Origin of the sequence: Streptomyces sp. NPDC058246, from assembly GCF_042881985.1 — a bacterium.
GTDB lineage: Bacteria > Actinomycetota > Actinomycetes > Streptomycetales > Streptomycetaceae > Streptomyces.
Window position 1 is genome coordinate 1 of the sequence record NZ_JBHVWZ010000023.1, and the last position, 113482, is coordinate 113482.

A 113482-nucleotide genomic window follows, 5' to 3' on the forward strand; every position below is an offset into this window, starting at 1 on the left:
GGGCGATCTTGGTCGAGAACCCGTCTACCAGGAGCTTCGTCGTTGCGCAGGACTGTCCAACTCGCGGTCAATGCCGCCAGCTTGGAAGAGGCTCATTGGTGGACCCCATATCCGCGGAAGTACGAATCCGCCGCTGCCCGGCCATGACGAGATCTGGCCAGGAGAATTCATCCTCGGCTACCAGGATGAATCGGGAAAGCTGCCTGACGCGCCGGTGCCCGACGCGCTCGGCCGTAACGGCTCTTACCTCGCGTTCCGGCAGTTGAACTCCGACGTAGCGGCGTTCCGCCGATATCTGCGCGACCACGCCAAGTCGCCCGAGGACGAGGAGCTGATCGGCGCCAAGATGATCGGCCGCTGGCGCAGCGGTGCCCCGCTCGCCCTGTCACCCGACAAGGACGATCCCGACCTGGCAGCCGACCCGACGCGCAACAACGACTTCCTCTACTACGACGACGATCCGCACGGACAGCACGTGCCGCACGGCGCCCACATCCGGCGCGTCAACCCCAGGGACAGCCTCAAGGACAGCGTGGTCGCGGTGAACACGCATCGGCTGATCCGGCGCGGCGCAGCCTACGGACCAGTCCTCCCGGACGGTGTGCTGGAGGACGACGGGGTGGAGCGCGGCATCATCTTCATCTTCCTGGGAGCGAGCCTGTCCCGGCAGTTCGAGTTCATCCAGCAGGTCTGGATGAACGACGGCGACTTCGTCGGCCTCGGCACCGAGAAGGACCCGCTCACCGGCAACCACGACGGCACCGACACCTACACGATTCCGGGCAAGCCGGTCCGCCGCCGACTCACCGGGTTGCCACGCTTCGTGACCGTCCGGGGCGGCGAGTACTTCTACCTGCCCAGCATGACCGCGATCGAATGGCTCGCCTCGCTGCCCTAGTTCGGCGACATCGAAAGCCGGCGACTGTGAGGTGCCGGAGCGGCGAGGCCCGTGGGAGGCACGATGACAGGGCAGAGGACACAGCAGGGCGGGAGCTGGCCACGGCTGCGGGTGGCGGACTGGGCCGAGACCCGAGACACCCTGCACATGTGGACCCAGATCGTCGGCAAGATCCGGCTGGCCCACGCACCCATGGTCAACCACTGGTGGCAGGTCACCTTTTACGTCACCTCGCGGGGGTTGACCACTTCCGCGATCCCGTACCGGACCGGTGCGTTCGATATCGAGTTCGACTTCGTAGACCACCGGCTAGTCATTCGTGTCAGCGACGGAAGCCGGCGTGAGCTGAAGCTGCGGCCCAAAACGGTAGCCCAGTTCTACGCCGAGACCATGGGCGTGCTGGGAGAGCTGGGGATCCGGACGCGCATGCACCCGCGGCCGAACGAGGTGGAGCCGGCTGTCCCGTTCGCGGACGACCACCGGCACGCCTCCTACGACCCGCACGCCACGCGGCTGTTGTGGGGCCAACTGCTCCAGGCGAGCCGGGTGTTCGGGGAGTTCCGGTCCGGCTTCATCGGCAAGGCCAGCCCTGTGCACGTCTTCTGGGGGTCGATGGACCTGGCCTGCACCCGCTTCTCCGGGCGACCCGCGCCGCCGCCTCCCCCAGGCGGCGTCCCCAACTTGTCGGACAGGGTGACAAGAGAGGCCTACTCCGCTGAGATGTCCAGCTGCGGGTTCTGGCCGGGCGGCGGTGAGGAGGGCGCGTTCTATGCCTACGCCTACCCCGAACCAGCCGGATTCGCCGACTACGCGGTCCGCCCCGCAGAGGCGTCGTATCAGCGGGAGAGCGGTGAGTTCGCGCTGCCCTACGAGGCGGTTGCCACCGCCGCCGATCCGGACCAGATGCTGAGCGAATTCCTGCACAGCACCTATGAGGCGACTGCCGAGTTGGGCGGCTGGGACCGGGCGGCGTTGGAGGCCGACCCATACCGCTGGGACGACCGCTGACAGCAGCAGATATATGGCGTGGTTGGCGCAGCACGTGTGGGCCCACTGGGCCTACTGGGTCCACTCGTCGTTGTTAACGCGGTGTCCGCTGCTGGTCTGCGATCGCCAAGGCCGTCCTCGTCCGACACCACGCGATGGCCTGAGGTCGGACAAGCTCCATGTTGGGTCCCGGATACGAACGGCGCCGGCTTTCTCGTGTTCTGCGTCCGATGGATTTCCTCACGTCCGTCCGTAGCGTCGTGGACAGCACCGAGGGTGTGCCCACGGATCTGTAGCACCAGCTACGTGAAAGCCCGTGTTCGTGGAAGCAACGGACGCGTGACTGAATGCGTTTTCGACAAAAGGTGTCGCCTCCGTATCCGCTAGTTATTCAGTTCTGAGGAGAACGTCATGAGTGCATATGTGTCCCGCATCGGCCGCCTGGCTGCTGTCACCTCTGCCGCAGTCGTCCTCGCCTGCACCGGTATTGGGGTCGGCACGGCCTCGGCGGCCGGGCAGAGCCACGAAGTTGGCTACTCGGCTCACGGCCACGGTGGCGGCGGTGGTGGCGACCACGGCGGCGGTGGTCACGGCGAGGGCGGTCACGGCGACGGCGGTCACGGCGACGGCGGTGGCTGGGGCCACGGCGACGACGGCGACGGCGACGGTTGGGGTGGTGGCGGCTACTGAGACCAGATCAGGCGTTCCCGGCCGGGGTTTCCCGGCGGGGAACGCCTGCTGCGTCGGACGCCGTTGAGGGGGGAGACGACGAAGTGAAGGTCGATTGGCTCGTTAGTACAAACCTCAACTGAGAGGTGGTGTTCCGCACCCAGTGGCTTTCGTGCCAAGCACGCCTAGCGTCGGGAACACGGATTCGATCCGATCCCGAAAACCCACAAGGAGCGGAACATGAACGCGACTACGTCCACGGACACGCGACAAACGTCATCCCTCGAGATGCCCAACGTCTCCCGGAGCCCGATCGCCCAGCACGCTGTCGACGTGGCAGTGCGCTATAGGCCTGGGCGGTCGGAGACATCGGGCGACTGGATCGAGCTCATTGCGCTGCCCGAGAATCGCGTGGCCATGGCCGTGGGCAGTGTTGTGGGCCACGGCCCGCGTGCCCGCGCCTGGATCGGCCGGCTGCGCGGCGCAGTCCGCGCCCTCTCCTTGTCCGGTCTGCCGCCCGACGAGCTCCTGGGCCGCCTCGATCGTCTCGCGACCCGGTGGGGCCGGGGCCCTGACGAATGGGCAGGCTCCTTCAGGGGAGCGACTTGTCTCTATGCGATCTACGACCCGGTCTCCCGGCACTGCACGGCGTCCCGGGCCGGGCATCGGCCGCCCGCCGTAATCAGCCCCGATGGCCGAGTGGACTTCCCCGAGGTGCCCGCCGGGCCACCCCTGGGCCTGGGCAGCGGCTCCTTCACCACTGCGGAGTGGGAGGTGCCCGAGGGCAGCCAACTCGTGCTCTACGGCCACGGCCTGATCCAACGCCGAGGAAAGGGCACCGGTGCTGGTTTCGGCACCGATGCCGGTTTCGCACTGCTGCGCAGGGTTCTGACCCGAGCTGCCGCCAGGAACGGAGTTGTGGGCCCGGAGGAGACCTGCGCGGCCCTCCTCGACGCGCTGCTCCCGGTCCGCTCCGGTGACGCCGTCGCGCTGATGGTCGCCCGAACTCGCGGTATGCGACCAGATCAGGTCGCCGACTGGGATGTTGCCTCAGAGCCGGCGGCGGTGGCGGACTTGCGTGCTGCTGTTACACGCCAGCTTGCCCATTGGGGTCTGAGTGACCTTGTCTTCGCGACCGAAATGATCCTCAGCGAGCTGGTGAACAACGCGATTCGCTACACCACTGGACCGATCCACCTTCGGCTGCTCCGTGACCACGCCCTTACGTGTGAGGTGTTCGACTCCAGCCCCGCATTCCCCCAACCGCGTCAGGCCGCCACGACGGACGAGGACGGACGCGGGCTGCTTCTTGTCGCCCGGCTCGCCGAGCGTTGGGGGACGCGGCACACACAGGCCGGCAAGGTGATTTGGACCGAGCAGCCCCTGCCGCAGACGCCGTCGGCCGGGATGGATGAGCAGCCAGTCGCTACGACGGGGCACCCCTCACAAGGCAGTCGGGAAGCACATTACGACGCCTGCCTGGTTTGAGGAGGGGGCAATGAGGGTGACAGCAGGCGTATCCGCGCCTCAAGCTGCGGTTCTCACGGACCCCGCCGGAAGCCGATGTTGCCGTCGATGAAGACCGTGGTGCCCTCCTTGGGGGCGGGCGCCCACCCGTCGTAGAGCATGTCGGGGGGAGCAGTCCGCCCCCATGCATTGCGTGTGCTCATGTTTGTTTCCTCTGATCGTCGGGTCAGCCCGGGCAGCCGAGGCGACGTCGCGCTGCTCCCCCGAGCCGTGATGGCGGTGCTCCCCCGAGCCGTGATGTAAGGCTGACGTGCAGGCATCACCGGGCGAATTGGGTTAAGGGACCCAATTTGAAAATAAATGTGGTGTTACGCGCCCAATGGCAGTGCCGCTGCTCGCTTCTAGCGTCGTTCTCACTGACGCGATCGGATGCCCGATCGGAAGGAGCGGAACATGAAGGCGACACAGGGCACAGCGGTCGACCTGGGCCGGACCACACCGAACGGCGCTGTCCCGAGCGGCAACGGAGAGCCGTCCGGGGTGGAGCCGCCGGTACTGGGCGGACCGGAGCACTCCGACTACTACCTGTTGGACAACCTGCTCACCGACGAGCAGCGGGCCCTTCGGAAGAAGGTCCGCGAATTCATGGACCGGGAGGTCATCCCGGTCATCAACCCGTATTGGGAGCGGGCGGAGTTCCCCTTCGAGCTGGTGCCCAAGCTGGCGCAGCTGGACATCGCGGGCTTTCAGATTTCCGGCTACGGCAGCCCGGGGATGAGCAATGTGACGGCCGGCCTGGTGATCCTCGAACTTGCCCGGGGCGATCTAAGCATCTCGACGTTCGCCGGGGTCCACTCGGCCCTGGCCATGATGTCGATCGCCCTGCTGGGCTCCGAGGAGCAGAAGCAGCGCTTCCTGCCGCCGATGGCACGTCTGGAGAAGATCGGCGCCTTCGGTCTGACCGAGCCAGCGCACGGCACGGACGTGGTCAAGCTGGAGACGACCGCGCGCCGGGACGGTGACTCCTACGTCCTGAACGGCCACAAGCGGTGGATCGGCAACGCGACCTTCGCCGACTACGTGATCATCTGGGCCCGCGGCGACGACGGCCACGTGGGCGGCTACGTGGTCGAAAAGGGCACACCGGGGTTCGACGCCCAGGTCATCAAGGGCAAGACGGCTCTGCGCTGTGTCCAGAACGCGCAGATCTCCCTCACCGACGTCCGGGTACCCGCCGAGAACCGGCTGGCGAACGTGAACACCTTCCGCGACACCGAGAAAGTCCTGCTGGCCTCGCGCTTCTGCGTCGCCTGGGAAGCGATCGGTGCCGCCATCGCGGGCTACGAGACGGCTCTGGCCTACGCCAAGCAGCGCAAGCAGTTCGGTATGCCGCTGGCCGCGTTCCAGCTCATCCAGTACCGGCTCTCCCGCATGCTGGCGGACATCACCGACATGCTGTGCATGCAGTTGCGGCTCAGCCAGCTCCTGGACGAGGGCGAGTACTCGATGCCCCGGGTCGCGCTGGCCAAGATGCACCACACCGAGCGAGCCCGGGCCATCCTCGCCGACGCTCGCGACATGCTCGGCGGCAACGGGATCCTGCTCGACTACCACGTGGCCCGGCACCTGTGCGACATCGAGGCGATCGACACGTACGAGGGCACCGACACGGTGCAGGCGCTGATCGTCGGCCGTGACATCACCGGCTACAGCGCCTTCGTGCCTGTGGCACCGAGCCACTGACCCCGGCGTGTATCGCGGCGCCCCACGTCAGCTTCGGGCACCGCGCGCGACCCACGGAAGACGAAGACCGCGACCCACTGAAGACGAAGACAAGGAATAGCCATGAGCAATACGCCCCTCCTGGAGGGACTGCACGTCGTCGATCTCGCGAGCTTCATCGCCGGGCCCGCCGCGGCCACCGTCCTCGGTGACTTCGGCGCCGACGTCGTCAAAGTGGAACCCCCGCACGTGGGCGACGCATACCGCTCGCTCAGCCGCATCCCTCCCAACCCCCATGTCGAAGGGGTCAACTACCCCTGGCAGCTCGACAACCGCAACAAGCGCAGCATCGCGCTCAACCTCAAGTCACCCGGTGCCCGGCCCGTGCTGGAGAGTCTGGTGAGGTGGGCCGATGTGCTGGTGACCAACTTCCCCCCGCAGACGCGCGAGAAGCTGGGCCTGGACTACGACGCTCTTGCCCCCCTCAATCCCCGGCTGATATACGCCGATGTCACCGGCTTCGGCGAGGAAGGTCCGGATGCGTATCTGCCCGGCTTCGACGTGACGGCGTACTGGGCGCGCAGCGGCCTGATGGACCTCACACGCCAAAGGGACGTGCCGCCGGCCATGAACGCGTTCGGATCGGGCGATCACTCCACGGCGATCACGCTGTTCGCCGGGGTCATGACCGCGCTGTACCGGCGGGAGAAGACCGGCCAAGGCGCACGCGTCACGGCCTCACTGCTCGCCGAAGGCGCCTGGGCCGCGAGCATGTGGCTGCAGGCCGTCCTGGTCGGGGCGAAGCCTCCCCGCCCCATCGACCGCTCCGATCCGCCCAACGCCCTGGGCAACGTGTACCGCACCGCGGACGACCGCTGGATCCTGCTGGCCTTCGCCAACGAGGACAAGCAAGTCCCCCTCTTCCTCACGGCCATCGGCCACCCCGAGGCCGCCGAGGACCCCCGGTTCCACGACACCCCCAGCCGCCGCGCCCACGCCGCCGACATCGTCACTCTGCTGGACAAACGGTTCGCCACGCGTCCCCTGGCCGAATGGCGCGAGGTACTCGACGCAGCCGGCCTCACGTACGGAGTCGTCCAGACGCTCGAAGAGTGCGCCCACGACCCTCAGCTCCTCGCCAACCGGGTGTTCGTGCCGATCGAGGACGGCAACGCTGACCCGCACCTGACCATCGACAGCCCCGTCCGACTGGACCAGGAACAGAAGGTCCGCCCGGGCCCGGCCCCCGACCTGGGCGAACACACCGAGTCCGTGCTCCGCGACCTCGGCTTCGACGCCGCCGGAATCAAGGAGCTGCGCAAGGCCGAAGCCATCGACTGAAGCCACAGCTCAGCAGCGCTGGGGAAGAAGGGAAACATCATCATGACCGCGGCTACGGAAACACCGACTGTACGGACCGAGGAACGCGACGGCATCTTCGTGATCACGATCGACCGACCGGAGGCCCGCAACGCCATCGACGGGGCCACCGCCCGGGCCATGGCGGCTGCCGTCGACCGCCTGGAGTCCCGCGACGACCTCAGGGTCGGCGTCATCAGCGGGGCCAACGGTGTCTTCAGCGCCGGCATGGACCTCAAGGCCTTCGCGGCCGGAGACACACCCATCGTCGAAGGACGGGGCTTCGCCGGCATCACCCGCGCCCAGATCCGGACCCCGCTCATCGCCGCCGTCGAGGGCTATGCGCTGGGCGGTGGAACCGAGATGGCGCTCGCCTGCGACATGATCGTGGCCGCGCGGAACGCCACCTTCGGCCAGACCGAGGTCCACTACGGCATCGTGCCGCCCGAAGGTGGCATGGTGCGACTGCCCGAGCGCATCCCGCGCAACATCGCCCTGGAGCTTCTGCTCACCGGCGAGCCCCTGCCCGCCGAGCGCGCCGAGCGATTCGGCCTGGTCAACTACCTCACAGAACCGGGCCAGGCCCTGAAACGGGCCATGGAACTGGCCACCAGCATCGCGCAGAACGCACCCCTGGCCGTGGACGCCGTCAAACGCGTCGTCAACGAGCGGCGAGCGTTCAGCGACCAGGACGCCTTCGTCGAGCAGGATCAGATCGTCGCCCCGGTTCTGGCGTCCCACGACGCGCAGGAGGGCGCCCACGCTTTCGCGGAAAGGCGCCCACCGCACTGGCAGGGCCGCTGAACCAGCCCCGCCCGAGGTGCTAGCGGGCCCCCGCCCAGGGCCGCCACACAGGCACAGCCACCTCCGCACCGCACGAAAGGGCGACCCATCATGACTGAGCAATCCACTGTCCGTAGCGTGACCTACGACCTGCTGCGGACCCTGAAACTCACCACGGGCTTCGGAAATCCCGGCTCCACCGAGCAGACGTTCCTTCAGGATTTCCCGGCGGACTTCACCTATGTCCTTTCGCTGCAGGAGGCGTCCGTCATCGCGATGGCCGACGCCTTCGCCCAGGTGACCGGCCGCCCCGCGCTGGTGAACGTGCACTCCTCGGCCGGGCTGGGCAACGCTGTGGGCAATCTGGTGGCGGCCTACCACGGGAACACGCCCCTGATCATCACCTCGGGACAGCAGCACCGGGAACTGGTGATCGGGGATCCGTATCTCGGCAACCGTGAGGCCACCACACTGCCGAAGCCGTGGGTGAAATGGTCCTACGAGTCGGCCCGCGCCGAAGACGTCCCCGAGGCCTTCATGCGGGCCTACGCGGAGGCGCTGCAGCCACCGGCGGGACCGGTCTACCTGTCGATTCCCATGGACGACTGGAAGCGGCCCCTGTCCGGTTTTACCCGGGTGCGGACGGTGAGCGACCGCGTCGCCCCCGACACCGAGCGACTGCGCGGATGCGCCGACCGCATCTCCGCAAGCCGGCGTCCCGCGCTGGTCTTCGGGCCGGATGTCGACCGCGCCGGCGGCTGGGACGGGGCCGTCGCACTGGCGGAAAAGCTGCGCGCCTCCGTCTACGGCGCGCCGCCCTGAGCAGAGTTCGGCCGCCCGACGCGGTCATCGTCAACGAGTCGACCTCCACGATGGCGCAGCAGGTCGAGTGGCTTCCCACGGTCAGGCCCGGATCGTTCTTCGCCACGGCCAGCGGGGGCATCGGCTGGGGCACCCCGGCGGCGGTGGGGGTCGCGCTGGGCGACCGGGACAGGGGCGTCGACCGGCCGGTGGTCGGCCTGATCGGCGACGGATCCTCCAGTACTCCGTGCAGGCCATCTATACGGCGGCCCAGCACAACCTCCCGATCGTGTACGTGGTCATGCGCAACCAGGAGTACTCCATCCTCAAATCGTTCGCGGTACTCGAGGAAACGCCGGGCGTTCCGGGACTCGACCTGCCCGGCCTCGACATCGCCTCCGTCGCCCGCGGCTTCGGATGCCGTGCCGTCGACGTGGAGACCACCGAGGACCTGGAACGGGAATTCAAGACGGCCCTGACCGCCGGCACCACCACCGTCATCGTCGTCCCCACACAACCCCAGAAAGCCATGCTGGAGAGCACAAGCCCGCACGATCCGATCGTGACGCCTTCAAATCGGTCTTCCGGAACGAGGGTGCTTCTGTCCCACGCCGCCGCCGGAAGATCGGGCGAGGGCGGTGTGATCGGCTGCGTGCTCTCCGCATCCGTGATGCATTTCATTCCGGGCGGGCGCGAAGGAGCGTCGAGCCGAGGTACTCAACGGCGAGCAGTGCGACTTCCAGATCGATGTGCCCTTGCTGGACGGAGTATCCAAGGATTTCCTCGGCCTTCCGAATTCGGTACTGCACGGTGTTCTTGTGGAGAATTTGAGCGCTGGCGGTGGCGGTGTAACTGCAGCCGGCGCCCAGGAATATCTGCATGGTCTCCCGAAGCCGTGCGCTGTTCTCGTCATCGACGGCCAACGGACCCAGGACGCCCCACACCCAAGCGCGCATTTCGCCGACGTTCGTAGCCATCAAGGCGATGGGACCGACATGGGAGAAGTTGGTGAACTGGGGGGCTGGATTGGCCACTGCCGCAAGTTCCTGTGTGCGCAGTGCCTGCCGATGCGTGGAGCGGAATCCCTCGATGCCGTAGCCCACGCATCCAGCGCACAGGTGCACGGAAGGATCGCTCTGCTCGACCAAATTCGACAGCTGTTTCCAGGAGACGTCGCTGTGCGAGCCGAGCGGCAGCCAGGCCCAGGACATAATTGCGTCTCGGGGGACGAAGAGCGGCCTGGCAGGGCAGCCCAGCTTCTGGGCGATCTCGTTGGTGATCCGGTCGAGTCGAGCAAGTCCCTCGCCCCCACCGGTCAGTGTGGGCAACCAGGCCACCAGCCCGAGGTGATGCTGCCGGAGCCGGTAACCAAGGGCTGATTCGGCCCAGTTGAGGTCGACGTCCTTCTCGGTGAGGATGTCTCGCACGCGGGCGGCGCGCGCGGCGGTCTGGCTGAGCAGCCAGTGATCGCGTTCCTGTTGGTAGACCACGATGACATGCTCGGTTACCCGGTCGATGTAACCGAAGCTCACCTGCAGCATGCGCCGGTTGGTCGCGGTCGCGAGATCCTCGTCGGCGTTTTGTCGGTTGAGTTCGTCCAGACACCACTGCAGAAAACGCCAGTGGCCGATCCTGTAGGCCCTGACCATCGCGCTGAGGGAGATACCCCTCTGAGCCAGCCTCCTGGCGTACTCAAGGGCAGCTGCAGGCCCCTCGATCTTGTCCAGCGGCATGTCGTTCTCGAAAACGTGCAGCAACGTGGCGACATTTTCCGCGATGCTCGCCTGCAGGATTTTAGTGACGGTTGGATCGCCCCTGAGCTCCGGGATCTCGGCAATAACGTACTCCCCTATGTCGCGGCCGACCTCCGAGAGATGTGACCCTACGTTCTCCGCGACCACGGACAGTTGCTTCGCGGCCTCGGGATGCTCCGCAGCCATACCCCAATCCTACAGAGTGGTCCGTGGCCGCTCTTCGGGGCGCGATAGGCCGCACTCCAGCAATCCTGCGCGAATACCGCCGACGGATTGGTTCAGCGGCACCAATTCCAACCCGAAGCTCGTACTGCGCGCCCAGTGGTTGTCGTGCGGTCCACGCCTAGCCTCTGGTTACTGACTGGACCTTCCGGCCCGCGATCTGGGGGATCGACTTGCCTTCACGCCGTTCTTCGAAAACGTCCTAGGGGTGATCGGCGTTGACCAACATTGTCCGAGGCGCTGGAGAGGTGCCCGACTCCGCGATTGCGATGATCGACAGCGAGGGGACGGTGGTCGGCTGGACGAGCACCGCGCAGCGGCTTCTCGGTTACGCGGCCGGGGAGGTGGTGGGCCGGCCCGCCTGGTTCGTGCTGCCGTTTCTCCAGGACGCCCTGCACGTATGGGCGGCCAGCGAACAGCGCCGCGCCCGGGGCGGCTGGTCCGGCACAGCGACGATTCCTCACCGCGACGGTCACACACTCCAAGTAAGCCTGCGTGTCTCGCTGTTGTGGGGGCGCGACGGAGCGGTCCGCTGGCTCGTCTCCGGCACCAATATCGCCGCGCTGTCCGCGGTGGAAGTCGCCGGATCGGTGCGGGAGTCGCTTCTCACCCGCACACCGATCGGCATCGTGGTGCGTGACTTGGAACTGCGCTGCGCCTGGGTGAACGACGTCAGCGAACTTCAGGACGGCGTCCCTCGTGACAAGCGGCTCGGACGGCGCCTGCCGGACTCACTGCCCGGTCTCGAATCCGAGGCTCTCGAAGCGGTGATTGGCCAGGTGCTGAGCAGCGGCACGACCGCGGTCCATGAATACCGGGCATGGCCGCCGGCGGATCAGCGCCGAGAGCACGCCTTCGCGGCGTCCTTCTTCTGCCTGAGCGACGTCGATGGCCGGCCACTGGGGGTGTGCTCCATGAGCGTGGATGTCACCGGCAACCAGCGGGCACGCGAGCGGCTCGCCATCCTCAGTGAGGCCAGCACCCGGATAGGCAGCACCCTGGACGTGATGCAGACCAGCCAGGAACTGGCCGACCTCGCCGTACCCCTCCTGGCTGACTACGCCGCCGTCGACCTGATGGAGTTCGTCCCGCTCGGTGACGAAACCGCCCCAGGCATCAGCCCGACGGGGCAGCGCAGTCCGGCCCTTCGCCGCGCCGGCCTGGCCTCGATCCACCCGGGGACTCCCGAGTCGCCGTGGGCACGCGGCGAGCCGATCTTCGTCCCGCCGACCTCACCCTGGATCGGGGTGCTCTCCTCCGGCGCCTCTCACCTGCAACCCGTCCTGGACACCTCTCCTGGCACATGGGTCGACAACGACCCCGCGCGGGCACGGACCGTTCGTGAAAACGGGATGCACTCCATGCTGCTTGTCCCCATCCGGGCGAGGCACACCACGCTGGGTGTGGCCGTGTTCGTCCGTACCGAGGAACCGATGCCGTTCCAGGAGGATGACCTGCTCCTTGCCGAGGAACTGGTCACCCGGGCGGCACTGTCACTGGACAACGCTCGCCAATACACCCGTCAGCACACAGCGGCCCTCGCTCTTCAACGCAAGCTGCTCCCGCACGGCTTGAAGGACAGCGCGGCGATCGAGACGGCCTCGCGCTACCTGCCGGCGGACGTGGACAACGGCGTCGGAGGCGATTGGTTCGATGTGATCCCGCTGTCCGGCGCCCGGGTGGGGCTTGTCGTCGGGGATGTCGTCGGGCACGGCATCAACGCCGCGGCGACCATGGGAAGGCTCCGAATGGCCGTATGCACGCTGGCGGACATGGATCTGCCCCCCGACGAACTGCTGTCCCACCTCGATCACACGGTCCGGCGCCAGACAGAGGAAGACAACGAAGCAGGCGACGGAAACCCCATGGTCATTGGCGCCACCTGTCTCTACATCGTCTACGACCCGGTCACCCGGCGGTGCACGATGGCTCGGGCCGGGCACCCTCCGCCCGCTGTTGTCGACCCGCAGGGAAAGGTCACGTTCCCGGACCTCCCCACCGGAGCCCCCCTCGGCGTCGGCTCGGTCCCCTTCGAAGCCGTGGACATGGAGGTGCCCGAGGGGACCCTGCTCGCCCTCTACACCGACGGCCTGGTCGAGACCCGCGACCGCGACATCGACATCGGAATGCGGAAACTGGGCGCCACCCTGGCGGCCCAGCCCCATCGACCCCTGGACGACCTCTGCTCCTCAGTGATCGAGGCGCTGCCGACCGAGTCACCGTCCGACGACGTCACCCTCCTCCTGGCCCGGACCCGTGTATTGAATCCGTGCCAGACCGTGTCCTGGGACCTGCCCCGGGACCCGGCCGTCGTCAGCGGTGCCCGCGGCTTGGTGGCCCGGCAACTGACCCGGTGGGGGTTGGAGCGCCTGATCACGGACGCGGAGATGATCGCCAGCGAGCTGGTCACCAACGCGATCCGTCACGGCGCCGGCCCCGTGGCCCTGCGTCTGATCAAGCACCGTCAGCTGACCTGCGAAGTATCCGACGCCAGCAGGTCCTTCCCGCGCCTTTGTCACACCCGCAGCACCGACGAGTACGGCCGCGGCATCCTCCTCGTCTCCCAGCTGTCGAGTTGCTGGGGCTGTCGCTGGACATCGGGCGGCAAGGTCGTCTGGGCGTCACAAGATCTGCCCCGTCCCCTCAAGAGCGAGAGCGACGTCGGCATCCCTCCCGACCCCGGTGGGGCCGCATGGCCGAAAGACCCAGAGAGTCGAGGAAAGGAGCTGACATGAACCTCGCATCCCACGTGGTGAACAGCGCCCGGATTCATCCGGATCGTCCCGCGCTCCGTCTCGGAGACGCCGCCGTCTCCTATCGCGCGCTCGACCACGGCAGTGCCCGCATGGCAGGAGTGCTCCACGACCGTGGCGTGAAACCCGGGGACCGAGTCGCGGTCATGCTGCCCAACGTGCCCGAGTTCGCCCTCGCGTACTTCGGCGTACTCCGGGCCGGCGGCATCGTCGTTCCGATGAACCTGCTGCTCAAGTCCCGTGAGGTGGCGTACTATCTCGGCGACTCGGGTGCCCGGCTCCTGTTCGCCTGGCACACCTTCGCCGACGAGGCACGGACCGGTGCGCAGCAGGCCGAGGCCGAGTCGGTCGTCGTCAGTCCCGGCTCATTGGACGAGTTGCTGGTGTCCGCCCGACCCACCGAGCACCTGACCGACCGGCACGAGGACGCCACCGCGGTGATTCTCTACACCTCGGGGACGACAGGTCAGCCGAAGGGCGCCGAACTGACCCACGCCAACCTCACCCGCAACTGCGACATCGTGGCCACCGAGCTGTTCCGGCTCACCGCCGACGATGTGATCTTCGGTGGGCTGCCACTGTTCCACGCGTTCGGACAGACCTGCATCCTCAACGCCGCCGTCACCGCCGGCGCGTGCCTCACGCTGCTGCCGCGCTTCGACGCCGGGAAGGCACTGGGAATCGAAGGGTATGGAACGTCGGAGACCTCGCCCGTCGCCTCGTTCAACACCCTGCAGGCTGGACCCAAGCCCGGTTCGGTCGGCATCCCGATCCGGGGCGTCGAGATGCGGGTGGTCGACAAGGACAGCATGGACAGCAAGGAAGTACCGCACGGGGAGACCGGCGAGATCACGATCCGCGGGCACAACGTGATGAAGCGATATTGGCAACGCCCCGAGGCAACCGCCGCCGCGATCCGGGACGGGTGGTTCTACACCGGCGACATCGGCCGGGTCGACCAGGACGGATACTTCTGGATCGTCGGCTGGACGAAGGACGTGATCATTCGGGGCGGGTACAACGTGTACCCCCGCGAAGTCGAAGATGTGCTGTACGAGCACCCTGCGGTCGCCGACGCGGAGGTCATCGGCGTCCCCAACTCCGATCTCGGTGAGGAGGTCGGCGCGGCAGTCGTTCTCAAGCCGGGCGCCCACACCACGGCCGAGGATCTGCGTGATTACGTCAAAGGTCAGGTAGCGGCTTACAAGTATCCGAGGAAGGTGTGGATCACGGACGCGCTGCCCAAGGGGCCGACCGGCAAGATCCTCAAGCGGGAGATCGTCCCGCCGCCCGAGGCAGCCCGCGACTGTCGGCAGCACTTCCCGACTTGAGGGAGACAGTCCCGCCGTACGCCGTACGCCGTACGCCGTACGCCGTACGCCGTACGCCGTGCGCGCGTGCCCATGAGCCTGCTACTCGTCGGCGGGCTTCGGCTCGCTCATCCGGCGGGCGGCCTCGACGACTGCCGAGCGGTGCAGGGCCAGCCGCTGCGGCGGCCAGGACTGGCTGACCTCGTCGGGGTCGACGCCCTCGGCGGCCCAGAACCACGCCTGGGCCGCGGCGAGAACCATGGTCAGGAGATCGGCAGGGTCCATCTCCTGGGCGACCTCGCCACGCTGCTGCGCGTCGGCCACTTCGGCGGTCTTGCGTCGGAAGGCGTCGGGTTCGGGTCCGGTGGCGGAGGGGCGCTCCAGGAGTTTCCATAGGCGCAGGCGCATCAGGTCGGGAGGGGCGACGAGGTGGTCGAAGATCGCTCCTGCGTATCCGGGCAGGTCCTCGGCGTCGAACGGCACCGACTCGGCCCCCGCCGTCAGCGCCCGTCGCAGAACCTCGTCGAACAACTGCTCCTTGTTGCCGAAGTAGGCATAGATCAGCCGCTTGTTCGCCCCCGCGGCCTCCGCGATCCGGTCAACTCGGGCACCGGCGATGCCGTAGGCAGCGAATTCGGTGAAGGCGGTGTCGAGCAGCCGGGCCTTGGTGGCGCTGGAGTCCCGTGGCATGCTCGCCAGCCTACCAAGTAGCTATCTAGTTATTGACATGCGAGGGCTCGCACACAACTGCCGGGCCATGGTGACCGGAGCCGGTTCCCGAATCGGGGTGGAGACGGCCCGGGCGCTCGCCGCGGCGGGCGCCGATGTCACCCTGGCCGTACGGACCACCGACGCGGGAGACCGCATGGCGGCGCGCCTGGGGAATGAACTGCCGCCCGAATCCGGACAGTTGACGGTAGGGCGACTCGACCTGACCGACCGGTCGGCGGTCGCGGCATTCGTGGCCGACTGGCACGGCCCCGTGCACATCCTCGTCAACAATGCCGGAGTGATGGCCCCGCCGGAACTCATCCGCACGCCTGACGGCGGGGAGACGCAGTTCGCCGTCAACCACCTGGGCCACTTCGCGCTCGCCGTCGCCCTCCATCCGGCTCTCGCGGCGGCGGACGGCGCACGGGTCATCTCAGTCGCCTCGATCGGGCACCTCTTCTCACCGGTCGTCCTCGGCGACCTCGACCACAGCTTCCGCCTCTACGACCCATGGACCTCCTATGGGCAGTCGAAGACCGCCAACGTCCTGTTCGCCGTCGGTGCCGCCGGGCGATGGGCCCACGACGGCATCACCGCGAACGCGCTGATGCCGGGCAACATCGCGGACACGTCCCTGGCCCGGCACATGAACATGCAGCAGGTGGCACCGACTTCACGGCCTCAGGCGAACTCGCACTGCCACCGCAGAAGACGGTGGAGCAGGGCGCCTGAAGGGGAATCCACCGCCCAGGAGGTGTCGGCGGCTGCGGAACACCGGAACGACAACCGGCGCTGAGCCCTTCACTCGCATCAGAGCGCTTCGACCTGCGCGGCGCGAGCCGTCGCGGCAGATGTTCTCGACGCCAGGATGCTCGCGCAGCGATCGTTCGAGCCGCCGGTGAACTCCTCACCGTGCAGCGTGAGATCGACCGTGTCCAAGGGCCGCACCGCAACCCTGCGGTCCGCCGCGACACGTCACTCTGCGGAGGAAGCACCCTCGACGGTCCCCTCCGGGGGGAATCAATCGATCACGGCGGCCCGCCAGGTCTCCTCGTCGGCGTCCAGGAGCGCCGCGACGAGGGCGGGGTCCGGCAGCGGGCCGTGGTCGGCGGCGACTCTCAGGGCCGAGGCCGCGGTCAGATGGCCCAGCCGCAGGGCGCGGTCCACGGGCAGCTGCCGCAGCAGGCCGCTGAGGAACCCGGCGGCGAAGGCGTCGCCTGCGCCGACCGGCTCGGCAACGCGCACGGTCAGGGCGGCCACGCTGTGGGCAGCGGTCCCCACGAAGGCGGTGGCGGCGCGGTCCCCGTCCTTCACGACGAGGACGCGCGGGCCGGACAAGAGGTCGCGGACCGTTTGGGCGTCGGTGATCCCGTCCCCCCAAAGAGCCTGGGCCTCGTCGAGGCCCACGAAGACGATGTCGGCCCGGTCCGCGAGCGCCCGCAGTATGTCGGCGGCGCAGCGGCCGGCCCACAGGGCGGGGCGGTGGTTGACGTCGAAGCTGACGGGCCACGGGCGGTCGGGGCGCAGCGCGCGTTCGACGAGGGCGCGGCAGCCGGGCGACAGAGCGGGGGTGATGCCGCTGAGGTGGACGAGCGCGGCGTCCGCCACCGCCGGGTCGTCGAGCGCTTCGGGGGTGAGGGCCGAGGCGGCGGATCCGGCGCGGTGGTAGTGGACGCGGGTGCCGTGCGTGCCCGGGTCCTTGAGCAGCAGTCCGGTGGGGCGCTCCGGGTCGGTGCGCACGCCGCTGACGTCGACGCCGCCCGCGGCGATCCGGGCGCGGACGCGGCGGCCGAAGGGGTCGTCGCCGACCGCGGAGACCCAGCGAGCGGGGATGCCGTGGTCGGCGAGGTAGAGGGCGACGTTCGACTCGGCGCCCGCGATGTCGACGCGCAGCAGGTCGGCGCCGTCCAACGGCTGGAGGGGGTCGGGTGCGAGGGCGGCCATGGTCTCGCCGACGCAGACGACGGGGCCGGGGCGCAGGGGCCGGTAGGTGCTCATAGTGGGCTTCCTAGAGTGCGTCGGCGCGGTCCGCCGAAGCCGGGGCGGAGGGGACCGCCGAAGCCGGGGCGGAGGGCACCGCCGGGCGGTACGGGGCGGCCGGGGCGCCGGGGACATCCACCGGCACCTCGAAGACGGCGCCGTCGAGGGGTCCGGGGGCGGACAGGCCGATCCGCGCGCTGGTGACGAGGAGCGTACGGCCGTCGGGGCCGCCGAGGCACAGTCCTGCGGGCTGCCCGGCAGGAAGGTCGACGATCCGGTCGAGGCTGCCGTCGGGGCCGTAGCGGTGGACCTGCCCGGTCCCCCAGACGGCGGTCCACAGGCAGCCCTCGACGTCGGTGGTCATGCCGTCGGGGCTGCCTGAGCCGAGGGTGACGAAGGTTTCGGGGGTGCCCGGGTCTCCGCTCACGGAGTCGACCGGGTAGCGGCGGATGATGCCCCGGGCGCTGTCGGCGAGGTACATGACGGTGCCGTCGGCGCTGAAGGCCGGGCCGTTGGGGATCGTGAGGTCCCGCAGGACGCGGGTGACGCGGCCATAGCGGTCCAGGCGGTAGAGGGAGCCCGCGTCCTCGGTGGCCTCGTACGCCATGCTGCCCGCCCAGAAACGGCCGTGCGGGTCAGCGACGCCGTCGTTCATCCGCATCGGCGCGGCCTTGCCGTCCTCGGGGCGCGCGATCCAGTCGACGCGGCCCGCGGGGTCGATGCGGCAGATGCCGGGGCCCGCCGCCGCGATCCAGTGGCCGGGGTGCCCCTCCACCGGTGCCACGGCGCCCAGCGGGCAGGGCAGTCGGGTGATCGGGGCGAGCGGCGCGTCGGGCCCGTCGGGCACGGCCAGCAGCCGGCCGGTAAGGATGTCGGTCAGCACGGCGCGGCCGTCCGTCCAGCGGATGCCCTCGCCCAGTTCGAGGCGGTCGGTCCCCAGGACCGCGGGGGCGGTCACGGGCGGACCTGAGCGCGGACGACGTCCACGAACGCGCGGGCGCGCTCGCGCAAGGCGGTGAGGTCGCCGCCGTCGGCGGCGTCGCCGATCAGGGGCGATCCGACGCCGACGGCCGTGGCCCCCTCTCGCAGGTAGGCGGCGGCCGCCGCCGCGTCCACTCCCCCGACGGGTACGAAGGGCAGGTCCGGGAAGGGTCCGCGCAGGTCCCGCAGATAGCCGGGGCCCCCGGCGCTGCCTGCAGGGAAGAGCTTGAGGGCGTCGGCGCCGAGTCGCTGTGCCTGGAGGATGTCGGTGGGCGTCATCACGCCCGCGAGCACGGGGAGTCCGAGTTCCCGCCCGATGGTGATGCTGTCGCTGACCCCCGGGGTGACGAGGAAAGCGGCGCCGGCCTTCTGGGCGGCCCGGGCGTCGTCGGAGCTGAGCACGGTTCCGGCGCCGAGCGTCGCGTCGGGGCCGAGCGCGGCACGGGCCCGCGTGATGACGTCGAGCGCGTCGCGCCCGGAGAGGGAGACCTCGATGAGGGTGACGCCCTCCTCGGCGAGGGTGAGCACGGTGGTCAGCGCCGCGTCCGGGTCGCTGCCGCGGACGATGGCGAGCAGCCGGTGGGCGCGCAGCGCGGCGAGCAGGTCCATCCGACATCCCTTCTGGTGACGGGGTTCAGGAGCGGCCGGGTGATGGGGGTTCAGGGGCGGCCAGGTGATGGGGGTGCAGGGGTGGCCAGGTGGTGGGGGTTCAGGGGCGGCGGGTCGCGGTGACGGTGAGCCGCCAGGCGACCTCGCCGGTCGGCGGCACCACGGCGGTGTCGCCGTCGCCCGCGGCGGCGCGGTCGAAGACGCGGCCGAGCATCGGCTCGACGCCGATCGAGCGGTACGGCGCGCCCTGCGGGAAGCCGCCGAGGTTGCGCCAGAGGGCGACCGCGACCGGCTGCCCGTCGGCCTCGACGGACAGGTGCAGCGTGTCGGCGCCGTCGTGCACCGACACTCGGGAGGTGAGGACGACCGCTCCGACGGCGCTCCCGTCGTCCGGGCCGAGCCGGTCCAGCGGTACGCCGTCGACGCTGGGCCAGGTGCCGGCGACCCAGCGGTCGCCCTCGTCCGGGTAGAGCCGGGTCGCCGCCGGTCCGACGACGCCGATGCGGGCGGCCGGGGAGAGGTCCAGAAGGGCGTGGGCGGCCCACACGAAGCGGTAGCCGGGCTCGGCGGCGAGCGTGTACTCGGCGACGACCGCGTCCCCTCGCTCGCCGATCCGCCGGGTCAGGCGGAAGTCGGGGCACTCCGCGACGTCCTCCTCCCCCGCCGTCCGCCAGGGCCGCGACCAGGTGTCGCCATGGTCGGGCAGCCCGCGCACGGTGGGCACGCACTCCTCAAGGCCGCCGGCGTCGGCGAAGGGGTCCCCGGGCCGGACCGTACGGCGGCGAGGTTCGTCGCGGTGCCACAGCCACTCGCGGCCGCCCGCGGTCAGCGACGTCCAGCGTCCGCCGTGGTCCGGGTCGGTGGCGACACGTACGGGCAGCCGCGTGGCGCTCACCATTCGGCGAAGGAGCCGTCGGCGTGCCGCCACACGGGATTGCGCCAGGCATGGCCGGACCGGTCGGCGGCGCGGACCGCGTCCTCGTCGACGGCGATGCCGAGACCGGGCAGTTCGGTGCGCCGTGCCTGGCCGTCGACGAAGCGGAAGGGCTCGGTGTCCACCAGGTAGGACAGCAGGTCGGCGTCCTTGTTGTAGTGGATGCCCCGGCTCTGCTCCTGGATCAGGAAGTTGGGCGTGGCGAAGGCCACTTGAAGGCTGGCGGCCAGTGCGATGGGCCCGAGCGGGCAGTGCGGCGCCAGGTGGGCCCCGAAGGTGTCGGCGAGCGAGGCGATCCGGGTGACCTCCGATATCCCGCCGGCGTGCGACAGGTCGGGCTGGGCCACGGCTATGCCCGCCATCAGTGCCGGGAGGAAGTCGGCTCGCCCGTAGAGCCGTTCACCGGTGGCCAGCGGCACGGATGTCGCGGTGACCAGCCCCGGCAGCAGGTGTACCTGCTCGGGCAGGACGGGTTCCTCGACGAACAGCGGGTGCAGCGGGGCCATCTCGTGGAGCACGCGGCGCGCGTTGGCGGCGCTGAAGCGGCCGTGGAAATCGACGGCGACGTCGCGGTGCGGGCCCAGGGCCTCGCGGGCGGCCGCCACGCGCTGCACGACGGCAGTCGTCTCGGCGGGGCTGCCGATCGGCGGCGTACGCCCGGCGGCGTTCATCTTGACGGCCGTGAAGCCCGCCTCGACCTGGGCGGTGATCTCCTCCTTCAGCCGGTCCGGTTCGTCACCGCCGACCCAGGCGTACACCCGGACCGAGTCGCGGACGGGGCCGCCGAGCAAGGTGTGCACCGGCACCCCGAGGGCGCGGCCGGCGATGTCCCACAGGGCCTGGTCGATACCGGCGACGGCGCTGGAGAGGACCGGGCCGCCCCGGTAGAAGCCGCCCTTGCTCAGCACCTGCCAGTGGTCCTGGATGCGCAGTGGGTCCTGGCCCACCAGGTACTCCGCCAGCACCTCGACAGCTGACCGGACCACCTCGGCCCGGCCCTCGACCACGGGCTCGCCCCAGCCGACGACGCCGTCGTCGGTCTCGATGCGGCAGAACAGCCAACGGGGCGGGACGAGGAAGGTCTCGACGCGCGCGATCTTCACTGTGACTGGCCGTCCTTCTGTCCGGCGGAGCCGTCCGCGCCCTCGGGCACGGACGGAGCGCTGAGCTTGTCGAGGTCGCGCGTGGCCTGGGCGAGCAGGGCGCGCATGGCGTGTTCCGCGCCGTCCGGATCCCGGTCGCGCACGGCGTCGAGTACGGCACGGTGGCTGGGGACCGGGTCCTCGCTGTGGGGGGAGCTGTGCACGAGCTGGTCGCGCTGGGCCAGGCCCGACTCAATGACCATCTCCATGCGTTCCAGCAGTTCGTTGTGGGTGGCGGTGAGCAGCGCCCGGTGGAAGGCGAGGTCGGCCTCGACGGCGTGGCTCGCGCCGCCCTCGTGGCCCATGGCCGTCAGTGCCGCCTCCAGCGCCTCGAGGTCGGCGTCGGTGCGGCGGGCCGCGGCCAGCCGCACGGCGGCGGGTTCGATGATGCCTCGGACCTCGCCGAGGTTGCGCAGCAGCGCCGGGTCGGCGCCAGTGCCGCTGCTCTCGGAGAACTGCCAGCGCAACACGTCGGCGTCGAGCAGGTTCCAGTCGGAGCGGGGCCGGACGAAGGTGCCGCGCTTCTGCCGGGCGTCGACCATGCCCTTGGCCGCGAGCACCTTGAGCGATTCGCGCAGGGCCGTCAGGCTGACGTCCAGTTCGCTCTGCAGGGCCACCATGTCGAGCGTCGCTCCCTCGGGGATCTCACCGCTGAGCACCCGGCGGGCGAGCGTCTCCACGGTCTGACCGTGCACGCCGCGGCGCGCGTATCGCGTCATGTGTTTGCCTTTCTTGCTGGTCGGTCGGTGGCTGGAGCGGTCGGTTCCGTCAGGCGGAGGACTTGGTGACGCTCCAGCCGCCGTCCACGAGCAGGCTCGATCCGGTGATGTAGGAGGCTTCGTCGGCGGCGAGGAAGGCGACGGCGGCGGCGGCCTCCTCGGGCGTGCCGAAGCGGCGGGCCGCGGTCTCGGCGACGCTGAGCTCGCGGTCTGCCGGCGGGACCCGGTCCCAGGCGGCGGTCAGGATCGGTCCCGGCAGCACCGCGTTGACGCGGACCTCGGGGCCGTACTCGACGGCGAGCTGGCCGCACAGCGACAGCAGCGCTCCCTTGCTCGCCGCATACGCCGGGTGGCCGGGGATCCCCCGGCGGGCGTGGACGGAGGAGACGAGCACCACGGCCCCCTGGTGCTCACGCAGGTCGGGCAGTGTCGCCCTGACGCCCAGGAAGGCGCCGGTGAGATTGACCGACAGCTGCCGTTCCCAGGAGGCCAGGCTGGTCTCGTGGGCGGGTGCGACCGCCACCGTGTACGCGTTGCTCACCAAAACGCCCACTGGCCCGAAGCTGTGGGCGGCGGTGATCACCCGCTGCCAGTCGTCCTCGTTCGCGACGTCGGCGGGGACGAAGAGGGCCCGGGACCCGTCCTTGCGCAGCCGCTCGGCGGTCTCCTCGCCGCGTGCGGTGGCGATGTCGACGAGGACGACGGACGCGCCCTCCGCGGCGAGGCGTGCCGCGGTGGCCGCGCCGATGCCCGATGCGGCGCCGGTGACGACGGCGACGCGGTTGGTGAAGCGGGCCGCTGGGTTCATGGGGTGGGTCGTCTCCTGTTCGAGAGTCAGGTGGAATGCAGATCCTTCCGCTGCCGTCACTGCCGCGCCAAAACGGTCAACTCCGCGTCGTGTCCGGCGGTCCAGGCGAACGGCAGCCCCGAGTGGATCAGATACGCGCCGCCGTAGCGGGTGCCGGTGGCGGTGTCGGTGTAGACGGCGTCCGGCCTCAGGCCGCGCAGCCGGAGCCGGGCGGCCCGGCCGGGCACCAGGGGCGCGCCGTCCAGCGGGCCGGTGTTCCAGGCCGTCACCACCAGGCGGGCTCCGCCCGGTTCCTCGTACTGGATGCCGCAGGTCGGGTCGTCGGGGCTGCCGAGCAGGCTCACCTCGCCATGGTGGACGATGTCGCGGATCTCCTTGTAGCGGGCGATCCACTCGGTGGCCTCCGCGCGCTGCCGCGGCGTCCAGTGACGTATGTTGGCGCCGATGCCCAGGACTCCGGCGATGGAGTTGACGAACCGGAAGGCCAGGGAGCGGGGGCGCGGGTCGAAGACGCCGGGGGCGTCGGTGACCCACGAGCTCATGGTGTGCGGGGCGTGCGCGTGGAGATAGCCGTACTGGATGCGCAGCCGGTCCATGGGCGCGGTGTTGTCGCTGGGCCACATCACGTCGGTGCGGGCGACGGTGGCGTGCTCGACGCGGGCGCCGCCGCCGGCGCAGCCCTCGACGGTGACATGCGGGTGGGCGGTGCGCAGGTGGTCCAGGACGCGGAGGTAGCCGGCGACGTGGCCGGCGTCGAGGTCCTGTCGCTCCGGGTCCTCGCCCGCCGGGTGGCCGGGGCGGCCGCGCTCGGTGGGCGGCCGGTTCATGTCCCATTTGAGGTAGCTGATGGCGTACGAGCCGAGCAGCCGGTCGAGGGTGCCGATGACGAAGTCCTGGACGTCCTCGCGGCCGAGGTCGAGCAGGAGCTGGTTGCGTACGAGTGTCGCGGGACGGCCCTCGGTCCGGTACACCCACTCGGGGTGCTCGGCGTAGAGCCTGGAGCGGGGGCTGATGCCCTCGGGCTCCACCCACAGGCCGAAGTCCATGCCGAGGGCGCGGACGTCCTCGACGAACCGGTCGAACCCGCCGGGGAATTCGGCCGGGTCCGGGTCCCAGTCGCCGAGACCGCCGGTGTCGTCGGGGCGTCCGGTGAACCAGCCGTCGTCGACGACGAAGAGTTCGGCGCCCAGTTCCGCGGCCGTCTTGGCGAGTTCCAGCTGCCCGGCGGCGTCGACGTCGAAGCCGGTCGCCTCCCACGAGTTGTAGAGGACCTTGCGCGGCCGGTCGATGCGCTCGCCGGTGAGGTGCCGCTCGTAGCGGTGCCACACGCGGACCAGCCCGTCGAGCCCGTCCGGGCTGAAGGCGCAGGCCAGCCGGGGCGTGACGAGGGTGGCGCCGGGGGCGAGGCGGACCGCGCCTTCGTGGGGCACCCGGCCGGCGCGCACCCGTACGGCGCCGCCGGGCTCGGCGTCGGCGCTGATCCGCCAGTTGCCGGACCACTCCAGGGCGATGCCGTACGTGGGGGTGGCGCCCTCGGCCGGGGCGGCGGCGTCCTGGACGGCGAGCCAGGGGTGGTACGCGTGCCCGGCCGAGCCCTGCGTGCTCTCCATCTCGAAGCGGCCGCGCTCGAGCTCCACGTGCTTCAGCTGGAACTCCTGCGACCACTGGCCGGCCAGGTACGTCAGCCGCGCGCCGCCCTGGACAGGGACGTTGACGGCGGCGGAGTCGAAGCGCTCCAGGCGCACGTCGCTCTCGCCGGTGCAGGTGAGCTCGGTCCAGCGCAGGACGACGTCGGTGCCGGGCACCGTCTCGTAGCGGAGCGTCGTACGCAGCCCGAGGACGTCGTCGGTGAACTCCAGACGCAGCGCCCGGTCTCCGTCCTGCGTGGCGCCGGTGAAGTGCCACCAGCTGCCGCGGTCGCCGCCGGGGCGGGAGGCGACCAGGTCGGCGCCGGTGAACGGCCGCAGCCCGTACGGGATGTACTCGGCCGGGGCGGCGTCGGCCGGGGTGATGAAGTGGGTGCGCCGCGACCAGTCCATGGGCGACGGCCCGACCTCCGCGCCGTGCGGCCCCCAGGCGGCGAGTTCGGCCCAGCGGCCGTCGCCGCCGAGGGTGACGGCGTAGGTGGTGGTGTCGGTGCGCAGCAGCCACCGGTCGTGCACGGTCACTTGACGGCTCCGAGGTTCAGACCGGCCACGAAGTGGCGCTGGAAGCGGAGGAAGACGGCCACCGTCGGGGCGGCGGCGATCACCGAGCCGGCCGCGATGACGTTCCACATGGACACGTACTGGCCCTGCAGCCCGATGAGGGAGGCCGTGATGGGCATCTGGGTGTCGGTGCGCAGCACCGTGATGGCCCACAGCAGGTCGTTGAAGATCCAGGTGAACGACAGGGCGGTCAGCGCGGCCAGGGCCGGGCGGGCCAGCGGCAGGATGATCCGCCAGTAAATCTGCCACGGGCTCGCGCCGTCGATGACGGCGGCCTGCTGGATCTCTCCGGGGATCGCCCGCATGAAGCCGTGCAGGACGAAGACGTAGAAGCCGACGCCGAAGCCGACCTGCACGCCGATCAGCGCGTAGAGCTGGTCGTAGATGCCGAGCACTTCGCTGAGCTTGGAGACCGGGATCAACAGGATCTGCGGGGGCAGCAGGTTGCCGCCGAGCATGAGCAGCAGCAGGACGCGCCGGAAGGGCAGGTCGTAGCGGCTGAGCGCGAAGGCCGCCATGGAGGCGAGGCCGAGCGAGAGCAGCACGGTGGGGATGGTGACCAGCATGCTGTTGATGAGGGCGCGCTGCTGGCCGCCGTCCAGCCACGCCTGGTGGAAGCTGTCGAAGGTGAACGAGTGCGGCCGGCTGCCGACGCCGTGCGCGGCGATGTCGTCGAACGTCCGGGTGCTGGTGACCAGGACGAGGGCGATCGGCAGCAGCCACAGCGCGGACAGCAGGCCGGCGGTGAGGTGGAAGCCGGTGGTGCGCAGGGCGCGGCCGCTCAGGACGGGGCGGCGGGGCACCGCGACCTTGGCGTGGCCGGGCTGGCCCGCCGGCCCATCGGCGTCCTTGACATGCGCGGTGGCCTGGGTTGCGGTCATCAGTCGGCCTCCCGGAAGGCGCGCACGAGGTAGCTCGCGATGACGCCGAAGGCCAGCACGAAGATGACGACGGCGAGCGCGGAGCCGTATCCCAGGCGCAGGGACTGGAACGCGGTGGAGTACATGTAGGTGCTCAGCAGTTCGGAGGAGTGGTACGGGCCGCCGCGGGTGAGCGCCCACACCACGTCGAACGAGCGCAGCGAGTCGATGACGATCACCGACAGGACGACCGCGTTGACGCTGCGCAGCTGCGGCAGCGTGATGTGCCGGAACTGCTGCAGACGGGTGGCGCCATCCACCTTGGCCGCCTCGTACAGCGCGGGGTCGATGCCCTTGAGGCCGGCCAGGTACAGCACCATCACGTACCCGACCTGGCGCCACAGCGCGGGCACGATGACCGCGTAGAAGGCGGTGTCCTGGTCGGCGAGCCAGGCGTGCTTCCAGCCGCCGAGGCCGATGGCTTCCAGCACGTTGTTGATCAGGCCGTCCGGCTGGTACATGGCCTGCCACACCAGCGCGGTCGCGACCAGCGAGAACACCACCGGCAGGAAGAGCGCCGCACGGTAGAACCCGATGCCACGCCGCTCCTGCTGGAGCAGCAGCGCGGCACCGAGGCCGAGGCCGGCGGAGAGCCCGCCGAAGAGCAGCAGCCACAGCACCGTGTTGATCGCGGCGGTGCGGAAGACCGCGTCGTGCAGCATCTCGCTGAAGTTGCCGAGGCCGACGAACTTGGGGGCCGCCAGGCCGTCCCAGGAGGTCAGGGAGAGGTAGAAGCCCTGGAGCGCCGGCCAGAAGACCCAGAACGCCTCGGCGAGCAGCGGGACGAGGACGAAGGCCAGGACCACCGGGGGCACCCGCGTGGCCCTGGACCGTCGTGTGGAGCCGATCAGCGCCATCGTCACTGGCTCCAGATCTTCTGTGCGCTGCGCTGCCACGTGGTGAGGATGGAGCCGATCTCCTTGGGCTTGGCCAGGTAGTGCACGAGCGCGGTGTCGGCGGTCGGCTGGAGCGCGTCGCTGGAGTCCCGGTTGAAGAACTGCGTCACGTCGGTGGCGCTCTCGATGAGCTTGCGGCCCTTGAGGACCAGCGGGGTGCCGGCGTCCTTGGCGTCCGGGTGCGTGGGCAGCGCGGTGCCGGACGAGTTCTTGAGGTACAGCTCCTGCGCCTCGGCGGAGGCGAAGTAGCGCAGCAGTTCCTTGACGCCGCCGGCGCGCCGGGTGCGGGCGCTGGCGAAGTAGCCGTCGGTGGGCGCCTCCTCGGCGACCGGCACCTTCGGATCGATGATGGGGAACTGGAAGAAGTCCAGGTCGCCCAGGGCGTCCTTGGGTGCGGCGTCGGCGAAGAAGGTGCCGATCAGCATCATGCCGGTGCGGCCCTGGAGGAGCGCGGTGGTGGCGTCCTGGAAGGGGATCGCCGTGCCGTTGGGGTCGAAGTACGGGCGGGCCTGGTCCCATGTGTCGAAGACCCTGCGGACCTCGGGGTCGTCGAAGCGGTGCTTGCCCGCGAGGAGTTCGCGGTGGTACGTGGCGCCATTGACGCGGATGTTGAGGTAGTCGAACCAGGTCGAGGCGACCCAGGGGGTGTCGCCGCCGGCGCCGAGGCCGATCGGGGCGACACCCTTGCTCTTGAGCTTGTCGCACAGGTCGAGGAACTCGTTCCAGGTCTTGGGCTCCTTGACGCCCCACTTGGCGAAGTTCGACTTCCGGTAGAACACGCCCCACCAGTAGTAGCTGGTGGGCACGAAGACCTTCTTGCCGCTGGAGGCCGAGGTGCACAGCTTCTTCAGCGCGTCGGAGTAGCCGGAGAGCTCGGGCTTCTCCCAGATGTCGTCGAGTCCGAGGAGCAGGTCCTTCTTGGCGTACGACTCGGCGACGGAGCCGGGGTACCAGGTGTAGGCGTCCGGCGGGTTGGCCGAGGTGAGGTAGGTCGGCAGCTGCGTGCGGAACGTCTCCGACGCGACGGTGTTGAGCTGCGCCTTGGCGTCGCCGCGCTTGTCGAAGGCGGCGACGACCGCCTGCATCGCGGCCTTGGCCTGCGGAGAGGAGAGGTTGGACTGCAGGGTCACCGGGCCGCCGGACTTTCCTCCGGAGGCAGACGGGCTCTGGGTGACGCAGCCGCTGAGCAGCGCGCCGGCGCCGACTGCGCCGGCTCCTACGAGAAATCTGCGGCGGTTGGCGTTGAAGGCGGTCATCTATGCACTCCCTAAGTGCCCACGGAACGGAGCTGAGGCCCCCTGACGGCCCGGCTCTGCCTGCGGCAGGCACAGCCTGTCGCAGCGGTCCGGACACCGTCAAGATTAATTACTAATTTATTTCGCGGAGGGTGTGCCTCCGGGCCGAACAAGTCCCGGAGGCACACCTCTTGGTGCTGGGTGGTGAGAGGCGAGAGGCGAGAGGCGAGAGGCGAGAGGCGAGAGGCGAGGCGGAACGAGCGCGCGGAGCTCAGAGCTCGGTCTGGTGGACGCGGCCGTCCACCCCACGGAAGGCGGCCAGCACGCCACCGTCCGGCCCTGCGGCGGCACCGAGCGCGCCGTCGAAGGCACCGCTGACGAAGTCGGCGTCCTTGCTCCAGCCGGCCCAGCCGCCGTCGGCGGTCCAACTGCGCGTCCAGAGCGTGTAGTCCCCGGCCCGCGCGTACAGGTGGACGGTGCCGCCGGAGGCCACCAGGGTCGGACTGCCACTGGTCGTGCCGCCGAGGGCCGCCCAGTCCGACCAGGTGCCGGAGGTGTCGCGGGTCCGTGACCACACCGAGTCGTCGGGGGTACGCACGGCCACGTGCAGCCGCCCGGCGTCGTCGACGACGGCCGACGGACGTCCGTAGATCGGCCGGCCCTGCGGCGCACCGAGCGAGGTCCAGCCGGAGGCAGCGCCGCGCGACCACACACTGCCGTCCGCGCCGCGCGCGAACAAGGTCCAGTCGTCCGGCCCCGCGAAAGCCGCGGTCGGCGCGTCCGTCAGTGTCCCGCCGAGGCTCTGCCAGCGCCCCCAGCGCCCGTTCGCGTACACACGCCGGTAGGCGGTGTCGTCGGTGCCGCGCACGAAGACGTCGATCCGTCCGCCGGCCGAGGGGTACGCGGCGGGCTGGCCCAGGATGCGGCCGCGCGTCGGGCCACCCAGATCGGTGCTCCGGGACGTGGCCCAGTCACCGCCGCGCGCGGTCTGCGCGCGCAGCGCACCGTCCGCGCCACGGGTGAAGACGGTGAGCGTGTCGCCGTCGCGCACCAGGGCCGGGCTCGCCGACGAGCGGCCGGGAAGCTCGGCGCCGGGGGCCTCGTCGGTGCCGGTCAGTTTGAGGAAGGCCGTGCCGTGCGCGGGGACACGCACCGTGTACGAGCCGGTGAAGGTGGAGCGCGAGGCACGCGCCCGCAGGTCGCGCACCGCGACCTTGCCCGCGAGGCCGGTGTCCGCGAAGGTCACCGTGCGGTCCTGCGCCTGGTCGGAACGGTTGAGCAGGACGACCGCCCGCTTGCCCGCGCCCTTCAGCACCTTGCTGTAGACGTCACCGACCGAGTCGGTCGCCACGCGGACACCCTGGATGCCCAGCGGGTCCTGGTCGACGGCGATGATCTCGGGGTTGCGCAGGGTGTCGATCATCGACCGCGGCAGGGTGCGCGGGTCACTGCCGAGTACGAGCGGCGATGCCATCTCGGCCCACATCACGAACTGTGTGGTGGACTCCTCCTCCGTCAGCTCGTAGCCGCCCTCCGCGAGCTTGCGCATGGGGATGAGGTAGTCGGGGTCGTTCCAGTGCCCGGGCCCTTGAGCCTCGGGGTGCCAGGCGTTGGCATCCATGTTGCGCAGGATGTTCGGCCACTCCCCCGCGGTGGGGGTGCCCCAGGCGATGTCGGTACCGGTGCGCCAGGAGTCGGCGGTCGTCGGGCCGTAGACGAAGGTGTTGTGCGCGTCCCGCTCGGGGGTGTGCGGCATGCCCCAGTCGTCGGTGAGCGGGTTGCACAGGTTGAGCAGCATCTTCCGCCCGGACTTGGCGACGGCGTCGCTGAACTCCTTGAAGGCGGGGCCCGGGTCGAGCCCCGCGCCGATGCCGCAGAGGAAGTCCACCTTGATGGCGTCGACCTTCCACCCGGCGAACTGGCGGGCGTCCGCCTCGTAGTGGCCACGGCTGCCCAGGCCGCACCACTTGCCGCCGTCGTACTCGCCCGCGTCGGTGTAGATGCCGGCCTTGAGGCCGCGCTGGTGAAGGTACGTCACCAGCGCGGGGATACCAGAGGGGAAGCGCGTGGGGTTGGCCACGAGCCGGCCCGTCTCCGGGTCGCGCGGCTGGTCCGCCTGCCAACCGCCGTCCAGCCAGACGATGTTGTAGCCGCTGTCACGCAGCCCGCTGCTGACGAGGTGGTCGGCGACCTTCTTGACCTGGCTCTCCGTCGGGGCGCCGAGCCCGTAGTAGGTGTTCCATCCCATGTACGGCGTGGGGGCGAGGCCGCTGTCGTAGTACTGCGGCGCGTCCTGGTCGTCCGCGGCGTGTGCCACCGGAACCACCGAACCGACCAGCACCACGGCTCCGAGCGCCGCCGCGGTCCGCCTCAGTCGCGCCGTCCTTGCACGATGCGAAGCCACTGAATTCTCCCGAGAGTTGGGGGTACGGGGCACCCCGCTCCGGTCGTACCGGGCGCCGGTGCCACGGCGGAAACTGTGGCCGGGCCCCCCAAGCCTGTCAATATTAATTGCTAATTAACTTAAAAACGGGATCTCGCGGTGACGTAGCCACCGCCCCGGGACGGTTTCCGGGGTACGGCCACCGTCTGCCCGAGGCCGCGGACGTCGCCGTACGATGACTGATGCCGCATCCGCGGTAACCCGCGCGAGCCGCCGGAATACGCGGTGCCGGACCAGTCAGGCGCCGCGCAACCGCCGATCATGGACGGAACGCCGTGCGGTCCCCGTGCTCCAGATCCTGGCGCCGGCGCTCGGAGGCCGGGCCTGGCAGCCCTGGGCCGCCGACAATCCGTCCCCGCGGCGGCCGACGACCGCGGGCCCGGCTGGTCGGGCGCGGAATTGTTTGGAACCCTCACGCGCTGATGAAGCCAGAGGGCATGGGGTGCCACAGATGCGTGAGCCGAGCAGCCCGAGTGACCGAGGCGACAGACTATTGGAGGGCCGAAATGGCAGCGCAGACGCAGCGGGCGGTACTGGCGGGCGGATGCTTCTGGGGGATGCAGGACCTGATCCGCCGGCTCCCGGGCGTGACAGCGACCCGGGTCGGATACACCGGGGGTGACGTGCCGAACGCGACGTACCGTAACCACGGCACCCACGCGGAGGCCATTGAGATCCTTTTCGACCCCGAGAAGACCGACTTCCGCGCGATCTTGGAGCTCTTCTTCCAGATCCACGACCCGAGCACGAAGAACCGCCAAGGCAACGACATCGGTCTCAGCTACCGCTCGGCGATCTACTACGTGGATGACGAGCAGAAGCGGATCGCCGAGGACACCATCGCGGATGTGGACGCCTCCGGACTGTGGCCGGGCAAGGTCGTCACCGAGGTCGAGCCGGTCGGCCCCTTCTGGGAGGCCGAGCCCGAGCACCAGGACTACCTGGAGCGTTACCCCGACGGCTACACCTGCCACTTCCCGCGCCCGGGTTGGCGGCTGCCCGCCCGCGCGGAGGGCTGATCGCACGGAGGGCTGACCGCGCGGGGACTGACCGCGCGGGGGGCTGACGAGTCTCGGGCTTCGACGACGCCTTCGCCTCCGGCCGCGTTCCGATCCGCAGGGTCGTCCGGGCCGCCCGGACGCTACGCGACGTGGCGGCGCCCTGAAGGGGCGGGGGCGGAGCCGAGCGGCGCGGTCAGCCCTTGACGATCGTGCTCTCGACACCGGGAAACCCCTTGTCCCACCAGTGTCCGTAGCGCCGGTAGACGGCTGGGTCGCGGTCGGCGAGCAGCGAGGACAGTTTCGCTGCCTCCTCGGTCAGACCTTGCCACGCAGCCTTGCCCAGTTTTCGGAAGGTGGTCAGTTCCAGCCCGCCGTCGGCCGCGCGCCACACTCCGGCGACCTGCCCGTCGACGAGCAGGCAGGGCAGCATGTCGCCATTGCGCCGGACGACCAGCGGCCGGTACTCCTGGGGCAGGACGCGTCCGGGGACGGCGTGGGCCAGCAGCGTGCTGTCCCACATCGGCAGCAGCCTCGGCGGCGTCGGGGTGTCCTCGGCCGGCACGGTGGCGCCTGCCAGGTCGAACAGGGCGGCGCGGCCCGGACCTGTCACCCGCACGACCTGGTCTCCGAGTTCGTGCAGCGCCTGGGTGATTCCTGGGCGCCCCAGCAAGGTGAACCGGGCGAAGTCCTGGGCCGAGGCGGGTCCGAACGCTCGCAGGTAGGCGAGCAACAGCCGCTGCACCCCGGCTGCCGCGTCCTGTGGCGCGGACCCAGGAGCCGTGGGTGAGGCGAGGTAGGCGTTCGGCTGGGTGAACGACCAGGGGCCGCCGGTCGGCACATGATGTATCGGCGCGTACGTCCGCAGCGCCCACCACACGCGGTGCGCGTGCTCGCCGAACCGCCGCGTGATCTCCTGCTCCACCTCGGCGCCGGTGCGGGGTCGCGCCAAGAATGCGGCAAGCTTGGGGAGCAGCGCGTCGGCGTCGGCGGGGGTCAGCTCTATCGAGGTGAAGCGGCGGTCGTACAACCGCGACGCCCGCAGAGTGCTCAGCATGGCGGCGTGGTAGGGCGCGTAGTCCTCGGCGTGGACGGCGTGCAGCGTGATCCGCATGAGGGTCGCCTTCACGATCCGGCGATCCGCGAACGCCGCATCGAGATCTTCAGGAGCGAAATCCTGCAAGCGGTTCCACAGTGCCAGATACGGCGACGCCGGTGTCTGCGCCTGCAAGGCGCAGACCCGGCGGACCGCCTCGGCCACATCAAGGCGCCTGCGTGCGAGCAGGAGTTGACGGTCCAAGGTGGCCAGGGCGAGCTGTCGCGCGGTGAACGGCATGGCCGGATTATGGCGCCCCCGCCGCAGTCGCGGGCACCAGCCGCCCGCTCCGGTCCCGGCCGCCCCGCCGGCCGAGGATGCCCACCGCTCCTTCATCCTTGCCAGTGGCATCCCGTCTCTGCGCCGGTCTGCGTCATGGGGTCATGACATGATCACCTCCATGTCCGCTGCATACTGGCCAGCCGCTCTCACGACGACTCGTCTGGAACTGGGGCCCGTCCAACCAGCTGATGTGCCAACGTTCGTGCGCCTGTGGACCGATCGTGACGTGCGCAGATACCTCGGCGGCCCGGTGAGTGACGACGTGGTGCGGGTGCGCCGGGAGAAGTGTGTCGGCGCGGTCGGCTTGTTCAGTGTGGTGAGACGTGAAGACGGTGCCGTCCTCGGCTCGGTGTGGGTGGAGCCGGAGTCACGTGGTGGTCGCACCGAGGTGTCGTATCAGCTGGCGCCGGAATACTGGGGCTGCGGTTATGCCCGCGAGGCAGTCGCCGCCGTAGTTGCCTGGGCTCTTGCCGAGGTGCCGGCGGCTGTCCCGGGGATAGTCGCGGTGACCCAAGCGGCCAACGACACCTCCCGGCGACTTCTGGAAGCTCTTGGCGCCACCCAGATCGACAGCTTCGTCGAATGGGATGCGCCACAGGTGCTGTATCTCTTTGCCGGCAGTGGGGCTCCTCCGCGGGGTGGGCAGTTGACGTGACGGCGGATCAACGTGCCAGAGATCCAGGGGCGGCTCACGGGCTCGCGCATCACCCGGCCCGGCCCGGCCCGCAGTCGGACCAGGACCTCGACGGCAGGCCGCACAGGAGCGCCGACTCGGCAGCCACGCGGGCGATCGGGCGGTCCGGCAGCGCCGTACGAAGCGAGCCGGCCCTCGGAGGGGGGCAGCGGGGCATTGCGGTCGGTCACAGGCGGTTCCTAGCGCCAGGGATCGAGGGCGTGCTTGCCACGGGTCTGGCCCGCTTGGAGTTTTTGCAGCACTGCCGGCCCCTCGGCCAGGGGGTATACCTGGGGGGTGCCGGGCGGGTACACGCCTTGGGCGATGAGTGCCTGGATCTCGACGAGCAACGATCGGTAGATGGACGGGGCTGTGGCCGCCAGCGCACCGATGTGCAGTCCCTTGACTTGGACCTGGTGGGTGAAGACCAGGTCGTGAGTGGTCAGACTGGCGTCACCAGATGCGGCACCGAACACGACGACGCGTCCGGTGAAGGGTTTGGTGACCGACAGGCTGACCTCGAACGTGGCCTGTCCCACGGATTCCAGGACCAGGTCGACCCCACCGGTCAGCCGGGTGATCTCCGCGGTCAGATCGGGGCGTCGGCTGTCGAGGACCTCATCTGCGCCGAGTGCTCTGACGGTGCCGTGCTTGCCCGGTGACGCCGTGGCGATCACGCGCGCACCGTAGTGGCGGGCGAGGCGGACGGCGGCCTGCCCCACGCCTCCGGCCGCGGCATGAACGAGCACCGCCTCACCCGCCTTGATCTCGCCCAACGGCTTCAGTGCCGCCAATGCGGTTGCCCAGTTCAGCACCAGGCCGAGAGCTTCCGCATCGCTCCAGCCGGAAGGGACGGGAAGTGCACCCGCGGCGGGCATCGTCATGTACTGCGCGAAGGCGCCCGGGCCGGCTCCGATGACGTGGGAGCCGGCTGGGAGCGGGCGCACGATGTCCGGGCCGACGCCCACGATCTCGCCGGCGGCTTCGAAGCCCGCCACATAAGGCGCCTGAGGGCCTCCTCCGTACGTTCCATGGGTCTGCATGACGTCCGCGTAGTTGACCCCGGCGGCGCCGACTCGGATCAGGTACTCGCCGGGTCCTGGGCTGGGCCGTCGCTGACCGGTGGTGAGGATCAGATCCTTCGGCCCCCGGTCCGACCGCTGGACCAATGCCCGTACCGTCTGCTCAGCGGTGTGTCGCTGCTCGTTGATCTCCATGCACCGGAACGTAGGAGCCTCACACTGACGTCAAGGTCAAGCCGCGGTCATCGATCGGTCTGGCGAGCCTCGCGCAGGTAGGCGTCGAGTGCCGCCTGCTGATCGCTGAGACTGGCGATGCGTACAGCGAGCCGATCGCGATACCTCCGCACCTCCTCCAGGAACTCCGAGCACACCGCATCCGTGCCGGCGTCGGTTCCGTCAGCGAGGTGAGGCAAGACTTCCTTGATCAACCGCACGGGCAGCCCGGACTCCAGCAGCGAGCGGATGACGCGAACCCGGTCAATGGTGGACCGGCAGTAGTCACGGTACCCATTGCTGCATCGGCCAGGGACGATCAAGCCCTCGTCCTCGTAGTAGCGCAACGACCTCACACTCACGCCGCTGACTCGGGAGGCTTCGCTGATCCTCATACCTGGACGCAACGTCCAGGCGCTCCGCGATCTTCCAGCGCTCTTCGCCAAGGGGAAGAAGCTGCCTCCCCGGCCCTCGAATCCTGACCCTTACAAGCCCGCCGGTGGTGGCACGGGGTGCGGGTTCCGCCCACACGACCGATGAGTTCCGCCTCGCCGCGTCGTCTGCATGTTAGGAACGTCCCCCTTCCACACCTGCGGGAGGCCCGAGATGAAATGGCAAGGAGCGTGCACACCGTGGACCAGGAGAGCGTGAGCGCCACCCTGACTGTCGCCGTGCCCGCCGCGAGGGTGTTCGCAGTGCTGGCGGACCCGACGACCCATTCTGCGATCGATGGCACCGGCTGGGTTCAGGAACCTGTCGACCGGGCGCCGCTGACTGAGGTGGGGCAGATTTTCCGGATGGACATGTACCACGCCGACCATCCGAACGGTCACTACCAGGTGGTCAACAAGGTCCAGGTGCTCGACCCGCCGCGCGCCATCGGCTGGCTGACCGGGCAGGACAAGGGCGACGGTCACCTGGAGTTCGGCGGCTGGATCTGGCGTTACGACCTTGCGCCGCTCGGTCCGTCCGAGACTGGGGTCACGCTCACTTACGACTGGTCGGCGGTGCCGCAGTACATCCGCGAGCGCGGCATCCAGTTCCCGCCGTTCGGTCCTGAGCATCTCATCAACTCGCTGCACCACCTGGCCGAGCTTGCCGCACCGACGTCCCGGGCCTGGACGCCCGGCAGTTAAGTCCTGCCTCGCGCTTTCCCCAGCCGTGGGACTGCCTTACGGACGTCGGCGTGCTGCGGACCGGTTGCCTTCGATTCGACCGCATCCCGCGTGATCGGCGTGGAGCCCGCAGCCGGTATGCCGGCCAGCGCCCCGGATACGCTCCCCTACGCCTGGGCGGCGATCCGCGCGCGTTTGGTGCGGCGCTGACCACACCCCGGCCTGATGCCAGTCCCGCTGCCTCCGCCAGCACGTGCTGCCCGAGCCGTCCCCCAACTCCTGGGGCAGCAGGAACTCCCAGAAGGGGTCCCCGTGCCCCAACTCTGTGAACACTGGAGCGGAGAGTCCACCCGGCACCGCCGCAACTTGAACACGCCTGCTGCTCCAGGCAGGGCGGCTGGGAGCTGAACCGCCGATCAGCTGACATGGGTGGCGATGGTCCGCGCACACTCCAGGGACTCCGTATGCGTTGTGTCCACTTCCAGGTCGTAGATCACGCCCTCGTGGACCACATCCGCCTGCAACGAAGCCATTCCCTGGACCCGGTCTCCTCGTGCGACCTCACGGCCGGCGGCGACCGACCTCTCACACCTGACGCCCACCCACAGCACGGCCAGATCGCCAAGTGCCTTCTGCCACCGCTTCTGGGACGCCGCTCCGCCGAGGAAGACCTCATCGATGACGACCCTGGCGCCGGCACGGGCCATCGCCACCACGCCCTCCATCCATGCCGCCTCCAGCGCCCTGAAGTCCGCCCCGACGCTCACCACGCCGTCCGCCGCGATCTCGATCCCCTCGTCCGACGCCTGCATTGTCGCGGGCATAGCGTCGACGAAAGAATCGACACCGAACGCCAGCCACGGATCCGGAAGCACAGCCTGCAAGCATCGGACGATCCCGGACTTTCCCGAGCTGGAACCACCGTTGAGAATGATCATCTGAGTCGTCACCGCGCCACAGTAGGGCGCCTCCCCCACGGCACGAAACGAATTTCGGCAGACACTGCTCTGCTGCCGACATCCCGGTGAACGGTCCCGGCGATCGCACCAGCAGGACTCCGTTGGGTCTTTTTCTCGATCTTGGCGTCGCGGGTGTCCTGGCGGACAGGGCACCGAGAAGACCCGCTTCTACGCCGGTCCGCGACCAGCCGACGGCCAGGCGGTCACGATGACCGCATCCTCCCGCAACAGCGTCTTCTGCCAGCAGTTCCTGCAACTACTGGCAGAAGACGCCAACCCGGAAGGGGAGATGAGAACGCCAACCCGGACAGGGAGCTCTGAATCGTCACTGACAACCTGGCCAGTCACAACAGCCTGTCCACCCGGACCTGGCTGTTCTCGATCGGTCCTGCGGTGCCGGTGTACTGGCGCTGTACCCCTGCCGAGGGCCGGCCCTTCTCCACAAAGTCGGGGTCTCATCGACGATGAGAACACCGCCGTCGGCCCGAGGTGTTCGACGGCGTAGGTGCGGACGTCGTCTCGGGCGACATCCGTGTCCCAGCGGGCGTAGCGCAGGAGGCACTGCATCGGCCCGGGCCGGGCATGGCCGGCCCGCCCTATGCGGTGCCGGGACCGTCGAGGAAGCGAAGCAGCACGGCGGCCTCCGCGCGGAGCCGCGCGGCTCGGTCAGCGTGCGCGGGCGCAGTCAACTGCGCTGCAACTTCCAGTCGTTCGGCGGCCTCGGCGCGCACGACATCCACCACACTGCGCTCGCTCAGCTCACACCGCGCTGCCTCGGTGGCGCCGACACCAACCGGCGAATGCTCAAGGGCCATGCCGCGCAGCTCAGCTTCGTCCACGGGCACTGCCTCTGCGTTGTCCAGCGCGGCAAGTGTTGCGCGCAGGGCGCTCACCGCGGCCTTGTCACGAGCGCGCATCGCTTCCGGGAGTGCTTGACGCATACGAAGACGTAGAGACATGCCGGTGACCCTATGGCGTCGCCTCTGGGCCCACAACGCGATATACGTGCAGCACCAGCCGTACCGGCAACTGAGGTGCTACACCTCAGACTAGACCGCGAAGTCGAGCAGCGTGCGAGTGAAGCGCTCGACCTTCCCGTTGGTCTGCGGCCGGTACGAACGGGTGCGTTTGTGGGTGATCCCTGCATTGGCCAACGTGTTGGCCCAGCTCGCATCCACCCCGGCTCCGGCAGGTCGCCCTGGCCCCCGAAGTACTCTTCGTCGATGACAGTGCAAGTCGACCGGATCGCGGCGGAAGTCAGCTTCGCCACGGGGGCATCTCGGCGGCAGCACCTGCACGCGGCGGTCGGAGTTCCGCCCCAGCCGTACCGGAACACCTTCCGGGCCCGAAGCGGAGTGCCGAGCGGGCAGTGAGCAGCCCCCTAAACGGAGCCGCACATCGCGTCGACGACGGCTTTCACCAGGTAGGAAGCTGACATGCAGGCGTACGTGATGACCCGTTACGGGGACGCGAGCGCGATGGAATTGCGGGACGTCCCCGAGCCGGTGGCAGGCGACGGCGAGGTCCTCATTCGGGTACGGGCCGCAGGTCTGAACCCGATCGACTACAAGGTCCGCCAAGGCGCGATGCGGTTGGTGCACCGCCTCACCCTGCCCCAGGTGGCGGGCAGTGAACTGTCCGGTGTGGTGGAGGGGGTCGGCGACGGTGTCACGCGTTTCGCGGTCGGAGACCGGGTGTTCGCCAGGGTGGACAAGAAGAAGCTGGGCGCCTACGCCCCCTACGCCGCCGTCGACGCGGCGCTGGTGGGGAGGATGCCGAAGTCCCTGAACTTCGCCGACGCGGCCGGGCTGCCGCTGGCCGGGCTGACGGCCCTGCAGGCGCTGCGCGACGAACTGGGCGTCACCGCGGGCGACCGGGTGTTCATTTCCGGCGGAGCCGGGGGCGTCGGCACCCTCGTCATCCAACTGGCCGTCTGGATGGGCGCGGAGGTGGCCACCACCGCGTCACCCCGCGGCGAGGAACTGGTCCGGTCTCTCGGGGCCGCGACGGTCATCAACTACCAGAAGCAGAAGTTCAAGGACGTCCTGAGCGATGACGACGGTGCGTTCGACCTGACCGGTGGGCAGGACCTGTCGGACAGTTTCGCCATCCTCAAGCGGGGAGCCAAAGCGGTCTCCATCGGAGGACTGCCCGAGCCGGCCAACGTGCGCGCGGACTTTGGCGCGGCCCCGCTGGTGTCCACCGCGCTGTGGGTGGCCGGGGCCAAGATCCGCCGTCAGGCCAGGAAACGGGGCGTCGACTACCGGTTCCTGTTCATGCACCCCAGCGGACCGGGCCTCGATCTGCTGGCCGACCTGGTCGACAACGGCGAGCTGAAGACGGTGACCGACCGCGTCTTCCCTTTCGAGCAGATCGCCGAGGGCTTCGCCCACCTTGAGCAGGGCCACGCCAAGGGCAAGGTCGTCGTCCAGATGTGAGCCGCACTTCAGGTTCAACTCCAGGAGTGGAGACCGGGTTTCATGCGGCGAGTCGCGGGCGGGTGGCGAAGGGCCGTTACGGCTGGAAGTACTCCGACATCAGGCGGCTGACCCATTCCGGCTGCTTGATGTTCACCGCGCGGAACTCTGCCATCGTCGGCTTCAGGTCGATGACCGGGGTGCCGGAGACCGCATCGAGGCCCACCACCGTCAGTTCGCGGCCGTGGACGGATTCGATGGCGCAGCACGTTACCCCGATGCGGTTCGGTCTGCGGGGGCCGCGGCCGGCGAAGACACCAACGGGCGGGAGGTCGGAGCGGCCGCGGTAGGGGCGGGGTTCGCGGTAGTCGTCGTGTTCCGGGAACTGGTCGAAGATGAAGAGGATCTCCACGTGGGAGAAGCCCTCCAGGCCCTGGAGGCACGCCTCACCGAAGCGCTCGTCGATGGTGATCGTGCTGCGGACGGCACCCCAGTTGTCCGTGTGCTGGACGTCCGTTCGATTGTTCCGGACTGTACCTATCGGTGTGACCTCGAAGCTTGGCATGGCTAGGTTCTATCAATCTGGCCGGCGTCGTGCCCAGATGAGGATGGCCGCGAGGTGGAGTGCGGCCTGGTAGGCGATGGCGAGTTTGTCGCACCGTGCGGCCAGGCCGCGCCACTGCCTGAGCTTGTTGTTTATCTACCAGGACCTGCCAGGCTTGCCGATGGCCTTGAGGGTCTCGGGGCGTTTGACGGTCTTGCCGACGTCGTAGCGGGGTGCCCGGTGTTTGTTCTTGGCACTGGGTGGCCGCCCGGGGCCGGAGCCTTGGGGTTTGGGAACACGGGCCGGGCAGGCGAGGTGAGCGCGGATGTTCCGACCCCTGGAGAGGCTGGTCGTTCTCCGCCGGGTGGGGCACCGACGTGACGCTGAACGTCACGCTCATCGAGCCGGACCCGGTGGTGGAGGTCGGCGTCGACGTCGCCCGCGACACCGCCGGCCGGTGGCGCCACCTGTGCACTGGCACCGCGCCCGCACCGACCTCTCCCGCGCCGACGTCCCCCACGCCACGACACCAGCCAATACCTCCAGTACACGGACGACCTGATCAACGAGTTCGAGGCCGCGTTCTCCAGCTGGGTCGGCGACGACGAGGCGAAAGGGCTGGCCGAAGACCGGCTCCGGTTGACCGACCGCAGGCCGTCGGGATATTGCTCCCCGGGAATGAATCCCCCGTCGTGCCTACTCTTGCGCGCCGGTGAACTGGCTATCCGTCAGCACAATGGCCCTCGGCCGGACGTCAGCGTCCACGCAACCCGAGACAAGGGCAAACCACATGGCGCTAGTCACTTCACCGACACACCGACGAGGAAGAGGAGGAGGAAGGCTGCTGAGGCCGAGAGGCAAGGTGGCGGCGCTGGCGGGTCTCCTGCTGCTCGGGCTCATCGCTCCGGCTCAGGCCATCGAGTCCACCATCTCGGTGAACAACAAGCGCACCGGATGGGACTCGAAGGAGCCGAACCTGTCGCCGTCCAAGGTGTCCGCCTCAAGCTTCGGGCGGCGCTGGTCCACCCCGGTGAACGGCTCGGTGCTGGCCCAGCCGCTGGTCACGGGCACGAACGTGGTGGTCGCCACCGAGAACAACTACGTCTACGGCATCGACGCCGTCACCGGTAAGACGAACTGGACCCGACAGCTCGGCGCCGCCTGGCCGACCTCGGCGGTCAACTGCAATGACCCCGCGCCACAGACCGGCATCACCTCCACCCCGGTGTACGACCCGTCGTCCAACACCGTCTACCTCACCAGCAAGGTCAACGACGGGCCGGACGTCCAGCATCCGAGCTGGTACTTCCACGCGGTGAGTGCGTCCACCGGTACCGAGCGCAGCGGCTGGCCGGTGAAGATCACGGGCACGCCGAGCAACAGCCCCGGCCACCCGTTCAACTCGTTCACCGCCGCGCAGCGCCCCGGTCTGCTGCTGCTGAACGGCAGGGTGTACGCGGGCTTCGCCTCCTACTGCGACACGGGCCCGTTCGTCGGCCAGGTGGTCGGAGTGAACGTGAGCACCCGCAGCCTGACCCTGTGGTCCACGGAGGCCGGCTCCAGCACCCAGGAGGCCGGTATCTGGCAGAGCGGGGGCGGGCTGGTCTCGGACGGCTCCGGCCGGATCTTCCTCACCACCGGCAACGGCGCCGGAACGGGTTCCTCGCCGGGCGTCGGCCCGGGCAACAAGCCGCTGGGCCACTTCGGTGAGTCGGTGGTGCGGCTGGGCGTGAACAGCAACGGCACTCTCTCGGCCCGGGACTTCTTCAGCCCGACGAACAACCGGGCGCTGGACCACGACGACATCGACCTCGGCTCGGGCGGTCCGGTCGCGCTGCCCGACGGCTTCGGCAGCCCCGAGCACCCGCACCTGCTGGTCCAGGTCGGCAAGGACGGCCGGGTCTTCCTGCTGGACCGGGACAACCTGGGCGGCATGGGCCAGGGCCCGAACGGCACGGACAAGCCGGTGAGCATGGCCGGACCGTTCGAGGGCGTCTGGGGCCACCCCGCGGTCTGGGGCGGCGGCGGCGGGTACGTGTACACGGTGGGCTCCAGCGGCAACAGCCATGTGCCGTTGCGCGCACTGAAGTTCGGCGTCGACAGCGCGGGCGTTCCGCGGCTGACCAGCGTCGGCGTCAGCAACGAGGGATTCGGATACGCCTCCGGCTCCCCCGCGGTCACCTCCGACGGAACGGCCGGCGGCTCCGCGCTCGTCTGGGTCATCTGGTCCGGCTCCGGCTCCGGCGGTGTCGGTGGCCAGCTACGGGTCTACGACGCGGTGCCCGTGGGCGGCGTCATGCACCTGCGCCGTTCCTTCTCGATCGGTACGGCGTCCAAGTTCATGGTCCCCGCCACCGACGGGGGCCGGGTCTACGTGGCGACCCGGGACGGCCATCTGGTGGCCTTCGGCACCGCGTAGGACCGTGCCACGGCAGGGCGTGCCCGACCCGGTGGAGGGTCGGGCACGCCCGTCGCGTTTGTGGTGACGGGCCGGAGGCCGACACGGCCCCGCAGGCGCGGGAGCCACGAGCTGCCAGGAAGGCGGCGTCCGGCCGGGTGAGATCCGGGTAAGCGCCCTTCCGGTCGCAGGAGGCGTACAGGTAGACGATCCCCTCGGCCTCCGCGCCGATCACCGCCGCGAGGTCGGCACGGCGGTCCCCGGGCAGCAGCGCGGTGGCGAAGCCATCGGTGTGCGCAAACGTTCCGGAGTTCCTGAAGTAGCGCCGACTGTGCTGGAGATGCACTCTCTCCCGCCCTGCGTCATCGAGTCCTCTTCCTCCGGCTCTCGCGGAGAAGGGCCGCTCGGCAGAGCGCGACGCGTGGATCGCCACGAGTTGACGGCCCAGCAGGGGGACGCGCGCCTCCAAACCCTCATCGTCGAGGACCGTCCGGCCCGCCAGATGTGTCATGGGGAGCGATGCATACGCGCAATGCGCGGCGGTCGGATCAACCGCGACCAGTCACCGCCATACGCGACTGTCAGGTCGGGACCCTCCCGCCACGACGTCGGACGGGGGTGACGCGTGATGAACAGGGCGGCGATGGACGGAGCTCGATCTAGGCGCCCCTCAAGCCCGGTGTTCTAGTTGCGGCCGCGCATCTTGGGCCGGGTGTTGCTCAGGGAAAGACAGGAACAAGTTTTCTACAAGCGGCCACACGTTTCCCCTACCGCTCCATACGATGCATCCATCGCACGGCTCCAGCGAGCCACACGAGTGCGGTAAGTGTCATGCACACGACGGGGGTTGGGTGGCGTGAACAATCTGTTCATCGTCGGTATGGGCTTCGGGACCGCAGGGATTCCAGCCACGAGGTCGTGACCGCCAGCGGCGGTTCGGCCGCCAGCGCCATGACGACGCGCACGGCTGCGGCCGAGGGCGCGTGTGTCACGCCGGGCTGGTCCCTGTCGACATCGGCGAGCGGCTGGGGCGCGGAAGCGCCCTGGTCGCTGATGTCCTCTTCCCACACCGAAGGAGAAACATGAGTCCGTCTCGGGCAACTGCAGGCTCTCGTGTCCGGAAAGTCTTAGCCGTCGCAAGTTCGCTGGTGGTCGCGGCCGCCGCCTATGTCGCGACGCCCGCGAACGCCGCCCCGGGGGCCGGTTCCGCACCGGCCAAGGGGTGCAAAACCCTCAGCGCCACGCAGACGCGTCTCGTCGGGGCGGACGGGAAGACCGTGTCCCCGTCAGCTGCTCAAGGCGTGCGTGCCGCAGCGGGGAAAGAGCTGACGTACCGTCTGCCGGGCGGCGCGACCATGACGACGATCGTCCCGCCCCAGGGGTTCCGCCCGCAGACGGCGGCGCCCGCGACGGCACGGGCCTACGGCTTCAACGCCCCCAACAGCCGGAAGGCGCTGGCGGCATGGCGGGCGAAGTACCAGGGGTATCGCGAGACCATCCCGTCCGTGCCGTGCCTGGGGCCGTCCGGCAAGTCGTCAGTGCGATTCTCCTACAGCAGCAACTGGAGCGGCTACATCGCCACCGGACACTCCAACTACAACGAGGTCTACGACGATCAGAACATCCCCACCTACTCCGCGAGTTGTGGCTCCAACGCCAGCACGCTGGAGGCCCCGTGGATCGGCCTCGGTGGCTACAACTCCGGCAAGCTGATCCAGCAGGGGTTCGCCTCGGGCTCGTCGAACACGGCCACCCAGGGTGCCTCTCTGTGGTACGAGTACCTCAACTCCGCGCACCAGAACCCGCCCGTCTATATCGGGCACACGACGAAGACCGGACACGTCATCTCGCAGTACATGACCTACAGCTCCGGAAAGGTCGGGTTCCACTGGTACGACCGGACCGCTGGATCCGGCTGGTCACCCGTCACCGTGTCCGGCCTGTCGGGGTACTACGACGGGACGACCGCGGACTACATCAACGAGCGGCCGTACGGTTTCAAACTGCGTAAGTTCAGCCGGCAGACGTTCAGCGCCGCCGGTGCCAGGTACGGCAGCACCTTCAAGGACCTCTTCAAGCTGTCGACCACCGAGGTGCGACTCACGACCAACGGCGCCTCGTCCGGTGCCGCCCTGGACACCAACACCCGTTCCAGCTCCACTGCGTTCTACCAGACCTGGAAGCGCTGCTCCTAGCACCCGCCCAGTCGTGCCGGTACCGCAGGGAGCCGCCATGTGCTCCCGCGGTACCGGCGCGTGGGCGGCGTTCGCGGGCGGCCGGCTACTTGGCCGACCGTAGCCTCACCTTGTGGCCGTCGGCCGTGACCGCGTACCTGACCGGCGAACCCGCCTCGGTGGCCGAGCAGTTGATGGCGACGGCGCCGCCGGGAACGCCGGGCAGTACGTTCTCGGGGTTGGCGTTCGTCACGGCCAGGCGCTTCGCGCGGACCCGCTCGACGGTGGTGAAGGTGCCGTCGGAGGTGGACGTGCTTCCGAGCGCCTTCTTGCACACGGCGGCGGCTGACTTGGTCGCGGTGTCCTCACGCCACAGCGCGACGAGCCGCTTGTCGCTGTCCAGGAACCGCAGTGTTCGGGCGGCCGAGTCGCTCGGACTCTCCACGGTGACGTGAGCGGTACGCACGACCGCGTCCAGGAGGTCGGGGGTCGGCGTGCTGAGCATCGGGCAGGACTGGAACCGCCGCGAGGGCGGGGTGGCGGTGAACGAGCCGTCCGCCCGCACCGTGAAGGTGCCGCCGACCAGCGGGCCGCAGGCCCCGTTCACCTGCCATCCGTTCGGTGTCCCGTCGGCGCCGATGATGATGTTGGCCGGAATGCCGCCGGCGTCGCGCCACGACGAGACGTCGCTGCCGTCGACCTGGTCGGCGATCCAGCGCCCGCCGAGGCCTTCGGCGGTCAGGGCTGCGCCGCCGAAGGTGGGAGTAGCCATGGTGTTGCTCCTGTCGTTGCCCGCCTGCGTTGCGACGGCCACCGATCCGGCGACGGCCACTACGCAGGCGAACACGCCGGCGACAGCAAGCCGGCGACGCCAGCGCCGCCTCGTCCCCACGCGGACCGCCTCGTCGATGTCGATGTGGTCGGCAGGAGCACTGATGCTGAGGGACGCGATGCGCACGGCGAGTTCCTCCGCCGTCTTGTCGGGGTTCACGATGCTCCTTCGATCTTGGTCGGTCGTGCGATCTTGGTCGGTTGCGTCTGGAGTGCGGAGCGCAGAGCCTCCAGGCCGCGGCTCGTCTGGCTCTTGACATTGCCCGGACTCGTCTTGAGGAGGGCCGCGGTCTGCTCGACGGACAGATCCTCGAAGAAGCGCAGGACGAGCATGGTCCGCTGGCCGGCCGGGATCGTCAGCAGAGCGGCGATCAGATCGTCGTCACGCTCGTCCATGCTGGTGTGCGGGTGTGAGCGCAACGTGCCCACATCCGCCTCGCTGATCTCACGTCTGGCCGGTCGACGTCGGTAGTCGGTGTGGAGATTGCACAGGATCCGACGGACGTACGCGCGCGGATCACCGGCTGCCACCACCCTGCCCCACCTGGAGTAGAGCCGTCCGAGCGCGTCCTGCACGAGGTCATCGGCGAGGTACCAGTCACCGCAGAGCAGAAACGCCGTCGTACGCAGGCGCGTTCGATGCTCAAGCACCCAGGTACGGAAGTCGGTCTCGCGGGGATGATCGGTCACGCTCTTCCTCGTCTCATGCATCCAGGCCTCGCCTGTGTCGGATCCGAGCCGACTCAGGTCCGCTTCTCCCTACGTCCTACACGGAACCCGGATCGCCCAGGGTTGCACGTGGCCGCGCACGCGTCGCCCCTGCGGCATCGGCGCTCTTCTTCTGGCCACGGTCAAGGCCAAGGTGCAGGGTGCCGTGCCGATGGCCATGCAGGATCTCGCCGCGAAGTACGCCGCACTGGTCGAGGAACTCCGGGAGACGAAGGAGCTGTTGGAAACCGAACGAGGCGACGGATGACCGCCTCCCTGCGCCGGACCGCCGTAGACGTGGCGGTGGAGCTGGAGAACATCCGTCGTGAGTGGGAGGACGCCGCTGGCCTCTCCCCGCAGTTCACTTGTCCTGGAGGATCCGGGGTGCCGAGCTCAACACATGCCGGAGGAAGCGCTCGGACGCGGGTGGCAGGGTGCGTCCGGTGAGCCGGGCGATGCCGATGTCGCGCGTGCAGTCGACATCGGTGACCGGCAGGTACGTGGCGGCGGACTCGGCGGTTGACGACGGTTGCGTGGCCATCTGTGGGAGCGGGAGCAAGGACACGCCGAGCCCTGCCGTGACCAGGCCGCGCAGGGTTTCCACCTCTTCGCCCTCGAAACCGACGTGGTGCGTGAATCCGGCTTCGCGGCAGAGGCGCTCGGTGGTGTCCCGCAGGCCGTAGCCCGGCTGCAGCAGGATGAAGGGTTTGTCGGCCACTTCCGCCAGGCGGACCTGCTTGCGGCAGGCCAGCCGATGGCGCGGGGGGACGGCCAGCCACAACGATTGGACCAGCAGGCGTTGCCAGGAGATCGTCGGCGTGTCCGGATCCCCGCCGGTGATCGCCAGATCCACCGTGCCGTCGAGGAGCTTCTGGACGAGCCCGGACTCGTGATGCTGGTGCAGCTCGAACCGGGCCCTGGGGTACTGGTCGCGGAAACTGCCGAGCAGCGGCGGCACCAGCCAGGTGCCCAGGGTATGCAGGAAGGCCAGCGGGATCAGGCCCTTTTCGGGATCGACCGACTCGGCCACTGCACACAGTCCCAGGTCGTAGTGGTGCAGCACGACGTCCACGTGCTTCTTGAAGTGCTGACCGGCAGGGGTGAGCCGCAGCGTGCGACCCACCCGTTGGAACAGTTCCGCACCCACCTCGTCCTCGAGCCGGCTCAGTTCTCGCGGCACGGAGCCAGGAACGACCAGCAGATCGTCGCGTCGACGGTGGCTCTGAGCCTCGTGCCCGCGATCGGCGGCGCGGCTCTCGCCGCCGAGGCGGCCGCGTTGGGTCTGATCGACGAGTACCGGGCCATGGTCTACCCGGTGCTGGTTGGCGGTGGCATTTCGTTCTTTCCCCAGCGCGAGCGCCGGGTGGATCTCGAACTCGTCGGGACCCGCACCTTCAGCTCGAGAATCGTCTACCTCCGCCACCGCGTGGCGCGCTAGCCGGCTCGTCTGCCGAGCCCTGGGAAGAACGGGTCGGCCAGTGACGTTCTCTCGGCGAAACGACCTGTGCGTCTACGGAAGGTCGTCTCGGAGATGGGTGTGGGTCTTCTGTCGGGATGGTCCCGGGCAGAGGAGGCGCCGGCCGCCTCTGACTAGGGTGTGGCGCGAACGCCAGTGAGCGGCCCGGAGGTGCCATGCCCCTGCAGATGAAGTTGACCGCGATCACGCTCGACTGTCCTGATCCGCTGGCTCTGGCGGCGTTCTATCAGGAGGCCACCGGCTTCGAACTCCACCCGAAATCAGATGACGAGTTCGCCGGTCTCCACTGCGAGGACGGCCTTCTCGTCGGCTTCCAGCGGGTCGACGACTACCGTGCTCCGAGCTGGCCTGACCAGATCGTTCCTCAGCAGCTTCACATCTGTTTCAAGGTCGAGGACGACTTGGACGAGGTTGAGGCCCGGCTGCTGGAGCTGGGTGCGGGCAAGCCGGATCACCAGCCTCATGACAAGGCGCGGGTTCTCACCGATCCGGCAGGACATCCCTTCTGTGTGGTCAGAGGCGGATAGTCATGTACTTCGGCGATCCAGGCCGGTAGCTGTTCGCCCTGTAGGTGGGTGAGCATGGCCGCGAAGGCGCGGACATGCCTGGCCAGAGCGGCCAGTTCGGGACAGCCGACCCGGACGGCCTCGACAGCCTCCCTGCCATGCACGCCCTCCTCTTCTGCCTAGGCTTTGCGGGCGAGCAGTTGAATCTCCTGGAACTGCCGTCGGTCGGTGGGCTGAGGCTCGCGAACCATCCGGGCCACCTCGGCCAACCCGGACCTGCGCAGCATCGCGGCCAAGTGATCAGGCCACCATCGATAGGCCGGCGCGACTGTGTGATCGAAGACCTGCGTCGGGTGAGACGGATCATCGCTTGCCGAAAAGCCGATCAGAAGGTGGCCGCCAGGTGCCAGCACACGGTGGAACTCCGTCAAGATGACGGGGAGTTCCCGCGGCGGAGTGTGGATGATGGACCACCGTGAGAGTACGCCGCCCAGCACGCCGTCAGCGATGTTCAACGTGGCCATCGAGCCCACGTCGAACCGTAGGCCGGGATAGGCCTGCCGAGCCAACTCGACCATCGTCGGAGAGGCATCGACACCAAACGCCGCCAACCCCAACTCGTCCAGATGAGCGGTGATATGGCCAGGCCCACACCCCAGGTCCGCGACCTGGCCGTCCCCACTCGCGCTGACGACCTCGGCGAAGGCACCCAAGATCGCGCGGTCCAGGGGACTGTCACGCAGCGTGTCTCGGAACAGTTGCGCATAGGTGGTGGCAGCGGCGTCGTAGGCCTCGCGGGTGGCGCTGAGAGCATCGTGTTCGACCATGCTCGCGACAGTAGTTCCTGGCGCCGAGGCGAGCCGAGAGAATCACGAGCTTCCCTCCCGCCTGCTTCCCCGGGCCCTCACTAGTCCAGGGAAGCCTGGATCAGATGCCCGAGACTTCGCCCCCGAGGCTGGTCGAGGTCCGGACCACTTCACCGCGCGGATCGCCGAGGTCGACCGCGAGGGTCGGCTCGGCGAAGTCGGAGTACTCCGCGTCAGCCTCGCGGGAGCAGAAGACAAGATCGTCCGACTGGATGCCAGAACGACGCTCCGGTCGGCCCGATCCCGGGTCAATTGAAGGTGGCAGGTAGATGCGCGTTACCGCTGCCGTGCCCAGGAACCGGGGGCTGGCGGCGATGGCTGCGAAGCAGGCTGCGGCAAGGCTGTACCCGCAAGGTACGTACGTACTCCTCTGTGAGGTGCGAGATGCAGCAGGTTCCCGTGACGAAGCGCCGTCGTACGAGGGATTCGCGCGAGCGGCAGTCCATGCTGCTGGACCCGCTGCCGCTCGATCCCCGGGACCCCGACATCGTGAGGGCGAAAGAGATTGAGGCCGCCGCGCGAGCAGGTCATCGCCACCGCCCGCATCAGCGCGAGCACGTCTGTGACGGCCAGGTGGCGCCCGGAGTCGACAAGCGGGGCCGGCCGCCCGGCCGCTTGCCCCGAACGCATATGTGTCAGTTCTTCCTCGAAGGAGGACGAGCATGGACGTGACATTCGCCGCCTCGACATTTCCGCCGCTGGCGCTCGGGTTCTTCGGTCTCGGTACCGGATACCTGATCTATGGGCCGCATGAGTTGTTCGGCTATCCCCGAAAGAGCGACGCGGTGGATCGAGCGATCGGCGTCTGGGGGATCTGGATGCCCGGCCTGTGTCAACTGGTTACCGGGCTGATCCTCTTCGTCGGGTTGACCTGGTTCCAGGTATTCACCAAGTCGCCGGCGCTGTACATGGCCGCACTGGCGTTCTCGGCATACGGTATCCACTGGTTCGCGATCGGCTGGAACCGCTACCGCGGAAATGATCCCCGGCCCAATGCTGGTATGTGCGTCGCCTACATGGTGATCTCCGCAATGGGCGCAACGGTGTTCTTCAAGGTCGGTGACTGGCCGGTCGGCCTGCTTTTCCTGGGATTGTTCGCGATCTACTTCGTCGACTTCTTCGCTGCGATCGGGATCAAGCCGGCTGAGCGTGTCCTCGGACTGATCCGCATCCTGACCGGCAGCTGGCTCATGTACCTCGCGTACGCGGCGGCAGTCGACTTCTCTCTCGCCTACCATTGGCCCGTATAGACAAAGGGGCGGCCACTAATGCAAAGAGGCGGCCATGGCTGAAAACCCAACCAACCCGACTGGCCCGCATGAAGCGGCGGGCGGCTCCGAACCCGAGCCGAATCCGAAAGTTTCGGGCCCCGTGAAGTCCAGCGTCGGGATTCACGCCATCGAAGAGTCCATGCGGTATTCCATGGCGGAAATGGGACCGAAGCGGAGTCTGCAGACGCTGCTCACGATGAATCACGTCGACGGCTTCGACTGTCCGAGCTGTGCATGGGGCGACCCCGACCCCGACCACCGGAAGATGGCGGAATTCTGCGAGAGCGGCGCGAAGGCCGTGGCCTGGGAGGCCACGCGCAAACGCGTCGACGCGGCATTCTTCGCCGAACACTCCATCGCCGAACTGCGGGAACGCGACGGTCACTGGCTGGAGTCGCAGGGACGGCTGACCCAACCGATGCACCTCGCTCCGGGCGCCACCCACTATGCGCCCATCTCCTGGCACGACGCGCTCGCGCTCACCGCCGAGCACCTGCGCGGCATGGCCGACCCGAACCGTGCCCTCTTCTACACCAGCGGCCGTACGAGCAATGAGGCGGCCTTCCTCTACCAACTGCTGGCGCGGCGGCTCGGCACGAACAACCTGCCGGACTGCTCGAACATGTGTCACGAGTCGAGCGGCGCGGCCCTGACGGAGACCATCGGCGTCGGTAAGGGCACCGTCACGTTCGACGACATCACCGATCACGCAGATCTGATCATCATCGTGGGCCAGAACCCCGGCACCTGCCACCCTCGTATGCTCACGGCCCTCGAACAGGCCAAGCAACGCGGCGCGCACATCATCGCCGCCAACCCGCTCCCCGAGGCCGGCCTCGGCCGCTTCCACAATCCACAGACCGCACGCGGCCTGGTGGGCCCGGGTACCAAGCTCGCCGACCGCTACCTCCCGGTACGGATCAACGGCGACATGGCCCTGTTCGCCGGCCTGAACCGCGCCCTGATCGACCGGGAGGATGCCCGGCCGGGCTCCGCCCTCGACCACGACTTCATCGACCGGTACTGCGACGGTTTCCAGGCAGCCGAGGCCGCATGGCGTGCCCTGGACTGGTCGCGGATCGAAACGATGAGCGGTCTCTCCCGCCGCCTCATCGAGAACTGCGCGGCCGACGTACTGAAGGCCGACAGCATCATCGTCTGCTGGGCCATGGGGCTCACCCAGCACCGCAACGCGGTGGCCACCATCCGCGAGATCGTCAACTTCCTCCTGCTGCGCGGCAACATCGGACGCCCCGGCGCCGGGCCCGCCCCGATCCGCGGACACAGCAACGTCCAGGGCGACCGCACCATGGGCATCTGGGAGCAGATGCCGGACGCATTCCTGGACAAGGTCCGGGACGAGTTCGGGTTCGATCCGCCCCGAGCGCACGGCCTGGACACCGTCGACTCGATCCGGGCCATGCGCGACGGCAAGGCCGACGTGTTCATCGGCCTCGGCGGCAACTTCGCCTCGGCCACGCCGGACACAGAGGTCACCGAGGCCGCCCTCGCCAACTGCGCCCTGACCGTCAATATCGCGACCAAACTGAACCGGTCCCACCTGTGCCACGGCACCGAGTCGCTGCTCCTGCCCTGCCTCGGCCGCACGGAGCGGGATCTCCAGGCCTCCGGAGAGCAGTTCGTCACGGTCGAGGACACCATGGCCATGGTCCACTCCTCCCGCGGCCGGCTCCTTCCCGGATCGCCGCACCTGCGCAGCGAGGTCGCGATCATCGCCGACCTCGGCCAGGCGCTCTTCGGCGACGATCTCGGCTGGCGCGCCATGCGCGACGACTACGCCGTGATCCGTCGCCACATCGAGCATGTCGTGCCCGGATTCCACGCGTTCGAACAGCGCGTCCGGCAGCCCGGCGGTTTCATGCTCCCCCGGGGACCACACGACTCCCGCACGTTCCCGACATCGACCGGCAAGGCCCGCTTCACCGTCAACCCACCGACCGCCGTCGTAGCCCCGCCGGGACACCTCCTGCTGGCGACGGTACGGTCGCACGACCAGTTCAACACGACGGTGTACGGCCTGGACGACCGCTACCGCGGCATCAAGGGCGGACGGCGGGTCGTGTTCCTCAACAAGGACGACCTCCGCGACCTCCACCTGCACGAAGGCGACCTGGTCGATCTGATCAGCGTCCACCCCGACGGCGAACGCCGCGCCGACGGCTTCCGCGCCGTCGGTTATCCGGCCCCACGCGGCTGCGCCGTCGCCTACTACCCGGAGACGAACGTGCTGGTCGCGCTGGACTCCACGGCCGAGACCAGCAACACTCCCACGACGAAATCCATCGTGATCCGCGTCGAGCCCGCCGGCCGGAGAGCTGACCTGTCGGTCTGACACACGGGTCGCACACCTACGGTGGCGCACTCCACTGGCTGTTGCCAGACGGTGTTGAGCCCGGTGAGCGCGAGAGATTCGTGGGGCGCCCGCGCCGATGCGTCGGAGAAGCCCCCGGCCGGGTTCACCGGCCGGGGGCCTGCGGCCCATGCACGGCACTCTGCATGCCTGCGGGGTGCGCCGGCCAGGCGCGCAGCAGGGCGTCGAGCGCGTTGAGGATCTCGGTCCAGCTCTCCTGTGAGTCGGGGGCGCTGTGGCTGAAGCCGCCGGCGGTCTCCAGACCGACGTAGCCGCTGAAGACACTGCCCAGCAACCGCACCGCGTGCGTCTGGTGCGGTTCGGCCAGGTTGTAGCCGCGCAGGATCGCCCGCGTCATCTGGGCGTGCCGAACGCCGGCGCTGGCGGCCGCCGTCTGCGGGTCGAGCCGGAACTGGGCTGCGGCGAAGCGCCCCGGGTGCGCGAGCGCGTAGTCGCGGTAGACGTTCGCGAAAGCGGTCAGGGCGTCTTTGCCGGCCCGTCCGGCCACCGCGGTGGAGACCTGGTCGGCGAGTTCCTCCAGGGCGAGCAGGGCGATCCTGGTCTTGAGGTCGTGGGCGTTCTTCACGTGCGAGTACAGGCTCGCGGTCTTGACACCGAACCGCCGGGCGAGTTCCGCGGGGGTCGCCTGCTCGAAGCCGACCTCGTCGGCCAGCTCTGCCCCCGCCCTCACCAGCCGCTCCGTGGTCAGCCCTACCCGTCCGGCCGCTGCCATGGTCATCCTCCGCATCGCTCCTCATCACTGGCATCGATGATTATGCATTTGCCTAATCAAGTTAGGCAAATTAGCGTTCCCATTATGAAGCCGCTGACCGAGCAAGAGATCCGTACCGCGTTCGTGAACTGCACCAAGGGCGAGGCCAAGCGCCTGACCATCCCCCGTGACCTGGCCGAGCAGTGCTGGGGCGACCTCGACTTCCTGGGCTGGCGAGATCCCCAGGCCCCCGACCGGGCCTACCTCGTGACCGAGCTGGACGGCCGCCCGGTCGGCGTCCAGCTGCGCTCCTCCGGCGCCGGCTCCTGGCAGATGCGCCGCAGCATGTGCTCGGTGTGCGTGACCACCCACACCGGCGGCGTCTCCCTGATGGTCGCGCCGAGGTCCGGGAAGGCCGGACAACAGGGCAACTCGGTTGGCATCTACATGTGCAGCGACCTGGCCTGCTCCCTGTATGTACGCGGGAAGAAGGACACGGGCATCGGCGCACGCCTCCCCGAGTCCCTCACCCTGGAGCAGAAGGTCCAGCGGACCGTCGCGAACCTCGCCGCCTTCATCGCCAAAGTGGCCGCGTGACCTGGGACCGTCTTCCGGTCTCACCCCCGTATCGCCGCCGCTGCCCGGCCCCGGTCGACGCCCAACACGGGCGGGCGCGCCGGTCCCCGGGGCGTCCGCCCAGCCTCCAGCCGGCCTGGCGGTCCACCACGGCAGGTCCTCACCGGAGGTTTGCCGGTGCGCCCGGACGCTCAGGCATCTGCCGTCCATGCAGCGGCCATGGCTCGGCGTCCGGTGCACGGGCCGACGGTCGGGCGGGCATCGGGGCGCCCGCTGGTAAACTGAGGGCACGCTTCGACGCCGCCGGGGCCCGTACCAAGGGGTACGGGCCCCGGCGCGTTCCCGGGTGTCAGACCGAGGAAGGTTCCCCATGAACGCGCAGCCGCCGCCCCCTGGACTCCCCCGTGCGGGCAAGCACCGGCAGGCGACAGCGCCGCAGGGCGAACTCTCGACGTCGCAGACGGTCTCACCGGACCTGCCGCCGGCCGCGTCCTTCGACGCACTCGAGCTGCCGGCGGAGCTGGTGAAGACGATGACCGGCCTCGGGGTGACGGAGCCTTTCCCGATCCAGGCGGCGACCCTGCCCAGCGCGCTGGCCGGCCACGACATCCTCGGCCGGGCGCGGACCGGTTCTGGCAAGACGCTGGCTTTCGGGCTGGCACTGCTCGTCCGGACGGCAGGCCTGCGAGCGGAGTCCAAGCGGCCGCTCGCGCTGGTCCTGGTGCCGACCCGGGAGCTTGCACAGCAGGTGAGCGACGCGCTGGCGCCGTACGCGCAGACGCTGAACGTGCGACTGGCGACGGTGGTCGGCGGCCTGTCGATCAACCGGCAGCAGGCGCTGCTGCGGACCGGCGCCGAGGTGGTCATCGCTACGCCGGGACGGCTGGCCGACCTGGTGTCGCGCCGGGACTGTCACCTGAATCAAGTGCGGATCACGGTGCTGGACGAGGCGGACCAGATGTGCGACCTGGGATTCCTGCCCCAGGTCTCCGAAATCCTGGACCAGGTCCGCTCCGACGGGCAGCGGCTTCTGTTTTCGGCCACGCTCGACCGCAACGTCGACCAGCTGGTACGGAGCTACCTTCACCACCCGGTTCTCGCATCGGTCGATCAGCTGGCGGGCTCGGTCACCACGATGGAACACCACGTGCTGAACATTCACGCCGCCGACAAGTACGCGACCGCGACCGAAATCGCCGCGCGGGACGGCCGGGTACTGATGTTCCTCGACACCAAGGCCGGCGTGGACCAGTTCACCCGCCACCTGCGGGCCAGCGGCATACGAGCCGCCGCCCTGCACAGCGGTAAGTCACAGCCACAACGCACGCACACGCTCGCCCAGTTCAAGGACGGTGAGATCACCGTCCTGGTGGCCACCAACGTCGCCGCGCGGGGCATTCACATCGAAGCGCTCGACCTCGTCGTCAATGTCGACCCGCCGGCCGACGCCAAGGACTACCTGCACCGTGGCGGACGCACGGCACGCGCCGGGGAAGCCGGGAGCGTGGTCACGCTGGTCACCCCCAACCAGCGCCGCGACGTGAACCGGATGATGTCCGACGCCGGAATCCGGCCGACGACCACACAAGTACGCTCCGGCGAGGCGGCGCTGACCACCATCACCGGCGCCAAACGCCCGCCCGTCGGGACGAAGACCAGCAGTGGCAACGCCCCTTTCCGGGGCCTCGGCACCCGTCCGGGCCGCCCCGCCAAGGAGTCCCGCAAGACCGCCGACGCCCGGAAGACCGCGGAAGCCCGCGCGGCGGCCCGGGTGCGCAAGGGCCGCTGACGCCGGACGGACCTGCCCGAGCGGGTTGTGGCCCGTGTACGCACACGGGCGCACACCCGTCAATCTGACGATTGAACCGGTCAGGCGCCCCAACGACGCCACGGATTCGTCGTGCTGCCCCACCGCTGGGCCGTGGAGAGAAGTCTTGCGGGGATGCCGCACGCCCGCCGGCACGCTCGCGCCTATGCGCAGCCGTCTTCGCACGATCCAGCTGGCCACTCCCCGGCTATCGCAACAGTCCCGGCAATGTATGAGAGTTGACTCTCACACATTGTGAGAGAACACTCTCACGTCATGGAGCGAGGTAATCGCCTGGGCGATATCGAGATCACCGACCCGAAGACCATGCGTGCGCTGGCGCACCCGGTGCGGCTGGCAATCCTCGAGCGCCTGCAACGGCACGGGCCCGCGACGGCGACGCAGCTGTCACCGGACGTCGGGGCCACGCCGTCCGTGGCCAGCTGGCATCTGCGCCACCTGGCGGGCTTCGGACTGGTCCGGGATGCCGAGCCCGGAACGGACCGCCGGGAACGCAGGTGGGAGGCCGCGGCACGAGGGTTCCGGTTCGAGGTGCCGGAGGACGAGGAGGGCCAGTCCGCCGCACGGGTGCTGTCCCGGCAGATGTTCGCCCATTCCGCCGACCTGCCTCATCGGTGGGTGACCGAGACCGAACCCGGACTGGATCCTGCGTGGCTCAGGCTGGCGGGGCTGGCCAATACCCGCGTCGTGGTCTCCGCCGAAGAACTCGCGACCATCGAGGACGCGATCGAAAGCGTCCTCGCTCCCTACGTGACGCGCGATCCGGCCCAGCGGCCGAGCGGTGCCCGTGGCGTCCGACTCCTGCGCTACCTCCTCCCGGAGGGCGAAGACGAGCAGACAGGCGAGCCCGCATGAACGCCCCGCAGATGTCACTGTGGCGGGACCGACGGTTCCTTAGGTTCTGGGCCGGGCAGTCGGTGTCGCAGTTCGGCGACAGGATCTCCGAACTGGCGCTACCCCTGATCGCCGTGGCGGCGCTGCACGCCTCGGCCAATCAGGTCGCGTGTCTGACCGCGCTGGCCTGGGCCCCGAATCTCCTCGCCATCGTGCTGGGCGCCTGGGTCGATCACCGGGTCCACAAGCGTCGCCTGATGGTCCTCGCCGATCTGGCACGCGCGTGCGTGCTGCTCACCCTGCCGGCCGCGTACCTGCTGAGCGCCGTGACCCTCGGTCACCTGTACGCGGTGGCGTTGCTGACCGGCGCCGCAGGGGTGCTGTTCAACATCGCCTATCCGCCCTTCTTCGCCCACCTCGTGCCACGCTCGTCATACGTCGACGCGAACAGCAAGCTCAGCACCAGCCGGTCCGCCTCCTACGTCGCCGGCCCCGCCATCGGCGGCGTGCTCGTCCAAGCCCTGACCGCGCCCGTCGCCGTGATCGCTGACGCCCTGTCCTTCCTGGCCTCTGCGGCCCTGCTCGGGCCGATCCGGGTCGACGAATCAGCCGTTGCTCCCGGGGAGGCGGCAGGGCCTTCACTGCTGCGCCGTGCCAGAGAGGGGCTGGCCTTCGTGGTTCGTCACCCGGTGCTGCGAGCGAGCCTCGGCTGCGCGACCACCGTCAACTTCTTCACTTTCGTGTCGGGCACCGGCCTGACCGTGCTCTTCGCCGACCGCGTGCTCGACCTGTCCGCGGGGACCATCGGACTGGCGCTCGGCATCGGATCGACCGGAGCTCTTTTGGGCGCGGTGGCAGCCCCGAGGATCTCGCGACGGATCGGCGTGGGACGAAGCATCGCGGTCGGCGCGGTACTGTTCCCAGCCCCCATCGCCATCGCCGCCGCCGCGAGCGGTCCCATGTGGGCCCGGGCAGCGGCCCTGGGCGCCGCGGAGTTCCTCGCCGGAATCGGCGTCATGCTGTTCGACGTCAACCTCAACTCCCTGCAGACCGCAGTGATCCCAGACGCCATGCGCAGTCGCGTGGCCGGTGCCTACAGCACGGTCAACTACGGCATCCGCCCCGTCGGTGCCGTCGTCGGAGGCGCGCTTGCCACCCTCATCGGCCTCAGGGCAACCCTGATCACGGCCGCCGCCGGAGGGGCCCTGTCGCTGCTGTGGCTGCTCCCCTCACCCGTACCGCGCGTCCACTCGCTGCCCCCGGACGCTTCGCTCCCCGCCGATGGCGGCACCGAGCCGGAAGCCGACCAGTACCTCGATGACACGCGGGCCGACCTTCCGGCCGCCCAGCCCCTCCAAGAGGGCGAAAGCCGCTCGTCAGGCAGCGCTCCTTGGTGACCACGTCTCAAACGCGGTCTCAAGGGCGCGGCGTCGGTGGCTGCAGGCCGAAGGCGGCGGTGTTCAGCGAGCGCCGCATGGCCAGCGCGATCGGGCGCTCGACGAATCGATGCGCGAGGTACGACAGCAGGATCAAGATGCTCACCGTTACCCCGACGAGAGTCGAGGGGGCGACCCGATCGCCGTAGTGGTGCGCGACGGTCATTCCCAACGTGTCGTGCAGCAGGTAGAGCGGGAAGGTCATCGCACCCGCGACGGTCAGACCGCGCCAGCGGATCCAGCGGGTCCAGCCGAGCGCGATGGCGCCGACCAGCAGGAAGAACACCGTGGTCACCAGGACCAGCCAGCCGCGCCACGGCGACCAGGTGTCCCAATTGTTGCGACCGCCGTGGGGTGCCAGCAGGAAGTGCAGCGCCAGCAGCCACGACATGGCGACGATCCCCCACAGCAACGGCGTCGGCCGATAGCGGTACATGAGGTAGAAGGCCATGCCCGCGATGAAGTACGGGGCGGACGTCGGGTTCACGATCAGCGTGAGCAGCGGGATGTGTGCGCTGGGCGCCAACACCGCGGCGACCGTCCACAGCCCGCAGAAGATCACCACCCGCTGGTGGGTGAGGCCCTTCCACACCACGACCGCGAACGTGAGGTAGAAGCAGAGTTCCGGCCAGAGCGTCCAGTAGACCGGGTCCAGGTTGGTCACGCCGAGCGGGGTCTGCAGCATCGTGAAGTTCGCGAAGAGAACCCGAGGGTTGGGGTGCCCGAACGGGCTGTCGGCCAGGTAGATGACGCACGCCGACACCACGATCGCGACCCAGTACATCGGATACAGACGGGTGACGCGCGAGATGAAGAAGTCACGCGGCGTGCGGCCCCACGCGCTCATGCAGATGACGAAGCCGCTGATCAGGAAGAACAGATCGACGCCGAGCCGTCCGAAAGCGAAGTAGCCGTGCAGCGCGGGGAAGGTGCTCTGGTAGGGGCGCCCCCAGACGACAATCATCGCCTGGGGAGTCTGGCCGACGAAGTGGAAGAGCACCACCGACAGGGCCGCCAGGAATCGCAGCCCGTCCAACGCGGCGAGACGGTCCTTGCGGGCGACCGGCCCGGCCGCGATCACCCGCGTCGCGGCGGCCGTGTGCGGCAACGGCACCTCCTCCGCGACAGCCCCCTCGTTCTCCCGTCGCGTGGCCACGCCGGCCGATCCCGTGCGATCCGCCTGGGTCATGCGTCCCCCGTTCCAGGGTCGTCCTTTTGCTGACAGGGCCCGGAACCCGATCACATGCCCGACGGGCAGATGACGAGGTTGCCGGCTGTCCTTCTCAGGGCGGATCACGGCACCGTCGTGGCCCACACATGGCCCGTACCCAATGTCAACGGTGAAATACGGGGCCGCCGGAGTGAGACAGTCCGCATGGAGCAGTCATCTCCCCCCGCCGACGAGGTTCTGGTTGACGCACGCCTCAATCCCGTCTTCACCTGGACGGGCGACGGTCCGGCGCGGGCAGGCGCCACGCACGGGGATGCCGTGGCCTGGCCCGCAAGGCGGCGCCCCCGCCGGGCTCGATCTTGCGCGGGCGGCGCACCTCAGTGCGGCCCTCCAGCACCCGGCAGGCGCTCCGCCACGCATTGGCGGGCCGCGATGCCCTCGCCGCCGAGGACTTCGACGGTGCGGGCGGCCGGGCCGTGCGCCCGGCCATCCGGACCGCCGACTCGACGGAGTTCATACGTTCTGCGCGCGCCGCACCGAACACGTGTTTCCTTGCCGGTTCACGAGGGCAGGAGGTTCACTGGTCGCATGACGACCTTCGCCACCACGCGGACGGGCTTCTGGCCCTCGCGTCGTGTCCATGTGTTCGACGGGTTCTGTCGCACGGCGATCTGACCGCCTGGTACGGGCGGATGACACACGCCGTATCCGCCTTCCGCACAACACCCTCCCGCGCGCATGAGAACCGAGGTCCGCCATGTCCACGACCGATGAACTCCTCGCAAACAACGCCCGCTACGCCGAGACGTTCTCCGGCCCGCTCCCGCTGCCTCCCTCGAAACAACTCGCCGTCGTGGCCTGCATGGACGCCCGGCTGAACGTGTACGCGATCCTCGGCCTGAACGAGGGTGAGGCCCACGTCATCCGCAACGCGGGCGGCGTGATCACGCAGGACGAGATCCGTTCGCTCGCCATCAGCCAACGTCTCCTGGGCACCGAGGAGATCATCCTCATCCACCACACGGACTGCGGCATGCTGACCTTCACCGACGACGGCTTCAAGGACGCGGTCCAGGAGGACACCGGGATCCGTCCGCCGTGGGCCGCGGAGGCCTTCGGCGACCTGGACACGGACGTCCGGCAGTCGATCGCGCGCATCCAGGCCGACCCCTTCATCGCACGCAAAGACCGCGTCCGGGGCTTCGTCTTCGACGTGGCCACCGGCAAGCTCAACGAAGTCCAGTGACAATGAGGAACGACCTCACGCCGGCGCCCCGGGCGGACCCTGTGTGAGCGGCGGCCCCGTACACACACCTGACAAGAAGCCGTCACACACGGTCCGGAATGCCTGGTCGGGCAGCCGGGGTTCTCACTGACATGACTGTTGGAGTGGCACTCAACGCGTCCGAGGCGGAGAACCAGGTCGACACCGCCGTACAACTGGCACACGAGGCCGCGGCCTCCGGCCTGCGGTCGGCCTGGTTCGGGCAGACCTTCGGCGCGGATTCACCACAGCTCGCGGCGATCGTCGGGCGGGAGGTGCCGGGGCTTCACGTGGGCACCTCCGCGATCCCCGTCTTCGGCCGCCACCCGCTCCTGGTCTCCAGCCAGGCCCAGACCGCCCAGGCGGCCACTCACGGGCGCTACCACCTCGGGCTGGCCCTCGGCACCAAGCTCCTGACCGAGAGCGGCTTCGGTATCCCCTTCGAACGGCCCATCGCCCGTCTGCGTGAGTTCCTCACCGCTCTGCGGCAGTTGACGCAGAGCGGTACGGCCGACTTCCACGGCGAGTTGCTCACCGCCGTCACTCCGATCCCCGCGCGCGTACCGGGGGCCGAAGGGGGTGTTCCTCTGCTGGTCGCCGCGATGGGGCCGCAGGCCCTGCGTGCCAGCGGTGAGCTGGCGGACGGCATCCTCCCCTACCTGGCGGGACCGCGCGCCCTGAGCGAACACATCGTTCCGGCCCTGACCGCGGCGGCGGAGGCCGCGGGTCGGCCCGCGCCCCGGATCGTGGCCCTGGTGCCCGGCGTGGTCACGGACGATGTCGACGCCGTACGTGCGAAGGCCACCGAACAGCTCGCGTTCTACGAGCAGATCCCGTCCTACGCGCGGGCCATCGAAGTCTCCGGCGGCCGACGGGCCTCCGATCTGGCCGTGATCGGCGATGAGAAGACGGTCGCGGCCGAAGTGCGGCGCTATCGGGACGCCGGGGCGACAGAGGTGGTGTTCTCGGGCACCGAGATCGCGGGAGATACGGACCGGCGGCGCACCTGGGCGCTCCTCGGGGAACTGGCCGGTTGACGACATGCCGACCGCCTCCCGGTCGTCAGCCCGCCCGTCCCCGGCGGCGGTGCCCACCTTGGCGCAGCACACGACTCCCCCGCCGCGCACCGTAGTTCGTGAACGGTGAACCCGGCTCGACCCGGCCCACGACACAGCGCCGGTACCGCTGGGCCCGCTCGACCACGACTGCCGACAGCGGCACCTCTCCACCGAAGACCCTCACACCACTCCGAGGCCGAGCCTCGCGAAAGAAGGAGTGCCCATGACCGTTCAGCTCACTACGACGGACCTCCAGGCCTTCACCCGGGACTGGCAGGAGTGGTACCGCGGGCAGGAGGCGCGGCTCGCCGATCCGCACGGATTCCTGGCGATCACCGGCCTGCACTGGCTCGACGACCGGCCGCAGCGATTCCCGGACGCACCGGGCGCCTGGTGGACCGACGCCGCCGGGGTCACCGTAGCCCTCGACGACGGCGAGGAACTCGTCGTGGAGGGAACGCCGGTGCGCGGCGAACACCGCTTCGGAGTGCTGCCCGAGCGTGGTGGCGTCGACGCGGTCTGGGGCGATGCCGTGATCGAGGTGGCCAAGCGTGGCGGACACGACATCGTCCGGCCCCGGCATCCGGACGCGCCGTTGCGCACCGCATTCGCCGGTACACCCGCCTACGCACCGGATCCCCGCTGGGTGGTGACTGGTCGTTACAGCGCCTTCGACGAGCCGCGTCCGACGACCGTGGGCGCCGCGGTCGAGGGACTGGAGCACGTGTACGACGCACCGGGCCGGATCGAATTCGAACTCGAAGGACGCCCCTTGGCCCTGACCGCGTTCCCCGGACGGGGGCCCGGCCGGCTGCTGGTGCTCTTCACCGACGCCACCTCCGGGGTGACCACCTACGCCGCCAACCGGAGCCTCTCTCTCGACCCGCCGGCCGCCGACGGCACGGTCGTCCTCGACTTCAACCGCGCGGCGAACCTGCCGTGCGCCTACACCGACCTGGCCACCTGCCCACTGCCACCGTCGGAGAACCGGCTGCCGGTGGCCATCGAGGCCGGGCAGAAGACGCCCCGTGAGCGGGGCGGGGTCTGAACGTCGTCCCAGCGACACGTTCCTCGACGACCGGTCAGCGCCGGCTGAGAGGCGTCCGGCCGTCGCGGCCCGCTCGGTCAGGAGTCGCGCGGGCGAGGGCTGCGCCACGGGCGAGGGCCCGACGGCGCCGGCCGTTGCCCCCCACGAGAACGGCGCCAGTCGGGCTCGGGCAGCTTCGAGGAGACGTACACCGACCAGAACTGCGCGCCGACTCCTCCGGCGCGCAGCCGGGGCAGGTCGGTGTGCAGGTCCGGGCGGCCGTCGGCGAGGCCCTCGATGCTGTAACCGGAGCGGGCGCGCAACGCCACGGGCAGGTCGTTGTGCCCGTCGAAGACAGGGGTGCTGCTGAGCACCTGCTCGACCACGTCCGCCGCGATGTCGGTGTCGGTCATGGGCTGGCCACTCCTTCGTCGAGGGCGTCGAGGGCGTCGAGGGTCAGGTCACGGCGGCGGGCCTGCCGGACCGGGTCGGGGACGGGCAGGGCGGCGACCAGCCGCCGGGTGTAGTCGTCCTGTGGGCTGCCCAGTACCTGGGCCGTGGAACCGGTCGCGGCGATCCGGCCGCGGTGCAGGACGACGACGCGGTCGGCTACCTGCTCGACCACCGCGAGGTCATGGCTGATGAACAGCGCCGCGAAGCCCGGTTCGCGCTGCAGTTCGGTGAAGGGGTCGAGCACCTTCGCCTCTGATCCAGCCGCGTTCCCGTGCCCGCGCCGTGCGGCACGGCGCCACGTACGCGCATCGGGGCCTCCGCCGGTCCGGGACTGATCGCTTCCGCCGGAGGCGGCGCCCGTGATCACCACCACCGGCTGCGGCCCCCGCTGCTCATCGCGGACGAACCCACCTCGGCCCTCGACGTGTCCCGCGCATGCAACAGCGCCACGTCCGGCTCGGCTCTCGCCACGTCCGACTCTCGCCACGTCCGACCCGCGCCGCCTCCGGCGGCACCCGCCCTGGAATACCGTGTCCTCGTCGGGCATCGCGACGGTCTTCCGCTGTCGAAGCCCAGCTGCTCGACGCCAGACGGTCACCCGCCGCACTCCCGGCCACGTGACTGCTCCCGCCGCCCCGGAGGACGGCCCCGCCCACGCCGGCCTTCGGGGAGGCCGCGGGATCAGGAGCTCAGATGGTCATGCGGCATCTTCCACCTGCCGCTGCGCCACAGGACGACGTGGGTGCCCCGCCCCTGGCGGGCGGATGCCGCCGCCTCGGCCGGTGCCGCGTTCTGCTGGAGCTGCTTGCCGGACTTACGACACCGTCGAGCACCGGACGCCACGGCGCCGGCCTCGGCGCCCCGTCAGGAACGTGTTGCCGGGGCGACGCGGCGGCGGTGCGCCCGCTGCCGACAGGTTGCGCCGCAGTAGCGTGCGGGGCGGCCAGTGGTCCGGGCATCGAGCCGGGCACCGCACTCCTCGCACTGCGGGGCTGCGTGAAGCGTCCCGGTCGCGTCACGAAACCGGCGCCCTTCCGTGACCGGTACGGGATCGCGCGGCACGGGATTCCGCAGGCACTCCAGCGCCAGGTGCACCATGCGGGTGCCGTCGGCCCGGTCGCGGTGGGCGGCCCGTATCGTCGCGCACCCGACGGTGAGCGCGGCGACATCGTCCGGGCTGACGTCGGTGCGGACCCCGCCGGCCTGCTGAGCCGCACGGAGCAGTTCGTCCAGTACCTGACGGAAGCGTCGTGCCGACGCGGCGAGGCTCGGGCGCGGCCAGCTCGTATCCGTGGTCACGGCTTCACAGACGTACCTGCGTCCATAGGACTTGTCGACGACATCGAGGAGGAATCCGAAGAAGGCGGCCGTAGGAGCCGTTCGGGCCGCCCACAGTCGAGCGGCGGCGACCAGGTCGTCGACATGCTGGACGAGTACGGCCTCGAGGAGGATCTCCTTGCTGGGGAAGTGCCGGTACACGGTGCCGGTGCCGACCCCCGCCTGGCGTGCGATCTCGCCGAGCGAGACGTCGAGGCCGTGATCGGTGAGCGCCCGAGCGGCGGCGGCGAGCACCTTCGTGCGGTTACGGCGCGCATCGGCTCGACCGGCGTCTTGAAGAGCTGTGGTCATGTCACGTAATCCCTTGTCCGTCGCACTCAACCGGGTGGAGCATTCCACATCGACCCCGGGCCCACGCCGACCGTGCCCACCGAGACTCCCGGGGCGGAGGACGAGATGACCACTCAGCCCGCACACTCCACTGCCGCGCCTGGCGGGCGCCTCGGTGACCGCCTGGTTGTCGTGACCGGTGCGACCGGCCGACAGGGCGGCGCCACCGCACGTCGTCTCCTCGCGGCCGGCAGGCCGGTACGTGCGCTCGTGCGTGACACGACCGCTCCGGCCGCCACGGCCCTGGCGGCCGCCGGGGCCGACATCGTCCGCGGCGACTTCGACGACCCGTCGAGCCTGCCGGCGGCTCTGGAGGGAGCCGCGGCACTCTTCGCCGTGCCGCCCGTGGCGTACGGGCCCGCCGGCACCGACGTGGAGCGGGAGTTCGCCCGCGGCCGTGCGCTGGCCGATGCCGCCTCCGACGCGGGAGTCGAGCACGTGGTGTTCACCGGCGTCGCGTCCACACCGAATCCTTCGGCCGCTCTCTCGGGGAAGATACGTATCGAGGACTACCTTCGCGACCGGATTCCGTCGGTGACCGCACTGCGCCCGGTGCGGTTCATGTCGAACTTCCTCGCGTCGTCCGCCATCGGCGTCGACGGCATCGCCAACGGCGTGCACCGGCACATCTTCCCGGCGGACGAACCTCTCCAGATCATCGCGGTGGAGGACATCGCGGAATTCGCCGCGCTGGCCTTCGACCAGCCGGACCGGTTCGCCGGCCGGACCCTGGAACTGGCAGGGGACGCCCCCACCCCGACCGAGGCGGTCACCGCGATCAGTGAAGCCACCGGTGCCGCGGTGCGCTACGAGCGACTCACCCACGCCGAAGCCGCCGCGCTCAACCCCGAGATCGCCCGGGTCAGGGAACGGTGGGCGTCCGGCGCGCGCTGGCAAGCCGACATAGAGGTGCTGCGCGTCGTCCACCCCGGGCTGCGCACCTTCGCCGACTGGCTCGCGGAATCCGGTGCCGCCCTGCTGCGGACCCGACTCCTCGGGACCGCCTAGAACCTCGCGAAAGCGCTGGTCCCACCCACTCGTCGAGGGCTACGACGGTCCACGACCCGGCCGTCCAGGAGTGGCTGACGACCACGCGCGCGGGCAGTCCACGCGCACACGTTGATCCCGCCGGGATGGCGCCGACGGCCCACCCTGCGAACGCGATGTTTCCGTTCTGCGAACAGGACGCCGTGACCGAAGAAACGGTCGCGTCGACCGCGGCCTTCTTGCCGCGGGGAGCCAGGCACCCGGCACCCGGCACCCGGCACCGGGCACCCGGGCGCGTGGCTCCCGGCACCCGGCGTTCGCAGCAAGTTGCCGCACTTGTACGCGAACTCAGCGGTCGGTAAAGGTTGTTCAGGCCACCGCGGCCGTCGTCCCGGCCGCGGTCTCTGGCCGCGGCCCCACGCGCCTCGCCAGTCTGGAGGTGCTGGCTCCCTTCGGCCGGGTCGCCTTCTACGGCGAAGCCGCTCGCCACCCCGACCTGAACCTGCCGCTCCTCCCCCTGTGGAAGAACAATCGCGCGCTGACCGGCTACAACATCGGTGACGTCTCCCGACGTGCCCCGACGTGCTGCGTACGCATGGTCTGGCGGCCCTGGAACTCGTCGCCTCGGGAAGCGTGCACATCGATGTCACCGACATCCTTCCGCTGGCCGCCGCGGCCCAGGCCCATGAGCGGATGCAGGCGGGACGCAACGTGGGGAAGACCCTGCTGGCCGTATGAACAGAGGAACAACGGCCGTGCGGCCCGGTGTCTCAGTCGGGTGCCGCGGCCGGAGCATCACGGGTGGGCGGAGCGGGCTGCGGCTGGGAGGCCGGAGCCATCGGCTGCCTCTTCGAGGGGCGGAGGCCGCCGAGCAGCAGCCGTCTCGCGGGGCGCTCCACCGCCTCGTACAGCACCCAGGACAGGCCGAGGGACACAGTGAACGCGACGGCCGTGGCGGCCAGCCCCGCCGGCACACCGAAGCGAGGTGAGGTGCCGAGCACATTGGTGCCGGCGCGCAGCACCAAAAGGTGGATCATGTAGAAGGCGAACGAGAGTTCCCCCAGCCGCACCAGCCGCCGGTGCCGCCACAACGAGGGCAGACCGCGCAGGTCCGCGACGGCCGCTGCCGGGATGAGCAGGCTGAAGCCGATGACGGTGCAGGTGGTGGCCGAGTAACCGGCGGTGACCTGCGGGACGAAGAAGTAGCCGATGATCGCCAGAGCGAGTGAGGCTTCCAGGCCGGGTCCGCGCCACCGGCCGAGGAGCACCAGCCGGGCGACGGACGCGCCGAGGACGAACTCCGGCAGACGCGCGGCGGGCAAGGAGTAGAGCGGTTGGCGCAGCCAGTGGTGCGCGTCCACCCAGGCCAGTACCAGTACGGCCAGCACCGACGCCCCGGCCAGTGCCGTCGCTCCCCGGGCGCCGAGGCGACGCAGCAGGAGCGCCAGCAGCGGGAAGGCGGCGTAGAAGAAGGCCTCGCAGGCCAGCGACCAGCTGACCGGATCCAGCGTCTGCCACCACGGCCGCCACCAGGAATGGACCAGCAGGACATTCGCCAGTCCCTGACGCAGCGTCGGCTTCGCCTGATGGGCCAGCGTGTATGCCATGAGCAGCGCAACCCCGGCAGTGACCAGATGCACCGGCAGGATGCGGGCAATGCGCCGCCGCCAGAAGGTGAGTGCGCGGTCGTTCGGTCGCGTGGACCATGCCAGTACGAAACCGGACAGCATGAAGAAGAACGACACTCCGGCTGCGCCTGCCCCGAATCCCCACCTCAGGATGCGGTCGCCGGCAGCGCCGAAGTAGCGGAAGTTCTGCACGTGCAGTCCGAAGACCAGTAGCGCGGCCACCCACCGCAGTCCGGTGAGGGAGGGCAGTGCGGGCAGTAAAGCGGGAGGCGGATGTGCGGTGCTGGTCGCAGTGGCGGTGTCGGGCGGCGTCCGGGGCGCCTTGGTCGCCGTCGTCATCGAGTCACCTGTCGCGGGAGGTACGTGTGGGGCATGAAAGGGTACGTTGCCATTTCGTCACCTTTCATTCGGTCACATTGGCAACATCACACCGGTGCCGACAAGCACCGCCGACCGCGCGCCTTGGACGCCTGGGCGAAACTGTCCTCGAACAGGCCGCCGCCACCGGACGCAGGCCCACCGTCCTCGCCGTCGAACGGCTGCTCGGGACCGAGGAGGTCATCCAGCAGCTCACCCCGGAAGACTCCGCACTGCCCCAAGGGGCCACCGGCGTCCCGCTGCGCACCCATGCCCGCCCGCCCCCGAGCCGGTCAGGAACCCCCTCCATGTACGCACGACCATGACGGGCCGGTTTGCGGCGCCCTGCCGCGGCGTCCAGACGTTGAGGGTGACACACGAGGCCTCACTTGCCGGGCGGCCGAGCGGGGCGCGGCCCGGCGTCGTCCGCCGGACCTGCCCCGCTGTCTTCGTGTCCGGTGCGTGCTACTTCGGGGCGACGGCCCAGGCGAGGTCAGGCAGGTAGCTGGGCGCGGTAGTGAAACCGGACAGCTTCTTGCCGTTGTAGGCGAACAGTCCGTCCATGCGCAGCACGGAGACGAACCACGCCTGGTCGACGACGTAGCGCATCGCGTCCTGGTACAAGGCCCGCTGCTCGTGCGGGGAGGCGGCGTTCGCCTTGGCGAGCATCTTGGTCAGCTTGGGATCCGATGTGGCGTAGGGGTTGAACGCGGTGGGGTGCGGCAGCATCCAGTCCAGGGCGAGCGTGTACGTGGGTGCGCCGCCGTAACCGAAGCCGAGGACCGGGTACTTCTTCGATGTGGCGGAGGCAAGCCACTGCCCGACGCTGGTGTCGGTGGTGACGTCGGCCTTGACGCCGATCTTCTGCCATTGCTGGACCACGGCCTGTGAGACGAGGTCGATGCCGAAGAAGCCCTGGGCCTCCATCTTCAACGAGAAGCCGTGGGGGTATCCCGCCTCTGCCAGGAGCTTCTTGGCCTTCGCCGGGTCGTAGGGGTAGTGGTTGTCGTAGTCGTCGACGAAGCCGTCGAGGCCGGGCAAGGAGATCTGGTCCGTGGGGTGGCCATGTGTCTGTACGACGGCCTTGGTGATCGCGGCTCGGTCGACGGCGTAGTTGAGGGCCCTGCGGACGCGCACGTCCTTGAGGGGCGCGGCGAGAGTGCCGTTGCGGTCGGCGAGGTTGACGCCGAGGAATGCGTTCGGGGTGCCGGTGACCTGGAGTCCGCCCGCCTTGGCGGTGTCGACCTGGTTGGCGTTGATCGCCATGGCGTCGGCCTGACCCGTCTTCACCGCCTGAAGCGCGGAGTTGGGGTTGGCGACGACCTTGATGACCACCTTCTTCCAGTGGATCTTCTTCTTGTCCCAGTAGTGGGGGTTGGGCGTGTAGGTGTAGTGGTCGCCCGTCGCGCTGTGGGCCGTGTCCAGTAGGTACGGGCCCGCTCCGAAGGATCTGGTGCCCATCGCGCCCGGTGAGGCCAGTCCCTTGGGGCTGATCGCGGAGCCGATCATGAGTACCTGGGTCAGAAGCTGGGGCAGGATGGGGTTCGGACTGGAGCATCGGATGCGCACGGTCAGGGGTCCGGTCGCGGTGACCGAACTGATGGCCGAGGTCCAGGAGACGTTCAGACCGTTCTTGCGGCTGTAGTTGAGGGACGCCGCGATGGCCTTGGCATCCAGCGGGGTGCCGTCGGCGAACTTGAGGCCCTCGCGCAGCGTGAAGTCGAAGACCTTGTTGCCGGTGCCGACATATCCCCACTTCGTCGCCAGGCCGGGCCCGGTCTTGGCACCCGGGCCCTGTCGGAGCACCGTGTCGTAGGCGAGGTTGATGAACCAGTTGTCCGAGCCGACGTTGGCTTTGGCGGGGTTGAGACTCGCGGGCGCGCCGGCCGATACGACGGTGAGGGTGCCCCCGTGAGCGCCGCTTCCGGAGCTGGTGGAGCCCGATCCGCTGCATGCGGTGCTCGCCGCCGCAAGCGCGGCGACAGCCGCCAGAACTGCGGTTATTCGCTGTCTGCGCATGGTGCTTCCTTACGTTCCGGGCCGCTGGGGGCGGACTCGAGTTCCTTTGTGTCAGCTGTGCGGGGCCTGGGCAGCCCGTGGAGTTCCGTGGAGCGATGGCAGGCGACGCTGCGGCCGCCTTCGGCGCCGTGCTTCCGTCCGTCCGGGAACGGCGCCGGTTCGGGCCGTTCGCGGTGGCACAGGTCGACGGCGTGTGGGCAGCGGTGGGCGAAGGCGCATCCGGCGTCGGTCGGAACACCCGAGACCCGTTTGGCCTCCCGTGCCGACCTGCGGATCCGCTGGAGGCGGGGGTCCGGTTCGGGCACCGCCTCCAGCAGCATCCGGGTGTAGGGGTGCACGGGATCGCCGTACACCTCGTCGGCGGGACCCGACTCCATGACCTGTCCGCGGTAGAGCACGACGATGCGATGCGACAGGTGGCGCACCACGGGCAGGTCGTGGGCGATGAAGAGATAGCTGAGGGAGAGTTCCTGTTGCAGATCGGCGAGCAGGTTCATCACCTGTGCCTGGATGGAGAGGTCGAGAGCGCTGACCGGCTCGTCGCAGATCACCAGGCGTGGATGGAGCATGAGTGCCCGGGCGATGGCGATCCGCTGGCGCTGACCGCCCGAGAACTGTCCGGGAAAGCGCTGAGCGGTGTCGGCCGGCAGGCCCACGCGTTCCAGCATCGTCGCGATGCGCTCGGTGACGCCTTTGCCGTCGGTCCCGCCGTGCGCCCTGAGCGGCTCGGCCAGGGTCTGTCCGATGGTGCGGGCCGGGTTGAGGGAGGAGTAGGGGTCCTGGAAGACCACCTGTAGCCGGTCGCTCAGAGCGCGCCTGTTTCTGGGCGAGGCGCGCGTGATGTCGTGTCCCTCGAACTTGATGCGCCCCGAGTGGACCGCGCTGAGTCCAAGGACGGCGCGGCCGAGTGTGGATTTACCCGAGCCGGACTCCCCCACGAGGCCGACGGTCTCGCCTTCGGCGATGGCCAGTGAGACACCGTCCACGGCACGGAACGGTGGGGTGCGGCGGCCCTGACGGAACTGGACCACGAGTTGGCTGATGTCCAGGAGGGGCGGCTGGGTCATGAACGGCTGCCTTCCGCGAGGAGCTGCTGGTCGTGGACGCAGCGCGTGAGCCGGTCGAGGGCCGGCGCCGTGAGCAGGACCGGACGCTCGGTGCATGTGTCGTCGGCGAGATGGCAGCGGGCGGCGAAGCGGCAGCCGGTCGGCCAATTGCCGGGGGCCGGGACGGTTCCCGGGATAGTGGGCAGCGGTTCCCCGCGGCGTGCCAGGTGGGGATTGGCTCCCAGCAGACCCGCGGTGTAGGGGTGAAGCGGCCGGCTGAACATCTGCTGCACCTCGGCCTCCTCCACGACCTGACCGGCGTACATGACCACTGAGCGGTGGCACAGGTCCGCGACAACTCCCCAGTCGTGGGTGACGATCAGCACCGCCATGCCGGTCTGCTCCTGCAGCGTGCGCAGCAGAGTGAGGATCTCGGCCTGCACAGTGACGTCGAGTGCGGTTGTGGGCTCATCCGCGATCAGAAGCTCGGGATCGCCCGCGAGAGCCAGGGCGATGGCGACCCGTTGCGCCATGCCGCCGGACAGTTGGTGGGGGTAGCGTTTCGCCACACCGGCGGGATCGGGGATGTTGACCATCTGCAGGAGCTCACTCACCCGTTCCCGAGCCGCGCGGCGATCGCAGTCCTGGTGCCTGCGCACCGCCTCGGCGAGCTGGTCGCCGACCGAGTAGGTCGGATCGAGAGCGACCATCGGCTCCTGTGAGACGTAGGCGATGCCGGTGCCGCGGACATGCTCCAGGGCGCGGGGAGCACCGACGAGGTCGACTCCGTTGAAGAGCACCTGCCCTTCGGTGATCTCGCCACCTCCCGGTACTAGGCCGAGGATGCCCAGCGAGGTGACCGACTTCCCGCACCCCGACTCGCCGACCAGGCCGACGGTCTCCCCGGCACCCACGTGGAAGCTGACGCGTTGCACCACGGGGGTCCCGATGGCGATCGACAGGTCGCGCACCGTCAGCAGCGCTTCCGTGTCGTTGTCGTCGACGGCACGCCGCGCGCGCTCCTTCGCGGCCGCCGCGGCAGAATCGCTGGTCGCCGCAAGGGACTTGGGCCGCCGATCCCGCCGGCGCAGTTTCGGGACGGACCAGTTCTCCGTTGCCGCGTCCCTGATGGCGTCGCCCAGGATGGCCAGTGCCATCACCGTGAGGACGAGCGGGACACCGGTGGGTACGAGCATCCACGGCGCGCGGTCGATGTTCTGGGAGGCATCGGCCACCAGACCTCCCCAGGAGGGGTTGGGTGGTTGGGCGCCCAGGCCCAGGAATCCGAGGCCGGACTGGATGACGACGACGACCGCCGCGAACAGCGAGGACTGGACGATGACCGTGCTGGCCAGCCGGGGCAGGATGTGGCGGCGCATGATCTGCGTACGGCGCAGTCCCGCCACCTGGGCCGCGGCGACGTAGAGCTCTTCACGGATGCCGAGGGTCTGGGATCTCAGCACCCGGGTGAGTCCGGGGCTGCCCAGCACGCCGAACGTGATCATCGCGGCGTGGAGGTTTCCCGGGAAGACCGAGAGCACCACGAGGACGATGATGATGCCGGGGAGAGCGAAGAGCAGATCCGCGCTCCGCGTGACGAGCCAGTCGATCCATCCCCCGAGGAATCCGGCCGCCAGGCCCGAGCTGACCCCGATCAGGAGGTACACGGTCAGGGCCTCCGCCACGGCCAGGAGTGTGGAGCGGCCGCCGAAGAGCAGTCGGCTGAGCAGGTCCCGGCCGAGGTTGTCGGTGCCGAGAGGGTGATGGCCAAAGGGGCCGGCAAGGACATGGCTCAGGTCCTGGTCCAGGGGGCTGTAGGTGCAGACGGCGGAGGCCGCGAGCGTGGCCACGGTGAGCAGGACGAGCCAGCCGAGTGACACCGCGCCTGCGGGACGGCACAGCACGCGGGCCATCAGTCCGGGGCTTCGGGCAGCCTTGCCCGCATCCAGGGCGGGGAAGAGTTTCATGAGGTACGCACCCTCGGGTCGAGTCGGCCGTAGGCCAGATCCACGAGCAGGTTGACCATCACCACGAAGACGGTGATGCAGAGAACGGTTCCCTGGATGACGGGGATGTCGTGCTGGATGGTCGCCTGCTGGGTGAGGCTGCCGAGCCCGGGCATGGCGAAGACGGTCTCCACGAACACGGACGCGGCGAGCAGACTGACCAGCACGACGCCGAGGACGGTGACCACGGGCAGGGCGGCGTTGCGCAGCACGTGCCGGTAGAGGATCGAGCGCCGGGAGAACCCGTTGGCCTCCATCACCCGGATGAAGTCCCGGTTGAAGGTGTCCAGCACCGAGTCGCGTGTCTGTTTGGCGATGATGGACACCGCGCTCAGCGACAGCGACAGGACGGGCAGGACGAGAGAACGCGCCCACGCGGCAGGGTCGTCCGCGAAGGGAACGTAGCCGGTGACGGGGAACCAGCGCAGTTTCACGGCTCCGACGGCAATCAGCACGAGCGCGAACCAGAAGGCCGGCACCGCCAGGCCGACGAGTGACAACCCGTCGACGAGTTTCACCAGGATTCCGCCGCGCCGCGCACTCGTCAGGCCGAGCGCCACTCCGAGGATGCCGGATACCAGGGTCCCTACCGTGATCAGGGACAGGGATACGGGTACCCGGCCGCCGAGCACGTCGGTCACTGCCTCACCGCTGAAGAGTGAGGATCCGAGGTCGCCGTGGAAAACGCGCATCAGCCAGTGCCCGTACTGGACGGGCAAGGCGTCGTCCAGGCCCAACTGGCGCCGAACCGCCTCGTATTGCTCGACGGTCGCGTGTTGCCCGACGATCGTGCGAGCCGGATCCCCCGGCACCAGGGACACCAACACGAAGGTCAGTGCGGAGACCAGAAACAAGAGGGGGATCGACGACAGCAGTCGCCTTGCCACCAGCCGCAGAATTGCCATGCTCACCTCACCGTGAGTTGTGCAACTGATCGGACGTACAGGTCACTTCGGCGCCTGACCGGAGCACGCGAAGTGCTCTCGGGCTCTCGAACTTGGAAGACAGGCCTGGTGGTCGGGGGTCGCAACGATGCGATCCGAACCGGCGGAGAGAGGATGAAGGACCGCCGAACACCGCGGGGGTCAGGGCGGGAGGATGTGGCCGTGAGAGCGAGACACATGGAGCCGGCCCACAAGGCGGAGCCACGGCGGGGTTCGCACAACTCCCCGGCACGGTGGCTGGTTCCACCGCCGGGAAGGCACGGCACCTGAGCCGAACGCTATAGCGAACTTCTTCCGATCGCCAGATATTCACTATAAACATTGAGTAACACGCCCGCGGTCACCTTCCCCCTTGCCCGATCACAGCTCCGCATGGACACTGCTTACACGTGTTAACAGCGAGTCGTCCAGGGGGCGGAATGAAGTTGTACGTGCAGGAGCAGGGCGACGGCGACCGTACGGCCGTGCTGATCCACGGGGGCATGGCCGATCACGGCACATGGCACGCCGTCACGTCACACCTGGTGCGTCAGGGTTATCGGGTGCTGGCCCCCGACCTCCGCGGCCATGGCCGCAGCGCGCGCGGCGCCTACCGTCCGGCGGCGCTTGCCGAGGACCTCACGGAAAGCCTGCCGACCGGTGCGGACATCGCCATCGGGCACTCTCTCGGCGGACTCGCTCTGGCTCTTGCCGTCGGGCAGCTGGCACCGCGGCGCGTTGTCTACTCGGATCCGGGGTTCGGCCTGAACGGCATGGACAACAGCGTCCCGAAGGGCCTGCGCGCGATGGTGGACCAGGCGAGCCGGGAGAGCATCCAGCGGGCGAATCCCCGATGGTCAAAAGCGGATGTCAAGGCGGAACTCGCCGGCTTCGCGCTCTTCGACCGCGCTTTCCTGACCCACATCGAATCGTTCGACGGCGACTACCTGCCGGCGCCGCCGGCCGTGCCCTCCCTCGTGCAGCTGGCCGATCCCAGCCTGACCATCGACGCCGCGACCGCCGAGCTGCTGCGAAGCCGCGGGTTCGAGATCACCGTTGTGGCCGGGGCGGGACACTGCATTCACCGCGACGACTTCCAGGGTTTCATCGAGTCGCTGAGGGGCTGGATCTGATCACACAAGTTACACGTTTTAGCAGCCGGATCGTGGTGTCACCGGCCCGGTCCGGGCGCGCTACGGACACCGCCGTGCGCGGCGATCGCCTCAGAAACCCGTCACTTTCCGTACATGCTCCAGGCTCGGCGCGGCCAGGACGCCGTGCAGGTGCTGGAAGACCCGCCGGGCAGCCACCGCGTTCCAGTCGTCGGGGAGCAGTTCAGCGGGAAGACCGGGGTCGAGATAAGGCAGACGCCGCCACTGCGTGAGCATGGGGACGTAGTGGCGGAACGCCTCTCCGGCATCGATGTCCTTCTGCTCCTCCATGGACCGCAGGACCGGGCTGTAGGCGTCGGTGAAGGCCGCGTACTGGTCCTCGATCGCCGGAAAGTCCCACCACGCGCTCACCGTGGTGCGCAGATCGCTGAAGGCGGCGTACTGGGAGGTGAACAGGTGGACGTAGTCGCTGAGTTCGAGTCGCTCCAGCATGGTGCGGGCGGGTTCCAACAGCCGAGCCGGCGCCAGCCAGATCCCCGGCCCCATGTTTCCGAAACCGAGCCAGGTCAGCCGCGTACGCAGCTGGTAGCGGTAGGTGCGCTCCGACTCCGGTACGGAGAACACCGCCATGACCCAGCCGTCCTCCAGCGCGGCGGGCGCCAGGCTTTCGAAGATGCGGCGGTCGCCCTCGTCGAAGACGGGATGCATGCCGGGGCTGAGGCGGTACCCCGTGCCTGAGCGGCGCTCGGGGACGAGGACGCCTCGCTTCTTCAGCCGGGAGATTGCGGAGCGCACCGCCTGACTGTCCACACCGAGGTCCCCCATCAGCACGATCAGATCGGCGATGGAGATCCACCCGCCGAGCCGCCGGACGAATGCTCCGTAGACCGTGTTGATGAGGGAGCTTGGCCGAATGGAGCTGTCCACGTGATCGCCTTCCGTCGTGTGCGGTGGCGATCCTATCGACCGGTACGGCCCCCTTCCCGTGTCGGGTGGTTCCGCTGCCCGGGTCATTCCCCGCTGGTGGAGCCACCGGACTTGAGTGGCGCCTGCGCATAGGCTCCGGACAGCAGATGCCCCGCACCGGGAGCCACTGCCGGAAGTCCGAGCGCCCGCAGCATCTGGTGGGCGGTGCAGATCGCCGCGGAGACCACGGGCTTGCCCAGCAGTTGCTCGGCCTCCTCGACGGCTCCCAGGGACGGCATCTGGACACACGCCGACAGCACGACGGCGTCGGCGTCCGCGTGGTCGAGCGCGCGGGCGAGGCCGGGCAGCCTCGCCGGATCGTGGGCGGCCACGTCGAGGTTGTTGGGGATCTCCAGCGCCTCGTAGTCCAGGACTTCGATGCTTTCGTGGGTGAGGTAGTCCACGACCGTCTGCGTCAGGGGACGCATATAGGGCGCGAGCAGGGCGATCTTCCTGGCGCCGAGGGTATGCAGACCGTGGACGAGCGCCCCGGCACTGGTGACGACCGGCGCCGGGGCTCCGTTCTCGACCGTACGGCCGTACAGGCGTTCCTCGGACGTGCGGTGGTACCCCAGGCCCATGCTCATGATGGCGACCAGACAGGCGTAGCCGAGGACGTCGACATGGGCGTCGGACAGTTCCAGGGCGCACCGGTCGGAGTCCGCGTCCATGGCTTTGAGCTGCTCGGGCGTGACGTGCGTCATGCGCATCCGGCTGGAGTGGAAGGTGAAGCGTTCCGGCGCGATGGTCTCCCGGGCGCGCAGGATGGCCGGCACCTCGGTTTCCATGGTGACGTTGGAGCTCGGAACGATCTGGCCGATCCGATACGTACGTGAGGCCAAGGGGAATCTCCTGAGGGACGTGACAGGGGTGGCGCGCGTCAGCGCGCGTCGACGACGGGGTTGCTGAGCGTGCCGATGCCCTCGACGGTGGCCTCGACCGTGTCACCGGGCACGAGGAACTGCGGCGGGACCATGCCGGCGCCGACCCCGGAGGGGGAACCGGTGGCGATCACGTCGCCGGGCTCCAGCGTGACGCCGGAGGTGATGTCGGCGATGAGCCGGGCGATCGGGAAGAGCATGTGGCGGGTGTTCGACTTCTGCTTGGTGACGCCGTTGACCCGGAGTTCGAGGTCGAGCGACATGGGGTCGGCGATCTCGTCGGCGGTGACGACGGCGGGGCCGAAGGGCGCGTAGGAGTCCTGCCCCTTGGAGAAGAACCACTGTCCAGAGCGGCGCTGGTCACGGGCGCTGATGTCGTTGACGATGCTGTAGCCGAAGACGTACGAGAAGGCGTCGTCCTCGCTGACCCGGAAGGCGGTGCGGCCGATCACGACGGCCAGCTCGCACTCCCAGTCCAGCTGGTCGGTGAGATCGGCGTTGTGCAGGATCGGCCGGCCGGGACCGGTCACGGCGGTGGACGGCTTGCTGAACAGGACCGGCCTCGTCGGCAGTTCCGTGTCGGTGTCGAGACTGCGGTTGGACTCCTCGACGTGCTCCACGTAGTTCAGGCCGACACCAATGATCTTGCCGGGGCGCAGCGGAGCGCACAGCGCCACCTCGTCCAGCCGATGGCGGACATCGGCAGGCCAGGCGACCGGATCGGTGGCGAGCAGACGCCGCGCGGTCTCGTTGGCGCTGTCGCCGGCCCGGACCAGGGACAGCAGGTCCTTCGGCAGTTCCTCGTCGTGAAAGGCGGCCAGGGCGGACAGGTTGATGACGCTCTCGTCGATCTGGGCGCCGAGCCGCGCGGGACCGTCGTCGAGGCTGTAGGTGATCAAGCGCATGGGAACTCCTTGGGCGATGGGTACGGATGGCGGGCGGGAGAGGCGGTGGCGAAGGTCAGGTCTCTTCGCCACCGCCCCGTAACCGGGGACGGCGCGGGGCGACCATGGCCGTCCTCGGTCGCGCCGCTGTCTCACCGCCGGTGTCAGGGCCGGTGGTGGTGACGTGGACGCGGTCTACGCGGTGGGCTGGTGCCCTCCGTTGTCGGGGTAGGCCTCTTCCCGGTGGAAGCCGAGCGAGCGCATGACGGGGAAGTCGTTGAACGAGAAGAGGCAGGCGTCGTCGCTCTGGTCGAGGTTGCTGTGCTCGTGCCATGCCCAGGAGGGGACGCAGAAGATGTCGCCCTCCTTCCAGGCGAACCGCTTCCCGGCGATCACCGACTCGCCGCGGCCCTTGGCGACGGTGTAGATCACCGAACCGGTGTGCCGGTGGGCCTTGGTGGCCTGGCCGGGACGCAGCAGCTGCAGGTGCGCGCCCATGGTGGGCATGACCGAGCCGCCGGTGACCGGGTTGGTGTACTCAGCGATCACACCGTCGTAGGGGGAGCCGTCGGAAGCCTGGGCCAGATGGCGCAGGGCCTCGTAGGTCGGCTCCCACGGGTAGGCGAGCAACGGGGAGTAGGGGCGAGTCCACTTCTCCACGCCGTACGGCAGGAGGTTGGCGCCGTAGGTGAGCACGGAGGAGTTGATCACCTTTCCGGGCTGCTGGTAGAGCTCCGGGTGGACTTCGTAGAAGCCGGCGTCCAGGGCGTTGACGAGGGGGATGTCGAGGCCGTCCTGCCAGATGACCGGACCGTCGTCGGACTCGTTGCCGTGCTCGTGCCAGGTGCCGTTGGGGGTGATGGCGAAGTCGCGCGGCCCGACCCTGAGCTTCTGTCCGTCGACGATGGTCCAGGCGCCGGTGCCCTCGTGCACGAAGCGCAGCGCGGCTGCCTGGTGGCGGTGGGCGGTCATCGCCTCTCCGGGGCCCATGATCTGCAGGCCGGTGTAGAGCAGTCCGACGGCGGCGCTGACGTCCTTGCGGCCCGGGTTGACGAGCATGACCACCCGCCGGCCGGCATCGTCGGCCTTGACCAGGTCGAGTGCCTTGTGCACCAGGGGGCGCAGCTCCTCGTACCGCCACAGGACGGGTACGGACTTGGGCTGCGGGTACCAGGGTTCGATGTCGTTGGCGACGGTCCACAGGGCGCCGGCGTCCAGTTCGGCGAGTTCACCGTAGTAGGCGGTGAGTTCGGGGGTGTCGGACACCCGGGCCCGCCCCAGTTGGTTGTCGTCGTATGCGGTGGTCATGCGTCGGTCTCCTTCGTGGTGTCGGTGCCGTCGGTCGGCGGCGGGAAGTGATGGGCCGCGGGCTCCCTCATGAGGTCGGCGGTGAAGGTCACCGGGCTGCGGGGGGTGTTGTCCACATGGAGCTGGAAGACGTCGAAGCGGTTGTAGTGGCCGACGATGTCGTGCATCTGCTTGGGCTGGATGCACTTGGTCAGGTCGATCTCGGCGTAGACGATGCCTTCGTCGTCGACGAGGGGTTCGGTCACGGGCCTGCCGTCAGGTCCGAAGACGCCCGACAGCGCGCTGCGGGGGCGGGCGAGCATGCGCCGTACCTCTTCGTCGTCACCGGCGACGGTGTCGACGATCTCCGGTGAGATCGTCGAGCAGGCGACGACGGAGAAGACCTTGCCCTCGAAGCTGTGCGCGGCGGTGCGTACGGCGATGGCGTCCGCCATGTCGTAGTCCTCGGGCGCCACCGGCAGCGCGATGTAGCCGGCGGCATGGACCAGTTCGCCCTGCGCCAGGAGCGTGAAGCGGGCGAGGGTGTTGGTGTTCTCACCGCAGGCCAGAACACCGAGAGGCCCGATCGGGGTGTCGTGGACGCGCAGCGAGCTGCCGTCGCCGCCGGTCCAGGTGAGCTTCTCCGCCCAGGTGGGCACCAACTTGCGGTGCACCCCGAGCAGTTGCCCGTCGGCCCCGATGGTGAGCAACGTGTTGTAGAGGACGCCCAGGCTGTGCGGGCCGCGCTCGTTGACGCCGATCACGACGACGACGTTGTGCCGGCGGGCCGCCGCGCACAGCGTGTCCACGTGGGGGCCCGGTACGTCGATGGACGCGCGGTAGAGGCGTTCGAACCAAGGGGAGCCCTGGACCGGGTTCATCGTCCAGTTCCAGTACGGGTAGCCCGGGACGAACGCCTCGGGCAGGACGACGAGCGAGGCGCCGTTGCGCGCGGCCTCCTCGATGAGCGCGACGGCCTTGTCGACGGTCGCGGCCGGGTCGAGGTAGACGGGGGCGGCCTGGACGGCGGCGGCGGTGAAGCGGGGAAGGTTGTCCACGGGTTCCTCCTGGGTCCGGGGGTGCCCTGGGCGGGTCAACTGACGGCCACCGCAGCGACGGTGACCTGTGTGTGCGGCAGCCAACGCTGGTGCACGGGCACGGGGGCCTCCCGCAACAGCTGCAGGCGCGGCGGGACACGGTCGGTGCGGGCGCCGGGGGGCCTGCGGCTGCCCGCCTTCCACGACGTCGGCCACGGTGCGGCGGGCCCCGCGTATTCCTGCGCCGCGGCGGCGTGCAGGGTCCACAGCGGATCGTGGAGCTGGGCTCGGCCGACGGCGCACAGATCGGCACGACCGGCCAGGATGATGGAGTTCACGTCGTCGTAGGTGGAGATCGCGCCGACGGCGATGGTGGGAATGCCGGTGGCATTGCGGATCAGGTCCGCGTACGGCGTCTGGAAACTGCGGCCGTAGCGGGGCTTTTCATGGGCGACGACCTCGCCGGTGGACACGTCGATGGCATCGGCCCCGGCCTGGGACAGAGCTCGGGCGATCTCGACCGCGTCGGCCTCCGTGGTGCCCCCGTCGGCCCAGTCCGTTGCGGAGACACGGACGATCAGCCCCTTGCCCGCCGGCCATATGGCGCGTACGGCCTCCAGGACCTGCACCGGGAAGCGCAGGCGGTTGGCGAGGCTGCCGCCGTAGGCGTCGGTGCGGGTGTTCGTCAGGGGTGACAGGAAGCCGGACAACAGGTGTCCGTGCCCGAACTGGAGCTCAAGGACGTCGAATCCGGCCCGGTCGGCGCGGCGCGCGGCGGCGACGAAGTCCCCGGTGACGTCCTCCATGTCCTGACGCGTGGCTTCCCGGGGCGTGCTGCTGCCGCTGTCCCAGGGAAGGGCCGAGGCCGCGAGGAGCGGCCATCCGCGGTCACCGAGCGGGATGCCGCGGCCGTCGGCGCGGGGCACACTGGTCGCCGCCCGCCGGCCGGCGTGGGTGAGCTGAATGCCCAGGCAGGCACCCGACTGCCGGTGGACGAAGTCGGTGATCTTCCGCCAGGCGGCCTCCTGTTCGTCGGTGTACAGACCGGGGCAGCCTGGTGTGGCGCGGCCTTCCGGACTCACCGCCGTCATGCCCGCGATGACGAGCCCGGCCCCGCCGAGGGCCTGGGTGCTCAGGTGAACGAGGTCGAAGTCCCCCGGCAACCCGTCACCTGCCGAGTACAGGGCGGTCGGGGGCGCCACGACACGGTTACGCAGATGCAGGCCACCGAGCTGGAACGGCCGGAACACGGGCGGCACGGCGGCGGTGGAGGCCGCGGCGGGGCTGAGCGGCGACGGCGTCGACGCGTGCCATGCCTCCTCCACCGCGTCCGTGAACTCCTTGTCCCGCACACGCAGGTTGTCGTGAGTGACGCGTCGGCTGCGGGTCAGAAGGTTGAAGGCGAACTGGTGCGGCTCCTGCCCCGTGTAGCGCCCCACGCTCTCGAACCACTCGAGGCTGGCCTGGGCGGCACGCTGGGTGGACTCGACCACCGGCTTGCGCTCCGCCTCGTACGCGGCCAGCGCCGTCGTGAGGTCGGGCTGTTCATGGAGGCAGGCCGCGAGCGCGAGGGCGTCCTCCATCGCGAGCTTGGTGCCCGAGCCTATGGAGAAGTGCGCGGTGTGGGCCGCGTCGCCGAGCAGGACGGTGTTGCCGTGCCGCCAGGTCTTGTTGCGGACGGTGGAGAAGCGGATCCACTTGGAGTTGTTGGGTATCAGGCGGTGTCCGTCGAGGTGGTCGGCGAGGATCTCCTGGCACAGCCGGATGCTGTCCTCGTCGCTGGTCCCCGGCGGGTGGTCGCGGGCCGCGAACTCGGCGAAGCCGGCCCGTCGCCAGGAGTCCTCGTCGATCTCCACGATGAACGTGCTGCGGGTGGCGTCGAAGGGGTAGGCGTGGACCTGTACGGTGCCGAAGTCGCGCTCTTCGACGATGAATGTGAACGCCTCGAAGACCTTGTCCGTGGCGAGCCACATGTAGCGGCAGTGCCGTTCGTCGAGGACCGGCTGGAAGGTGTCGGCGTAGGCGGCGCGGGCCGCCGACCGTACCCCGTCGCCGGCGACCACCAGGTCGTACCCGGTGGCGAGTTCGGCCATCGGGGGCGCCGGGGTGCGGTAGCGCACGTCCACGTTCAGGTCGGCGCACCGCTCCTGCAGGATGGTCAGCAGCCGCTTGCGCCCGAGCGCCGCGAAGCCGTGTCCCCCCGAAGTGAGCACCTGGCCCTTGTAGCGGATGTCGATGTCGCTCCAGCGGGCGAACTCTGCCGACATCGCCGCGAAGGTCTCGGGGTCGGCCTGCGCGATGCCGTCGAGGGTCTCGTCGGAGAACACGACTCCGAACCCGAAGGTGTCGTCGGCCGCGTTGCGCTCCCAGACCGTGACCTCCCAGTGCGGGGAGAGCTGCTTGGCCAGGGCTGCGAAGTACAGCCCTCCCGGCCCTCCCCCGATGACTGCTACGCGCACGGCGTCCTCCCTACGGTTCCACCAGCAAAATATGCTGCGATTTCTGCGATCGTCAAGAAAACTATATACATGATGTTCAGAGGAGGCGTTCCGGCGCCTGGGGGCCCGCCTTGGTCAGCGCCTCGCGCACGTCGTCGGGCCAGGGGGTGGCCCCGGCCGCGCGGGCGGCCGAGTGCGCGATCGACATGCGCCCCGTGGCCGCTACCTCGCCGTCCTCCGCCTGGACGGTGAAGGCGTAGTGCAGGGAGGCCGTACCGACCTTCGTGACCCTCAACTCGACGCGGACGAGCTGGCCGAACCAAAGCCGTGCACGGTAGTCCGCCTCGAAGTGCACCCGCGGCGTGCTACCGAAGAGGTGGGCCAGACCCAGCCGGGTCAGTAGTACGGCCTCGGCCGCCTCCACCCAGCGCACGACCGTCGAGTGGTGGTAGTGACCGGCCGCATCGGTGTCCGGCCACTCGACGCGGCGCTCGATGACGACGCTGGGCAGCTGGGGCTCACAGGCTTCGAGGCCTCCGGCGGAACAGCCGTCGCCTCGGGGCGACTTCGGCGGTGGGCTGGAGGTGTCCATGAGGGTGCCTTTCGACAAGCCGGCCACGGCCGGCATGGAGGTAGGACGGCCGCGCCGTCCACGGAAGAGGCGGCGCCCAGCGGGGCGCCCGCATCAACTGGGCGCGCCCAGGGCGTACTTACGCAGCTCGGCGCGCTGCAGCTTGCCGTTGCTCGTGCGCGGCAGGTCGGCGACGAACTCGATGGCGCGGGGGTACTTGTAGGGCGCGATGGTCCGCTTGACGTGGTCCTGGAGCTCCTTGACGGTGACCTCGTCGCCAGGGGCGTGCGGCGCGAGCACCACATACGCCTTCACGATCATCCCGCGACGTTCGTCCGGGGCTCCGACGACACCGCAGTCCTGGACATAGGGATGGGCGACCAGGGCCTTCTCGACCTCGGGGCCGGCGATGTTGTAACCGGAGGAGACGATCATGTCGTCGCTGCGGGCCACGTACCAGAAGTAGCCCTCCGCGTCCCTGATATAGGTGTCGCCGGTGATGTTCCAGCCGTTCCGGACGTACGTCGTCTGACGGGGGTCGTCCAGGTACCGGCATCCGGTGGGGCCGGTCACCGCGAGCAGTCCGGGCTCACCGTCCGGGACGGGCATGCCGGCTTCGTCGACGACTTTGGCCCTGTATCCGGGAACGGGTCTGCCCGTGGAGCCAGGGCGTATGTCGTCGTCCGCGGCGGAGATGAACACGTGGAGCATCTCCGTAGCGCCGATACCGTCGATGATCCGCAGACCGGTGGCGGCACGGAAGTCCTCCCAGACCTGCGCCGGCAGGGCCTCGCCGGCGGACACGCAACGCCGGAGGTTCGCCAGACGGTCGGCCTTCCCGGCCCTCATGATCGCCCGGTACGCGGTGGGAGCGGTGAACAGCACCGTCACCCCGTGCTCGGCGACGTGTTCCGCCAACTGGTCCGGCGTCGCCTGTTCCAGCAGCAGCGAGGCCGCACCGACATGCAGCGGGAAGACGACCAGGCCCCCGAGTCCGAAGGTGAAGGCGAGCGGCGGCGTTCCCGTGAACACGTCGTCCGGTTGGGGTTTGACGATGTGACGGGAGAACGTGTCGGCGTTGGCCAGCACATCACGGTGGAAGTGCAGTGTGGCCTTCGGGGTCCCGGTGGTCCCGGACGTGAAGCCGATCAGCGCCACATCGTCCGCCGCCGTGTCGACATCGCGGAACGTCGCCTCTTTGGTCGCACAGCGGGCGACAAGGTCGCCGGCGCCGATGCCACCGTAGGCGATGACCTGCATCCCCGGCGCGTCGGCGGCCTGCAGCTCCGCCAGGTAACGGTGATCGCATACGGCGACGACCGGGAGGCTGATCTCGTGCAGTTGCGCCAGTTCCGCCGCACGCAGCAACGGCATCGTGGTGACAGCGACGCATCCCGCCTTCAGGACGCCGAACCACGCGGCGACGAGCCAGGGGTTGTTGGGGCCGCGCAGCAGAACACGGTTTCCGGGCCGGACGCCGAAGTCCTCGGTCAGGACACGGGCCACCTCATTGGCCCGGCGCAGCAGGTCACCGTAGGTCCAGCGCTCGGTGGGCGTCAGCAGACACGGCCGGTCTGCGCCCCAGCGCTCGACGGCGTCGTCCAGCAGCCGTCCGGCGCAGTTGAGTCGCTCGGCGTACTTCAACTCTGCGAGGTCGAAGTGGAGTTCGGGCCAGAGGTCGGATGGCGGGAGGCGATCGCGGCAGAACGTGTCCACATGGGCAGACGGAGAGAGCTCCATGGGGTGCACCTCATCTCGGGGCAGCAGGGAGAGTGCAGCAAGTATCCTGCTTTTCTTACGACAGTCAATGTTTCGCTATACGACTTTCCCTGACGCCGCAGCCGAGGGCGCAACCCGGACACCCCAACTCCCTTGAACCGCAGACCAGAAGCGGCCACACGCCACCGCGTCCAACAGCCCCGCGCCAACAGGGAGAGGACCGAGAGTGGTCAGCGGGGCGCCGGAACGCGGACCCGGACGACCTTTCCCGAGCCGCACGGGAAGACGTTCACCACGCCGGACGCATCCGCGACCAGGAGGTCGACGATGAACAGGCCACGGCCACCCTCCGCCTCGACATCGACCTCCGAGCCGACTCCCGGCAGAGCCGGATCGCCGTCCCCGACGTCCAGCTGTATCCAGTCACGCCCGAACGTGATCGCAGCGCACAGCCAGTCCGTGACCGCGTGGCGCACCACGTTGGACACCAGCTCCGTGACCGCCAGGAGCAGCATGTCCTCCAGATCCGCCGGAACACCCCGGCACCGGAGGGCCACCCGGACGCCGGCCCGAGCACGAGGAGCGCAAGCGAGGGTCGGCCGCATGACCCACTGACGGGAGGCGTGACCGCGCAGCCCGCAGACAGTAGGCCGCATCCAGGCGCGAGGAGGCAGCGAAGGGCGAACGAGGGTGGCGAACGGAGAGGGCATTGCGGACTCCGGACGGGAGGGTGGCGTACACACTCGTGTAACCACCTGCTGTCATCGCAGGCGTTTTTGGGGAAACCTGGCTTCCCTCAGATAGTTACACGTGTAACATCGTGCCTCTCGGCGGCCCTGCGCGCAATACATTTCGGACATTTCTTTCAGGTCGGTGTCGAGGCCCTCCGCGGAGGGACCGCTGTCGACAGACCTCAGGCACAACTGGCCGCCGAGACCTCACCGCTTGCCCGCCTACCCCGGAAAAGAGGCAGACATGACGAAATCACCGCCCGCCCAGATGGACCTCGGGTGGCCTCCACCGCCCTTCCTGGCTCCCTCTCCGGCACAGATCGGCCCGGAGGGTGTCCGCCGCTTCGACGGCCTCACGTATGCGACGAGCCCGGGGTACCGCCCGCGCGTGCTCGACGTACACGTCCCGGCGAGCGAGGAGCCGGTAGCGGCGGTGGTATGGATCCACGGTGGCGGATGGCTGGAGGGCGACCGGCGCTATCCACCGCCCACCGTCCCCGTCGAGCTGCTGCACGGTTTCGTGCTGCGGGCCGGTCTCGCCCTCGTCTCCATCGACTACCGGCACAGCCTGGAGGCCCCGTTCCCGGCACAGCTGCACGACGTCAAGGCCGCCATCCGCTACGTGCGCCGTTTCGCGAGCACGCTCGGGATCGACGGCGACCGCATCGGCGTATGGGGTGAGTCCGCGGGAGGACACCTGGCCGCACTCGCCGGGCTCGTCGGCCCGGCCGGCAGCCGAGGCGCCGACCTCGAAGGCGGCGAAGGCACCACCGAAGAGAGCAGCTCGGTCCATGCCGTCGTCGACTGGTACGGCGTCTCGGAGTTGATTTCCCTCCTGTCGCACACCCTGCCGGCCGTCCCTGGGCTCGACTACCCCAACCCGTTCACGGCACTACTGGGCGGCGCCACCGGGGAGGAGCTCGCGGCGCGGGCCGCGGTCGCGAGCCCGGTCACCCACGTGACGGCCGGCTCGCCGCCTCCGCCGTTCCTCCTGATCCACGGGACGAACGACGGACTGGTGCCGTACAGCCAGAGCGTGACTCTCGCCGCGGCGCTGGAGGAGATCGGGGCGGACGTGACACTGCATCCCGTCCCGGACGCGGATCACATCTTCCTGGGCGCGGCGGACGTCACGCCCATCGTGGCTCAGAGCGTCGACTTCCTCGTGCGTCATCTGAAGTCCACCGAGGCAGCTGCCCGCTGACCTCGGCTCGCGCGCTCAGGCGTACGGAGCGCCGCGCGTGTACGGCCCCGCGTCGATGCCGTGGCCATCAGTTTCGTTCCCCACCTCGGCCGGGTCCGTACACCGCGGCCGCGAGAGGTTTTCATGACTCGCGCCTTTTCCGCCACAGACACCGCGACAGCCCACAGCCGTCCGGATCCCACTGCCCCGAGCCCTGCGGTGTTCCCGTCGGGGCTTGCCTGCACGGCTCTCGCGGCGGCGCTCGGCTTGGCTTTCCATGTCCCGTCCGCGCGGTCGGTGATCGAGGTGGCCGACCGTCATTGGCTCACCTGGATGGGCGGCCCCCACGACGGTGCGTACGCGGCGTCGGCGAATGTGCTCGACTGGTTCGGCGGCCCGCTCGGAGCCGTCGTGCCCCTTGGCCTTCTCCTTCTACTCATGTGGCAGCGACGATGGTGGTCGACGGCTTATCTGGCCTCGGCCTATGTGTTGGGGAACATGGTCGTCGTCCAGGTCCTCAAGCACCTGGTCGACCGGTCGCGGCCCGCGCACCCGCTGGTCCGGGTGGACCACGGCTCGTTCCCGTCCGGGCATTCCGCCGGCACCGCGCTGCTCGTGGTGGTGGTCGGCGCCGTCCTGGTACCGGCCGCGCGCCGGCGCTCCTGGTGGCTGATCGGCAGCGCGTTCACTCTGGCCATGATGTGGAGCCGCACGTGGCTCCATGCCCATTGGCTCAGTGACACCGTGGCCGGTGCGTCGATCGGGGCGGGCGCCGCGCTCCTCCTCTGGTGTGCATTCGCCCCGCTGCTGGCCCGGGACCACGTGTCACGACGACTGCCGGGGAACCAGGACGGCGTCCGTCGGCGGCACTTCGGGTACGTCGGTTCCCTTGAGCAGCGCGTCGATGGTGTCCGCAACCAGAGCGGGTGACGGCAGTTCCAGGCGCACGGTGGTGAGCGGCGGGCGCTGCAGGGCGGAGGGCACGAGGTCGTCGGCGCCCATCACCGCCACCTCGTCGGGTACGGCGATGCCCTGGTCCTGGAAGGCGTGCAGCAGCAGGGTGGCGTACTCGTCGTTGTAGGCGAACACCGCATCGAGGCCCTGGCTCGGCCACGCCTGGGCCACCTCGGTGGCGGACTGCCGGGTGTAGCTCATCGGCACAGCGGTGACCGTCGCCGTACTCCGCGAGGCGACGGTCTGGGCGCCGGCCAGGCGAGGCTGGGCGAAGGCGTCAAGGCCGCGTTCGCGCGGCAGGATCACGCCGATCCGCTTTCGCCCCCGCGAGACGAGGTGTTCCGCCGCCACCTCGCCGATCCTGGCGTGGTCGAAGGTGAACGTGTGGACCCCCGCGGTGGGCCGGGAGGCGAAGGCGACCAAGGCAGGCACACCGGCACGCCGGAGCACGTCCACGGCACGGCCGGTCAGACGGTCTCCGTCCAGCGCCAGAACCGCGGCCGGCCGCAGCTCGGCCCAGGCACGAGCTCCGACGGCCGCATCGGCGTACCGGCCCGCGTGCAGAACCGCGATGTAGCCATGGCGCTCGAGTTCGCTGTGCAGGTCGTCGAGCCAGCTGCTGACCAGTCCGCCGACCGCCGCGACGGACGCGGGGATCAGCACCAGATTGCTGCGGCCGGCCCGGAGTGACCGGGCCGCCGCGTGCGGGACGTACCCCAGCTGCTGTGCCGCGGCGAGCACCCGCGCCCGCGTCGCGTCGCTCACGCGGTGCGCCTGGGTGTTGTTGAGGACGAACGAGACCGTGGCCCGCGACACCCCGGCCAGTCGGGCTACGTCCGCGCTCGTGATCGGCGCCGACGTGTTCGACTCCTGGGCCATCGGGTGCCTCACCTGGTCTGATTGCGTGTCGAGCTTGGTCATCAGGTTACACGCGTTAAGGCGGACTGGCCGACTCGACAACCACACCGCCCCAACCGGGATATGCCGTCTTATTGACCGCCGCGATATTCACTCGATAATTTGGGCACGGAGCATCACTCCGGGTTGAGGCGAGGTCGTTGGTCCGCCAAGCCCGCCTGCCACGGCTCCCGGAGTTGGACACCATGCGCCTCCCTTGTGCGCACGTTTCACGCCTCGAAAATGACCTTCCTCCCTCGCACAGAGAGGTCGGAGAAGCGATCCGATGAATCCAGCCGGCGAGAGCGGTGCCTCTTCCCACCCCCGTTGTCCGGCGAACCGTCGTCAGGTCTTCGGCGGCTTGCCTCCAGAGAACTCACGTCTGCCGTACGAGGAGTTGCGCCGTCGCTGGGGATCCGTCGCCCCGGTCGAGATCCTGCCGAGCGTCACCGCATGGCTCGTCCTGGACCACCAGGCGGCCTTGGAGGTGATCTGGAACGAGCGCCTTTTCTCCAGCGACGCGCGGCGTTGGAACGCCGGCATCGACCCAGGATGGGCGGCCGACGCACCGCAGTTGGTGATGCTCGGCCCGCGTCCGTCGGTGTCCCGCCTCGACGCTCAGGAACACAGGCGGCAACGTCATGCCTTGACCGGCGTCCTGGATCAGATCGATCTGCCGCGCCTGCGCCGCCTGGTCCAGCAGCAGGCCGACCACCTCGTCGACCGCTGGGCACCGCGCGCGACGGCGGACCTGGTCGCCGAGTACAGCCGCCCCCTGACGTGGACCGTCTTCGCCCACCTGTTCGGCTTCTCCCCGCAATCGATCCCCGCGTTGGAGGCGCTGGTCGACGCCGTCACCGGCACCGCAGACGACGCCGCCTACGCGGATGCCGAGTTGCTGGAAGCGATGTGTCGGCTCGTGAACGCCAGAGTCGCCACGCCTGGCCCGGACCTCGCGTCCTGGTTGATTCACGCGACCCCGCTGACGGACACGGAGATCGCGCACAACCTGGTGCAGCTTCTCCTCTTCGGGGCCACCAGCACCGTCAACTGGGTCGGCAACGCCCTGCGGCTGCTCCTGTCCGACAGCCTTGTGAGTTCTTCCGTGGCGACCGGCCGCCTCACCCCGTCGGACGTCCTCGACCGGACGCTCATGGACGACCCGCCCGTCCCCAACATCGCCGGTCGGTGGGCCACGGAAGACATCATGTTCGCGGGGCACGCGGTCCGCGCGGGCGACCTGCTCATCCCATGCCTGGCGGCCGCGAACAACGACCCCGCCATCCTCGGCGGCCGCGCCGTCCACACGAGTGGCCGCGCACACCTGGCGTGGGGGACGGGAGCGCACGGGTGCCCCGCCAAGGACATGGCCCGGCTGATCGCCGAGACAGCGGTGGACGTGGCACTGCGCCGACTCGGGGAGCCACGGCTGGACACCCCCGGCTCCGCCACGGTCTCGAGGCAGTCCTTGTGGTGCAGCGGACCGGCCGAGCTACCGGTCGCGTTCACCCCGGTACATCCCGAACACCGCACCGAGGCGCCGCCCGAGCTACCGGACGTACTGCCGGTTCCGGAGAGAACGCGCACTGGAGACGCGGAGGAGGGAGAGACCACACAGCGGTGGGGCTGGTGGAATTCCATGACCGGGTGGTAGCGGCAAGGTCTCGCCCTGGCGCTGCGTGTGACTGCGGACATGCAGCTCGCCCATACCCACCACGTCGTCCCCCCAGCGCGCTACGTGGGCAAACCTCTGCTGGGGTGTGGTCGACCAAGCCTCGACCGCGGCCTTCACGAAAGCGCGTTTCTGGTCGTCAGTGTTCGGTCCCCAGGGCTGGAAACGACAAGCCTCAGGGAGGCAGGCCCACGTGTGAACGGCCTGCGAGTCATCAAGAGCGATCTTGTCCAAGGTCACCGAGTGGTGACTCATGGGCTGATCTTGCCAACTGGAGTCAGACAGGGCTACGGGTTGGAGAACACGCCCCCAGCAACTGACTCCACATCAACGCGCGAAGAGCCGCCGACAACTCGGCGGCACTTCGCTCGCGACGCCTCGCAGCGCCTTCCTTGGTTGCGCTGACCTTGGTTGCGATCACGATGCGGTTCCGAGAGCGCGGATCCGGATGATCGCTGCGCGGAAGTGGAGGGGGCGAGGCGACTTTCGGGTGTCGTGACTGGTTTGGTGGGCATCTCGGCCGGAGTTGGTCTCGAGGCTCGACATGTTGATCATTTAGAGCGGGCTCCAGGATGCCGGCGACGTCCAGGCGCGCCCCACGGAGCATGATCAAGCCGCTCGGCGGCCCCTTCACCCCTACCAACATGCCGATCGACCAGGCCAGATAATCAATCGCCGCCCGCACCATCGTCCTGGGACCGGATGGACTCGTGCTCTGGGGAGCCGTGAGCGACGGCCAGGTTGTGCTCGACCTGTTCGAGTCCCTCCAATAGTGCCTTTTGCCGCGCGGGGGTCATCTGGGCGGTCGTGATCGCTTCGAGTTGCGCCCACAGCTGCTCCACCGAGCGTCGTAGTCCGTTGCCGGCGGCGGTGGTCTCCACCAGCGAGGCGCGCCCGTCGTTCGGGTCGGGCCGGCGGCGGACGAACCCGGCCCGCTCGAGGCGTTGCACGGTGCGGGTCATGGCAGCCGAGTCCGTGTCGAAGACCACGGCGAGGTCCGCCTGCCGCTGGGGCCCGGTATCCCACAGGTGCATCAGGAGCAGTTCGTGGCCGGGGTGGAGTCCGACGGCCCGGAACAACTGCCTTGCCTGGATGACGTGCAGCCGTGTCACCCGGATCAGAGCGTTGCTGATCGGGCCGCTGCCGGCAGCGGTGGCGGAGGGGGCGCCTCCCCGTCGGGGCTGTCGTGAAGTCATGGATCATCCTACTGTGCTGCGGCTTCGGACCAGTTCGCGACGGCCGGCGGGCACCGCTGCGCGGTGAGGGGTCACCGCCGGGTGAGGAGCGCCATGTCGTTCTGGTCGAGGGTGATGTGCGCGGCCTCCATGTTCTGTCGCAGGTGACTGACAGAAGCAGTGCCGGGGATCTGCACGATCGAAGGCGACCGCGCCAGCCCCCAGGCGATGGCCACCTGGAACGGGGTGGCCCCGTGACGTTCCGCGACGTCGAGCAGGTCACCATCGCCCAGTGGGCTGTGGCCACCACCCAGCGCGAAGAACGGCATGAAGGCGATGCCGGCACGCGCGCACTCGTCGACCAGCGCGGCGTCGCCTTGCTCCAGGACGCCGAAGCGGTTCTGAACGGCGGCGACCGGCGCGATCGAACGGGCCTCCGCGAGTTGTTCACTGGTGACGTTGCTGACGCCCAGATGCCGAATCAGTCCCTCGTCGCGCAGTTCAGCAAGTACGGCGAAGCGGTCACCGAGCGGGGCGGAGGTGAACACCCGCAGGTAGACGAGGTCGAGGATGTCGAGGCCGAGTTCGGTCAGGTTGCGCTCGACCTCGGTTCGCAGCTGAGCGGGGCCGGCCTCGCCATGCATCTCCCCGCTCGGCAGGCGCATCGGACCGACTTTGGTGGCGATTGACAGGTCGGCGGGGTAGGGGTGGAGCGCCGTGCGCAGGATGTCGTTGGCGCGGTTGTCACCGGTGAAGTAGAAGGCCGCGGTGTCGATGTGGCACGCGCCGAGTTCGACGGCGAGACGTGCGACTGCCACCGCGGTCGCGCGATCGCTCGCGGGGCCGCCCCAGCGGCCGGGGAGCTGCATCGCCCCGAATCCGAGGCGGGGGACGGTGAGCGTGCCGTCCAGCCGGAACGTGCTCTGCGGTGGGTTGGCGGGGGACGTGGGCATACGCATCGGCTGGTCTCCAAGTCGAATCGGTCACCGAGCGAGGCCGGCAGTCGCCCCTTCGTCAGGCCGACGTCGCGTTGCCCGACACAGCGGACGACCGCTCGTCGATCAGTGGTTCGAGACCGGCGGCGAGAACGTGACAGGTGCCGCCCCGGCAAGTGTGAGTCGCTGCCGCGACGCTGGAGCGTTCCGCGTACTTCCCGGTCTCGTGTTGGTGCAGTTCCCGGTTTCGTGTGGGCCATTTTGCTGTCCGGAACATATAGATGCTGCTGAGGGATCGGCACCTCACGGATATCAGCCTACGCCGCCCAGATCTGTCTGTCTCTATGGAATAGTTCCACGACGTCGAGCATTATCCTGTCCGAGACAGCTAATGGGTTCGGCCTCCTGCCGGCCTGTGCAGTGGAAGGACGTGATGTGGAGCCATCGCCCAACCGGCCGATGTCGCCATCCAGGTCGAGGCATCACGGCCGCGGTCGCCCGATCGGGCCGGCGCCGTCGGCGTTCGAGGCCCTGCGGTCGGCCCCCGCGATGAGGGTCCTGGTCGCTTCCAGAAGTGATCTTCCGCCGCCACCCATGAGTGTGCTTCTCATCCCGTTCAAGATCATCCATAACCGACGTGAGGTACAGCGATGAAGGCAATCCAGATGACCGAGCAGGGCGGCCCCGAGGTGCTGCGGCTGGTAGAGCTCCCTGACCCGCAGCCGGGGCCCGGCCAGGTACTGATCCGAGTGGAGTCCGCTGCGGTCAATTTCTCCGACGTCATGCGCCGCCGAGGCGACGTCTACCCGGTGGCCACGCCGTCGCCCTTCGTGCCTGGCGCCGAGGTGGCGGGCACCGTCGTCGCCCTTGGGCCCGGAGTGGATGGTCCGGCGGTCGGCACCAAGGTGTTCGGCAGCGTCGGTGCCGACGCCTCCGGCGGTTACGCGGAACTGGCGCTCGCCTACGCCCCCAGCGTGATCCCGATCCCTGAAGGGCTCGACTCCGACGCCGCGGCCGGCATCGTCGTCTCGGGACTGGCGGCGACCGTCACCCTCACCGAGCTCATCGGGCTCCGAAAGGGCCAGAGCGTGTTCATCCCCGCCGCGGCCGGGGGTGTCGGCCAGTACGCCGTGCAGATCGCCAAGCTCCTGGGCGCCGACACGGTGATCGGGGGCGCCAGCACTCCGGCCAAGCGTCAGATCGCACTCGACCTCGGGGCCGACCACGCCGTCGACTACACCCAGGAAGACTGGCCGGAAGTGGTGCGGGAACTGACGGGCGGTGTCGGGGTGGACGGCGCGCTGGAGATGTCGGGCCCGGCCCGCCTGGCCCAGACGCTGCGCGCCCTGGCCCCGTTCGGACGTCTGGTCGTGCTGGGCTCGGTCAGTGGAACCACCGAGGGCCTGGACCCGGCCGCACTGGCTCCGCTGCTGTACGACCCGGCTCCCAGCCAGTCCCTGATCGGCTTCAACCTGGGCGTCTGGTTCGAGCACCGGCTGCCGGAGGCGGGCAAGGCGCTGCACCGCCTGGTGGGATGGGTCGCTTCGGGCGAGGTGCGCACTCCGGCCACTCAGTCGCTGCCCCTCGCCGAGGCGGCCGAGGCCCACCGTCTTCTGGAGACCGGCCAGACCGCGGGCAAGCTCATCCTCAAGCCCTGATACGCCGGGCCGGCCCCTCCACTGCGGCCGGCTCCGGCTGTATCGGCCGGGCCGGCCCTCGCCCCTCCGGCACCTCGTCCAGTCGCGCGCCGGCCGCGTCGTGGTGGGCCCGGACGGTGGTGGAGTCCACACCGACCAGGGACAGGTCGATCTCGCCGCATCGGGCGGCCTCGACGAAGACGCCTTCCAGGAGTGCCTGGAAGGCGTCGCCGTCCCGGCGGCGCGAGAACGGTTGTAGACGGTCTGCCACATGCCGAACCGCTCGGGCACCTCTCGCCACTGAAGGCCGGTACGAAACCGCCGGCGCACCCCCTCGAACTGCTCGCGCAGCCGCTCGGGATACGGGCCGAACTGGCCGAACTACTCGCCAATCGGCAGGTAGGGCTCGGTGAACCTGCTTTCCGCGTCGGTCAGTTGCGCACGCGTCACATGACCGACCTATCCAACGCAGCCCTCGGCCGGTGTCAAACCTGGCTTTGGCCACAACGGGAGAGAGGCCCAGCGCGTCGACGAGACGGACTGCCGCGCCCAGGCCCAGACGGACTGCCGCCCCGGCCCCAGACGGACTGCCCGCCTGGGACCGGGGCGACTGCTCCCCCTCCCGCAAACCAGTCAGTTACACGTGTGACTGACTAGTCGAGAGTCGATGCCGCGGTCGTTCCGTGGTGTCGCCTATCGAGACGCACGCGAGTGCAGCATGCGCGAGTGACCCGCGAGATCGCTGATCGCCGAGACGACGGAGTCGAAGCGCAGCGTGGTGCGAGTGTCGGCTTCGTAGGGCGCCCACTCCGGCAATCCCGGGTGATTGGGATTCCCGTCGCGGACGAAGGAGATCCACGCCTGGTGCATGCTCTGCGCCAGACCCTGGCGAGCGGCGGGCTCGATCCCCTCGACGAACGGGGCCCGGGACCAGTTGTCGAAGTTGTTGAAGACGAAAGGCAGTTCAAGACAGTGAGCCGCCCCCAGCCTGCCCTGGTGAGCGGGCGTTTCGAAGTCGAACTGGTACGCCCACGCCGGGCGCCCCATCTGTGCGCGGGCGTCCGCCAGCCGCAGGCTGGGCACGCGGAACAGTTCGTCGCTGATCAGGTCCATCAGCACATCCACGGGCCGGGATCCGGGCCGCGTGCGCCCATAGGCGGCGTAGACCTCGGATGCGTCACTTCCGAACGTATCGGCGATTCTGCCGATCACCTGCTCCTTGGTGGCCGTCTCGTAGCCCGCCCCGGTGCGGGCAAAGCTGAAGTTGGACTCGTCGCGGGTCCAGCCGATCATGACCTCGATATCCGCACCGCCGTCGCAGAGCAACGTTTCCCCGGGGTGGCGGGACAATGTGACCCCGTCGATGACCGGGAGGAAGGGCGTGGGCCAGTACCCCCAGCGGGCGGTGGCCCCGAACAGCGCCCCGGTCGCCTCGACCAGACGCGGCCAAGGGACCTGTCGCAGCGCTTCGACGTCGCTCGCCCCGACGATCTTGAGGAACGTCTCGGTGACCTCCGCGCAGGCCTGCGGGTCGGGGATCTGCAGGCCGAAGGGTGCGCTCTGCAGGATGGCTCGATGGAAGAGCCCCTGCGCGGCGGGATGCCCCGCCAGCGCCGCGGTGGAAATCGCGCCTCCCGATTGACCGGCGACCGTTACGTTGTCCGGGTCGCCGCCGAAGTGCGCGATGTTCTCGTGCACCCAGCGCAGCGCGGCGGCCTGGTCCGTCAGCCAGAAGTTTCCCGACTCCGGCTCACCATGGTCGGGGCCGAAGTAGAGGAAGCCCAGCGGGCCGACACGGTAGTTGAGGGTCACCACGACGATGTCGCCGTTGCGGGCGAAGGTCTCACCGGAGTAGTAGGGCAGCGAGCCGGATCCCGAGACGAAGCCTCCGCCGTGGATCCAGACCATGACCGGCCGCCTCGCATCGTCGACCGCCGGGGTCCACACATTGAGGGTGAGACAGTCGTCGTCGAACGGAGGAGAGCCGTGCTCCCCCAGCACGGGATCACCGTTCTCCTTGAACATCTGCGGCGCGCTGGGGCCGAAGTCCGTGGCTTCGCGAACGCCGGTCCACCCGGGGTGAGGCTGAGCCGGGCGCCACCGCAGTTCACTCACGGGCGGGGCCGCATAGGGAACCCCCTTGAAGACGGCGACGCCGCCCTCGACGATCCCGCGCAAACGGCCGGCGGGGATTTGCACCAGCGGTGTGGCCGCACCAGGTTCCTCAGTCATGATCTCCCTTTCCTCCCCATCCCACGCCCGGTGGACGCAGCTGGACAATCCCTTGGCCCGGGGCCGGATCCCCATCCAGGATATTCTGTAAATTTTACGGACGTCAATGAAACAGCACATAGCTTGTCGTGCCCTACGCCTGCCTCAGACCCATCAGTCCCACAGGCGATCGGCCGCCAACCGCTCCGCCTCGCGCCGGAGGAGCCCTGCGAAAGCCCTCCACAGGACCAGCCCGGAACCCGCCCCCGCCATCGCGCCGGCGACCGTGTCACTCAGCCATTGAGCGTGCAGCCACACGCGGCTCCACATCATCAACGCGACGAACAAGCCGACCGCGAACCAACCCCACAGGCGCGCCCGCGGCCGAAGGAACACCACACCCATGGCGACCAGGAGGGCCGTCATCATGAACACCTGACCCGAAGGAAAGGATCCGTCACTCACCAGCACCCACGGGTGCGGCGGCCTGGCCCGGCCGACAAATCCCTTCAGGGGCAGGACGATCACCAGGTTGGCGAGCACACTCGTCGCGAAGAAGAAGAGGGCAGACCTCCACCGACCGTAGATCCCAAGGCAACCCGTCACAGCAAGCGGGATCACCAAGCCGATCGGCCCTCCGATCTTGTCGAGGAACAGTGCCAGCCCCATCACAGGACCCCGCACGGAACTGGCTGCGCCCGCGGTGAGACGCTCGTCCAGCTCCTGGAAGAAGGGTCTCCCGCCACCCCGGAGGAGCAGGCCCATGACGAAGGACGCCAGCAGAAGGATGACGCCCGCCTCAAGAGCCCCTCGGGGTGGAGCAGCCGGCACGAGCTGTCGGGGATCGACGGAGCGGTCGCCGTCGAGGTCGGTATTCGGGTTCTTCTCCAGCACGACAAGCCTTTCACTGACACAGGGACAGGCAACCGTTCCGTTCAGGCGTGAGGGTGGAGCTTCCGACCGCCGACAGCCCGCGCGACACCAGGACATGAGGACGCTTCGTACGGGCCCTCGGAACGTCGCAACACCCGAAGGAGCGGCGACAGGAGCGGGGCAAAGCGCCTATAGAGGCGGGCCCTTGGTCGGGCGGCGGTGCGAGGTGGCCCACGCCGCAGAGAATCGATGTGAAGCGCTCGCAGCGCGCAGGGGCGGCACCGCGAGCCCGATTCCGGCCACACTATGGCGTAAATGTGACGGCAGCCACCAGGGCGCTATGCGGCTCGTGTTTGAACCGTTACACACAGGCCTCTTGGGCGAGCCGACCGAGCTACACGTGACAACGACGTCAGTCGACCGGGCGAGCAGCTCCCGACCCTCAACCAAGCCGAGCCCGGAGCGCACCAAGGCGATGAATGAGGTGACGAGCGGGGGTGAGTCGCTTGCCTTACCCCTGGCGCAGTCCGACGAAGGGTGCTACACAAGGTCCCCACACGGAACTAACACGTGTAACCCACTCTGGGGTGCACCCGTCTCATCACCGCCGCATCCGCCTCGCGGCCCCTCCGGCGCTCTGCCCCCGCACCACCCCCTGAGGAGTCGACATGCCTGTCTCCCCGTCCCGTCGCGCCGCGAGCGCCTGCACCACCGCACGGTCGCCCCGATGAGCGCCGGCGAGCTGATCCAGCCGAAGACCGCAGTGGACTCCGAACCCCGAGTGCGGGGCCTTCTGCTGCTTCTTCTGATTGCCAACTCCACGATGCTGGCGGTCTATATGGGGGCGGGCTCCGTGTTGCTGCCCACGCAGATCGCGTCGATCGACCCCGCTCACAAGGTGACCATCCTGGGGATCATCGGAGGCGTCAGCTCGATCTTCGCCACCGCGTTCAATCCGATAGCGGGCGCGCTGTCCGACCGCTCCGGCAAGCGGAATCCCTGGATCCTGGGTGGGGCATTCGTCTCGTTCGCAGGGCTGATCTTCCTCAGCACGGTGCGGACCGCGTTGCTGCTCGGTATCGGTTGGTGTCTGGTCCAGGCGACCATGAACACCTACCAGGCCGCGGTGACCGCCATAGTGCCCGACCGGGTGGCTCTGACCCGGCGTGGCACCGCCTCCGCACTCGTCGGCCTCGCTCTGCCCGTCGGCGGCACGTTGGGCGTCCTGATCGCCTCGCGCACGGCCGACAGCGTGAGCACCGGCTACCTGATCCTCGGCGTCATGGTGGCCTCGGCCGCCGCACTGCTGTCGTTCTTCGTCCGGGACCAGCCCAGACAGCAGACGGTGCCTGAGGTGTCCCGCCAGGCCAAGATCGCCGCATTCCTCTCGGCGCTGGCCAACCACGACTTCCGCTGGGCATTCATCGGACGGGCTCTGCTCGTGCTGGGCTACTTCTCCGTCGTCGGGTACCAGCTGTACATCCTGGACGACCACATCACCCTGCCGAAGGGCATGCAACCCACCGACGCCATGGCGATCCTGACACCGGCGTCCATGGTGGCGATGGCCGTCTCGACGATCGTCGGCGGGCTCCTGTCCGACCGCTGGAACCGGCGCAAGATGTTCGTCGGCGTATCGGCAGCCCTCGCCGGCCTCGTCACGGTGATTCCCGTCGTCAGTCCGACCTGGCCCGGGATGCTGGTGTTCAGCATCCTCAACGGCCTTGCCTTCGGCTGCTTCATGGCCGTGGACACCGCCCTCGTCACCATGGTGCTGCCGAAGGCCGAGGATGCGGCGAGAGACATGGGTGTCCTCAACATCGCCAACGCCGGACCCCAGATCATCGCCCCCTTCGTCGCCTCGGCCATCGTGACCACCATGGGGGGCTACGGCCCTCTCTTCCTGGCGGGCGGTGCCCTCTCGCTCCTGGGCGCCCTCGCGATCCTGCCGATCCGCGGCGTTCGCTGACCGACCTTCCGGACGACCGGCCCACGGCCGGGGTCCCCCACCACGCCGGCGGACGCATATCGAGGGTTCGTGCGTCCGCCGGTCCTCACCCCGACCCTCACGCCTCCAAGGAGCACCACGTGAGACGCAAGCGTGTTCTGCCGCTGGCCGCCCTGTTGTTGTGTGTACCTGCACTGGGTGCCACGACGCCCGCCGCGGCTTCGTCGCCGAGCGACACGAGCGGCCCGCTGCGCATCCTGCTCACCAATGACGACGGCTACAACGCACCCGGCATCCGCATCATGTTCGACCGTCTGACGGCCGCAGGGTACGACGTCACCATCGTCGCCCCGCTCACCAACCAGAGCGGAGCGGGAACGAGGATGATGAGCGCGAGCACCGTGACGGTCAAGCATCCGGAGCCCCGCGTGTGGGCCGTCGACGGTACGCCGGGCGACTCGGTGGCTTTCGGCCTCTCCGAGGTGTTCGCCGACCGGGCCCCCGACCTGGTGGTCTCCGGTACCAATTTCGGCCCGAACGTCGCGGGCCTGGCCACTCACTCGGGCACGGTGGGCGGAGCGATCGCCGCACTCGAGCAGGGCGTCCCCGCCATCGCAGTGAGCACCGGCGGCCTCTCCGCACCCGTGTACCAGCCCACGGTCAACGCCATGAAGCCGACCAGCGACTTCACCGTCCAGCTCATCGACCGGCTGCAGGACCGCGCGAAGTCCGGCCGGCTGCTGCCCGCGGGCATCGGTCTGAACGTCAACCACCCGGTGATCGGCAGGGACGGCACGGGAACCGCCCAGGGCACCGCCCTCACCACCCAGGACCCCCAGCCGTTCCTCAAGGCGGACTACACCGACAACGGCGACGGCACGTGGAAGGTGAACGTCAACGTCGCCTCACAGCCTGCCGAGAAGCGAGGCGACGTCGAAGCGCTGAGCGCCGACAAGATCTCTGTCACACCGATCTCACCCGACTGGAACTCCGGTCCGGTCGACTTCGCCAAGACGGCGGCGCTGCTGAGCGGCTTGCGGCCCTAGCCCAGTCGTCACACTCCCGTTGTCCGCCGAAGGGCGGGCCTCGCGGCGCCAGGCGCGTGCTCTCGGCGTACCGGGCCCACAGCCTCGTACTGGATGTGGTTGGGTCTGGGCCCGGTGCGGCGCGAGAGCGTGCAGGGCGTCGCGAGGCAGGCGGGAGATCGACGACAGGGCCCAGCACGCCCAGACAGCCGGGGCCGATCCGCAGGGTACCTGCGTCACCGCAGCCTCGTTGTCGCTCAAAGGCATCGGAGGCGGCTGTGTGGCTCTCCCTGACTCCCCGCCTTCGGGCGCAGCACCTCACAGCACAACAGCCAACACCCCTGCGGCGTCCCATGCCTTACGCATGGCGGAGACGACGAACGGGAGGGACAGCACCAACCCGAGGCAACGCACTCCACCCACGGAGGCTCCATGAGAAAACTGCGTGTCATCCGAACCACACCTCTGGCGGCCTGCCTGTTCACCCTGGCCGCTCTGTTGTGGTGTCTCCCGACCAGCTCCGCGGCAGCCCCCCGTCAGGCCACTCCCGCACGCCCCGAGGTCCGCGTCGACGAGGGACGGCTGCTGGGCCAGGTGCACGACCAGGCAGATGAATTCCTGGGAATTCCGTACGCCGCGCCCCCCGTGGGAGCGCTGCGCTTCCGTCCACCCCGACAGCCAAGCCCTTGGCGCGGAGAGCGAGACGCGACCCGCCAAGCGCCCGCATGCCGGCAGTTCTCCCCCTTCGGCCTGCGCGATCCGGAAGCCGTCAGCGAGGACTGCCTGTACCTCGACGTCTACCGACCCCGCGGGACCCGGCCCGGGCAAGCCCTTCCCGTCCTGTTCTGGATGCACGGAGGCGCATACAGCCAAGGCACCGGCACCCAGTTCGGCGGACGCACCCTGGCAAGCCTCACCGGCTCCGTGGTCGTCAGCGTCAACTACCGTCTCGGCCAGCTCGGTTACCTGACGCTGCCCGAACTCACCCACGACAACGCCTACGACTCCGGCTCCTTCGGGCTGATGGACCAGATCGCGGCCCTCCAGTGGACGCACGACAACATCGCGGCCTTCGGTGGCGCCCCCGAGGCGATCACCATCTCGGGTCAGTCGGCGGGGAGCGGCTCCGTGTGCGCCATGCTCGCCTCGCCTCGGACGAAGGGAATGTTCACCCGCGCCGTTCTACAGAGCGGCCCCTGCTCTCTGCTGCAGGCACCCCAACGGTCTCACTCCCAGCGCGACAGCGAGGAGTTCGCTACGGCGGCCGGCTGCCCCGCTGCACCGACGCGCGCGACCTGCCTGCGCTCGGCAACCGCGGAGTCTTTGATCGCGGCCGCCCGAACGCATCCGGTATCAGGCCCCGCTGTCGGCGACCACCTGCTACCCCGCCAGCCGTTCGACGCCATCACGGACGGCGACTGGAACAGAGTTCCGGTCCTGATCGGCAGCACACGTGCGGAAAGCCGATTCTTCGTCGCGCTCAGCACACCCCACCTGACTCCGGAGGAGTACACCGACACGATCAACAGGCAATACGGCACCGGAGCCGCCCAAGTACTCGAGCACTACCCCCTGTCCGACTACGACAGCCCGTACCTGGCGCTCTCGACCGTGCTGACAGACTCCACCTTCGCCTGCCACACCCACTGGACAGCGGGTGCTCTGGCACGCCAAGTGCCCACCTATGTCTACGAGTTCGATGATCCCCAGTCGCCGACGCTTTACGGCGCCCAAGTGCCAGGCGTCGACATGGCCAACGCGCACAGCGCGGAGCTGGCCTATCTGTTCGACTTCACCATGGCTGATCGCCCCTTGTCGAGCGGCCAAGTGAAGCTGGCCGACCGTATGAAACGCTACTGGGGCGCTTTCCTTCGCTCGGGTAACCCCAACGTTCGAGGCCAGACGCCTTGGCCAACCGGCGACTCCGGCTCCGTACTCGAGCTGGGTCCGGGCTCGGACCGTGTGTCCATGGCCTTCGCATCGCAACACCAGTGCGCGTTCTGGTCCTCCCTTCCCGCGCCGAGCCCCGCGTCTCCGGCCTGATCCGCCGGACAGGCGCTAATGTTCGGCGAGGGTGCCGGGTTCGATTGCCTGCTCTGTCCAGATGATCTTCCCGGTCCCTGTGAAGCGGCTCCCCCATCGGTCTGTGAGCTGGGCGACGAGGAACAGACCGCGGCCGCCCTCGTCCGTCTCCCGTGCGCGACGCAGCCGCGGCTGTGTACCGCCGGGGTCGGACACCTCGCAGACCAGGACCTGATCACGGATCAGCCGGAGGCCGATCGGGCCGCCCGCGTAGCGCACGGCATTGGTGACGAGTTCACTGACGACGAGCTCGGTGACAAAGCCGAGCTCGTCCAAGTGCCATTCACGGAGCTGCGCGACGGCCAGTTCACGCGCGTGTGCGACGACCGAGAGATCGGCGTCGAACTGCCACTCGGCGACCACACTTGGCGGGAGACGCCGGACACGTGCGAGGAGGAGCGCCGCGTCGTCGGCTGCCGGGCTTCGAAGCAGCTCGCCGAACACACCTTCGTTGATCTCACGGAGCGATCTGTCGGATCCACCGCCGGCGGAGAGGGACCGGCACAGCAGCTCCATTCCCTCGTCGATGTCACCATCGCGGCTCGCGAGAAGCCCGTCCGTGTACAGCGCCAGGACGGCACCGGCCGGAAGGGCGAACTCGAATTCGGTGAACGCCATTCCGCCCACTCCGAGAGGCGGCCCGGGAGCCACCTCCATGAGGCGCGCCTCCTCTCCGGGGAGCAGCACGGCGGGCGGCGGATGGCCGGCGGAAGCGACCGTGCACCTCTCACGCAGAGGGTCCTGGACGACGTACAGGCACGTCGCCCCGAGCACCGCCGGCTCCGATCCCGTGTCACTGTCCGCGTCCTGTTCGGCCGCGAACCCGAGGACGAGATCGTCCAGCCGTGTCAGCAACTCCTCCGGCTCGAGGTCGAGTTCCGCGAGCGTTTGAACGGCGGTGCGCAGACGCGCCATGGCGGCCGTCGCGCCCAGGCCGCGGCCGACCACGTCTCCCACAACGAACGCCACCCGGAGGGATGGCAGCGGAATGACGTCGAACCAGTCACCACCGACGCCCACCCCGCCACCCGCCGGCTGGTACGTGCCCACCGTTTCGGCCGCGGCGACACGCCCTATTGCCTGGGGCAGGAGGCTGCGCTGCAGCGCCACCGCCGAGCGATGTTCTTTGGTGTAGCGGCGGGCGTTGTCCACGCCCAGTGCCGCCCGCCCGGCGATCTCTCGCAGCAATGTGGCGTCATCGTCGCCGAAGGCGGTGGGCAGTCGGCTGCGCCAAGCCGTCAGACAGCCGAGGACCAAGCCGCGCGCGAACAGTGGGACGGCGACGGATGAGTGCGCTTCCTCGGGGATCAGCGAGCGCAGTTTCTCCTTGTCCACACGGAGGTCCGAGCGCAGCAGCGCGGTGTCAGGAACCACCACAGCGTTTCCGAGCATGAGCGGTCGCATCAGATCGCTGTCCGGCACGGCAGGTACCGCCTCACCGACCCGGACCAGGCTTTCCGCGGAGACTCCGGGGCTCTGTGCGGACGCGACGCGGCGAAGTCGCACATCGACGGCAGCGGCGAGCGGGGGCGGCTCGTCGCCGACGAGTACCCCCTCCGCCAGATCCACCGTCGCCAGGTCGGCGAAGGCAGGAACGAGGAGATCGGCGAGTGTCTTGGCCGTTTGGGCCACGTCCAGGGAAGCGCCGATGCTGGAAGCCGCCTCCCGCGCCAGTTCCTGCCGGGATCGTCGCTCTTCCTGGTCGGCGTCGGGGGCCGCTACGCGGGAGAGCATCACGAGCCAGCGCTCGGCATCGGCAGGCTCGGCACGGAGTTCCGTGACCAAGGGCAGCATCTCGCATCGCACGGGCCCGGCGCGTCCCACGACGACGACGTCGTCGCCACCGCGTCGCTCACGGCCGCGCGAGCGGTCAAGCACCAACGCTGCCAAGTCTGTGGCGGTCTGGCCCGGTACACAGTCGATGATCTCCGCAGCGGCCGGACTGCACGACACCACAACACCTTCGCGCGTCAGGACGACCGCCGCCTGGACGTCGACCAGGGCCGAGCGTCCTATCTGACCCGTGTCGCCTGATCCGCGCATGAGGCCTCGCATCCATGCACCGTCACTTCATTGTCCACCGCAGCGACCACGACCGCGATCGGGGCTCGTTCACACAGGTCGAGCACCTGACTGCACCTCGCGGGTGCGGACCTGCTCGCCTTTGGAAGCCCAACCACTATGTGACAGTGGCTGAGTCACAGCGAGCCGAGTGAGACGGCGGCACCGCACGCCTGAGTCCTCGTGGGGATGTCGTATCTGGTGCGTCACGGCTGTGGTGCCGGGCGGGCCTGTGCGTGGGTGCCGGGCCGGTACGTGGCGGAGGACGGAGCTCAATCCGGGAGGCCCTGATCGAGGCGGCCTATCGCAACGAGGTGGCCCGGCTGTGCGAGGCCGCCCCCGGCCTCCTGGCGGCCATGCCTCCCTCACCCTGGACGGGCTGAAGACCTCACTCTGGACGGACTGAAGGCCACGAGACCGCGGACCACCGAGAGCTGACGGCACGGCTCCGTACCCTTGGCGACCGCCTCCCCGCAGCCTTGTCGGTAACCTCAACCCCTTGGCTACACGGTCCGGTTGACGGGCCGCTCTCCACCATCCCGCTGGTGTGGCTGGGGCCAGACCCGGGCGATGAGGTCGTGCCGCTCGTCGTTCACCGCCGCGCCCCACCAGATCGCCGTCCGATCCCGTGCGGCGTCGTAGGGCAGAGGAACAGTGCGAAGGGTGGTGCCGACTCGTTCAGGGATGGCTCGGTCGGGCCGAACGTTCCAGCGGGCACCGTTCCAGGTGAGGGAGACCGCGGTCAGGGGCAGCACATCGAAATGCCAGAAGGCCGTCACCGGTGCGGACAGAGCGTGGAGGAGCGCGGCCCGGACAATGGCTGGTTCGGTGATGGCCAGCACGCGGCCCGCGTCGGGAGGCACGCTGGTCAGCCAATGTGCGGTTCGACGGCAGAGCCGGCGTACGGACTCGCCTCCGGGTGGCGCGGCATCCGGGTCGGTGAGCCACGCGGCGTACCTGTAAGGGTCCTCTGCGGCCACTTCGCCGACTGTGCGGCCACGCCACATCCCGTAGTCGAAGTCGCGCAGTGCGGACTCGGGTGTGGTCTCCAGCCCGAGAGCGTCAGCGGTCTGGGCGCAGCGGGCGGACGGTGCCCGGATGGCCAGCGAGTACGGAGGGAGTGTCGCGCCGTCGGCGGCTGCCTCACGCCGGCCGCGCTCACTGAGGGGACCGTCACCGAAAACTGCGTCCCTGGCGGTGTCCCCGGCTGTCGCGCACATGAATGTCAGGCGAACCGACATCGGCTGACCTCCTTCCTGGCCCGGCATGGTCATGTGATCCACGGTCCGGGACGCTGCCAGGCAAAACCATCCGGCAGATGTCCGAAACCACCCCCCGACCGGCGGGCGCGGGCCCCGCCGCCTGGCCGGAGCGGGAGCCGGAAACCCGCAGGCGTCTCGGCATCCCCCGGCCTGGCACGAATCGAACAGCGGCTCGACGAGGACTGGACCCTGCTTGATCGAGCGGGGCTCACAGCGCCGGACGTCATGCGCGGATCGCGGCGCCGGACGTCATCGAGCACACGCAGCGGATGTACGGGCGAGCCCTGTGCGGGACGAGCACCCACGTGGTTCTCGGCACCCCACACGCGCTTCCCAGCCCCCTGGAGCCTCGGATCCCCCGTGTGCGTGCCGCCAACAACTGGTGGACGTCGAAATCCACGAGCCATTCGGTCACGGCCCAGGCAGGATGCCCTCTGTGAACCATGTCCTGTGCGGGCTCGCCGCCAACGCGTCCCTGCCGTCCGAGCTGGTCGACAGGCTGATCGCGGTCGCGGACGCCGACATCGCCGTGGACCTCGCTGGTCGCGCGGACCTCAGCCAAGCGCAGGCGATCGCGTTGGCCAGGCGCGTTGAGGAGAGCGCTGTGCACCTTGCGTACGAAGGCCGGCTGACCGCCGCCGACGTCGATCCCGCTGCACAGCCGCAAGTCGCCCTCATCTTGCTCTGCGAGCGGGCCGGCAACCCGGAGTGGGCGCGCCCCCTTGCAGCGGATCCGCTCGTCGAGCGCCGGGAGAAGCTGGCTGCCTGCGCCGGCCTTCCGTCCGATGTGGTGGACAAGCTCGCCGCGGACTCGGACGTACGGGTCGTCGCGGAGCTCGCGTTGTGGACCACGCCGGAAGTAGCCGCCAGGCTGGCGGGGCATCCGCATGCCGAGGTCCGCCGCGCGGTGGCGGCCAACGAGGCGACGCCCCCAGCCGTACTGGCGGCACTGATCACCGGCGACGGGCTGCCTCCCGCGCAGCGCTGCCTGGTCTGCGACCGCGAAGTGACGCCCTTCGTGCACGAGCCGCAATGCCCCCGCCCCGACTGCGACCTGCTGCCCGGCGCCTCCTGCGACGGCTCCCACGAGTCCACCACGCACGACATGCAGCACGCGGCACTGCGAAACCCGGCCACACCCACCGAGGCCGTCATCGGTTTCGCCGACCATCCATCGATGCTGCTGCGCTGGGCGCTCGCCGCCCGTCCCGACCTGCCCTCAACGCTGTGTCGGCGGCTCGTCGCGGACCCCTCCCCCGGTGTCCGGGCCGAACTCGCCGAGAATCCCGCGATCGACGACGCCCTGATCCGCGCACTGGCCGACGACCGCGACCACGACGTGAGGCGCGGGCTCGCACACAACCCACAAGTGCCGCTCGACGTGCTCGCCCAGCTGGCCGGGGCCACCAAGATCGGCGCCACCTTGCTCCCACGGATCGCCGCCGCCACTCCCACCGAGATTGAGGAGCTGGCCCGGTCGACCAACCCGGCCGTACGCGTGCTGCTGGCCCAACGACGCGATCTGCCGGCCGAGATCCACGATGTGCTGGCCACCGACCCCGATGCGAAAGTCGTCAAGTCCATCGCTCCCCACCCGGGTCTCTCCGCAGCGCAGTTGCGCGCCATGGTCGACCGGCACGGAGTCCGGGTCGCCGCCAAGGTGGCCGCCAACCCGGACGCGACTCCGGCGCTGCTGGAGGACCTGGCCCGGCACGAACCACCGGTGCAGAAGGCGTTCCGCGAGATCGCCCGCCATCGCCATGCGACGGCCCCGGCACTGCTCGCCTGCTTGGCGGACAGACGGGCGAGGCCTCTGGCCGCTCGCCATCCCGCACTCCCGCCGTCGGTCATCGTGGAGCTGCTCACCGACGCCGACTGGCAGGTGAGAGAAGCGGCAGCCGCCAACCCGTCACTGCCACCTTCCGTGATGTCGGATCTGGTGCCCTAGCCGTCATTGCGCGGCCCGCCACCTCAGGCGCTCAGTCGCAGCTGTCCGGGGCGGCGGCGGTCGCTCACGCCGTCCCTGCGGTGCGCGCGAGGTGTAGGGAACAGGTCGCCCAAGATGGAGACAGGGGCCCGCAACCGAGCGTCCTCTGGGCGGGCCGAAGGTGAACCGGAGCAGATCGTGCTCGAGGGCTGCTTCTGGCAACAACCACCTGCCGTCTTGATCGTTAGCCGGGCATGATCCATGCGAAGAAGCTTGCATCCCTGCTCCTGGCCTGTGCCTTTCCCCTTCTCGCTGCCACGCCGGCGAGCGCTGCCGTGGACAGCCACTGCGGTGAGTACGTCTGTGTCCTGACCGCGCACCACAACCGGTTCGTCCAGGACATCACCGTAAGGACCAAGGACGGTCTGCCCGGGACGCTGCGTGCCTACTGGGGAAACTTCCACTCCCCCAAGGCCAACGCCGCGTCGCACAGGTGGACCGTGGGGTACGAGCAGGCGGGCGCGAAGCTCGTGTGCGGCGGCCTGGAGCGTGACGGCCGGACGATCGAGGACGGAATCTGCGTGACCATCTGAAACACGGCGCTCGCCCTGTGATCAGGCCACCTGGTCACTGGGCCGCTGATGGCGGGCCTGGGTCCGCACCCCGGCCCGCCGGTCACGTTCATGGTCGAGCGGATAACTCCTAGCTCTGAGCCCCGGCCGGCTGTACACACCGGCAGGCATTTCTGGCCCGCCCGGTGCGCAGCCGCTGCGCGACGAGCGCAAGGGCGCTGAAGGCTATGACGGCGCCGCTGTAGACGACCGAGGTTTCGTGCAGGCCCACGTTTGTGGCGGCGAACCCGGCGACCACGGCTGGGATGCTGAAGGCCAGGTAGGAGATGACGAACGCGACCGCGAACAGTTCGCCCCGCTCGGCCGGGCCGGCGATCCGGGCCAGCGTGCCGAAGCTGGCCAGGGCCGACCCGCCGAAGCCGACTCCGGCGATGGCGGTGCCGAGTGCGGCCATCGTCAGTGAGTTCGCCTGCATTCCGGTAAGGCCGACCGCCGTCCCGAGGAGCAGCAGGGTTGCTGAGAGGGCGAGGGTGCGCTGAGTGGGCCAGCCGCGCAACGCGAACGCCGTGATCGAAGCGGGTCCGCAGAGCAGGGTGACCACGAGCCCTCCGATGACGTGGCTGGACAGGCCGAACAGGTGGGCGGCCACTGACGGCCCGAGTGAGAGGTACAGACCGCCAAGGGCCCAGCTCGCCACCAGGATCGGTACGAGTGCGATCAGGTCCGTGCGCAGTCGTGGAGCAACACCCAGGCGAGGTCGCAGCGACCGTACGGCACCGGGGCGGCGCTGCGCCGTCTCGGGCAGCAGGGCGACGAGCAGAGCGGCGAGGACGAGACCCGCGAGCAACAGCGCGTACACCAACCGGGTCGGCTGTGGCCCGTACTGCGCCAGGACGCCGCAGCCCAAGGCACCCAGACCCAGTCCGAACGCCGGGGCCGCACCGGTGACGACGCCGGCACGATGCGGTGCGTGGGGCGGGTTGAGATCGACCAGGGTCGCACCGAGTGTCGTCATGGCAGCGCCGGTGGCGATGCCCTGCACAAAGCGGGCCAGCAGAAGGATCGAGACGTCGTTGGCGACGATGAACAGCGCCATCGCCACCGCTTCAAGGGCAATGGCCGAGGCCAGGACTGGTCGACGGCCGATGTGATCGGACAACGCCCCGAGCACGAGGAGCGCCGCGATCATACCGACGACGTACACCGCGAAGACGGTGGTCAGGGTGATCGCCGAGAAGCTCCATTCGTGCTGGTAGATCACGTAGAGCGGCGACGGCGCGCTCGACGCGGCCATGAACAGGACGAAGACGGCCGCGATGGAGGCGAAGGCCACCGGCCGGCTCAGCCCGCGCCGGACGACACCGCCCGATGAGCCATCGGGGGCCGAGGCCGAGGGTGCCTTCTTGTCATGCACGGGTGCGTCAGACATGCGCCTCTCCGAATGCAGTGATCATTGCGTTAGTCATGATGGCCCTAACGCAATGATGAGTGCGATAATTTCCGCATGACCGAAGCAAAAGTTCAGGCCCGTCCCGGCGGCCGCTCCGCGCGGGTGCGGGCGGCCGTTCACCGCGCGGTCGGGGAGCTGCTCGCCGATGAAGCTGCCGAGGCGCTGACCATCCCTGCCATCGCAGCGCGCGCCGGCGTGCACGCGACCACGGTCTACCGGCGCTGGGGTTCTGTGGCGCAGCTGCTGGCCGATGTCGCCACCAGCCGGTTCAGTGGCGACGTCGTCGTGCCGGACACGGGCTCTCTCGTGGGTGACCTGGAGCGGTGGATGAGCGATGTGGCCACCGACCTTGCCGACCCCGACGTTCTCGCCCTGATGCGGGCCACGATCGGCTCGGGTCCGGAAGGCGGTAGCGCCTGCATAACTGACCGGCACGCCCAACTCGGCGCGATCATCGAGCGGGAGCGAGCTCGAGGAGGCAAGGTGCCCAGCGTGGAGCGGGCCATCGACGCACTGCTCGGTCCGCTGTACTACCGCGCCGTCTTCGGCGGGGAGGCCGCGTCCAGCGAGTGGGCCCGAGGTCTGGTGGCGACGTTGATGGGGATCTGCGATCTTCCCCAGTGATACTCGTTCGCCCCACTGGGCGGTTCATTCGGTCTTGTGGGCCTGGAGAGCGAAGTGCGCGTTGCACGGACACAGTGCCGCGACGCGGCTGCCTGTCGGCGGAAGATCCCATCCCAGGACCGGACGCGGTCACTCACTCCCCCGGCGCCCTGCCGCGTGGCTCGGCCGTGCCGTCGGCCGGTGGTGAGGGCGGCAGGCCGGTGAAGGCACGCAGGGCCAGCTCGATCCTGATTTCCTCGTTGTCCAGGACCAACTGCAGGCGGCGCAGGACGATGTCGTCAATGACGCGCTGGTCGCGCAGGCGGATCAGGGCGCCGCGTTTGACGCCGATCAGGGTGCGGCGCAGTTCGAGCCCGGCCCGCACGCCGGGCCCGGTCTCGGGCGCTCCCGCGTCCTCGGTTGCGTACTGGCGCAGTTCGCCCAGGATCGCGTCGGTGGTCTCCGGCGGCGTACCCAAGCGGTCTGCGTAGTCGGGAAGGACTTCCAGCGCGGCATCGACGATGTGGCGACGGGCGCGGCGTTCCTCGGTGGTCTCGTCGGGATCGCCGCGCAGTCCGGCCCAGCGGATCACCGCGGGCATGGTCGTGCCCTGGACGACCAGCGTGACCAGGATGACGGCCACGGCGGTGAACACCAGCAGGCCGTGTCCTTCGAGCGGCCGGCCCGCGGCCGTGGTGGCCGGGACACCGAGGGCGGCCGCCAGCGACACGGCCCCGCGCACCCCGCTCCAGGCGACGGGGAACCTTTCCCGGGCGCCGGAGCGCAGCGTGCGCTGGACCGGGCGCCGGTCGACGGCGCGGAGGAGGTAGGGCACCGAGTACAGCCACAGCAGGCGAGTGGCGATCACCACGCCGCCGACCAGCAACGCGGTGACCACGGCGTGTCCCAGGGAGACGGAGCTGATCGAGCCCACGATGGCGGGTGTCTGGATGCCCACCAGGACGAACAGGGCGCTGTTGAGGATGAAGGTGCTCACCTCCCAGAAGCCGGTGATCTGCACTCTGGCGCCCGCGCTGATCACCTTGGGGCCTGCCTGGCTGAGGATGAGACCGCAGGTGACCACCGCCAGGACGCCGGAGACGCCCAGGACTTGCGCGGGCAGGTAGGTGGCGAACGGGGTGAGCACGGCCAGGGCGCTCTCCAGCACGCGGTCACGCAACCGCCTGCGCAGTGCCACCACGACGGCGGCGCAGGCGGCGCCGATCGCGACACCGCCCGCGTAGGCCAGCAGGAAGCGTGCGGCGGTGCCCGACCAGGTGAGGGCATGTCCCTGAACGGCGGCTCCGACGACCACCGCGTACAGGGCAAGTGCGGTGCCGTCGTTGATCAGGCTCTCCGCCCGGAGGATGGTCTGGATCCGGCGGGGCAGGAGCCGGGCGACCGCCCCCACAGCGATGGCGTCAGTGGGGGCGACGACGGCGCCCAGGACGAAGGCGAGCGGCCAGGAGAGGCCCAGCGCGTGCCCCACCCCGGCCACGGCGCCGGCGGTGGCCAGCACCAGGCCCGTCGCGAGCAGCACGATGCCGCGCAGATTCGTCCGGATCTCGCGGAGCGAGGTGGTCAGCGACTCCCAGTAGAGCAAGGGTGGCAGGAAGAGCAGCAGCACGACCGGGGGCGGCAGGACCAGCGCGCGGAACTCGGGGGTGAGACCGATCAGGCAGCCACCCGCCACCAGCAGGACCGGCTCGTTCCAGCGCAGGCGGCGGGCCAGCCACGTCATGGCCAGCACGGCCGCGAGAACGACCACGGTGACTTCCAGGCCCCGCATTCGGCACCGCCTTCCCGATGGGGCACTTCCCGATGGGGGCCTTCCCGATGGGGGCCTTCCCGGTGGGGCAGGCACCCCATTCCCTGGTGGTTCAGCCCTGGGCGAGTTCGGCCAGGGCGTCGAGACGGGTGGGCGTCCAGCCGAGCTCGCGGCGCGCCCGGGCGCCGCTGAACTGCTGGTCGAGGGCGAATGCCTCGGCGATCGGGCCCATCCGCTGCATGGCCTCCTCGAGGGTCAGCGACTCGATCCGGTCCGGGCATCCGGCGGCGTGGCTGAGGGCGCGGGTGATGTCGGCCAGCGGGAGGTTCTGGCCGCTGACACCGGCGTAAGCGGAACCGGCCGGGGCGTTCAGGGCCAGGACGTACAGCTCGGCGATGTCGTCGACGTGGACCAGCGCCCAGTGGTTGCAGCCGTCCCCGATGCTGGGCACGGCACCTGAGGTGCGCCCCGGCTCGACGAAGAACGACTGCGCCAGTCCGCCGGAGCGGCCGTAGACCAGCCCTGGCATCACCACCACCGGGTGCTCTCCGGTGGCGGCCCGGACGAGCACCCGCTTCTCGTTCTCCAGCCGCCAAGCGGTGATGCGCGGCGGGCTCAGCGGGGCGTCCTCGTCGACGACCCCGTCGGTGTCGCCGTACACCCACACCCCGCCCGTGTGCACATAGGGGCCGGTTCCCACGCCGTCCTGCAGTGCCTCCGCCGCTGCGCCGTCGACGTCCGCGGTGCCCTCGGCGTAGTCCACCCCGAGGTGGATGACCCCGTCGGCCCGGCGGGCCGCCTCACGGAGGACAGCGGTGTCGGTGAGCGCTCCCGTAACCGGGGTGGCGCCAAGGTCCGACACGGTGCGCGCCGCGTGCTCGCTGCGCGCCAGCGCCGTCACGCCGATGCCGTGCCCGGTCAGTGCCCGGATGGTGGAACGGCCGATGTAGCCGGAGCCGCCTGTGATGAAGATCTGCATCGCTCTCACGGTCCTTGTCGAGGGCGGCGGGGGATTCCGCCGCTCCTCCACCCTGGCCGCGTGCCGCGGCCCGCGTCCAAGACCTCTTCCGTCAGCGGTGATGTCCCCAGGGCATCAGTGCTGGGCAGCGGCGATGTCGGCGAACTCCGGGAGCAGCGGGGAGCGGCGGCCGGCGCTCCAGGCAAGGCAGACCTCGCCCGGGCCGATGTCGTCGATGGGCACATGCGCGACATCGGTATGGGTGTAATAGGCCGCGGTGGACAGCGGAAGGACGAGGACGCCCCCGGACGTCGCGACGTGTTCCAGCTTCTCCTCGACGGTGGCGAACGAGGGCCGCGGCCCGGCCGCCTCGCCGCCGGTCCGCTCGGGGAGGTCACGCCACTCGGGGACGGCGTCGGGGTCCTGCAGCAGCCGCTCGGGGGCCAGATCCGCGATAACGATGGACTCCTTGCCCGCCAGCCGGTGGTCCGCCGGCACTACGGCGACGCGGGGCTCCCGGAAGAGCGGGCGCAACTCCAGGCCTCGATGGTCGACGGGCAGCCGTACGAAGCTCACGTCGAGCAGACCCTCGTGCACCCCTTGGACCTGGTCGCCCCAAGACGTGCGCATCACCTGCACGCTCAGCTCAGGATGCCTGGTGGAGAAGGCGCGCACCGCGCCGGTCACGGTGATTCCGGGCATGAAGCCGACCGTGAACGCCGAAGATCCGTGGGCGGCCTGCTGGACCCGGCGCCGCAGGGCTTGCGCGGTGGCCAGCAGGGGGCGCCCGTCCTCCAGCAGTTGACGGCCGGCGGCCGTCAACTCAGTGGTCTGCTTGTTCCTGGTGAACAACTGCGCGCCCAGCTCCTGCTCAAGCGCGCGGATCTGCCGGGACAGCACCGGTTGCGTGATGTGCAGCCGCTCGGCGGCCCGGCCGAAGTGCAACTCCTCGGCCACAGCCACGAAGTAGCGCATCTTGCGCAGATCGACATCCACGACATCTCCCACCGTGCCCACGCCACGCTCCAGCCTAGTTCCTCCGGACCGTGTGAGGACGCGGGTTCTCAGGAGCGCGAAGGACCCTCGGCCGTACGTTCTTGTCCTGGGGAGCTGCTCGACTCTGCAGACATGTCACCGTGTCGAGGCGTGCACCGCTCCGGCGCTGGCGGCCACTACCAGGGCGATGGCGCCGATGTCCGTGCCGGTGAGGGTCTGGTCCAGGACCAGGTAGCCGGCCAGAGCGGCAACCGCGGGAGCCACGCTCATCAGGATGGCGAATACGGCAGGGGCCAGCCTGCGCAGTGCCAGCAGCTCGCACGTGTAGGGCAGGGCAGAGGACAGCACCGCCACCGCTGCCCCCAGAGCGAGTGTGACCGGGTTGAGCAGCCTGCTCCCGGCGTCGGCGACGCCTGCGGGCAGGCTGAGCACGGCCGCAGCGC

The 113482-nt window shown here is 69.4% G+C and carries 99 protein-coding genes and 11 pseudogenes (1 of these 110 cut by a window edge); 44 read left to right on the top strand and 66 right to left on the bottom strand.

Annotated features, from left to right (window positions below; translation table 11 throughout):
• The 4 genes from ACFVXA_RS27995 to ACFVXA_RS28010 all read left to right on the top strand — a co-directional run.
• A partial coding sequence (locus ACFVXA_RS27995) for a Dyp-type peroxidase (protein ID WP_390027267.1) occupies positions 1 to 898 on the top strand: 898 nt, incomplete at its 5' end.
• A gap of 63 nt (positions 899 to 961) precedes the next feature.
• A complete protein-coding gene (locus tag ACFVXA_RS28000; RefSeq protein WP_390027270.1) occupies positions 962 to 1906 on the top strand; it encodes a DUF5996 family protein in 945 nt (314 codons plus the stop codon).
• A gap of 390 nt (positions 1907 to 2296) precedes the next feature.
• Positions 2297 to 2575, top strand: coding sequence for a hypothetical protein (locus ACFVXA_RS28005; RefSeq protein WP_390027272.1), 279 nt, complete (start codon positions 2297 to 2299; stop codon positions 2573 to 2575).
• 219 nt (positions 2576 to 2794) lie between these two features.
• On the top strand, positions 2795 to 4042 hold the full coding sequence (locus tag ACFVXA_RS28010) for a SpoIIE family protein phosphatase (protein WP_390027275.1): 1248 nt from the start codon (positions 2795 to 2797) through the stop codon (positions 4040 to 4042).
• 53 nt (positions 4043 to 4095) lie between these two features.
• On the opposite strand, the gene ACFVXA_RS28015 is transcribed toward ACFVXA_RS28010, so the two are convergent.
• Positions 4096 to 4224, bottom strand: coding sequence for a hypothetical protein (locus tag ACFVXA_RS28015; protein WP_390027278.1), 129 nt, complete (start codon positions 4222 to 4224; stop codon positions 4096 to 4098).
• Between the two features lie 250 nt (positions 4225 to 4474).
• Here ACFVXA_RS28015 and ACFVXA_RS28020 point away from each other — a divergent pair, with 250 nt between their 5' ends.
• From ACFVXA_RS28020 to ACFVXA_RS28045, 6 genes and pseudogenes are all read left to right on the top strand, one after another.
• Positions 4475 to 5764, top strand: coding sequence for an acyl-CoA dehydrogenase family protein (locus tag ACFVXA_RS28020; protein ID WP_362030363.1), 1290 nt, complete (start codon positions 4475 to 4477; stop codon positions 5762 to 5764).
• A 102-nt stretch (positions 5765 to 5866) separates the two neighbouring features.
• On the top strand, positions 5867 to 7084 hold the full coding sequence (locus ACFVXA_RS28025) for a CoA transferase (RefSeq protein ID WP_362030361.1): 1218 nt from the start codon (positions 5867 to 5869) through the stop codon (positions 7082 to 7084).
• A 42-nt stretch (positions 7085 to 7126) separates the two neighbouring features.
• Positions 7127 to 7906 carry a crotonase/enoyl-CoA hydratase family protein gene (locus ACFVXA_RS28030; protein WP_362030359.1) on the top strand — a complete coding sequence of 260 codons (780 nt, stop codon included), beginning with the start codon at positions 7127 to 7129 and terminating at the stop codon, positions 7904 to 7906.
• A 117-nt stretch (positions 7907 to 8023) separates the two neighbouring features.
• Positions 8024 to 8707, top strand: coding sequence for a thiamine pyrophosphate-binding protein (locus ACFVXA_RS28035; RefSeq protein WP_390027282.1), 684 nt, complete (start codon positions 8024 to 8026; stop codon positions 8705 to 8707).
• Between the two features lie 50 nt (positions 8708 to 8757).
• Positions 8758 to 8862: pseudogene (locus tag ACFVXA_RS28040) on the top strand (hypothetical protein); the annotation flags it as partial.
• Between the two features lie 119 nt (positions 8863 to 8981).
• Positions 8982 to 9134, top strand: a pseudogene (locus tag ACFVXA_RS28045) (hypothetical protein); the annotation flags it as partial.
• A 229-nt stretch (positions 9135 to 9363) separates the two neighbouring features.
• Here ACFVXA_RS28045 and ACFVXA_RS28050 read toward each other — a convergent pair.
• The gene (locus ACFVXA_RS28050; RefSeq protein WP_383736734.1) at positions 9364 to 10626 is read right to left on the bottom strand and encodes a PucR family transcriptional regulator; all 1263 of its coding nucleotides are present in this window, start codon (positions 10624 to 10626) and stop codon (positions 9364 to 9366) included.
• 254 nt (positions 10627 to 10880) lie between these two features.
• On the opposite strand from ACFVXA_RS28050, the gene ACFVXA_RS28055 reads away from it, so the two are divergent.
• Together ACFVXA_RS28055 and ACFVXA_RS28060 are read left to right on the top strand one after the other, a co-directional pair.
• Positions 10881 to 13397, top strand: a complete 2517-nt coding sequence (locus ACFVXA_RS28055; protein WP_390027285.1) for a SpoIIE family protein phosphatase — start codon at positions 10881 to 10883, stop codon at positions 13395 to 13397.
• Positions 13394 to 14746 (top strand): AMP-binding protein, encoded by a 1353-nt coding sequence (locus tag ACFVXA_RS28060; protein ID WP_390027288.1) that lies wholly within the window; start codon positions 13394 to 13396, stop codon positions 14744 to 14746. Before ACFVXA_RS28055 ends, ACFVXA_RS28060 begins: the two co-directional genes overlap by 4 nt.
• 81 nt (positions 14747 to 14827) lie before the next feature.
• Here ACFVXA_RS28060 and ACFVXA_RS28065 read toward each other — a convergent pair whose 3' ends face one another.
• Complete coding sequence (locus ACFVXA_RS28065; RefSeq protein WP_390027292.1) at positions 14828 to 15415, bottom strand: TetR family transcriptional regulator; 588 nt, start codon at positions 15413 to 15415, stop codon at positions 14828 to 14830.
• 37 nt (positions 15416 to 15452) lie between these two features.
• Between ACFVXA_RS28065 and ACFVXA_RS28070 the strand changes: the two genes are divergently transcribed.
• On the top strand, positions 15453 to 16232 hold the full coding sequence (locus ACFVXA_RS28070; RefSeq protein WP_384026243.1) for an SDR family NAD(P)-dependent oxidoreductase: 780 nt from the start codon (positions 15453 to 15455) through the stop codon (positions 16230 to 16232).
• Between the two features lie 14 nt (positions 16233 to 16246).
• On the opposite strand, the gene ACFVXA_RS28075 is transcribed toward ACFVXA_RS28070, so the two are convergent.
• The 13 genes from ACFVXA_RS28075 to ACFVXA_RS28135 all read right to left on the bottom strand — a co-directional run bounded on the left by ACFVXA_RS28075 (position 16247) and on the right by ACFVXA_RS28135 (position 30271).
• Positions 16247 to 16375 (bottom strand): hypothetical protein, encoded by a 129-nt coding sequence (locus ACFVXA_RS28075; RefSeq protein WP_362030349.1) that lies wholly within the window; start codon positions 16373 to 16375, stop codon positions 16247 to 16249.
• Positions 16376 to 16456: 81 nt separating this feature from the next.
• Positions 16457 to 17434: a sugar kinase gene (locus ACFVXA_RS28080; protein ID WP_390027295.1), complete on the bottom strand. Its 978-nt coding sequence runs from the start codon at positions 17432 to 17434 to the stop codon at positions 16457 to 16459.
• Positions 17435 to 17444: 10 nt separating this feature from the next.
• Positions 17445 to 18374, bottom strand: coding sequence for an SMP-30/gluconolactonase/LRE family protein (locus ACFVXA_RS28085; RefSeq protein ID WP_390027298.1), 930 nt, complete (start codon positions 18372 to 18374; stop codon positions 17445 to 17447).
• Positions 18371 to 19006 carry a bifunctional 4-hydroxy-2-oxoglutarate aldolase/2-dehydro-3-deoxy-phosphogluconate aldolase gene (locus ACFVXA_RS28090; protein WP_384026235.1) on the bottom strand — a complete coding sequence of 212 codons (636 nt, stop codon included), beginning with the start codon at positions 19004 to 19006 and terminating at the stop codon, positions 18371 to 18373. The genes ACFVXA_RS28085 and ACFVXA_RS28090 overlap by 4 nt, the downstream gene beginning before the upstream one ends.
• 100 nt (positions 19007 to 19106) lie before the next feature.
• Entirely contained in the window at positions 19107 to 19904 is a 798-nt protein-coding gene (locus tag ACFVXA_RS28095) for a hypothetical protein (protein ID WP_390027301.1), read from the bottom strand.
• Positions 19898 to 21043 (bottom strand): galactonate dehydratase, encoded by a 1146-nt coding sequence (gene dgoD / locus ACFVXA_RS28100; protein ID WP_384026229.1) that lies wholly within the window; start codon positions 21041 to 21043, stop codon positions 19898 to 19900. The genes ACFVXA_RS28095 and dgoD overlap by 7 nt, the downstream gene beginning before the upstream one ends.
• Positions 21040 to 21801, bottom strand: coding sequence for a FadR/GntR family transcriptional regulator (locus ACFVXA_RS28105; protein ID WP_362030337.1), 762 nt, complete (start codon positions 21799 to 21801; stop codon positions 21040 to 21042). Before ACFVXA_RS28105 ends, dgoD begins: the two co-directional genes overlap by 4 nt.
• Positions 21802 to 21850: 49 nt before the next feature.
• A complete protein-coding gene (locus ACFVXA_RS28110) occupies positions 21851 to 22609 on the bottom strand; it encodes an SDR family NAD(P)-dependent oxidoreductase (protein ID WP_384026227.1) in 759 nt (252 codons plus the stop codon).
• Between the two features lie 56 nt (positions 22610 to 22665).
• The gene (locus ACFVXA_RS28115; RefSeq protein WP_390027304.1) at positions 22666 to 24777 is read right to left on the bottom strand and encodes an alpha-galactosidase; all 2112 of its coding nucleotides are present in this window, start codon (positions 24775 to 24777) and stop codon (positions 22666 to 22668) included.
• The gene (locus ACFVXA_RS28120) at positions 24774 to 25697 is read right to left on the bottom strand and encodes a carbohydrate ABC transporter permease (RefSeq protein ID WP_390027307.1); all 924 of its coding nucleotides are present in this window, start codon (positions 25695 to 25697) and stop codon (positions 24774 to 24776) included. Before ACFVXA_RS28120 ends, ACFVXA_RS28115 begins: the two co-directional genes overlap by 4 nt.
• Entirely contained in the window at positions 25697 to 26593 is an 897-nt protein-coding gene (locus ACFVXA_RS28125; RefSeq protein WP_362030419.1) for a sugar ABC transporter permease, read from the bottom strand. Before ACFVXA_RS28125 ends, ACFVXA_RS28120 begins: the two co-directional genes overlap by 1 nt.
• A gap of 2 nt (positions 26594 to 26595) precedes the next feature.
• A complete protein-coding gene (locus ACFVXA_RS28130) occupies positions 26596 to 27888 on the bottom strand; it encodes an ABC transporter substrate-binding protein (RefSeq protein ID WP_390027310.1) in 1293 nt (430 codons plus the stop codon).
• Between the two features lie 250 nt (positions 27889 to 28138).
• The gene (locus ACFVXA_RS28135; RefSeq protein WP_390027313.1) at positions 28139 to 30271 is read right to left on the bottom strand and encodes a glycoside hydrolase family 27 protein; all 2133 of its coding nucleotides are present in this window, start codon (positions 30269 to 30271) and stop codon (positions 28139 to 28141) included.
• A 545-nt stretch (positions 30272 to 30816) separates the two neighbouring features.
• Here ACFVXA_RS28135 and msrA point away from each other — a divergent pair.
• A complete protein-coding gene (msrA, locus tag ACFVXA_RS28140; RefSeq protein WP_262007061.1) occupies positions 30817 to 31329 on the top strand; it encodes a peptide-methionine (S)-S-oxide reductase MsrA in 513 nt (170 codons plus the stop codon).
• Between the two features lie 175 nt (positions 31330 to 31504).
• Here msrA and ACFVXA_RS28145 read toward each other — a convergent pair whose 3' ends face one another.
• Positions 31505 to 32644, bottom strand: coding sequence for a winged helix DNA-binding domain-containing protein (locus ACFVXA_RS28145; protein WP_390027315.1), 1140 nt, complete (start codon positions 32642 to 32644; stop codon positions 31505 to 31507).
• A gap of 148 nt (positions 32645 to 32792) precedes the next feature.
• On the opposite strand from ACFVXA_RS28145, the gene ACFVXA_RS28150 reads away from it, so the two are divergent.
• Positions 32793 to 33341, top strand: coding sequence for a GNAT family N-acetyltransferase (locus ACFVXA_RS28150; protein ID WP_383901537.1), 549 nt, complete (start codon positions 32793 to 32795; stop codon positions 33339 to 33341).
• A 218-nt stretch (positions 33342 to 33559) separates the two neighbouring features.
• Here ACFVXA_RS28150 and ACFVXA_RS28155 read toward each other — a convergent pair whose 3' ends face one another.
• Entirely contained in the window at positions 33560 to 34576 is a 1017-nt protein-coding gene (locus ACFVXA_RS28155; protein ID WP_383901534.1) for an NADPH:quinone oxidoreductase family protein, read from the bottom strand.
• Between the two features lie 47 nt (positions 34577 to 34623).
• The gene (locus ACFVXA_RS28160; protein ID WP_362030308.1) at positions 34624 to 34989 is read right to left on the bottom strand and encodes a MerR family transcriptional regulator; all 366 of its coding nucleotides are present in this window, start codon (positions 34987 to 34989) and stop codon (positions 34624 to 34626) included.
• Between the two features lie 237 nt (positions 34990 to 35226).
• Here ACFVXA_RS28160 and ACFVXA_RS28165 point away from each other — a divergent pair, with 237 nt between their 5' ends.
• On the top strand, positions 35227 to 35730 hold the full coding sequence (locus tag ACFVXA_RS28165; protein WP_383736783.1) for a polyketide cyclase: 504 nt from the start codon (positions 35227 to 35229) through the stop codon (positions 35728 to 35730).
• 189 nt (positions 35731 to 35919) lie between these two features.
• On the opposite strand, the pseudogene ACFVXA_RS28170 reads toward ACFVXA_RS28165, so the two are convergent.
• The 5 genes and pseudogenes from ACFVXA_RS28170 to ACFVXA_RS28190 form a co-directional block, all read right to left on the bottom strand.
• Positions 35920 to 36009: pseudogene (locus tag ACFVXA_RS28170) on the bottom strand (IS5/IS1182 family transposase); the annotation flags it as partial.
• A gap of 116 nt (positions 36010 to 36125) precedes the next feature.
• A complete protein-coding gene (gene cpt / locus ACFVXA_RS28175; protein WP_390027318.1) occupies positions 36126 to 36659 on the bottom strand; it encodes a chloramphenicol phosphotransferase CPT in 534 nt (177 codons plus the stop codon).
• 368 nt (positions 36660 to 37027) lie between these two features.
• Positions 37028 to 37256, bottom strand: a pseudogene (locus ACFVXA_RS28180) (transposase); the annotation flags it as partial.
• A gap of 8 nt (positions 37257 to 37264) precedes the next feature.
• Positions 37265 to 37585, bottom strand: a complete 321-nt coding sequence (locus ACFVXA_RS28185) for a hypothetical protein (RefSeq protein ID WP_362030417.1) — start codon at positions 37583 to 37585, stop codon at positions 37265 to 37267.
• Positions 37586 to 37729: 144 nt separating this feature from the next.
• Positions 37730 to 37819 (bottom strand): annotated as a pseudogene (locus ACFVXA_RS28190) (integrase core domain-containing protein); the annotation flags it as partial.
• 84 nt (positions 37820 to 37903) lie between these two features.
• Here ACFVXA_RS28190 and ACFVXA_RS28195 point away from each other — a divergent pair.
• Positions 37904 to 38041 (top strand): annotated as a pseudogene (locus tag ACFVXA_RS28195) (AraC family transcriptional regulator); the annotation flags it as partial.
• A 63-nt stretch (positions 38042 to 38104) separates the two neighbouring features.
• Positions 38105 to 39106, top strand: a complete 1002-nt coding sequence (locus ACFVXA_RS28200) for an NADP-dependent oxidoreductase (protein ID WP_390027321.1) — start codon at positions 38105 to 38107, stop codon at positions 39104 to 39106.
• 76 nt (positions 39107 to 39182) lie between these two features.
• Here ACFVXA_RS28200 and ACFVXA_RS28205 read toward each other — a convergent pair whose 3' ends face one another.
• The 3 genes and pseudogenes from ACFVXA_RS28205 to ACFVXA_RS28215 all read right to left on the bottom strand — a co-directional run.
• The gene (locus ACFVXA_RS28205; protein WP_350845742.1) at positions 39183 to 39650 is read right to left on the bottom strand and encodes an SAM-dependent methyltransferase; all 468 of its coding nucleotides are present in this window, start codon (positions 39648 to 39650) and stop codon (positions 39183 to 39185) included.
• A gap of 12 nt (positions 39651 to 39662) precedes the next feature.
• Positions 39663 to 39779 (bottom strand): annotated as a pseudogene (locus ACFVXA_RS28210) (IS5/IS1182 family transposase); the annotation flags it as partial.
• Positions 39780 to 39785: 6 nt separating this feature from the next.
• A pseudogene (locus ACFVXA_RS28215) lies at positions 39786 to 39968 on the bottom strand (transposase); the annotation flags it as partial.
• A 523-nt stretch (positions 39969 to 40491) separates the two neighbouring features.
• Between ACFVXA_RS28215 and ACFVXA_RS28220 the strand changes: the two are divergent.
• A complete protein-coding gene (locus ACFVXA_RS28220) occupies positions 40492 to 42048 on the top strand; it encodes a PQQ-binding-like beta-propeller repeat protein (protein ID WP_362030296.1) in 1557 nt (518 codons plus the stop codon).
• Here the strand turns inward: ACFVXA_RS28220 and ACFVXA_RS28225 are convergent.
• Positions 41969 to 42373: a DUF6817 domain-containing protein gene (locus ACFVXA_RS28225; RefSeq protein ID WP_390027422.1), complete on the bottom strand. Its 405-nt coding sequence runs from the start codon at positions 42371 to 42373 to the stop codon at positions 41969 to 41971. The genes ACFVXA_RS28220 and ACFVXA_RS28225 overlap by 80 nt on opposite strands.
• A 51-nt stretch (positions 42374 to 42424) precedes the next feature.
• Positions 42425 to 42589: pseudogene (locus tag ACFVXA_RS28230) on the bottom strand (aminoglycoside phosphotransferase family protein); the annotation flags it as partial.
• Positions 42590 to 43328: 739 nt separating this feature from the next.
• On the opposite strand from ACFVXA_RS28230, the gene ACFVXA_RS28235 reads away from it, so the two are divergent.
• On the top strand, positions 43329 to 44222 hold the full coding sequence (locus ACFVXA_RS28235) for a G1 family glutamic endopeptidase (protein WP_389464092.1): 894 nt from the start codon (positions 43329 to 43331) through the stop codon (positions 44220 to 44222).
• 85 nt (positions 44223 to 44307) lie between these two features.
• On the opposite strand, the gene ACFVXA_RS28240 is transcribed toward ACFVXA_RS28235, so the two are convergent.
• The 3 genes from ACFVXA_RS28240 to ACFVXA_RS28250 form a co-directional block, all read right to left on the bottom strand.
• Positions 44308 to 45192: a hypothetical protein gene (locus ACFVXA_RS28240; protein ID WP_390027324.1), complete on the bottom strand. Its 885-nt coding sequence runs from the start codon at positions 45190 to 45192 to the stop codon at positions 44308 to 44310.
• Positions 45189 to 45722: a SigE family RNA polymerase sigma factor gene (locus ACFVXA_RS28245; RefSeq protein WP_383736797.1), complete on the bottom strand. Its 534-nt coding sequence runs from the start codon at positions 45720 to 45722 to the stop codon at positions 45189 to 45191. The genes ACFVXA_RS28240 and ACFVXA_RS28245 overlap by 4 nt, the downstream gene beginning before the upstream one ends.
• 379 nt (positions 45723 to 46101) lie before the next feature.
• Positions 46102 to 46812 carry a LysR substrate-binding domain-containing protein gene (locus ACFVXA_RS28250; RefSeq protein WP_389464214.1) on the bottom strand — a complete coding sequence of 237 codons (711 nt, stop codon included), beginning with the start codon at positions 46810 to 46812 and terminating at the stop codon, positions 46102 to 46104.
• Between the two features lie 165 nt (positions 46813 to 46977).
• Between ACFVXA_RS28250 and ACFVXA_RS28255 the strand changes: the two are divergent.
• Both ACFVXA_RS28255 and ACFVXA_RS28260 read left to right on the top strand, forming a co-directional pair.
• A pseudogene (locus tag ACFVXA_RS28255) lies at positions 46978 to 47178 on the top strand (dihydrofolate reductase family protein); the annotation flags it as partial.
• Positions 47179 to 47372: 194 nt separating this feature from the next.
• Positions 47373 to 47744, top strand: coding sequence for a VOC family protein (locus ACFVXA_RS28260; RefSeq protein ID WP_390027327.1), 372 nt, complete (start codon positions 47373 to 47375; stop codon positions 47742 to 47744).
• Positions 47745 to 47902: 158 nt separating this feature from the next.
• On the opposite strand, the gene ACFVXA_RS28265 is transcribed toward ACFVXA_RS28260, so the two are convergent.
• Positions 47903 to 48550, bottom strand: coding sequence for a class I SAM-dependent methyltransferase (locus ACFVXA_RS28265; RefSeq protein WP_390027330.1), 648 nt, complete (start codon positions 48548 to 48550; stop codon positions 47903 to 47905).
• A 701-nt stretch (positions 48551 to 49251) separates the two neighbouring features.
• On the opposite strand from ACFVXA_RS28265, the gene ACFVXA_RS28270 reads away from it, so the two are divergent.
• Together ACFVXA_RS28270 and ACFVXA_RS28275 are read left to right on the top strand one after the other, a co-directional pair.
• The gene (locus tag ACFVXA_RS28270) at positions 49252 to 49839 is read left to right on the top strand and encodes a hypothetical protein (protein WP_390027332.1); all 588 of its coding nucleotides are present in this window, start codon (positions 49252 to 49254) and stop codon (positions 49837 to 49839) included.
• A 34-nt stretch (positions 49840 to 49873) separates the two neighbouring features.
• Entirely contained in the window at positions 49874 to 52213 is a 2340-nt protein-coding gene (locus ACFVXA_RS28275; protein WP_390027334.1) for an FdhF/YdeP family oxidoreductase, read from the top strand.
• Positions 52214 to 52337: 124 nt separating this feature from the next.
• Here ACFVXA_RS28275 and ACFVXA_RS28280 read toward each other — a convergent pair whose 3' ends face one another.
• On the bottom strand, positions 52338 to 52964 hold the full coding sequence (locus ACFVXA_RS28280; protein WP_362022938.1) for a WHG domain-containing protein: 627 nt from the start codon (positions 52962 to 52964) through the stop codon (positions 52338 to 52340).
• 84 nt (positions 52965 to 53048) lie between these two features.
• Here ACFVXA_RS28280 and ACFVXA_RS28285 point away from each other — a divergent pair, with 84 nt between their 5' ends.
• The 4 genes from ACFVXA_RS28285 to ACFVXA_RS28300 all read left to right on the top strand — a co-directional run bounded on the left by ACFVXA_RS28285 (position 53049) and on the right by ACFVXA_RS28300 (position 57578).
• The gene (locus tag ACFVXA_RS28285) at positions 53049 to 53540 is read left to right on the top strand and encodes an FBP domain-containing protein (RefSeq protein ID WP_390027336.1); all 492 of its coding nucleotides are present in this window, start codon (positions 53049 to 53051) and stop codon (positions 53538 to 53540) included.
• Positions 53541 to 53889: 349 nt separating this feature from the next.
• Positions 53890 to 55308: a DEAD/DEAH box helicase gene (locus ACFVXA_RS28290; RefSeq protein WP_384399623.1), complete on the top strand. Its 1419-nt coding sequence runs from the start codon at positions 53890 to 53892 to the stop codon at positions 55306 to 55308.
• Between the two features lie 294 nt (positions 55309 to 55602).
• Entirely contained in the window at positions 55603 to 56202 is a 600-nt protein-coding gene (locus ACFVXA_RS28295) for an ArsR/SmtB family transcription factor (protein WP_383901503.1), read from the top strand.
• Entirely contained in the window at positions 56199 to 57578 is a 1380-nt protein-coding gene (locus tag ACFVXA_RS28300) for an MFS transporter (RefSeq protein WP_390027339.1), read from the top strand. The genes ACFVXA_RS28295 and ACFVXA_RS28300 overlap by 4 nt, the downstream gene beginning before the upstream one ends.
• Before the next feature lie 19 nt (positions 57579 to 57597).
• On the opposite strand, the gene ACFVXA_RS28305 is transcribed toward ACFVXA_RS28300, so the two are convergent.
• Positions 57598 to 58806 carry an acyltransferase family protein gene (locus ACFVXA_RS28305; RefSeq protein ID WP_390027341.1) on the bottom strand — a complete coding sequence of 403 codons (1209 nt, stop codon included), beginning with the start codon at positions 58804 to 58806 and terminating at the stop codon, positions 57598 to 57600.
• 739 nt (positions 58807 to 59545) lie between these two features.
• On the opposite strand from ACFVXA_RS28305, the gene ACFVXA_RS28310 reads away from it, so the two are divergent.
• From ACFVXA_RS28310 to ACFVXA_RS28320, 3 genes are all read left to right on the top strand, one after another.
• Positions 59546 to 60034 carry a beta-class carbonic anhydrase gene (locus ACFVXA_RS28310; RefSeq protein ID WP_389747083.1) on the top strand — a complete coding sequence of 163 codons (489 nt, stop codon included), beginning with the start codon at positions 59546 to 59548 and terminating at the stop codon, positions 60032 to 60034.
• A 131-nt stretch (positions 60035 to 60165) separates the two neighbouring features.
• Positions 60166 to 61089, top strand: coding sequence for an LLM class F420-dependent oxidoreductase (locus ACFVXA_RS28315; RefSeq protein WP_390027343.1), 924 nt, complete (start codon positions 60166 to 60168; stop codon positions 61087 to 61089).
• Between the two features lie 244 nt (positions 61090 to 61333).
• Positions 61334 to 62158: a DUF1684 domain-containing protein gene (locus ACFVXA_RS28320; RefSeq protein WP_383736828.1), complete on the top strand. Its 825-nt coding sequence runs from the start codon at positions 61334 to 61336 to the stop codon at positions 62156 to 62158.
• A 77-nt stretch (positions 62159 to 62235) separates the two neighbouring features.
• On the opposite strand, the gene ACFVXA_RS28325 is transcribed toward ACFVXA_RS28320, so the two are convergent.
• The 3 genes from ACFVXA_RS28325 to ACFVXA_RS28335 all read right to left on the bottom strand — a co-directional run bounded on the left by ACFVXA_RS28325 (position 62236) and on the right by ACFVXA_RS28335 (position 64219).
• A complete protein-coding gene (locus ACFVXA_RS28325) occupies positions 62236 to 62550 on the bottom strand; it encodes a membrane dipeptidase (protein ID WP_390027346.1) in 315 nt (104 codons plus the stop codon).
• Positions 62547 to 62834, bottom strand: a complete 288-nt coding sequence (locus ACFVXA_RS28330) for a hypothetical protein (protein WP_362022862.1) — start codon at positions 62832 to 62834, stop codon at positions 62547 to 62549. The genes ACFVXA_RS28325 and ACFVXA_RS28330 overlap by 4 nt, the downstream gene beginning before the upstream one ends.
• Before the next feature lie 620 nt (positions 62835 to 63454).
• The gene (locus tag ACFVXA_RS28335; RefSeq protein WP_390027348.1) at positions 63455 to 64219 is read right to left on the bottom strand and encodes a TetR/AcrR family transcriptional regulator; all 765 of its coding nucleotides are present in this window, start codon (positions 64217 to 64219) and stop codon (positions 63455 to 63457) included.
• 105 nt (positions 64220 to 64324) lie between these two features.
• On the opposite strand from ACFVXA_RS28335, the gene ACFVXA_RS28340 reads away from it, so the two are divergent.
• Together ACFVXA_RS28340 and ACFVXA_RS28345 are read left to right on the top strand one after the other, a co-directional pair.
• Positions 64325 to 65266: an NmrA family NAD(P)-binding protein gene (locus ACFVXA_RS28340; RefSeq protein WP_390027351.1), complete on the top strand. Its 942-nt coding sequence runs from the start codon at positions 64325 to 64327 to the stop codon at positions 65264 to 65266.
• A gap of 561 nt (positions 65267 to 65827) precedes the next feature.
• Positions 65828 to 65983: a zinc-binding dehydrogenase gene (locus tag ACFVXA_RS28345; RefSeq protein ID WP_389747076.1), complete on the top strand. Its 156-nt coding sequence runs from the start codon at positions 65828 to 65830 to the stop codon at positions 65981 to 65983.
• Positions 65984 to 66015: 32 nt separating this feature from the next.
• Here the strand turns inward: ACFVXA_RS28345 and ACFVXA_RS28350 are convergent, their stop codons facing one another.
• The 6 genes from ACFVXA_RS28350 to ACFVXA_RS28375 form a co-directional block, all read right to left on the bottom strand.
• Entirely contained in the window at positions 66016 to 67212 is a 1197-nt protein-coding gene (locus ACFVXA_RS28350; protein WP_383736840.1) for an acyltransferase family protein, read from the bottom strand.
• Between the two features lie 86 nt (positions 67213 to 67298).
• On the bottom strand, positions 67299 to 67502 hold the full coding sequence (locus tag ACFVXA_RS28355; protein ID WP_362022849.1) for a hypothetical protein: 204 nt from the start codon (positions 67500 to 67502) through the stop codon (positions 67299 to 67301).
• A 193-nt stretch (positions 67503 to 67695) separates the two neighbouring features.
• A complete protein-coding gene (locus ACFVXA_RS28360) occupies positions 67696 to 69249 on the bottom strand; it encodes an ABC transporter substrate-binding protein (protein ID WP_389464073.1) in 1554 nt (517 codons plus the stop codon).
• Complete coding sequence (locus ACFVXA_RS28365) at positions 69231 to 70316, bottom strand: ABC transporter ATP-binding protein (protein WP_390027353.1); 1086 nt, start codon at positions 70314 to 70316, stop codon at positions 69231 to 69233. The genes ACFVXA_RS28360 and ACFVXA_RS28365 overlap by 19 nt, the downstream gene beginning before the upstream one ends.
• Positions 70313 to 72262, bottom strand: coding sequence for a dipeptide/oligopeptide/nickel ABC transporter permease/ATP-binding protein (locus ACFVXA_RS28370; RefSeq protein WP_390027356.1), 1950 nt, complete (start codon positions 72260 to 72262; stop codon positions 70313 to 70315). Before ACFVXA_RS28370 ends, ACFVXA_RS28365 begins: the two co-directional genes overlap by 4 nt.
• Positions 72259 to 73206, bottom strand: coding sequence for an ABC transporter permease (locus ACFVXA_RS28375; protein WP_383736851.1), 948 nt, complete (start codon positions 73204 to 73206; stop codon positions 72259 to 72261). The genes ACFVXA_RS28370 and ACFVXA_RS28375 overlap by 4 nt, the downstream gene beginning before the upstream one ends.
• Positions 73207 to 73664: 458 nt before the next feature.
• Between ACFVXA_RS28375 and ACFVXA_RS28380 the strand changes: the two genes are divergently transcribed.
• Positions 73665 to 74357 (top strand): alpha/beta fold hydrolase, encoded by a 693-nt coding sequence (locus ACFVXA_RS28380; RefSeq protein WP_389752751.1) that lies wholly within the window; start codon positions 73665 to 73667, stop codon positions 74355 to 74357.
• 90 nt (positions 74358 to 74447) lie between these two features.
• Here the strand turns inward: ACFVXA_RS28380 and ACFVXA_RS28385 are convergent, their stop codons facing one another.
• The 9 genes from ACFVXA_RS28385 to ACFVXA_RS28425 form a co-directional block, all read right to left on the bottom strand.
• Complete coding sequence (locus ACFVXA_RS28385; protein WP_362022832.1) at positions 74448 to 75263, bottom strand: PaaX family transcriptional regulator C-terminal domain-containing protein; 816 nt, start codon at positions 75261 to 75263, stop codon at positions 74448 to 74450.
• A gap of 83 nt (positions 75264 to 75346) precedes the next feature.
• Entirely contained in the window at positions 75347 to 76090 is a 744-nt protein-coding gene (locus ACFVXA_RS28390; protein ID WP_390027425.1) for an Asp/Glu racemase, read from the bottom strand.
• Positions 76091 to 76182: 92 nt separating this feature from the next.
• Complete coding sequence (locus ACFVXA_RS28395; RefSeq protein ID WP_390027359.1) at positions 76183 to 77088, bottom strand: fumarylacetoacetate hydrolase family protein; 906 nt, start codon at positions 77086 to 77088, stop codon at positions 76183 to 76185.
• Positions 77089 to 77262: 174 nt separating this feature from the next.
• A complete protein-coding gene (locus tag ACFVXA_RS28400) occupies positions 77263 to 78375 on the bottom strand; it encodes a cupin domain-containing protein (protein WP_384399591.1) in 1113 nt (370 codons plus the stop codon).
• Complete coding sequence (locus ACFVXA_RS28405) at positions 78372 to 79412, bottom strand: carbon-nitrogen hydrolase family protein (RefSeq protein ID WP_389752746.1); 1041 nt, start codon at positions 79410 to 79412, stop codon at positions 78372 to 78374. Before ACFVXA_RS28405 ends, ACFVXA_RS28400 begins: the two co-directional genes overlap by 4 nt.
• 35 nt (positions 79413 to 79447) lie before the next feature.
• Positions 79448 to 81850: a bifunctional salicylyl-CoA 5-hydroxylase/oxidoreductase gene (locus ACFVXA_RS28410; RefSeq protein WP_390027362.1), complete on the bottom strand. Its 2403-nt coding sequence runs from the start codon at positions 81848 to 81850 to the stop codon at positions 79448 to 79450.
• Positions 81851 to 81926: 76 nt separating this feature from the next.
• Positions 81927 to 82421: an acyl-CoA thioesterase gene (locus tag ACFVXA_RS28415; RefSeq protein WP_362022819.1), complete on the bottom strand. Its 495-nt coding sequence runs from the start codon at positions 82419 to 82421 to the stop codon at positions 81927 to 81929.
• A gap of 93 nt (positions 82422 to 82514) precedes the next feature.
• A complete protein-coding gene (locus tag ACFVXA_RS28420) occupies positions 82515 to 84140 on the bottom strand; it encodes an AMP-binding protein (protein WP_390027364.1) in 1626 nt (541 codons plus the stop codon).
• Positions 84141 to 84349: 209 nt separating this feature from the next.
• Positions 84350 to 84829, bottom strand: coding sequence for an ATP-binding protein (locus ACFVXA_RS28425; protein WP_384021055.1), 480 nt, complete (start codon positions 84827 to 84829; stop codon positions 84350 to 84352).
• 265 nt (positions 84830 to 85094) lie between these two features.
• Between ACFVXA_RS28425 and ACFVXA_RS28430 the strand changes: the two genes are divergently transcribed.
• Positions 85095 to 86054 (top strand): alpha/beta hydrolase fold domain-containing protein, encoded by a 960-nt coding sequence (locus tag ACFVXA_RS28430; RefSeq protein ID WP_384021058.1) that lies wholly within the window; start codon positions 85095 to 85097, stop codon positions 86052 to 86054.
• 246 nt (positions 86055 to 86300) lie between these two features.
• The gene (locus ACFVXA_RS28435; RefSeq protein ID WP_362022809.1) at positions 86301 to 86963 is read left to right on the top strand and encodes a phosphatase PAP2 family protein; all 663 of its coding nucleotides are present in this window, start codon (positions 86301 to 86303) and stop codon (positions 86961 to 86963) included.
• Here the strand turns inward: ACFVXA_RS28435 and ACFVXA_RS28440 are convergent.
• Positions 86859 to 87866, bottom strand: a complete 1008-nt coding sequence (locus tag ACFVXA_RS28440; protein ID WP_362022807.1) for a LacI family DNA-binding transcriptional regulator — start codon at positions 87864 to 87866, stop codon at positions 86859 to 86861. The genes ACFVXA_RS28435 and ACFVXA_RS28440 overlap by 105 nt on opposite strands.
• 379 nt (positions 87867 to 88245) lie before the next feature.
• On the opposite strand from ACFVXA_RS28440, the gene ACFVXA_RS28445 reads away from it, so the two are divergent.
• Positions 88246 to 89538: a cytochrome P450 gene (locus ACFVXA_RS28445; protein ID WP_390027366.1), complete on the top strand. Its 1293-nt coding sequence runs from the start codon at positions 88246 to 88248 to the stop codon at positions 89536 to 89538.
• A 686-nt stretch (positions 89539 to 90224) separates the two neighbouring features.
• Here ACFVXA_RS28445 and ACFVXA_RS28450 read toward each other — a convergent pair.
• Positions 90225 to 90752: a MarR family winged helix-turn-helix transcriptional regulator gene (locus ACFVXA_RS28450; RefSeq protein WP_390027368.1), complete on the bottom strand. Its 528-nt coding sequence runs from the start codon at positions 90750 to 90752 to the stop codon at positions 90225 to 90227.
• A 71-nt stretch (positions 90753 to 90823) separates the two neighbouring features.
• The gene (locus ACFVXA_RS28455; protein WP_383736890.1) at positions 90824 to 91690 is read right to left on the bottom strand and encodes an aldo/keto reductase; all 867 of its coding nucleotides are present in this window, start codon (positions 91688 to 91690) and stop codon (positions 90824 to 90826) included.
• A gap of 626 nt (positions 91691 to 92316) precedes the next feature.
• Here ACFVXA_RS28455 and ACFVXA_RS28460 point away from each other — a divergent pair.
• Complete coding sequence (locus tag ACFVXA_RS28460) at positions 92317 to 93324, top strand: zinc-binding alcohol dehydrogenase family protein (protein ID WP_390027371.1); 1008 nt, start codon at positions 92317 to 92319, stop codon at positions 93322 to 93324.
• Positions 93325 to 93403: 79 nt separating this feature from the next.
• On the opposite strand, the pseudogene ACFVXA_RS28465 reads toward ACFVXA_RS28460, so the two are convergent.
• The 3 genes and pseudogenes from ACFVXA_RS28465 to ACFVXA_RS28475 all read right to left on the bottom strand — a co-directional run.
• A pseudogene (locus ACFVXA_RS28465) lies at positions 93404 to 93753 on the bottom strand (transposase); the annotation flags it as partial.
• 243 nt (positions 93754 to 93996) lie between these two features.
• Positions 93997 to 95535, bottom strand: a complete 1539-nt coding sequence (locus ACFVXA_RS28470) for a carboxylesterase/lipase family protein (RefSeq protein ID WP_390027373.1) — start codon at positions 95533 to 95535, stop codon at positions 93997 to 93999.
• A 153-nt stretch (positions 95536 to 95688) separates the two neighbouring features.
• On the bottom strand, positions 95689 to 96408 hold the full coding sequence (locus ACFVXA_RS28475) for a phosphatase PAP2 family protein (RefSeq protein ID WP_390027375.1): 720 nt from the start codon (positions 96406 to 96408) through the stop codon (positions 95689 to 95691).
• A gap of 706 nt (positions 96409 to 97114) precedes the next feature.
• Between ACFVXA_RS28475 and ACFVXA_RS28480 the strand changes: the two genes are divergently transcribed.
• From ACFVXA_RS28480 to ACFVXA_RS28490, 3 genes are all read left to right on the top strand, one after another.
• On the top strand, positions 97115 to 98356 hold the full coding sequence (locus ACFVXA_RS28480; protein WP_390027377.1) for an MFS transporter: 1242 nt from the start codon (positions 97115 to 97117) through the stop codon (positions 98354 to 98356).
• Between the two features lie 119 nt (positions 98357 to 98475).
• Entirely contained in the window at positions 98476 to 99381 is a 906-nt protein-coding gene (surE, locus tag ACFVXA_RS28485) for a 5'/3'-nucleotidase SurE (protein ID WP_362022785.1), read from the top strand.
• Positions 99382 to 99792: 411 nt separating this feature from the next.
• On the top strand, positions 99793 to 101403 hold the full coding sequence (locus ACFVXA_RS28490) for a carboxylesterase/lipase family protein (protein WP_390027381.1): 1611 nt from the start codon (positions 99793 to 99795) through the stop codon (positions 101401 to 101403).
• A gap of 15 nt (positions 101404 to 101418) precedes the next feature.
• Here ACFVXA_RS28490 and ACFVXA_RS28495 read toward each other — a convergent pair whose 3' ends face one another.
• Entirely contained in the window at positions 101419 to 103485 is a 2067-nt protein-coding gene (locus ACFVXA_RS28495; RefSeq protein WP_390027384.1) for a SpoIIE family protein phosphatase, read from the bottom strand.
• 521 nt (positions 103486 to 104006) lie between these two features.
• A complete protein-coding gene (locus tag ACFVXA_RS28500) occupies positions 104007 to 104744 on the bottom strand; it encodes a histidine phosphatase family protein (protein ID WP_362022777.1) in 738 nt (245 codons plus the stop codon).
• Positions 104745 to 105201: 457 nt separating this feature from the next.
• Between ACFVXA_RS28500 and ACFVXA_RS28505 the strand changes: the two genes are divergently transcribed.
• Together ACFVXA_RS28505 and ACFVXA_RS28510 are read left to right on the top strand one after the other, a co-directional pair.
• On the top strand, positions 105202 to 106713 hold the full coding sequence (locus ACFVXA_RS28505; protein ID WP_390027387.1) for a hypothetical protein: 1512 nt from the start codon (positions 105202 to 105204) through the stop codon (positions 106711 to 106713).
• A gap of 233 nt (positions 106714 to 106946) precedes the next feature.
• Positions 106947 to 107285 (top strand): hypothetical protein, encoded by a 339-nt coding sequence (locus ACFVXA_RS28510; protein WP_362022772.1) that lies wholly within the window; start codon positions 106947 to 106949, stop codon positions 107283 to 107285.
• 109 nt (positions 107286 to 107394) lie between these two features.
• Here ACFVXA_RS28510 and ACFVXA_RS28515 read toward each other — a convergent pair whose 3' ends face one another.
• Complete coding sequence (locus tag ACFVXA_RS28515; protein ID WP_390027389.1) at positions 107395 to 108693, bottom strand: MFS transporter; 1299 nt, start codon at positions 108691 to 108693, stop codon at positions 107395 to 107397.
• 75 nt (positions 108694 to 108768) lie between these two features.
• Between ACFVXA_RS28515 and ACFVXA_RS28520 the strand changes: the two genes are divergently transcribed.
• Positions 108769 to 109338, top strand: a complete 570-nt coding sequence (locus ACFVXA_RS28520; RefSeq protein WP_383901420.1) for a TetR/AcrR family transcriptional regulator — start codon at positions 108769 to 108771, stop codon at positions 109336 to 109338.
• A gap of 133 nt (positions 109339 to 109471) precedes the next feature.
• Here ACFVXA_RS28520 and ACFVXA_RS28525 read toward each other — a convergent pair whose 3' ends face one another.
• From ACFVXA_RS28525 to ACFVXA_RS28540, 4 genes are all read right to left on the bottom strand, one after another.
• Entirely contained in the window at positions 109472 to 111106 is a 1635-nt protein-coding gene (locus tag ACFVXA_RS28525) for a Na+/H+ antiporter (protein WP_362022763.1), read from the bottom strand.
• A gap of 91 nt (positions 111107 to 111197) precedes the next feature.
• Complete coding sequence (locus ACFVXA_RS28530; protein ID WP_390027392.1) at positions 111198 to 112064, bottom strand: NAD-dependent epimerase/dehydratase family protein; 867 nt, start codon at positions 112062 to 112064, stop codon at positions 111198 to 111200.
• A gap of 114 nt (positions 112065 to 112178) precedes the next feature.
• Positions 112179 to 113060 (bottom strand): LysR family transcriptional regulator, encoded by an 882-nt coding sequence (locus ACFVXA_RS28535; protein ID WP_383736917.1) that lies wholly within the window; start codon positions 113058 to 113060, stop codon positions 112179 to 112181.
• A 114-nt stretch (positions 113061 to 113174) separates the two neighbouring features.
• Positions 113175 to 113482, bottom strand: the end of a protein-coding gene (locus ACFVXA_RS28540) for a DMT family transporter (RefSeq protein WP_390027396.1). It continues 604 nt past the right edge of the window; only the last 308 of its 912 coding nucleotides appear in the window; its start codon lies off the right edge, out of view; the stop codon is at positions 113175 to 113177.

Bases quoted from the DNA above. Each gene is read 5' to 3' on its own strand.
- ACFVXA_RS28495 (WP_390027384.1), bottom strand. From the start codon at position 103,485: ATGCGCGGATCAGGCGACACGGGTCAGATAGGACGCTCGGCCCTGGTC.
- ACFVXA_RS28095 (WP_390027301.1), bottom strand. From the start codon at position 19,904: ATGGTGAGCGCCACGCGGCTGCCCGTACGTGTCGCCACCGACCCGGAC.
- ACFVXA_RS28125 (WP_362030419.1), bottom strand. From the start codon at position 26,593: ATGGCGCTGATCGGCTCCACACGACGGTCCAGGGCCACGCGGGTGCCC.
- ACFVXA_RS28530 (WP_390027392.1), bottom strand. From the start codon at position 112,064: ATGCAGATCTTCATCACAGGCGGCTCCGGCTACATCGGCCGTTCCACC.
- ACFVXA_RS28005 (WP_390027272.1), top strand. From the start codon at position 2,297: ATGAGTGCATATGTGTCCCGCATCGGCCGCCTGGCTGCTGTCACCTCT.
- ACFVXA_RS28360 (WP_389464073.1), bottom strand. From the start codon at position 69,249: ATGCGCAGACAGCGAATAACCGCAGTTCTGGCGGCTGTCGCCGCGCTT.
- ACFVXA_RS28105 (WP_362030337.1), bottom strand. From the start codon at position 21,801: ATGACGCGATACGCGCGCCGCGGCGTGCACGGTCAGACCGTGGAGACG.
- ACFVXA_RS28375 (WP_383736851.1), bottom strand. From the start codon at position 73,206: ATGGCAATTCTGCGGCTGGTGGCAAGGCGACTGCTGTCGTCGATCCCC.
- ACFVXA_RS28350 (WP_383736840.1), bottom strand. From the start codon at position 67,212: ATGACGACGGCGACCAAGGCGCCCCGGACGCCGCCCGACACCGCCACT.
- ACFVXA_RS28265 (WP_390027330.1), bottom strand. From the start codon at position 48,550: ATGGTCGAACACGATGCTCTCAGCGCCACCCGCGAGGCCTACGACGCC.
- ACFVXA_RS28280 (WP_362022938.1), bottom strand. From the start codon at position 52,964: ATGGCAGCGGCCGGACGGGTAGGGCTGACCACGGAGCGGCTGGTGAGG.
- ACFVXA_RS28060 (WP_390027288.1), top strand. From the start codon at position 13,394: ATGAACCTCGCATCCCACGTGGTGAACAGCGCCCGGATTCATCCGGAT.
- ACFVXA_RS28010 (WP_390027275.1), top strand. From the start codon at position 2,795: ATGAACGCGACTACGTCCACGGACACGCGACAAACGTCATCCCTCGAG.
- ACFVXA_RS28460 (WP_390027371.1), top strand. From the start codon at position 92,317: ATGAAGGCAATCCAGATGACCGAGCAGGGCGGCCCCGAGGTGCTGCGG.
- ACFVXA_RS28400 (WP_384399591.1), bottom strand. From the start codon at position 78,375: ATGACCACCGCATACGACGACAACCAACTGGGGCGGGCCCGGGTGTCC.
- ACFVXA_RS28300 (WP_390027339.1), top strand. From the start codon at position 56,199: ATGAACGCCCCGCAGATGTCACTGTGGCGGGACCGACGGTTCCTTAGG.
- ACFVXA_RS28065 (WP_390027292.1), bottom strand. From the start codon at position 15,415: ATGCCACGGGACTCCAGCGCCACCAAGGCCCGGCTGCTCGACACCGCC.
- ACFVXA_RS28455 (WP_383736890.1), bottom strand. From the start codon at position 91,690: ATGCGTATGCCCACGTCCCCCGCCAACCCACCGCAGAGCACGTTCCGG.
- ACFVXA_RS28185 (WP_362030417.1), bottom strand. From the start codon at position 37,585: ATGCGCGCTCGTGACAAGGCCGCGGTGAGCGCCCTGCGCGCAACACTT.
- ACFVXA_RS28420 (WP_390027364.1), bottom strand. From the start codon at position 84,140: ATGGAGCTCTCTCCGTCTGCCCATGTGGACACGTTCTGCCGCGATCGC.
- ACFVXA_RS28015 (WP_390027278.1), bottom strand. From the start codon at position 4,224: ATGAGCACACGCAATGCATGGGGGCGGACTGCTCCCCCCGACATGCTC.
- ACFVXA_RS28335 (WP_390027348.1), bottom strand. From the start codon at position 64,219: ATGACCACAGCTCTTCAAGACGCCGGTCGAGCCGATGCGCGCCGTAAC.
- ACFVXA_RS28295 (WP_383901503.1), top strand. From the start codon at position 55,603: ATGGAGCGAGGTAATCGCCTGGGCGATATCGAGATCACCGACCCGAAG.
- ACFVXA_RS28290 (WP_384399623.1), top strand. From the start codon at position 53,890: ATGAACGCGCAGCCGCCGCCCCCTGGACTCCCCCGTGCGGGCAAGCAC.
- ACFVXA_RS28390 (WP_390027425.1), bottom strand. From the start codon at position 76,090: ATGGAAACCGAGGTGCCGGCCATCCTGCGCGCCCGGGAGACCATCGCG.
- msrA (WP_262007061.1), top strand. From the start codon at position 30,817: ATGGCAGCGCAGACGCAGCGGGCGGTACTGGCGGGCGGATGCTTCTGG.
- ACFVXA_RS28275 (WP_390027334.1), top strand. From the start codon at position 49,874: ATGGCTGAAAACCCAACCAACCCGACTGGCCCGCATGAAGCGGCGGGC.
- ACFVXA_RS28450 (WP_390027368.1), bottom strand. From the start codon at position 90,752: ATGACTTCACGACAGCCCCGACGGGGAGGCGCCCCCTCCGCCACCGCT.
- ACFVXA_RS28500 (WP_362022777.1), bottom strand. From the start codon at position 104,744: ATGTCGGTTCGCCTGACATTCATGTGCGCGACAGCCGGGGACACCGCC.
- ACFVXA_RS28365 (WP_390027353.1), bottom strand. From the start codon at position 70,316: ATGACCCAGCCGCCCCTCCTGGACATCAGCCAACTCGTGGTCCAGTTC.
- ACFVXA_RS28150 (WP_383901537.1), top strand. From the start codon at position 32,793: ATGATCACCTCCATGTCCGCTGCATACTGGCCAGCCGCTCTCACGACG.
- ACFVXA_RS28080 (WP_390027295.1), bottom strand. From the start codon at position 17,434: ATGAGCACCTACCGGCCCCTGCGCCCCGGCCCCGTCGTCTGCGTCGGC.
- ACFVXA_RS28415 (WP_362022819.1), bottom strand. From the start codon at position 82,421: ATGGACACCTCCAGCCCACCGCCGAAGTCGCCCCGAGGCGACGGCTGT.
- ACFVXA_RS28515 (WP_390027389.1), bottom strand. From the start codon at position 108,693: ATGTCTGACGCACCCGTGCATGACAAGAAGGCACCCTCGGCCTCGGCC.
- ACFVXA_RS28510 (WP_362022772.1), top strand. From the start codon at position 106,947: ATGATCCATGCGAAGAAGCTTGCATCCCTGCTCCTGGCCTGTGCCTTT.
- ACFVXA_RS28520 (WP_383901420.1), top strand. From the start codon at position 108,769: ATGACCGAAGCAAAAGTTCAGGCCCGTCCCGGCGGCCGCTCCGCGCGG.
- ACFVXA_RS28480 (WP_390027377.1), top strand. From the start codon at position 97,115: ATGAGCGCCGGCGAGCTGATCCAGCCGAAGACCGCAGTGGACTCCGAA.
- ACFVXA_RS28490 (WP_390027381.1), top strand. From the start codon at position 99,793: ATGAGAAAACTGCGTGTCATCCGAACCACACCTCTGGCGGCCTGCCTG.
- ACFVXA_RS28145 (WP_390027315.1), bottom strand. From the start codon at position 32,644: ATGCCGTTCACCGCGCGACAGCTCGCCCTGGCCACCTTGGACCGTCAA.
- ACFVXA_RS28310 (WP_389747083.1), top strand. From the start codon at position 59,546: ATGTCCACGACCGATGAACTCCTCGCAAACAACGCCCGCTACGCCGAG.
- ACFVXA_RS28425 (WP_384021055.1), bottom strand. From the start codon at position 84,829: ATGCCCTCTCCGTTCGCCACCCTCGTTCGCCCTTCGCTGCCTCCTCGC.
- ACFVXA_RS28200 (WP_390027321.1), top strand. From the start codon at position 38,105: ATGCAGGCGTACGTGATGACCCGTTACGGGGACGCGAGCGCGATGGAA.
- ACFVXA_RS28305 (WP_390027341.1), bottom strand. From the start codon at position 58,806: ATGACCCAGGCGGATCGCACGGGATCGGCCGGCGTGGCCACGCGACGG.
- ACFVXA_RS28470 (WP_390027373.1), bottom strand. From the start codon at position 95,535: ATGACTGAGGAACCTGGTGCGGCCACACCGCTGGTGCAAATCCCCGCC.
- ACFVXA_RS28070 (WP_384026243.1), top strand. From the start codon at position 15,453: ATGCGAGGGCTCGCACACAACTGCCGGGCCATGGTGACCGGAGCCGGT.
- ACFVXA_RS28430 (WP_384021058.1), top strand. From the start codon at position 85,095: ATGACGAAATCACCGCCCGCCCAGATGGACCTCGGGTGGCCTCCACCG.
- ACFVXA_RS28370 (WP_390027356.1), bottom strand. From the start codon at position 72,262: ATGAAACTCTTCCCCGCCCTGGATGCGGGCAAGGCTGCCCGAAGCCCC.
- ACFVXA_RS28395 (WP_390027359.1), bottom strand. From the start codon at position 77,088: ATGCGCTTGATCACCTACAGCCTCGACGACGGTCCCGCGCGGCTCGGC.
- ACFVXA_RS28285 (WP_390027336.1), top strand. From the start codon at position 53,049: ATGAAGCCGCTGACCGAGCAAGAGATCCGTACCGCGTTCGTGAACTGC.
- ACFVXA_RS28155 (WP_383901534.1), bottom strand. From the start codon at position 34,576: ATGGAGATCAACGAGCAGCGACACACCGCTGAGCAGACGGTACGGGCA.
- ACFVXA_RS28050 (WP_383736734.1), bottom strand. From the start codon at position 10,626: ATGGCTGCGGAGCATCCCGAGGCCGCGAAGCAACTGTCCGTGGTCGCG.
- ACFVXA_RS28320 (WP_383736828.1), top strand. From the start codon at position 61,334: ATGACCGTTCAGCTCACTACGACGGACCTCCAGGCCTTCACCCGGGAC.
- ACFVXA_RS28270 (WP_390027332.1), top strand. From the start codon at position 49,252: ATGGACGTGACATTCGCCGCCTCGACATTTCCGCCGCTGGCGCTCGGG.
- ACFVXA_RS28325 (WP_390027346.1), bottom strand. From the start codon at position 62,550: ATGACCGACACCGACATCGCGGCGGACGTGGTCGAGCAGGTGCTCAGC.
- ACFVXA_RS28000 (WP_390027270.1), top strand. From the start codon at position 962: ATGACAGGGCAGAGGACACAGCAGGGCGGGAGCTGGCCACGGCTGCGG.
- ACFVXA_RS28030 (WP_362030359.1), top strand. From the start codon at position 7,127: ATGACCGCGGCTACGGAAACACCGACTGTACGGACCGAGGAACGCGAC.
- ACFVXA_RS28205 (WP_350845742.1), bottom strand. From the start codon at position 39,650: ATGCCAAGCTTCGAGGTCACACCGATAGGTACAGTCCGGAACAATCGA.
- ACFVXA_RS28130 (WP_390027310.1), bottom strand. From the start codon at position 27,888: ATGACCGCCTTCAACGCCAACCGCCGCAGATTTCTCGTAGGAGCCGGC.
- ACFVXA_RS28110 (WP_384026227.1), bottom strand. From the start codon at position 22,609: ATGAACCCAGCGGCCCGCTTCACCAACCGCGTCGCCGTCGTCACCGGC.
- ACFVXA_RS28525 (WP_362022763.1), bottom strand. From the start codon at position 111,106: ATGCGGGGCCTGGAAGTCACCGTGGTCGTTCTCGCGGCCGTGCTGGCC.
- ACFVXA_RS28160 (WP_362030308.1), bottom strand. From the start codon at position 34,989: ATGAGGATCAGCGAAGCCTCCCGAGTCAGCGGCGTGAGTGTGAGGTCG.
- ACFVXA_RS28090 (WP_384026235.1), bottom strand. From the start codon at position 19,006: ATGGACCTGCTCGCCGCGCTGCGCGCCCACCGGCTGCTCGCCATCGTC.
- ACFVXA_RS28020 (WP_362030363.1), top strand. From the start codon at position 4,475: ATGAAGGCGACACAGGGCACAGCGGTCGACCTGGGCCGGACCACACCG.
- ACFVXA_RS28340 (WP_390027351.1), top strand. From the start codon at position 64,325: ATGACCACTCAGCCCGCACACTCCACTGCCGCGCCTGGCGGGCGCCTC.
- ACFVXA_RS28260 (WP_390027327.1), top strand. From the start codon at position 47,373: ATGCCCCTGCAGATGAAGTTGACCGCGATCACGCTCGACTGTCCTGAT.
- ACFVXA_RS28355 (WP_362022849.1), bottom strand. From the start codon at position 67,502: ATGGGTGCGCAGCGGGACGCCGGTGGCCCCTTGGGGCAGTGCGGAGTC.
- ACFVXA_RS28440 (WP_362022807.1), bottom strand. From the start codon at position 87,866: ATGGCCCAGGAGTCGAACACGTCGGCGCCGATCACGAGCGCGGACGTA.
- ACFVXA_RS28120 (WP_390027307.1), bottom strand. From the start codon at position 25,697: ATGACCGCAACCCAGGCCACCGCGCATGTCAAGGACGCCGATGGGCCG.
- ACFVXA_RS28315 (WP_390027343.1), top strand. From the start codon at position 60,166: ATGACTGTTGGAGTGGCACTCAACGCGTCCGAGGCGGAGAACCAGGTC.
- ACFVXA_RS28380 (WP_389752751.1), top strand. From the start codon at position 73,665: ATGAAGTTGTACGTGCAGGAGCAGGGCGACGGCGACCGTACGGCCGTG.
- ACFVXA_RS28025 (WP_362030361.1), top strand. From the start codon at position 5,867: ATGAGCAATACGCCCCTCCTGGAGGGACTGCACGTCGTCGATCTCGCG.